The following is a 115,343-nucleotide window of genomic DNA, read 5'->3' as shown; positions in this document are numbered from 1 at the left end:
CGGCCCACTCCCCACCGACGACACCCAGCTGGCGCAGTTCACCTCCGACCTGACCGACCTCGAGAAGGAAGTTCGACGCACACCATGACCTCTGAACCCGCGACCCCTCACCCCACTGCGCCCTCCGAGCCCGCCGTCTCCGTCGCCAAGGACACCGCCGGAGCCACGGACACTGCCGGAGCCGCAGCCCGCGATCCACGTCAGACCCTGGGTGCGGTCCGCGCCGAGGTCGCCAAAGCGGTTGTCGGACAAGACCCGGCCGTCGCCGGTATCCTCATCGCGCTGCTGTGCCGTGGTCACATCCTGCTCGAAGGTGTTCCGGGAGTGGCGAAAACCCTGCTGGTGCGATCGGTGGCGCAGGCGTTGGCGGTGGACACCAAACGGGTGCAGTTCACCCCGGATCTGATGCCCGGTGACGTCACCGGCTCGCTGATCTTCGACAACGCCACCTCCGAGTTCACCTTCCGGCCCGGCCCCGTCTTCACCAATCTGCTTCTCGCCGACGAGATCAACCGCACCCCACCCAAGACCCAGGCCTCCCTGCTGGAGGCGATGGAGGAACGTCAGGTCTCCGTCGACGGTGTGCCGCGGCCGCTGCCCGACCCGTTCCTGGTGGCGGCCACCCAGAATCCCGTCGAATACGAGGGCACCTATCCGCTGCCCGAAGCCCAGTTGGACCGGTTCCTCCTGAAGGTCACGTTGCCGATCCCGCCGCGCGACGACGAGATCACCGTATTGAGCAGGCACGCAGCCGGATTCAACCCGCGCGACCTGACCGCCGCGGGCCTGCGACCGGTGGCCTCGGCGGCCGACATCGTGGCCGGCGCCGACGCGATCCGGCATGTGGCGGTGGCGCCGGCGATCGCCGCGTACATCGTCGACATCGCGCGCGCCACCCGCAGTTCGCCGTCGCTGGCATTGGGGGTCAGTCCGCGCGGTGCCACCGCATTGTTGTCCACGAGCCGTGCCTGGGCGTGGCTGTCCGGCCGTGACTTCGTCACCCCGGACGACGTCAAGGCACTCGCGCAATCGACTCTGGCCCATCGGCTCTCGTTGCGTCCGGAGGCGGAGTTGGAGGGCGTCTCGGTGGCCGCGGTGCTCGACGCCGCGATCAACTCGGTGCCGGTCCCGCGCTGATGGTGCTGACCGGCCGCTTCGTCGCCCTCCTCGCGCTGGGCATCATTCCCGCGGTGGTGTTCCCCCACGTGTGGGTGGTGTTGCTGTGGGTGTTCGCCTGCGCGGTGGTGATGGCGGTCGATCTGCTCGCGGCCGGTTCGACGGCACTGCGACTGTATCGCCTTCCGTCGGCACCAATCCGTCTCGGCGGTGCCGGTTCGTCGGTGATCGTCGCCGAGAATGTCGGGACCCGGAGATTCAGAGGGCGGCTGCGTGATTCGTGGCAGCCCTCGGCCGGGGTGCGGTCCGGTGAGCACGACCTCGACATCCCGCCGGGGGAACGCCGGGAACTGACCACGGTTCTGGTGCCGGTGCGTCGCGGTGATCGGCTCGCGGTACGCGCGACCATCCGACGCCCCGGTCCGCTCGGCCTGGCCGCACGACAGCACAGCTATCCCCTGCCCGGGGTGATTCGTGCTCTGCCACCGTTCAATTCACGCAAGCATCTCCCGTCACGCCTGGCCCGACTACGCCAGCTCGACGGTCGGTCGGCCGTGCGTATCCGCGGTCAGGGCACCGAATTCGATTCGCTGCGTGACTATGTCGAGGGCGATGACGTCCGCAGCATCGACTGGCGCGCGACGGCACGCCGACGCTCGGTGGTGGTGCGCACCTGGCAACCGGAGAAGGACCGCCACATCATCATCGTGCTGGACACCTCACGGACCTCCGCCGCACGCGTCGGTGACGCGCCCCGCCTCGACGCGGCGATGGATGCGGCACTGCTGTTGTCGGCGTTGGCCGCCCACGCCGGTGATCGGGTCGACCTGATCGCCGGTGACCGGGTGATCCACCGACGTGTCGTCGGATCGCCGCGCACCACCCTCCTCGGCGACCTGGTCAACGCGATGACCGAGCTGCAACCGGCTCTGCTGGAGGCGGATTGGCCGTTGCTCGCCGCCGAGGTCACCACGCTTACGCGCCAACGGGCGCTGGTCGTGCTGCTCACGCCGCTCGAACCGGCCGCGGTGGAGGAATCGCTGCTGGCTCCACTGTCGGTGCTCGCGTTGCGGCACAAGGTGATCATCGGCTCGGTCCGCGACCCGGCGGTGGAGGAGATGAGTGCGCGACGCGACGACGCCGCCGAGATCTACGAGGCAGCCGCGGCGGCGCGCACCCTGATGGTGCGTGAACGGACCGAATCGGCGCTGGGACGCATCGGGGTCGACGTGGTCGATGCCGATCCCGAACACCTCCCGGCCGCTCTGGCCGATCACTACCTGGTGCTCAAGTCACGCGGGCTGTTGTAGCAGTTTCGGTGGGGCCCTTCGTGATTCGATGCGCGGCCGAGTGCCGACGATCCTGCGAGTAGGAGTATTCGCCGGACCGAGCGGGTCGCGGTCGGGGCCACCGTCCGTCACCCGACGTCGGGCGCGGAGCTGAGTTGTCCCCAGAAGTCGATTGGTCCACAGATGGGGTGGCCGATCGTCGGCGTGAACGGTTTTGTCGGTGGCCGTCTTTACAATGATGGTCAGATCGAAGAGAGCTTCGACGGTCATCTTGTTCGAGGGGGCGAGGGTGAGCAGCATTCCATGGAGCGCGCGGATTCGTGGGGATGTGCGCGACGCGTTGTTGAAGCAGGGGCCGTCGCCGTGGCCGGGGTTGCCGCCGGAGTTTCTGTTCGGGGTGGATCCGGATCGGCTGGATCAGCATTCGATCAACGAGGTGCTGGTCGCGATGACCGAACTGGACCGGTGCCGCTCCTATATGGCGTGGCTGGACTCGTACTTCACCGCCTATGTGGTGAGGTGTCTGACCGACCGGCCGTTGGACGAGTCGGCGGAGTACGCGCAGATCGCGGCCGAACACATCTCCCGCACCCGCAACCTGGCGATGGTGACCACCCGGCGGATGCTGGATGAGGCGATCGTGATGGCCACCCGCCTGCCGAAGACGGGGCGGGCACTACGCGAGGGGCGGATCAGCCACAGCCAGTTCCGGACCCTGATCGACCGCATCAACCTGCTCGATCCGGGACCGGCCTTGCATCCGAACACCGCGCTGGTCGACGCAGCGATCGCCGAGCGGTTGTTCAGCAGGCAGGGGCAGTGGCCGGCGACGAGTTTGCGGGACATGGTCGACAAGATCGTCTTCCAGCACGCACCGGACGCCGTGCGGGAACCGCGGAAACGGAACCTGGACAAGCGGGGTGTGTTCACTCATTTCGAGGGGGATGGGACCGGGGAGATCACCGGCACCATGTCCGCGGAGAACATCACGATCGCGGAGAAGACGATCGCCGCCCTGGCCGACTGCGCCTGCCGGAAAGACCCGCGGACGCGGCGGCAACGCCAGGCCGATGCCATGTACTCGTTGTTGTCGGGGACGCAGTTCGCGTGTGAATGCGGCAAAGAGGACTGCCCCGCCGACATTCCGGAGCCGGGCTGTATTCCGGATGTGCAGATCGTGCTGCACGTCATCGCCGATGAGACCACCGCCGCGGCGATCGAGGAACGCCAACGACAACAGGAACAGGAGCGCCAGGAACAGGAGCGCCAGGAACAGGAGCGGCAGGCGCAAGGACGGGGACGGTCCGATGCCGGCGACGAATCCGGTGGAGGTGCACGCCAATCGGTAGTTCAGTCGCGCCGTACGGAACCGAAGCCCGCATCCGAGCCGGATCTCGAGCCTGAGCTCGAGAAGGAACCCGAGCCCGAGCCGGCCACGCATACCGACACGCGTGCGGTGCAGATGACTCTGCCCGACGAATGCGGCTCGGACGCCGAGAGCGCAAGCGCAGAAACGGATGTCGCTGCGGAACCGCCACCCGAACCCGCCGACGATGGACCTCCCGATGCGGCGCCCGACGATGACACGGACGCCGCGCCCGCCGACGCCGAATCCCGCTCGGGCAGCACCGTTTCGGCCGCCGAGATGCCGATCGACGGGAACCTCGGCTACCTCGTCGGGCAGGGTGCGGTCATCCCCGAGCAGATCCTCGATCTGATCAGCCGATACCCGACCACGATCCGACGGATGGTGCCCAAGGGCGTGAATCCCGAGGACGTCGAACTCCCGTCGGCGTTGCCGTCGGATCCATACCGACTGTCGACGGCGTTGGACACATTCATCCGGATGCGTCACGGTGAGTGCGTCATCCCCGCCTGCCGGGGTAGTGCCTTCGACGGCGATTGTGATCACGTGCACGAATACGACCACGAGCACCCCGAACTCGGTGGACAGACCACCCCCGACGGGCTGAACGCCAAGTGCCGTGGACATCACCTGCAGAAAACGCACTCCCGCTGGCTCGATGACCAGTACCGCGACGAGAACGGACGGCTGGTCACCGTCTTCACCACGCCGGAAGGGCTGAACATTCCGGGGCCGGCGGAAACCCTCGAAGACTTCTTCGGCGGGTTGCGTCGCTACCGGTTCGCCGACCCACCAGCCGCACCACCGGCACCACGGGAACCCGGGGTCATCCCCACCAGCAAGCGGGATCGGCTCGCCGCCAAGTACGAACGGCGACGCCGCGAACGCGAACGCAACCGGACCCGCATCGCTGATGGCGTCGACCCTTTGAACCCGCCACGCCCGAGACGACGCAAGAAGCGATACCCCGTCGTGCCTGATGACGGCGCACCACCACCCTTCTGAGGTGACTCCGATCAGCTACTGAATGTCACAGCTCATCGAAGGGTGCGGCGTACCGAAACGTGCCGCGGATCGGCGATTCCGATTGCCCCTCCGGGATTCGCAGTGCCTGAAAGTGCCTACCCCACTCGGGGTCCGGTGCTTCGATCCCCAGGTCGGCGGCCGTCCGGAAGCCGAACCGGGCGTAGTACTCGGGATCGCCGAGCAACGCGAGGACGTGCTCGCCGGCGGCCGCCGCGTCGTCGATCAGCCGCGTCATGAGGGCCGAACCGATGCCACCGCCCTGGGCGTGTGGGATGACCGCGAGGGGCCCGATGCCGATCGCGGGATCGTCGCCGACCCAGCCGCGGGTGCCGATCACGAAGCCGACGATCTCACCGTCGTCGACGGCGACGAGCGACAGAGCGAGCAGATAGCCGTCGTCGGCGAACAACGCGTCGGTCAACGCGGCCTCGACCGCGTCCTCCCCATCGGTGCCGTCGTCGAAGGCCGCCAAAATGATGTCCCGGATACGGGGTCGATCCTGCGTCGTCTCCTGGCGGATGTCGATCGTCATCCGACTCACGCTACCGGTGCCATGAAATCACGGTCGGCGGCGTCGATGTCGCCGCGCTCGCCGTCGTTGTACGCCCACCGTCCGAGCGTGAAGACGTAGACGAAGAAGCCGACCCACACGGTGACACCGATCCCGATGCGCGCCCAGGTGGGCAGCGGCGACGGCGTGACGAAGGCCTCGATGATGCCGGTGATCAGCAGCAGCCCCACCAGCCCGAGGGCGATGCCGATGGCGGCGCGACCCTGCGCGGCCAGCGACTGCAGCCTCGGCGTGTCGCCGGGCGCCACCCACGCCCAGAAGACGCGGAGTCCGACGCCGGCGGCCACGAACAGGCAGGTCATCTCCAGCAGCCCATGGGGGGTGATGAGGCCGAAGAACACGTCGGCGCGGCCGTGCCGGATCATGATCGACGCGGTGACGGCGAGGTTGAGCACGTTGCTCCACAGCACCATGATCACCGGTAACCCGAACACCCCGAAGGCGATACAGGTGGCCGCGAGCCAGAAGTTGTTGGACCACACGCGAAATGCGAACGAGGTTGCCGCGTGCTCGGAGTAGTAGTTCGCGAAGTCGTTGTTGACGAGTTCCTCGATCTCCTGTGGTGAGCCGAAACTGGTCTCCACCCGCGGATGATCGAGGAACCACCACGTCAACGCCACCATGGCGAGCACCGAGGCGATCATCGTCGTCAGCCACCACCAGCGGGTCGCATACAGCGCGGCCGGGAAGGTGCGTCCGAGGTAACGCCCGAGGGTCGCCCAGGCGCCGAGTTTGACCCCGGCCGCCCGCGACCGCGCCCGGGCCAGCAGCGACGACAGGTATCCGACGAGCGCGGGGTCGGGGGCGCTGGATCGGATCACCGACAGGTGCGTCGCCACCTTCTGATACTCGTCGATCATCTCGTCGGCCTCCGAGCCGGTGAGCCGACGCCGACGCGACAATTCGTCGAGTCGGTCCCAGGTCGGCTTCTTGGCCGCCACGTAGGCATCGAGATCCACGCCGACATGGTAGTGGCTGCGATGTTCACCGGGGCCGATCCGGTCACGGCACCGTCATTCGGTCGGCTGTCCGCCGAAGCCGCGGCCGACGTGCTGGTTAGAGTGTCGCGTATGTATCCGATGGCTCCCCCGTCGCCGCGCGGACCGTACCCGGCCGCGCCGGCGGGCACCGCGGCCTGGGGTCGGGGCGTACCCGCGACGGTGGGCGTCGGCCGCGACGATCTGGTGTCCGGGGAGGCGGTCGCCCTCGATCTGCCCGCCGCATCGCTGGGACTGCGCATCGCGTCCGGCCTCATCGACTTCGTCGTGGGGATGGCCGTCCTGATCTTCCTGCTGTGGCTGTCGTTCAAATTGGCCACCGACGAGGCCCTGTTCGGCGCCTGCGCCACGATGTCGGTGATGCTGGCGTGGGCGGCGCTGCCGACGATCGTGGAGACCACCACCCGGGGCAAGACCCTGGGGCATCTGGCGCTCGGCCTGCGTACCGTCCGCGACGACGCCGGGCCGATCCAGTTCCGGCATGCGTTGACACGCGCCATGCTCGGCGTCGTCGAGATCTACACCTTCTTCGGCGTCCCGGCGCTCATCGCGTCGGCCATCAGCCGGAAGAACAAACGCCTCGGCGACATGGTCGCCGGGACGTACGTGATCCGCGACCGCTTCCGCTTCCAGATGCCCGACCCCGTCGGCATGCCGCCGATGCTCGAACCCTGGGCGCGGACCGCCGACCTCTCGTCGATACCGGACTCGACCGCCATCTCACTGCGCCTGTTCCTCACGCGCGCCGAGCAGTACACCCCGGCCGCGCGTCGCGCGCTGTCGGATCGGCTGATCATCGCGGTCGCGCCGTACGTGGCACCCGCCCCGCCGTCGGGCGCACCGTATGAACTCGTGCTCGCGGCGATCCTCGCCGAACGACGCCGACGCGACGCCGAGCGCCTGGCCCGCGAAGAGCGGCTGCGACGTAACCTGTTGCGCTGAAACCTACTTCAGGTCGGCGCTGGACTTCCCGAGGATCCGGCGGGCGATGATCAGTTGCTGGATCTGCTGGGTGCCCTCGAAGATGTCGAGGATCTTGGCGTCGCGCGCCCACTTCTCCAGCAGCATCGTCTCCGAATATGCCGCCGTCGCACCGAGTTCCACCGCCTTGTTGGTGACGTCGGTGACCATCCGTCCGGCCTTGGCCTTCGACATCGACGCCTCGAGGGAGTTCGGCTGCTTGTTGTCGGCCATCCAGGCGGCCCGCAGCGCGAGCAACCACGATGCCTCCCAATCGGATTCGAGGCGGATGAACTCCGCGACCGCGGCATGCATCGTGGTCGTGGACGCGTCGTAGTCGATCGTGTGGCCGGCACCCTCGAGCAGGGCCCGCAGTTCTTCGAGGGCGGCGCGGCCCACGCCGACCGCCATCGCCGCCACCACCGGACGGGTGTTGTCGAAGGTCTGCATGACCCCGGCGAACGCCTTCTTGGTCTCGACCTCCGGGGAACCGAGCAGGTGATCGGCGGGTACGCGGGCGTTCTCGAACCGCAGCACGGCGGTGTCGGAGGCACGGATGCCCAGCTTGTGCTCGAGCCGCACCACGCTGACACCGTCGGCATCGAGCGGGACGACGAAACTCTTGATGGCCGCGCGGCCGGCACTCTTGTCCACGGTGGCCCACACGACGACGTGATCGGCGCGCGAACCCGCGGTCACGAAGATCTTCTCCCCGTTGATGACGTAGTCGTCGCCGTCGCGGGTGGCGGTCGTGGAGACGGCGGCCGAGTCGGAACCGAAGCTCGGCTCGGTGATCGCCATGGCCGCCCACACCCCGGCGAACTTCTCGAGCTGTTCGGGGTTGGCCACCGCCGAGATCGCGGCGTTACCGAGTCCCTGATACGGAATCGAGAGCATCAGGGCGACGTCGCCCCAGCCCATCTCCACGCCGTGCAGCACGCCGCGGATGTTGGCGCCGTTGACGGTGTCGGCCGTCGACGACGGCTCCGCCTTCTCGGCCTCCCTGGTCTTGGCCCGCGACTCCTTGACCAGTTTGCCCAGTTCATCGAGCACTTTGGGGTACTCATGCTCGGCCGCATCATAGGTGCGGGAGATCGGCCGGAAGATGTGCTCGGCCGCCAGGTGTGCCTGTTCGACCGCGGAGTCGAACTTCTTCGGGAGTTCGAGGTTGATCGCCATGGGCCTATCTTACTCATCGGTAAGATAGACGCAAGTGTGGTGCACGATATAGCCACGAACTCTCACCGAGACGATCACGGTCGCCGACGCCGCTGGCCGCACACACCGATGCGTCCTACCCTCGTGGGGTGGCCTACGACGAGGATCTCGCCCTCCGCATCCGCGCGATGCTGGCTGCCGAATCCAACGTCGACGAGAAGCCGATGTTCGGCGGCCTGGCATTCCTCATCAACGGCAACATGGTGCTCGCGGCGAGCTCACGCGGCGGCCTGATGGTCCGGGTACCGCCCGAGGAAACCGAGACCCTGCTCGAGTACCCGCACACCGATCCGATGATCATGTCCGGCCGGCAGACGCGCGGATGGATCCGCGTCACCGACGAGGGTGTGCGCACCGAACGCCAGCTCACCCGCTGGGTGACCCTCGGCTCCGACTACGCCCGGAAACTGCTGGGGAAGTAGGTCACTTCCCCGGCCCACGCGTCATCGAGTGCTCACGGCACGATGTTGACGAGCCGTCCGGGCACCACGATCACCTTGCGCGGCTCACCGTCGAGCAGGCCGACGATCTTCTCGTCGGCGAGTGCGGCGGTCCGCAACGTGGCCTCGTCGGCGTCGGCGGCGACCTGAATGACGCTGCGCTTCTTGCCTTTCACCTGCACCACGATCTCGACGGTGTCCTCCACCAGCAGGGCGTCGTCGGCGATCGGGAACGGTCCGCGCACCAGCAGATCCTCGTGACCGAGACGGTGCCACAGTTCCTCGGCGATGTGCGGGGCCAGCGGCGCCAGCATCAGCACCAGCGGCTCGACGATCGCGCGGGGCGCGCCGGTGGCCTCGAAATTCTTCGTCAGGTGATTGGTCAGCACGGTCAGCTTGGCGACCGCGGTGTTGTTGCGCAGCGCCTCGTAATCCTCCCGCACACCGGCAATCGTCTTGTGCAGCAGGCGAAGTGTGTCCTCATCGGCGTCGGCGTCGCTGACCCGGCCGGCGCCGGTCTCCTCGTCGACGACGAGCCGCCAGATGCGCTGCAGGAAGCGCTGCGACCCGACGACGTCCTTGGTGGCCCACGGCCGCGACTGATCCAGCGGTCCCATGAACATCTCGTAGACGCGCAGGGTGTCGGCGCCGTAGTCGGTGGCGATGTCGTCGGGGGTCACCGAGTTCTTCAGCGACTTGCCCATCTTGCCGTACTCCTGGGTGACCGGCTCACCGTTGTAGAAGAAGCCGCCGTCGCGTTCGGTCACCTCCTCGGCCGGCACGTAGATGCCGCGGGCGTCCTTGTAGGCATACGCCTGGATCATGCCCTGGTTGAACAGCTTTCGGTACGGTTCCCGGCTCGTCACGTAGCCGAGGTCGAAGAGCACCTTGTGCCAGAAGCGTGAATACAGCAGGTGCAGCACCGCATGCTCGACACCACCGATGTAGAGGTCGAGCCCACCGGGATCGTTCGGACCGTGCAGCGCCGGTCGCGGACCCATCCAGTACGCCTCGTTCTCCTTGGCGCACAACGTGTCCTCGTTGGTGGGATCGATGTAGCGCAGTTGGTACCAGGAGCTGCCCGCCCACTGCGGCATCACGTTGGCGTCGCGGGTGTAGGTCTTGAGCCCGTCACCCAGGTCGAGTTCCACGGTCATCCAGTCGGTGGCCTTGGCCAGCGGCGGCGACGGTTCGGAATCGGCGTCCTCCGGATCGAAGGAGACCGGTGCGTAGTCGTCGACCTCCGGGAGTTCCACCGGCAGCATCGATTCCGGCAACACGTGCGCCTGTCCGGCGTCGTCGTAGACGATCGGGAACGGCTCACCCCAGTAGCGCTGCCGCGCGAACAGCCAGTCCCGCAACTTGTACTGGATGGTGCCGGTACCGGCGCCACGCTCCTCGAGCCAGGCGATGATCGCGGCCTTCGCCTCCTCGACGCGCATGCCGTCGAGGAAGTCGGAGTTCACCAGCGGGCCGTCGCCGACGAAGGCCTCGGCGTCCACACCCTGCTCGGAGCCGATGACCTCACGGATCGGCAACCCGAAGACGGTCGCGAACTCGTGGTCACGGGTGTCGTGGGCGGGCACCGCCATGATGGCGCCGGTGCCGTATCCCATCAGCACGTAGTCGGCGATGAACACCGGAACATCGCGCCCGTCAACGGGATTGGTGGCGAAGGTGCCGGTGAAGACACCGGTCTTCTCCTTGTTCTCCTGCCGTTCCAGATCCGACTTCGCGGCGATCGAGCTGCGGTAGGCGGCGATCGCGTCGGCCGGGGTGGCGGCCTGCGCCGTCCAGCGCTCATCGGTGCCGTCGGGCCAGGCGCCCGCGGTCAGCGTGTCCACCAGCGGATGCTCGGGACTGAGCACCATATAGGTGGCGCCGAACAGCGTGTCCGGCCGGGTGGTGAACACCTCGATCGCGGCGTCGGCGGACGGGACCGCGAAACGCACCTGCGCACCACGCGAGCGCCCGATCCAGTTGCGCTGCATGGTCTGGACCTTCTCCGGCCAGTCCAGGTCGTCGAGATCGTCGAGCAGCCGGTCGGAGTACGCGGTGATCCGCATCATCCACTGCCGCAGGTGCTTGCGGAACACCGGGAAGTTGCCGCGGTCGCTGCGGCCGTCGGCGGTGACCTCCTCGTTGGCCAGCACGGTGCCCAGACCCGGGCACCAGTTGACCAGCGAATCACTCTGGTACACAAGACGATAGGAGTCGATGACCTCGTTGCGCCCGGCACCGCTCAGCTCCGCCCAGGTTTGGCCCGCATACGCGGTGCCGTCGAGAGTGCGTGCGCCGGAGTCGAATTCGTCGATCAGCTCCGAGATGGGGCGGGCCTTACCCTGCTCGGCATCGTAGAAGGCGTTGTAGATCTGGGCGAAGATCCACTGCGTCCACCGGTAGAAGTCGACATCGGTGGTGGCCACCCGCCGACGCTCGTCATGGCCGAGACCCAGACGGCGGATCTGTCCGAGGTAGCGCTCGATGTTGGCCTCGGTGGTCGTGCGCGGATGGGTTCCGGTCTGCACCGCATACTGCTCGGCGGGCAGCCCGAAGGAGTCGAAGCCCATCGTGTGCAGCACGTTCTTGCCGATCATCCGCTGATAGCGGGCGTAGACGTCGCTGGCGATGAAGCCGAGCGGATGCCCGACGTGCAGGCCCGCCCCCGACGGATACGGGAACATGTCCTGCACGAACACCTTGTCCGGGGCGTCGGCCGACGCGCCGCCGTAGGGGGTCAGGTCACCGGCGAGCGGGCCCACCGGGTTGGGCGCCTCGTAGGCGTGCCGATCGGCCCAGTTCCGCTGCCAGCGCCGCTCGATCTGACCGGCGAGCTCGGCGGTGTAACGGTGGGTGCCGGGGGCACCGTCGGCCACCGATGAGGCGCCTGCCGAGGAGCCGTTGCTGCGCGAAGTATCCGCTGAAGTCACTCCACCAGCGTAAATGGTCGCCTCTGCGCGTCTGCACCGGCGGCCCGGCCGCGCAGGCGCCGGTTTCGCCCCGACGGCGCCGGGCTCGTATGGTGGTCGGGTGAGTGTCGTGTCCATCATCGTCGCCGTCGTCGTCTTCGTGCCGGCCCTGGTGTGGCTTGCCGTCGGCGTCGCGGGTCTGCGCGGAACGCTGCGCCGCAACCGGTGGGTGGGCGTGCGCTCGCCCGAGACGCTGAGCTCCGACGACGCCTTCGCCGTGGCCAACCGGGTCGCCGCGCCGGGCACGATCGGCGCCGCCGTGATCCTTCTCGCCGGCGGCCTGCTCACCCTCGGTGTCGATTCCGCATGGTCATTCCTCTTCGGCGTGGGTGCCGCGGTGGGCGCGCTGATCATCGTCGGCGCGGTCAGCGGCTACGCGGTGCGCGCGGCCCGGTGGGCGTCGTCCGAGGACTCCGATGCGGGCTGCTCCTGCTGTTCGGGCGCGGACGCCCATGATCACGATGAGGCACCCGCCACAACGAAATCCGCGACTGCCGGTTCCGATGCCGCAGGCTCCGTGACCGCCGGCTCCGAGGCCGCCGACTGCGGCGAGTCGAGCTGCGCGTCGTGCACCCTGCGCGGGGCCTGCCTCGGCGACGACGACACCGCCACCAGCCGGGTCTGAGCGTCGGTGCGTTCTCTGCTGAGCCGTTTCCCCATCGACGGCTTCATCCTCGCAATCCTCGCCGCAGTGGGTATCGCCGCGATCTTCCCGGCCCGCGGCACCTTCGCCGACGTCCTCGACTGGGTGGTCGTCGTCGCGATCGCTCTGCTGTTCTTCCTCTACGGTGCGCGGCTGCATCCGCGTCAGGCCCTCGAGGGGCTGGCGCACTGGCGACTGCACCTGATCATCCTGTCGTTCACCTTCGTCGCCTTCCCGCTGATCGGGCTCGCACTGCAACCGGTGCTGCGTCCCCTGCTCGGCCACGACCTCGCCGCCGGCATGCTCTACCTGTGCCTGGTCCCCTCGACGGTGCAGTCCTCCATCGCGTTCACCTCGATCGCGCGGGGCAATGTGGCCGGCGCGATCGTCAGTGCGTCGGCGTCGAATCTGATCGGGGTGGTGCTCACCCCGCTGCTGGTGGTGGCGTTGATGTCGGGGACCAACGGCGTGCACATCACCGGCTCGTCGATCGGGAAGATCGTCGCCGAGATCCTCGTCCCGTTCGTCCTCGGACAACTGTGCCGGCCCTGGGTGAGCCCCTTCCTGAAGCGGTTCGCCGAACCCACCAAGCTCGTCGACCGCGGCTCCATCGTGCTGGTGGTCTACGCGGCGTTCAGTGAGGGCGTGCGCAACGGCATCTGGTCGATCGTCGACGCGTGGCAGGTGGTGGCGATGGCGGCGATCGCGACCGCGTTGGTGGTGGCGATGCTGTGGTTCACCGGCTGGCTGCCGCGTCGGCTGCACTTCAGCCGCGAGGACGTCATCGCGATCCAGTTCTGCGGAACGAAGAAGAGCCTGGCCACCGGGCTACCGATGGCGACGGTCCTGTTCAGCGGCTCGGTGGTCGGTCTGATCGTGCTGCCGCTGATGATCTTCCACCAGATCCAGCTCATCATCTGCTCCTGGATGGCCACCCGCTACGCCCGGGAAGCCGCCGCCGACACCTCCGACGAGGCCGCCCGCTGAGCCGAGAGGCTCCTCGATCACCGGGCCGAGCGGCTCCTCGATCACCGGGCCGGCGCGGTGATGCCAGCGGGCCATCGCCCACTTCCCGGCCAGCAGCACCGCCACCAGCGACACCACCACGAGAACCGCGTACACCAGGATCGTCGCACCCAGCACGGCGCCGGCGAAGAAGCCGACCAGCAGCACCGTCGTCACCCAGCTGACGGCGCCGACCACGTCGGCCGCACCGAATCGGGCGAACCGCATCTGCGTCATCCCCGCCACCCGCGGCACGATCGACCGGACGTAACCGATCCACCGGCCCGTCGTCACGACGACGATCCCGGAGGTGTCGATCCGTTGCTGCGCGCGGTCCCAGCGCTGCTCCCCGAACCGGCGGCCCAACGCCGAACCACGCAACCGCGGTCCGCCGAGACGACCCAGCCAGTAGCCGGTGACATCACCGGCGATCGCACAGATGCACGCGATCACGATCAACGCGACGATGTTGGTCTGGCCGACCGCGGCGGCCACTCCCGCCGCCAGCAGCAATGCCTCGCTGGGCATGATCAGCCCCGCCAACAGCAACGCCGTCTCGGCATACACCGCCCCGCCGGCGATCAGATACACCGCCCACGCAGGCACCGACTCGATCACGTGGATCAACCAATCGGCGAAAGCGTTCACCCTCGCGACGATAACCGCAGAACGGTCACATCACTCAATTCATGGATACGTCGACCGGGTGGGTGGCCAGCAGCGGCATCGGCCAGGGCTGTCGGCGCAGGACGTCGGCCCAGATGTCGACCGAGGGCGGGGCCAGCACATCCCGAGGCAGCGCCGACGCCAGCATCCAGCTGTCGGTCTCCATCTCCGAGTCGAGTTGCCCGATTCCCCAGCCGGCGTAACCGGCGAAGATCCGCACCCCCTCGACGACGGTCGCGATGAGTTCCGGGTCGGCGTCGAGGTCGATGAGCGCGACCCGGCCGCTGACCGGGCGGATCGCCTCGACATCGCCGACATCCACGCCGCGTCGGATCACGCCGAGGCACAGGGCCGAATCCTGCTTCACCGGACCGCCGATGAACAGGGCCCGCGGCGCCGCGGTGACGTCGGTCCACGACGGCATCACATTGTGCACCGCGGTCTGGCTGAGCCGATTGATCACGACGCCGAGACTGCCGGCGTCGTTGTGTTCGATGACGTAGATGACCGTGCGGGCGAAGGTCGGTTCGATCAGATCCGTCGACGCCAACAGCAGTGTGCCGGGCCGGATGGAGTTCGCCGATTCGATGTCGCGGGCCGCATCCGCGCTCGACCCACCACCCCCGATGCCGTCGGGCAGATCCGGGGTGGGATCGTCTGCGCTGTCACCGCCGTCCACGAGAACCATCATCGCATGGCTGCCCGGCCCAGTCGGTACTGTAGGCCCGTGAACCCCACGGCGACTCATGGCGCGTCCTCGTGGAAGACCTTTACCCATTCCCTGCATCATTCGCCGGGGTTGTCCCGGCTCCTCGCCGTACGCCTGACCAGCCAACTGACCGACGGCGTCTTCCAGGCCGCCCTCATCGGCGGGGTGCTGTTCAATCCGGAACGGCACGCCGACCCGTTGGCGGCCGCGCTCGGATTCGCCGTGCTGCTGCTTCCCTATTCGGTGCTCGGTCCGTTCGCCGGCGCATTGCTCGACCGCTGGGACCGACGCAGTGTCCTGTTGTGGGCGAACGTCATCCGCGCGGTCCTGATCGGGCTCGTCGCCATCGCGATCGCCACCGGCAGTCCCGACACGCTCGTGCTCATCAGTGCGCTGGCCGTCACCGGCGCCAGCCGATTCGTCGCGTCCGGGTTGTCGGCGTCGTTGCCGCATGTCGCGCACCGCGAGGTGATCGTCGCGGTCAACGCCCTGTTCACGACGCTGGGCGGGGCGATGCTGTCGGTGGGTGCGGGAATCGCCTTCGGCGTCCGCTATCTCGTCGGCACCGGCAACGTGGGTAGCGCCGAGACCACCCTCGCCGGTGTGCTCATCGCACTCATCGCGGCGATCATCGCGCGCGGTTTCCCGCCGCGGCTGCTCGGACCCGACCAGCCCGACGACATCGGGCATTCGGCGCTGCACGCGGTCGCCGTGGGTTTCGGGCACGGCACCCGGGCGATCGTTCACTGCAAACCGGCCGCCGCCGCGCTCTCGGCCATCGGGGTGCATCGTCTCGTGTTCGGTCTGAACACCCTGATGCTGTTCGTCTTCGCCCGGCACACCGGCCAGGGCGACGGCCTGGCGACCATCAGCCTGGTGCTCGGTCTCGTCGCCGCGGGTGCGTTCGTGGCGGCCTTCACCACGCCGCTGTCGGTGGCCCGATTCGGCCGACGTACCACCCTGATCGCGACGCTGGCACTCGGCGCGGCCGCCGAACTGATCCTGCTCACCTTCACCGTGCCCGGCTTCTGCGTCGCCGCCCTACTGCTCGGCCTCGTCGGCCAGACCACCAAACTGTGCGGTGACGTCGCCATGCAGGTCGACATCGGTGACAGCGTGCGCGGCCAGGTGTTCTCCGCCCAGGATGCGCTGTTCAACATCGCCTACGTGATCGCCATGGTGATCACCGCGCTGGTCATCGGGCCGACCGGGCGGTCGGTGGCGTTGGTGATCATCGGGTCGTTGGTCTATGTGTGCGGTGTGTTCGCGGTGCGCGCCATCCAGCCGGCGGTGTCTCACCGCGACCCGGTGGCACCCTCCTCGTAATCATCGACGACCCCGTCGCCGTCGGTGTCGATGAGGATCTGATCGATGGTGCCGTCGTGGTCGTCGTCGATGGACAGTCGCCGGACGGCTCCGCCCTCGACGATCACCTCCACGTCGGGGACGCCGTCGCCGTCGAGGTCATGTGACTCCACGCGGGTCGGCGGTGGGGTCGACGGTGGGGTCGACGGGGTGGTGGGTGCCGCATCCCCGCCGCCGGCCCCGGGCCGGGCCGTCGGGATCGCCCACACCCCGTTGCCGCTGTCGCGGAAACACGCCTCCGCGGTGCCGTCGTCGTCGAGGTCGAGGGCCGCCACATCGACCACCCCGTCCGCGTCGACATCCCACATCAGGTCGTCTGCACGGCCATCGCCGTCGAAGTCCAGCCACAGCGCGTTGCGCACGCCGTCGCCGTCGGGATCGGCGTCGGCGGCGGTGTGCCAGTGGGTGGGATCACCGTCGCCGGTGCCGAAGAGATACTCGAGGACCGGTTCCATGTCGAGTTGGACGCAGCGCGACGCCGGTCGGTTCCATCCGATTTCGGGCACACGGTAGGTTCTTGGGCTATGTATGTCAGCGTTCTCGGTGAACCGTTCCACCGGGCACGTCTGACCCCGGCACTCACCCACCTGGATTCGGCCTCGGCGGGGCGCTCGTCCAACGCCGTCGTCGGGACCATCTCGGCGCATCTGTGGCGCGAGGCCGAACGCGGCTCCTACGTGGCCGCCGACGACCGTGCCGACGAATTCGCCCGTGACACAAGGGATCTCGCCGCGCTTATCGGTCACACCGCCGACGAGATCATCTTCCGGGAGAGCGCTCGGGCGGCGCTGCGGGCGATGCTCAACGGCTGGAGCCTGCCCGTCTCGTCGACGGTGTGGGTCACCAAGAACGAATTCGGGCCGAACCTGGTGGAGTTCGAACGACGCGGATATGCGGTGCGGCCGCTGCCCGACGGCGACGTCTACGGCCACGTCGACCTCGACGCCCTGGAGAACATGCTGCAGTTCGAGCAGCCCGACTTCATCCACGTCTGTCACATCGGGTCGATGTCGGGGGTGGTGCAGCCGGTGGCCCGCATCGTCGAGATCGCCCACGCCGCACACGTTCCCGTCGTCGTCGACATGGCCCAGTCGGTCGGGCACGTCCCGACGGTCACCGGCGCCGACATCGTCTACGGCACCAGCCGCAAATGGCTCACCGGACCACGCGGCGTCGGATTCCTGGCCGTGCGCCGCGACTCGCTGCGCACCGTCGACATCGAGAGCTCCGAGGCATTCCTGGCGGGCCGGCTCGGGCTCGGCGTCGCCGTCGCCGAACTCGCCCAGGTCGGTCAGCAACGCGTCTACCGGGAACTCGCCGCGATCGGCCGCGCCACCCGGGAGCGACTCGACGGCATCGGCAGCTGGGAGATCCTCGAACCCGTCGACGAACCGTCGGCGCTGGTCACGCTCGCGCCGCCGCCGGGCTGGCAGCCCGCGGACCTGCGCGCGGCACGCGACCGCTTGTTCGACGACCTCGGAATTCTGGTGACCGCCGCCGACTCGTGGCGTGCGCCGCTCGCCGGTGATCAGTCGGTGCTGCGGATCAGCCCGCACCTCGACCTGCGTCGCGAGGACCTCGACCGCCTCGCCGACGCGCTGCGCACGATGGGGTACTGACAGACAGCCATCGGAGGCCGGGCGCCACTCAGGACTGCCCGTTCTCCGCCCACCACGCCCGCAGCGCCTCCTCCGCCTCCTCGTGGGTGAGCGGACCCCGATCCAGACGCAGTTCCTTGAGATACCGCCACGCCTTGCCGACCAGCGGTCCCGGCGGCACGTCGAGGATCTCCATGATCGCGTTGCCGTCGAGGTCCGGGCGCACCCGGGCGAGATCCTCGGCCGCACGCAGCTGCTCGATCCGCGCCTCGAGGTCGTCGTAGTTGGACTGCAGCCGCCTGGCCCGGCGCTTGTTGCGCGTCGTGCAGTCGGCCCGGACCAGCTTGTGCAACCGTTCCAGCAGCGGCCCGGCGTCGGTGACGTAGCGGCGCACCGCCGAATCCGTCCAGGTGCCGTCGCCATAGCCGTGGAACCGCAGGTGCAGGAACACCAGATTCGCGACGTCCTCCACCACGGCCTTCGGATACTTCAGCGCGCGCATCCGCTTGCGGACCATCTTGGCGCCGACCACCTCGTGGTGATGGAAGCTGACGCCGCCGTTCGGTTCGTGACGACGCGTCGCCGGCTTGCCGATGTCGTGCAGCAGTGCCGCCCACCGCAGGACCAGATCGGGATCGCCGTCCTCGAGATCGATGGCCTGCCGCAACACCGTCAACGAGTGCTGATAGACGTCCTTGTGCTGGTGGTGTTCGTCGATCGTCAACTGCATCCCGGGTACCTCCGGCAGGATGCGTTGCGCCAGACCGGTCGACACCATCAGCTCGATCGCCTCGATCGGATGCTCCCCGGTGATCATCTTGTCCAGCTCGGCACGGACGCGTTCGGCGGTGATCCGCTCGATCTGCCCGGACATCTCGGTGATCGCGTCGGCGACCCGCGGCGCCACCCGGAATCCGAGCTGCGAGACGAACCGCACCGCGCGCAGCATCCGCAGCGGATCGTCGTCGAAGGACTCCTGCGGGGTCGCGGGGGTGTCGATCACCCCGGCCAGCGCCGCCGACAACCCGTCCAGCGGATCGTGGAACTCCTCGGCGCCGCCACGCCCGATCCGCACCGCCATCGCGTTGATCGTGAAGTCGCGCCGCACCAGGTCGTCGTCGATCGACGATCCGAAGGTCACCACCGGGTTGCGTCCGACGCGGTCGTACTTGTCCGCGCGGTACGTGGTGATCTCGAGGATCAGGTCGTTGCGCCGTGCGCTGACGGTGCCGAATTCGATCCCGGCGTCCCACAACGCGTCGGCCCAGCCGCGAAGCAGCTCCTGGACCTGCTCGGGGCGGGCATCGGTGGTGAAATCCAGGTCGGTGCCGAGCCTGCCGAGCACCGCATCCCGGACGGATCCGCCGACGAGATACAGCTCGTGGCCGGCGTCGGCGAACAAGGTGCCCAGTGGCTCGGTGATGTCCGACAGACCGCGCAAGGAGACCGCCGCCGCCGCCAGGAGCCGGGTCCGGCGCTCGGCGGTGTCCGGGTCATCACTGCGCTGCGTCACGGCACGCCAGCCTACCGGCCACCGTCGACACCCGATCGGTACCGGCACCATGTGGGCAAACAGCAGGTGACCAGCCGCTAGCATCGAAGGCGTGTCCCCCGATCCGCCCACCGACCCCCGAGACGCCTCCGGCGACGTCGGCGCTGGTCGTGGACCCCACATCGACGGTGGACACCATCGCACCGGAGCAACCACCCCGGAAACCTCGATGGATCCGCACCCGGCCCGTGGCACCCCCGGACAGGGTCGGCGCCGCCCACGGCGCGGCCGGCGGCGTCGCCGCTCCCCCGAACCCCGCGCCACCGCCGACACGCACGCCCCGGCCGACACGACCGACACCGACGCCGAGGTCCGGCGGCCATCACCGGCCGATCTGGCCGGTCGGACCCGCCGCCCACACGGTGGCGCGGCGAGTGACACCCCGACCGACACCCCGGTGAACGGATCGCCGACCGCCACGAACCCGACCGTCAACGGTCACCCCGGCCCCCACCCCACCCGCCCGCACCCCGCCGAGCCGCCCACCGAGCGGGCCGTGGCCCACAAGTCACCGAAACCCGGCGACCGGCGGGTGACACCCGGTGACATGCGGACAAAGCCCGGCGACATGCGGACAAAGCCCGGCGACATGCGGACAAAGCCCGGCGACAATCGGACAAAGCCCGGCGACAATCGGAACCCGGCCCCCGGGGACGCCGCCGCGATGAGCGCTGCCCGGGTATCCGGGCCGAAGCCGTCGGACATGGCGGCGGTGATGACGGCCAAGATCACCAAGACCGGCCTGAGTCAGGACACCTCGGCACCGACCGCGGTCACCCCGACCACCCGCAATCGTCGACGCGGCAGCAAACGACCCGAAAAGGGCGAGCGCCTGCGCACGGTCCGCGAGACCTCCGCCGGCGGCCTGGTGCTCTCCGACCTCGACCTTCCCGTCGAGGAGTTGGCGGCCGCACTGATCGGCCGCGTCGACCGTCGTGGCCGGATGATGTGGTCACTGCCCAAGGGCCACATCGAAACCGGTGAGACCGCCGAACAGACAGCCGTTCGCGAGGTCGCCGAGGAGACCGGTATCCAGGGCACCGTGGTCGCCCCGCTGGGCAAGATCGACTACTGGTTCGTCAGCGAGGGCCGACGCATCCACAAGACGGTGCATCACTATCTGCTGCGCAGCGTCGGCGGGGAGTTGTCCGACGAGGATTACGAGGTCAGCGAGGTCGCGTGGGTGCCATTGCACGAGCTTCCGCGCCGCCTGACGTACTCTGACGAGCGTCGACTGGCCCGGATGGCCCGCGGTGTCATCGCCGACCTGACTGGGGATCCCGACCGGTTGGCCGAGTCCGAGGCGCAGAGCAGTCGGACAGAACCCAACGCATATGAGAGAGCCGCAGCCGCCCGCAATCAGCGCCGAAATGAGCCGCCACCCCCGGCCCGCTCGCGTCGGCGTCGCAGGCGTCCCCGCCGCCCGGCCGCCGGTGATGGCTGACCCACGACCACCCCTTCGTCGCCGTCGGAACGTCATTGCCATCCCTGCGTGGGTGCGGCTCTTCGTGGTCGCCGCCGTCGCCCTGCTGATGATGGTGTGTGCCGCGCCGGCCGCTGCCGCACCGCAGACATCGGCCACCCCCACCGACTCCACATCCACAAACACCACGTCCCCAAACACCACGTCGGCCGACACCGACGGCGACGCCGGTCCGACCCGCTTCGCGCGCATCACCATCGATTCGCTGACGCCGTCGATGGTGACCAGCGGCTCGGGATCCACGGTGAGCATCACCGGTCAGGTCACCAACACCAGCAGCAGGACCCTGCGTGACCTGGGTATTCGCCTTGAGCGCGGGGATCCGGTGACCACGGCCGATGAGCTCCGAACCTCGCTGGCCGTCGAGCACCCGCCGGTGTCGGCGGCCACCGCGTTCGCACCGCTGGGCTCCGGTGAACTCGACCCGGGACAGAAGGCGTCGTTCTCGATGTCGGTTCCGCTGTCCGGTGACAACGGCCTGGACATCTCCGAACGGGGCGTCTATCCCCTGCAACTCAACGTCAACGGGATGCCCGACTACGGCGGGGTGGCGCAGGTCGCCGGATCGCGGACCCTGCTGCCGGTGTTGTCCCTGCCCCCCGACGCCGACCGTGCGTCGTCCTACCTCGACCCCATCGCCAGCGGCGGTGCAACGACCGTCCCGGGCCTCGGTTCGGACGGCTCGATCTCGGCGAACACGTCCGCACCGTCCCGGTTCACCATGCTGTGGCCACTCGCCGCGCCCCCACAACTCGCACCCGGTGTGCTCGGCGGCGACACCGAGCCGGTCCGCCTGATCAGCGAGGACCTCGCCCACTCCCTCGGTGACGGCGGTCGGCTCCACTCCCTGCTCGAACCACTGCAACAGCTGGTCGCCGACGCCGCGCCGAGCGCCGACGACGGTTCGGGGGGTGCCGGTTCCGGGGCTTCGGACACGAGTGCGGACACACCGGCACCGACGGCGGCGTCGCCCACAAGTCCCGCCCCGGTGCCGGCGGGCTCTGATCTGACCCGCGCCATGTGTCTGGGAATCGACCCGGATCTGCTGGTCACCGTGCGTTCGATGTCCCTGGGCTACGTCGTGTCGACCAATCCGTCGGACCCCATGTCGACGACCGTCCCGGGAACCGGGCAGGCCGCCGCGGCCGACTGGCTCGAGGAGCTGCGCGGCATCGCCCAACGGATGTGTGTGGTGGCACTGCCCTTCGCGGGCGTCGATCTGAGAGCACTCGCGACGGTCAAGAACACCGGTCTCACCGCCGCGGCACTCGACTCCCCCGCCGACATCGTCGACGCCATCCTCGATGTCACCAGCGTGCGCGGGTTGACCATCCCGGCTCTCGGCGCGATCGATACCACCGGCGCAGGTGTGCTCACGTCGACCGACCACACCGCCGCACTCACCTCGGCGGCCAACGTGGCCCCGCAACGGGCCGCCGACACCGGCGCCTACCGCATCGGTGATCTGTCGGCGCAGACCTACGACGAGCCGGTGACCGCGGCGCTGGCCGGCCTGGGCAGCCGACCACGCACACCTGCCATCACACCGGCCGATCAGGTCGTCGACCTCGCCGACGAATCCCCGCTGAGTCGGCGTCAGGCCGGAGTCGGAGCCCTCGCATTCGCCGCGATCACCGCACCCGACGACGACGCCGAGGACGCCCTCCCGTCCCGGACCGCGGAGTCCGACCTGCCCACCACCGGCCGATCCCAGCTCATCGTCCCGTCCCTGTACTGGTCGCCGACCAGCGAGGACGCCGACGCGCTGCTGTCGACCGCGACCGTCCTGCTCGGGGCCAGGACCGCCACGGCCACACCGCTGACCGACGTCGTGGCCACGATCAACGCGGCGGCCACGTCGGCGCGACTGACCCCGCCCAACGGCGTCACGGTGGCCTCGGTGTCGGTGCCGGTACCGGCGGCGACGGCCACCGCGATCGGCGATCAGGCCGACCTGACGTGGCGATTGCAGGGTTCCCTGCTCAACTCCGCCGACGTCCAGACCAGCCCGGAAACCTACCTGGCACCGCTGCGCGAGGATCAGTTGCGCGCGATGACCACTCCCGGCGAGCGGGGTTCGACCACCCGTGATCGGCTCGTACAGACCCGATCGGAGTCGGTCGCCGCCGTCGACGAGACATTGGGGCGGATGCAGTCGGCCGTGGCGATCCTCGATCCCGGCGGCCGCTACACCCTGGCCTCCGAACGCAGCCCCCTGCTGCTGGTGGTCCGCAACGACCTCGCGCTGCCGATCCGGGTGAACATCACCACCACGGCCCCCTCCGACCTCGACATCGGCGACCTCGGCACCATCGAGATCCCCGCCCGGGGTACCCGGCAGATCCAGCTGCCCACCCGGGCCAACTCGTCGGAGGCGGTCACCGTGACCATCGCCCTGTCGACGGTCACCGGCGTCTCCCTGGGATCTCCGATCACGCTGTCGGTGCACGCCAATGCCTACGGCAAGGCGTTGTTCATCATCACGATCATCGCCGGCGCGGCACTGATCCTGCTGACCGCTCGGCGTCTCTGGCATCGGTTCCGGGGCAAGCCCGACCCCGCCGACGCCGACCGCCCCGAGCCCGACGAGATCGAGCGACTGCTGGCGGCGACGACCTACCAGCAACGACGACGTACCCTGCAGAGCGAGGACGACCACCGCGAGGCCGAGCCGGCGCAGCACCCGCCGGCCGATGATCAGCAGGACAGCACCACGCACCAGTGACCAGCACAAGCACGACCGGCACTCAGATGACGAAGGCAGGGGTATGAGCGATCGAGGACCGGACGACGTTCCGCGTCGCGCCGCACCCCGTCGCATCCCGCCGAACCCCTCCGGTCGCGTTCCGCCGGGGCGTGTTCCCCCCTCACGTGTCCCACCCGGCCGTGTCCCGCCCGATCGGGTCCCGCCCGATCGTTCAGCGGCCGGTCCCACTCCCCTGGCCGGACCACTCGCCGACGCCCCGCCGATCTCCGGGCACCGGGGTACCACGGTGGGCGCCGCGGCATCGTCGACGCCACCGGAGCCCACCCACGGCCGACACGAACGCGCCGCCCGGCCGGCTCCTGCCCGTGCCACGGTGACCGCCGACGCCCCGGCCACCGACGACGACGGCGACAACGGCAACGGCAACGAGTCGCATCAGTTGGCGCGCGATTCCGATTCGAGCATCATGCGGACCAGCGGCTCCATCGCGCTGGCCACCCTGACCAGCCGTATCACCGGTTTCGTCCGTACCGTGCTGGTGCTGGCGATGCTGGGCCCGGCGATCGCGTCGGCGTTCCAGGCCGCCTACGTGCTGCCCAACATGATCGCCGAGGTCGTGCTCGGTGCCGTGCTCACCGCGATTGTCATCCCGGTGCTGGTGCGCGCGGAGGCCGAGGACGACGACGGCGGACGCGGCTTCATCAACCGCATCTTCACCCTGACCGTCGTCACGCTCGGTGTCGCGACCGTCATCGCGCTGATCGCCGCGCCGCTGCTGACCCTGCTCAACGTCGGCGACGGCGACGTCAATCGGCCGCTGACCACCGCGTTGGCGTATCTGCTGCTCCCGGAGATCCTGTTCTACGGGCTGTCCGCGCTGTTCATCGCGATCCTGAACATGAAGGGCTTCTTCAAGCCCGGCGCGTGGGCACCGGTGCTCAACAACATCGTGCAGATCACCACCCTGGTGATCTACGCGCTGATGCCGGGCGAGATCTCGCTGAACCCGGTGCGGATGACCGATCCGCAGCTGCTGGTCCTCGGCATCGGCACAACGCTGGGCGTCGTCATGCAGGTGGCGATCCTGGTGCCGTGGCTGCGTCGCGCGGGTGTGCGCCTGGCCTGGAAGTGGGGCCTGGACGCCCGCCTGCGCCGGTTCGGCAACATGGCCGTCGCGATCGTCGGGTACGTGGCGGTGCTGCAGGTCGGTCTCGTCGTCACCTACCGGATCGCCGCACACGCCGACGCGTCCGGCATCTCGGTGTACGCCACGCACTGGCAGTTGCTGCAGCTGCCCTACGGGGTGCTGGGTGTGACGATCCTGACGGCGATCATGCCGCGACTGTCGCGCAACGCCGCCGCCGAGGACACCCAGTCCGTCGTCGACGATCTCTCGCTGGCCACCCGTCTGACGATGGTGGCGTTGGTGCCGGTGGTCGCCTACATGACATTCTTCGGGCCGGCGATCGGCATCGCCGTCTTCAACTTCGGGAAGTTCGACGCCGCGGTCGCCTCCCAGCTGGGCTCGACCCTGGCGTGGGGTGCCTTCACCCTCATCCCGTATGCGATGACGCTGGTGCAACTGCGCGTGTTCTACGCCCGCGAGGACGCCTGGACCCCGACGGTGATGGTGCTGGGTATCACAGCGGTGAAGGTCGCCTCGTCGTATCTGGGTCCGGTGCTGTTCAGCGACCCCGACCTGGTGGTGCGCTGGCTGGCGCTGTCCAACGGACTCGGCTACCTCGTCGGCGCGATCGTCGGGCACTACCTGCTGCAGAATCGTCTCGCCGCCGACCAGCGCGCGATCGGCAAGGAGCCGTTGCGGCCCACCCTCGGCTCCGCCTGGACGACGACGGTGACGCTGATCATCTCGATCGCCATGGCATTCGTCATCTGGCTGATCTCCGAGCTGTCCGGACTCCACCTGGCCACCCAGCACGGCAAGATCGGCTCGATTGCCTACCTGTTCTTCACCGCGGTGATCGTGCTCGGTGTGATCTACGCCGGGCTGGCGGCGGCCGGGGTGCCCGACGTCGTCGCCATTCTGACGGCGGTGCAACGGATGGCCGGCCGCTTCGTCCCGGCGCTGGCCCCGAAGGGCGCGCCCGAACCCGAATCCGCGGCAACCATCACGGTTCAGTTTCCGCGGATCACCGGTGACGAACCCCTCCCGTACTCTGGTCAGGTACAGGTCGTGAGGCGTTTCGACCGCGGATCCGCCACGTGGCAGTCGTATTCGGTGCACACCGGTGGCGCTGCCGGCAACACCGGCGTCACCCCGTGGTCACCACCGCAACGACCACCGGACATGCGCTATCGGAGAAGAGGAGTCCGCCGCGTGAACGAGAGCGGAGTCGATACCGGCCCTGAGCATCCGACCCCCCAGCGCCCGACCACCCAGCGCCCGAGCACCGACGGTGATACTCCGGCTCCGGCTGCGCCGCATTCCGCGGCGGCCACGCCGAAGGCAGCGCCGACGCCGAACGCCGTGCCCACCCCGAATCCGGATCAGGCCGACCCGATCCGTGCGCCGCGTCGCCGGGGACCTCGTCTCGTGCCGGGTGCCGCGGTCGCCGGCGGACGCTACCGTCTGCTCGAATCCCACGGTGGCACGCGTGGTCTGCAGTTCTGGAAGGCGCAGGACATCAACCTCGACCGCGAGGTCGGTCTCACCTTCGTCGACGCCGAGCAACTCGCACCCCCTCCCGAGAAGGGGTCGCCGACGAAGGCCGCCGACACCGGACCGCAGGCGGTGCTGACGCGCACGCTACGCCTGGGGCAGATCTCGTCGGCGGGTGTGGCGCGGGTACTCGACGTGGTCCGCGGGTCGTCGGGCGGCATCGTCGTCGCCGAATGGGTGCAGGGTTCCTCCCTCGCCGAGGTCGCCGGTACCCATCCGTCGCCGATCGGCGCGGCCCGCGCGGTCCGTGCCCTCGCGGCGGCCGCCGAGGCCGCTCACCGCTCCGGTGGGGCGTTGTCGATCGATCATCCCGATCGCATCCGCATCAGTGCCGACGGCAACGCCGTGCTGGCCTTCCCGGGCACCCTCGCCGGCGACGATCAGGCCTCCGACGTGCGCGGACTCGGTGCCGTCCTCTACGCCCTGCTGCTGGCGCGCTGGCCGTTGGACGCCGAGACCGGTTCCCGGCCGATCACCACCAAGGATTCGACGGCACCGGTCGCCGGTCTGGCCGTCGCCTCCCCGTCGGCGGACGGCAGTGGTCCCATCGAACCGCGTGAGGTCGATCCGGACATCCCGTTCGAGATCTCGGCGGTGGCCGCGCGGGCGCTGTCGGGTACCCGCGGTATCCGCACCGCGGCCACGGTGCAGCATGTGCTCGATCAGGCGACCGTCGTCGATCTGAAGACCGACATGTTGCCCGCGGTCACCGACTCCGACGATCCGCCCGTCACCATGGCACCGCCCGGACGTATCGGGTCCGATCAACCCGACCGGCGCAGCCGCAACCTGCCCCTCCTCGTCGGCGCGGCGCTGCTGGTCGTCTTCGTGATCGTCGCCCTGGTCGTGTGGATCACCGGCGTCTTCGGATCCGATGACTCGCAGACCGACATCAACGAGTTCCTGTCCACCACGCCGTCGCAATCTGCGCCCGCGGCACCGGGAGCGGCTCCGGCCACCGGTGCCATCACGCCGAGGTCGGCCACGCTCGTCGACTTCTCCTCGCAGTCCGGTGACAATCCGGGACAGGCACCGAACGTCATCACCGGGGCATCCGGTGGGTGGCGTTCGGATGCCAATTACGCCACCGCCGACTTCGGCAGTCTCAAGGACGGTCTCGGGCTGATGCTCGATCTCGGCTCCCCGCAGGCGGTCAAGACGGTCACCATCGCCACCACGACGCCGGGCTTCGACGTGGAGTTGCGCACCGCCACCAGCGCCGACGCCACGCTCGCCGAGACGACCCGCGTCGGTCAGGGCACCGTCGACCAATCGAGCACCACCCTGACGATCACCAATCCGCAGCAGGCCCGCTACCTGCTGGTGTGGATCACGTCGCTGCCGTCGAGCGGCTCCAACGGCTATCAGGTGCAGGTCTCCAAGATCACGATGACGAGCTGAGGCGAGTCGCCGACGTGACACGGTTGTCGCGTGCCACCGTGGCACGGTACGGCGTCGGGTCGCTCGGTGCCGGTGGCTTCGCCACGCTGCCCGGCCTCGTCCTGATCTACTACCTCACCGACACCCTCGGCGTCGGTGCCGCGGTCGCCGGGATCATCGTGGCGGTGGCCAAGATCTGGGATGTCGCCATCGATCCGGGGATCGGCGCGTTCGCCGATCATCGCGTCGCGCGCAGTGGTTCGCGTCGGGGCGTGATGACAATCGGCGCGCTGCTGTTACCGGTCTTCTTCACCCTGACATTCGCCGCTCCCGCCGGCCTGCCGACCGGCGTCGACGCGCTCTGGGTTGCACTCGCCTTCCTCTTGGCCGCAACGAGTTTCAGCCTCTTCCAGGTTCCCTACATCGCGCTGCCGGCCGAACTGACCGACCGCTACGACGAGCGAACCCGACTGCTCACGGTGCGGGTGGTGGTGCTGTCGGTGGCGATCCTCGCGTTCGGTGCGGGTGGGCCCGCGCTGCGCGAGGTCGGTGGCTCCCCCACCGTCGGCTACCTGCTGATGGCCGTCGTCGCCGGAGTGCTCATCGGCGTCGCGATGTTGATCGCGGCGCGTGCCGCCGACGCGGCGCGGCCTCCGGCGTCACCGGACGACGGCTTCTCCCTCAGCGAGGGATACCGAACCGGCTGGGCGGTGCTACGTCGCAGTGAGCCACTTCGAACCCTGTTGGCCGCGTTCATGCTTCAAGGTCTGGCCACCGGTCTGATGCTCGCCGGGGCGCAGTACATCGCGACCTGGGTACTCGACTCCGAGGCCGCCATCTCCGGACTGTTCGCGGCTCTGATCGCCCCGGCAGTGGTGTTCGCACCGCTCTGGGGCGGATTCGCGCGCCACGTCGGCAAGGAGGTCGGATTCGCCTCGGCCACGGTCGTTTTCGCGTTGGCCGCGCTCGCGTTGGCCGGCCTGTGGATCGCGCCGGGCTGGTGGGTGTATCCGGTGATCGGGGTCGCCGGGGCGGCGTATGCGGGGATGCAGGCGCTGCCGATGGCGATGTTGCCGGATGTGATCAGCCATGACGAGAGCTCGTCGGGGCGTTCGAGTGCCGGTGTCGTCGGCGGGGTGTGGACGGCGGGGGAGACCACCGGGATGGCGTTGGGTGCGGTGCTCTTCACCGTCATCCTGACGGTGGGCGGGTACATCTCCTCGGATGCGGATTCGTCGGTCACCCAACCCGGGTCGGCGGTGTCGGCCATGGTGGCGGGTTTCAGTGTGGTGCCGGCCGTGCTCGCCCTGATCAGCCTGTGGTTCGTCATCCGTTACCCGTTGCGGCGCAGCGATATCGACGGTACGTTGCCGCCATCGAGCACCGAGGGGGCTCCATGACCTCACCGGGTACCGGAGGTCGGATCGACGACATTCTGCGCCGACTCGATTCGCTGCGCGCCGACGACGCGCCCACACACGGCGGCCACGTCCTGTCCTATGTGTACGACTCCGGTGTGGCCGAACTCGACGACCTCGCCCGGCGGGCCGCCGCCGCGGTGTCGGGCGTCAACGGTCTCGATCCGACGACCTTCCCGTCGGTCGCCCGGATGGAACACGACGTCATCGGGTTCGCGGCGTCGCTGATGCACGGGGATCAGGCGGTGGGCCTGGTGACCAGCGGTGGTACCGAAAGCTGTGTGCTGGCAGTCAAATCGGCCCGCGATCGGTGGCGGTCGGTCCACCCCGCGGCCGACGAACGTCCGGTCCTGCTGGCGCCGGTCTCGGTGCACGCCGCCTTCCACAAGGCGGCACACTACTTCGATCTCGACCTCGATCTGGTCCCCGTCGACGCGCAGGGAGCGGTCCGCGCCGCCGATCTCGTCGGGCGGTTCTCCTCGCGCACCGCGATCGTCGTGGTGTCGGCGCCCAATTACCCGTACGGCACCCTCGACCCGGTAGCCGAGGTCGCTCCCGCGGCGGCCGCGGCCGGGATCGTCTGCCACGTCGACTCCTGCATCGGCGGCTGGGTGCTGCCGTTCTGGGAGACGTCGGCGGATTCCTCGGAGATGCTTCCGCCCTGGGACTTTCGGGTGCCCGGCGTCACCAGCATCTCGATGGACGCCCACAAGTACGGGTTCGCCCCGAAGGGCGCCTCGGTGCTGCTGTTCGCCGACCGGGACGCCAAACGCGCCGCGGGTTTCGCCACCGTACGGTGGCCCGGCTATCCGGTGGTGAATCCGACGATGCTCGGCAGCCGGTCGGTGACCTCGCTGGCCGCGGCGTGGGCCATCATCGCCTACCTACGTCCGGAATCGGGCACGGGCGTGGGTTTTTCCGGGCTCACCGCTCGTACGCGCCGCGCCACGGAGACCGTACGAGCCTGCATCGCGGGGATCCGGGGCCTGTCCGTCGTCGGTGACCCGGTCGGTCCGCTCTTGGCGGTTCGGTCGGATACCGCGGTGCCGCAAGCTGATCGGGTGGATCCGCATCTGTGGGCCGATCAGGTCCGTGGCCTGGGGTGGGTGCTGCAGCCGCAACCCGGTCTCGGCTCCGACCATCCGCACACCACTCATCTCACCATCACCCCCGTCACGGCCGATGTGGTCGACGAACTGTGTGCCGCCTTGGTCACCGGCGCCGACGCCGTGCGGGGTGCGCCACCCGTGGACCTGTCGGAGATCGTGACGGCGATACCGCAACTGGGGCGCAGTGGTGCACTCGATTCGGTTGCGGCCCAGGATGTTCTGGCGGCGCTCGGCCTGGGCGGTGGGGGAGCAGGGTCGGCGGCACTGCCCGATCAGCTCGCGCCGGTGATGGCGTTGCTGGAGGTCATCGAGCCGGAGCGCGCCGAATCCCTTCTCGCCGAGCTGATCGCGCGGCTCAACGAGGACTGACCACTGTGGCGTGCCCGTCGATCCGGCGGGATCAGCTCGGAGTCACCGTCACGCGTCCGTTGATGAAGGTGATGGTGCCGTGATCGTAGGTCTGACGCAGACCCCCGTCGGTACGGGTCTCGTCACTGGTCGGATACCCGAGTTCACCGTTCTCGTGGTTGCGCTCACCCCAGGCGTCACCGATCATTCCGTGCACCGCGAAGACCTTGCCGCTCTGCGGGTTCTGGTACAACGACCCGTTCTGCAGAGTGATGAACGAACCGCCGGTCGGCAGCGTCACCACCGGTCCGAGGGGCTTGCCGAGGTAGCCCTGCGGTCCACCGCGCTCGCCGTAGGACGCGGCGATGGCCTCGTTGTCGATGGTGATGTTCGCACCGGCGGCCGTGGTCAACGGAGTGGAGGTGGTGATGTTGGTGGGTGTCGCCATTGCGGTCGTCGATTCGCCGGACATGCCCGTCATCCCCGCCATGTCTTCTGAGGCCATCGTGCTCATCGTTTCCGACGACGCGGCGGTGGAATCGTCGTCGGACGAGCAGGCGGTGCCGACCAGCCCGAGGGCCGCCACCGCGGCGATCGTGCACAGCGTGCGCTTGGCGATTGCTCCGTCAATCATCATGCAGGACCCCTCTTTTCAGATGTGGACGTGGATCGGTCCACGCCGACGGCATCCACCGGAATCGGTGGTGCGAGTTCGAGGGGCGAGACATCGGTGGTGGACACACCGACCGTGGCGCCGCTCGTTCGCCGGGACGTGACGAACGGTCGGCCTCCCCCCACAAGCTCAGGCTGACTTTAGCATGGCGAACTATATCGTGTGTGGTTCCACTGAGAGTTCGGAATCCGTTGTCCCCACCGACACCTGCCCGCTGGGACGGCCAACGTCACGTGACACCGCCGGAGCCCAGCCGGGCGGACCGAAGACGTACCCCAGTCGGGCCCGCCAGTGGTCCGCGCGGCGCACGTCGCGGGCGATGGCGGCGTACTCGTGGGTCTGCAGCGTCCAGATGTTGTACGTGCCCACCGGTGTGGTGAGACCGTAGTGCGGCCGGTGGGTTTCGGCGGCGAAGGAACGGAACATCCGGTCCCACAGGATGAAAACGCCGGCGTAGTTCTTGTCGAGGTACTCCGGATCGCTGCCGTGATGGACTCGATGATGCGACGGCGTGTTGAGGACGAACTCGATCGGTCGCCACATCCGATCGATGTGCTCGGTGTGAATCCAGAACTGGTAGACGAGGTTGATTCCGTAGCACGCGAAGACGACGGCCGGCGGAATCCCGAGGAAGGGGAGTGGCAGCCACATCACCAGTGCCGCACTGATATTCCACTTCTGACGAAGAGCCGTCGCGAAGTTGAAGTACTCGCTGGAGTGATGCGCCTGGTGGGTCGCCCACACCAGACGTACCCGGTGGGAGATCCGGTGGTTCCAGTAGTAGAGGACATCGACGCCGATGAACCCCATGACCCAGGTGTACCAGGCGGTCATCGGCAACTGCCACGGCGCGAGGTAGGCGAAGATGGCCGTGTACACCAGCAGACCGGCCAGTTTCCAGGCGGCGCTGGTGGCGATGGACACCAATCCCATCGTGATGCTGGCGGTGGCGTCCCGGCGTTCGTACGCGCCGGACGGCTTGCGGCCGTCGTCGTCGTGGTCCTCGAGTTTCCACGCGGCGATCCACTCGAGGATCAACAATGCGAGGAAGAAGGGCACCGCGAGCAGCGTGGGCTCCTGCATGGGGTCCGGCAGCAGATCCATCGGCATTCCATCCTTCCGCGATCTGACACAGCCTCGTGTCAGATAAGTATGTGACATGGTAGCGTGTCACATGCTCGCCTGTCCACGGTTCGTCGACGGCTGCTTTCGTGAGGAGACGACATGCCCGGTGCACGAACAACCACCGAGGGACGGCGATACGGCGGTGCCGACGCCGACGAGCGGCGGGAACGTCGGCGCGCCACTCTCATCGAGGCCGGGCTCGATCTGTTCGGGGAGGTCGGGTATCCGCATGTGTCGGTGAAACGTCTCTGCGAGCGGGCCGGCCTCACCCAGCGGTACTTCTACGAGTCCTTCGCCGACCGCTCCGCGTTACTCATCGCGGTGTACGACCACTGCGTCGAGATCGCGCGGTCGGCGACCGTTGCGGCCGCCGATGTCTACCTCACCGGGCCCGATGGCGTTGCGCCTGCCGAGGTTCCGGCCGCCGCGAGAGCGGCACTCGGGGCCTTCATGGACGCGATCGCCGGCGACCCGCGACGGGCTCGCGTCATGCTGGTGGAGGTGGTCGGCGTCGACCCGGAGGTCGAATCCACTCGTCTGCGCGCGATTCACGAGTGGGCGAATCTCGTTCTCGCGCTGGCGATGGGGGAGAGGGCGGTGAGCGTTCCGCAGCGTCTGGCCGCGATCGGCCTCGTCGGTGCCGTCACCCAACTCCTGGTCGACTGGTACTTCACCTCCATCGCCGCCGATCCCGTCGATATCGGCACGACCACCGATGTCGGTCTCGATACCGTCCTCGACGTCAGCGTCGAAATGTTCATCGCGACCCACGACCGGTTGCTACGGCAGGCATGATGGTTGCCATGTCGAATTCTGAATTGACCGATGACGTGATCGACTTTCTCACCGCCGGTACGCGGACAGGCAAGGTGGGTTTTGTGGCGCGCGACGGACGCGCACTTGTCGCACCGATCTGGTTTATCGTCGACGACGGTCAACTCGTTTTCAACACCGGTTCGGCGACCGCGAAAGGTCGTGCACTGCAACGTGATCCGCGGATAACGCTGCTCGTCGACGATGAGCGGCCGCCCTTTTCGTTTGTTCAGGTGCAGGGCGTGGCGACCGTGGGTGACGATCCCGACGAGTTACTGGATACCGCAACGCGTATCGCCGAACGATACATGGGTGCCGAGTTGGCCGGACAATACGGACGTCGCAACGCGGTTCCGGGGGAGTTGGTGGTGCGCTTGACGCCCACCAAGGTTATTGCGCATTTTGCCGTTGCGGACTGAATCGGGGGCGCGGCGTCCCCGGCATGGGGGACTCGTAGGTTATCCTCTGCTCGTGGCAAAGAAACAGATTGTGTCGATCATCGACGACATCGACGGCCGTGAACTCGATATCGACGAGGCACACACCATTTCCTGGTCGTGGTCGGGCGTCGACTATCAACTCGACGTATCTGAGGTCAATCTCGATAAAATCGAGAACGGTCGCGTCCCGGTGTCGAAGCTGCTCGAGGTGTCCACCCGGACCGGCGGTCGGCGACAGTCCACCGCACCACGCGTCACCGCTCCCGCCGCCAGTCCGTCCACCAACGGCAAGGGCGGCGCGGATACCAAGACCATTCGGGAATGGGCTCGCGAGGCGGGATACGAAGTGCCACTTCGTGGTCGGCTCCCCAAGGAGATCGTCGACGCGTACGACGAGGCGCACTAGAGAGCGCACCCGCCTTTCTGTTCGCGGCGTTCATCGCCCGCGTTCGTACTCCCGGCGTCCGGACCCTCTCACCGATGGCTTCGGAAACCACCTATGGCTGCAGTGTATTTGGTGATGCACCAAACTCGTTCGGTATCGCTGTGCGGCCACCTTCCGCTGCCACGCGTTGGTGACTCGGGTTCTCGACCTCACCTACTCCGGCGGTAGGCCCGCACGCCGACATAGCCGAACATGGCGGTCAGCCCCGTCGACCACACCAGCGTGATGCCTGCATCGGCGCCGAGCACCGACGCGCCCGAGGTGGTGGCATCGCGCATCGCGCCGATCGCGTGCGAGACCGGGTTGGCAGAGGCGATCGGCTGCGCCCAGCCGGGCAGATCCTCCAGGGGCACCATGCCGACCGACAGGAACGACAGCACCAGCATCACTGCGTTGAGCATCGACGCCGCGCTCTCCGCTGATTCGGCGATCATCGCCACCGCCACCATGAACCACGCAAGGCCGAACCCGAAGATCAGGGGCGTCACCACGTAGACAACTGCACCGAGCACACCGTTGTGGAAGCGGAAACCGAGGGCGACTGCATCGGCGGTCACGAGGATCAACGTCACCAGGTTGCGTCCCACGTCGGCGATGATGCGTCCGGCCAGCGGCGCGACCGGCGAGATCGGCAGTGTGCGCAGTCGGTCGTCGAAACCCGAGGTGCGGTCTTGCTGTGCGGAGATCGCGGTTGAGATGGCACCGAAGGCGACGCCCATCGTCACGAACAGCGGTGTCGCGAACTGGACGTAGTCGGCCACTCCGGCACCCGGCATCACCACCGACCCGAACGACACGGACAGCAGCAACAGCAGGATGATCGGCATGAAAGCCGCGGTGGACATCGTCATCGGCGAGCGCACCATCAAGGTGACGCCGCGGCGCGTCATCACCGCGATGTCGGTGGTCATGACACTCTCCCGAACACGCGCGGCGCCAGCAGTCCGAACACCACCAGCGACCCGACCATCCACAGCATGGCGATCCCGACGGTTGAGGCCACGTTGCTGTAACCGTCGGTCGAGACCGCACGCAGGGCCTCGGTGACACATGAGAGCGGTTGGTACTCCACGATCGGTTGCAACCAGCCCGGATAGGCGTCCTTGGGTACGAACAGTGTCGACTCCAGTAGCAGTGGGAAGTAGATGACGCCACCAAGCGCCTGCGCGGGTTCGGGGGCGGCGAGTCGGTACCCGAGCACCAGATACGGCAAGCAGATCGACGCGGTCGCCACGATGACGATACCCAGAAATGCCGGCACGCCCAGCACACCGGTCGAGAAACGGAAGCCGAAAGCGTAACCGAGAGCGATCAATACGACGCACCCGACCACCGACCGGACCGTTTCGCCGATCAGCAGCGAAAGGATCGGCGCCGGTCGTGCGATCGGCATGGCACGCAACCGTTCCACCATGCCCGACGATGCGTCCTCGGCCGCCCATACGGATCCGGACATGGCGGCGAAGAATGCGGCCTGCACCACGATCGCGGGCATCATGTATTGCGGGTAGTCGAGTCCGGCGCGGTCCATCACTCGCCCGAAGACGGTCAGGAACAGGATGGCGAAGATGATCGGCAGGACGATGCCGCCCATGATCGATGGGGGCCGTCTGACCATCAGGCGGAGGTGCCGGGCGGTCAGTGCGAGGGTGTCGGTGAGCAGCGCCGGTGACATGCCCGCTGTCGCCGGCGCGACGGTGGTCATGAGGCGTCCACGGAATCGGTCGGGGGTGCCTGCTCCGTTGTCGCCGATCCGGTCAATACCAGGAACACATCGTCGAGGGTGGGGTGGCGCAGGCTGATGTCGTCCGGAACGAGTTGCTCGGCGTCGAGCACGCGGACGATGTCGAACAGAGTGGACGGCCCGTCGGCGGGCACCACGATCTGTGTTTCGGTGCGCGAGACCTCCCACCGCGACCCCAACACCGCGCCTTTCCGATCCCGAATACGTTGGTCCACAACCACTTCGCACACGGCGCCGCCGACGAGTTCCTTCAGTCGCGCCGGGGTGCCCTCGGCGATCACCGCGCCCTTGTCGATGACGACGATGCGGTCGGCGAGTTCGTCGGCTTCGGCGAGGTACTGGGTGGTGAGGAACACCGTGACACCTTCGGACCGGAGCTGACTTACCACCTCCCACAACATGTTCCGACTGCGCGGGTCGAGTCCGGTGGTGGGTTCGTCCAGGAACAGCACGCGGGGTCGGCCGATCATGGAGGCGGCGAGGTCCAGTCGTCGCCGCATACCGCCGGAGTAGGTGACAGTACGTCGGTCGGCGGCGTCCGCCAGCGCGAACTCGTCGAGAAGTTCGTCGGCCCTTCGGGTCGCCTCACGGGCACCGAGTTTGAAAAGCCTGCCGAACAAGACCAGATTCTCACGCGCCGTGAGGTTTCCGTCGAGGGCGGCGAACTGTCCGGTCAACCCGATCAGTGGTCGCACCTTCGCCGGTTCCTGCACGACGTCGATACCCGCGACCCGCACCTCGCCGGCATCGGGACGCATGAGAGTGGTGAGAATGTTGATGGTGGTGGTCTTGCCGGCGCCGTTGGGACCGAGGACACCGAGGATCTCGCCCTCGGCGACCTCCAGGTCGAGCCCACACAGGGCTTCGACGTCCTTGAACGACTTGCGCTCTCCTCGTGCTTCGACGATCACGATGACTCACTAACTTAGGTGCCCCTTACTTGGCCCGACCGTAGCACCGGCGTGCGGTTGGGTTCAAGGGTCAGAACTGCCGCTCACCGCTCGACGATCACCGTCATTCCGAGCATCTCGATGGCCGTCGGCGCGTTGCCGAGGCCACGCACCACGATGCCGTGCAGGCCGGGTTCGGCGCCGCGCTCGAACCTGACCTCGGCGCCGGGAAGCGCCACCGTGGTACCGCGGACCGGGCATCCCACCAGTTCGGCCAAATGCTGCGCCTCGGTGTACGGATCGACACTGCGGATCAGCAGCGCAACCAGGTCGGGCGCACCGTCCAGGCTGATGCCCTGTGTCTGGCGGTATTCGGCTCGCATGCGGCCTATCTCGGCCCGGGGCGGCGAGTAGGTGATGAAGAACGGGAAGTAGGTGGGCGCGTCACGAACAAACACCTCGACGAACCCCGCGCCCCTGTCCTCGAGGTAGACCTCGATCTCATCCACGTCCCGCCCGGCCTCGAGCAGTTGTCTCGCGATGACCCTTGCGTCCGGCACGTCCACCGCGAAGGTGACCAGGCCCGAGGCATCGACCGCGTCGACGACGGGTTTCAGGATCTCCAAACTGCCCGCATACTTCGAGGTTCGCACCGCGTTCCAGTCATCGACAGTCGCCAACTCGACGTAGCGTTCATCATCGACACCCCATGCCGCGTTCCGGAAGCCGGGCATGGTCAGTGCCGGGCGCGTGGTCAGTCCGACGGCGCCGTATTTCGCCATCGCGTCATCGAGGTCGGGCACCCAGTGGATGAGATGGTCGAATGCAGCACCGTGATCTGGCATGAATCCCTCCGATGTGATGTCCGAATTAGGTCACCCTAACAACATCAGCTCGGTGGGAGAACCCCCCGTGGCAACATCACGTCAGCCGCCGGGGCACCTGCTTGCCTGCCTACCCACGGGTCTCCATGGCGGCTTGGTTCCTCCGCGGACCCGCCTATGAGATCTCGGGCCACCGCAATCCGAGCGCTGATGGCCACGGTTCGAACTGGCTACCGACGATTCCCGAGAGGCCGGCCACCGAGGACGGATCCTGCTCCGGCGCAAGGAGAACAGACGGGTCCGCGTCATAGAGGTCGGCGACTCCAGCCGCCGCCTCCGGCCCTGTCACCATCATCGCGACCGCCTACTCGTCCGGATCGGAGTCCGGATCGTGCACATGGGCGCGGTACACGCACTGCGCGCCGTCGGCGTCCAGGCGCCACACCGAGAACATCACCCCGTACTCGTCGAGGTCCTCACACAGCGCCGCGCGTCGCCGATGCCGGCGAAGAACTCGCCTCGCGGCTATTGGGCAGCATCCGCTCCGTCACCACCGACACCCGAGCGCCACCGTCGCCCGGGGTGGTGAACAATCCCGCAAAGCCGCAGACACATTGCGCAACAGCACTTCCCACACCACTACCTCGGTAGACACCGACACGTCGGTGATTGATCTGGCTGTCTACGAGACCGCCGCACAGAACTCCGAACACACTCTCATGACCACCCACACGACCTCGTCAACATCGAATGATGGTGCACCGCAGTCACAGTCAGCGATATCGGTGTATCAACAATTGGGGGGTCATCTGGCCACGTCGAAGCTCGACGTCGCTGCCGAAGCGTTGCCGAGCGTGCTGAAGAGCGCCGGCAAACAGGAATGGACGATGACCCAGACGCTCGAGCACCTACTATCGTGCGGGCGGGCAGGATTTGACTGTGCCGGCCGTCCGGCACATGGAGTTGTGATGCTCACTCAGCTGCAGTGATTACTACCGTGACGTAGGTGTCGTCGTGGCGCAGGACCCGCGCGTTGTAGTGGATGCCGCGATCAGTTGATAGTGCAATCGTGTCCCCCGGCTGCGCATGCGGCAACGCGTTCAGGTCCGAGTGCTGATCGTCGATATCGGCACCGATCGCGCTGCTCAGCGCCGTGTGCGCGGCTTCCTTCCAGGACGTGTCACTGCCGTGGCCCAACTGGTGGACGGCGAGGGCAAGTCCAGCCGCCAGAAGCGAAATCAGCACAGCTGCAAGTACTCCGAGCCGTCGGCGGGCTGCTGAGATGCGACGCAGTCCGAATACGCCGGCAGCGGCAACGCAGAGCAACGCTATCCATGGAGCAAGAGTGTCGAGTATCGGTGGGCTTTTGTCCCACAGCAGGCCGTGATGTTCCGGCACGGTAACTCTGACGATCCCAACTGCTTTCATCAGATGCTCGGTCAGTACAGAGAGTTGGGGCCTGCGCAGTTGGCGGGGAACACGAACGCGCTTGAGTGGGGAAGGACAACCGCGAACGACGGGTACACCACGCCGTTGGGGCAGCGGTAGTTGCCAAATCCCACTCCCGGCTGGTCTCCATGGTTGGTGCAGATCGATCCCGCGCAGCTGACCTGTGGGGCCGCGTCGGCTGAGCCTGATCCGCCACCCATGATGACGGCGGTTGTTGCTGTTGCCATGCCGACGAGTAGGCCAATCCTTTTCTGGCGTCTCACCTTTGCTCCTTTGATCTGCTGTGCGAACGGGCTTCCAGACATGTGAGGTTACTGAGGTTAGAGCAGTGAATTGCCGACGATCGTGCCTGCGAGGAAGGCAATGGCGGTTGGGATCGCGTAGATGTTGATCATCCAACCGTCTGTGATGCTGCGGCCGAGTCGTCTACGAGATCTGTCGTCGTCAGAACCATAGGTATCGCGTGAGGCATGGCATGACGCGTCATGTGTTCTCCGAGAGCGACAGTCGAACGGTGCCTTGATCCACCGAGCATTATCCGCGCCAGCCCGACACCCGCCACGATCACACCCTCCTCAACCATTCAATGTTCAGTAACAACAATCGAGAATGAAGAGTGGCACACTGGCGTGCTGGGTGCAACTCCCCGCTTCTCCACAACCACCCCCAACACCACCCCCACCCACCCGACACCCCACTACCCTGACCACCATGCCCGGGGGAGCCAGACAACACAGCGACACACGCACCGACGAACAACTCCTCACCGCCCACACCCACGGCGACCCAACAGCATTCACCACCCTCATCACCCGCCACCAGAACTACCTCTGGCGCATCGCCCTACGCACCACCGGCAACCCCCACGACGCCGCCGACGCACTCCAAGAAGCACTCATCGCCGCACACCGGACAGCGGCAGCATTCCGCGGCGAGGCACGCGTGACGTCCTGGCTGCACCGCATCGTCGTGAATGCCTCGCTGGATCGCATGCGCCGCAACGCAAGTCAGCGAACCATTTCTCTCTCCGAGCCCGACAACTATGCCCTGGCCGGCAGCGCCGACGAGTACGGTCGTGTCGAACTGACTCTCGCCATCGAGGACGCGCTCGACCAGCTGCCCGCGAATCAACGGGCCGCGATCATCGCCATCGACGTCGAGGGGTACACGATGGACGAAGCGTCACAGCTCCTCGGTGTACCGGTCGGCACTCTCAAGAGCCGAAGTGCTCGAGGGCGGTATCGCCTGGCCGACCTCCTCGGCTACCTCAGGGGCGCCGACAGTTGATCTCAGAAATCCGGACACGGAGGGAACCGCGAGGCCCCCGCGTGCGTCCAATCAGCAATATGGACTACACCGGGGAGACAGCCATGCCGACCGCGTCGACCGACGCGAACCATCCGAGGAGGCGACGATGACCGAGGATTCATCACGCTTCCCCTCACCGCCCTATGACCCGGAGCTCCTCGCCGAGTTCCAGGCCGGGAACCTCGACGCCGCCACGGCGGCGCATGTTCGCGCGCACATCGCCGAGGACGCGGATGCCCAGGCCACACTTGTGGCCCTGGCACGGGTCCGTGACGAACTGCACGCCCTGGGCGACACCGAAGACGTTGCGGACCACAACACCGACGTCGACGACGCCCCGCCACCGGATTGGGTCCTCGCACGCACTCAAGAGACTCTGGCTGCAATCGCCGCGGAGACCACCCCACACCCGGCCATGAGACGCCCGAACAAGAGGAACGAGAGAAAGTGGCGAGGCGCCGGGCCGCGCACCTACGCCGTCCTCTCTGCGGCCGCGATCCTCATCGTCGTCGTCGTGACCGCGGTGATCGCGCTTCGACCCTCGCAGCCCACCGATTCCGTCGAGGCGCGGCCAAGCGCGCCGTCGTCGAACCTCTCCGTTCCCGCACCGTCCTCCACCCTGGACCGCGCGGCGGCACTGTCGGTCCTGGGCCGCACCGACGGTTCGCCGTTCCCCTCAACCGACGCACTTCGACGATGCACCGCTGCCAACGGCATCCCGGCGACGACCCCGGTCCTGGGCTCCGGCCCGGTGACCGTCGACGGCACACAACAGGTGGTGATCCTGCTCGGCACCGGTGTCGCCGGGCGTTTCCTCGCGCTGGTGGTCGGCCCCGATTGCGACACCGGCAATCCGGCAACCGTCTCGCGTACCACGATCGGAGGATGACCCGGGCCACGTCGTCCGCCGAATGGGGGAGCCGCGACACCGGCACCCCGGTGCCCGCGCTGAGGAGGGAACACTTCCGCATACCCTTGTGTTGAAAGCCGGTACACGCACCCCTGCGACCAGGGAAGTTTTTGGCTGCAGGTGATGTGAAACGAGCACGGAGGACGAAGTGACCCAGTCAGACACCCAGCAGATCCACGAACTGATCATCATCGGATCAGGTCCTGCGGGATACACCGCGGCGGTATACGCAGCACGTGCGGAACTCGCCCCGATCGTCTTCGAGGGAACCCAGTTCGGCGGTGCCCTGATGACCACCACCGAGGTGGAGAACTTCCCCGGCTTCCAGAACGGAATCCAGGGCCCGGCCCTGATGGACGAGATGCGCGAGCAGGCCATCCGGTTCGGCGCCGACCTGCGGATGGAGGACGTCGAGGAGGTCCGCCTGCAGGGGACGGTCAAGGAGGTCGTGGCCTCCGGCGAAACCTACCGGGCGCACGCGGTGATCTTGGCGATGGGTGCCGCGGCCCGCTACCTGGGGATCGCCGGTGAGCAGGAGCTGCTCGGCCGAGGAGTCTCGGCGTGCGCGACCTGCGACGGCTTCTTCTTCAAGGATCAGGACATCGCCGTCATCGGCGGCGGCGACTCCGCGATGGAGGAGGCGACCTTCCTCACCAAGTTCGCGCGCAGCGTCACCCTGATCCACCGACGCGAGGAGTTCCGGGCGTCCAAGATCATGCTCGAGCGGGCCCGCGCCAACGACAAGATCCGCTTCGTCACCAACTCCGCGGTCAAGTCGGTGATCGGCGACGGCTCGGTGACCGGCCTCGAACTGATCGACACCCGCTCCGGCGACACCGAGACCGTCGACGTGACCGGCATGTTCGTCGCCATCGGCCACGACCCGCGCAGTGAACTCGTGCGCGGTCAGATCGACCTCGACTCCGACGGATACGTGCAGGTCCAGGGCCGGACCACCTACACCTCGCTGCCCGGCGTCTTCGCCGCCGGCGACCTCGTCGACCACACTTACCGCCAGGCGATCACCGCCGCCGGCAGTGGCTGCGCCGCGGCCATCGACGCCGAACGGTGGCTCGCCGAGCAGGGTGACATCGAACCCACGCCGATCGAAGGCGACGTGGTCGTCGTCGACGCACACAGCTGACACTGCAGACCTCAATAGATACCGACCATCACGACAACAACAGGAGGAACACTCATGGGAGCCAACACCGTGGCCGTCACCGACGCCACCTTCAAGGACGACGTCCTCGGATCCGACAAGCCGGTACTCGTCGACTTCTGGGCAACCTGGTGCGGTCCGTGCCGCATGGTGGCACCGGTCCTGGAGGAGATCGCCGGCGCGCACGCCGACAAGTTGACCGTCGCCAAACTCGACGTCGACGCCAATCCGGCCACGGCCCGTGACTTCCAGATCATGTCGATCCCGACCATGATCCTGTTCGAGAACGGCAAGCCCACCAAGACCATCGTCGGCGCGAAGGGCAAGGCCGCCCTGCTGCGCGAACTCGATTCGGTGGTCGGCTCCAACGCCTGACATGCGGGGGTGACAACCTCCACACGGGCGTCGTCGTCGGTGTTTTCGCTGGTGACGGCGTCCGTGATGTTTCTGTGCCCGTGTTCGGTTTGGTCCGCGTACTACGGAACTGACAGAATGCACCTGGTCCGCCTGGTGCGCGCTCGCCTCTACCGAGAGCCTCACAGCGCGATCGGCGTGACCATGCAGCGCAAGGACAACGACGCGTCCCGCGCCAACAAGGAGTTGAGATGCCAACATTCCGACTGGGTGATCAGGGTTCGGCCGTCGCCGAGATCCGATCCATCCTCGCCGGACAAGGCCTCATGCCCGTCACGCGCGGACGTCACGCCGCCGACGGCGACGGTTCGCCGGACGAGATCCGCGGACACACCTTCGACGAGGACACCGACCACGCCGTCCGCGCGTTCCAGCAGCAGCGCGGACTGATCGTCGACGGCATCGTCGGCCCCGCCACCTACCGCGCCCTGCGCGAGGCGTCCTACCAGCTCGGAGCGCGAGTACTGCTCTACCGTCTGTCGTCCCCGATGGTGGGCGACGACGTGGCCACCCTGCAGGGCCGCCTCCAGAATCTCGGCTACTACACGGCCCTGGTCGACGGCGTCTTCGGCGAGACCACCCACAACGCGGTGTGCCTGTATCAGAGTGAGTACGGTCTGTCCGCCGACGGCATCTGCGGCCCGTCCACTCTGCGGTCGCTGGAACGTCTGGGCACCCGCGTCACCGGCGGTTCCCCGTACGCGATCCGCGAGGAAGAGCACGTCCGTCGCTCCGGCCCCCGGCTCTCCGGCAAACGTATCGTCATCGACCCCGGTACCGGCGGCATGCACGACCTGTCCACCGGCGCGCTCGCCGACCAGGAAAGCCGACTGCTCTGGGATCTCGCCGCACGACTCGAAGGCCGGATGGCCGCCGCCGGCATGGAAACGTTCCTGTCCCACGACGGTCGGGGAGCACCCACCGACGAGGATCGCGCCCGCGTCGCCAACATGATCGATGCCGACCTGATGATCTCGCTGCGCTTCGGCCACTACCCGAACGCGACCGCCAGCGGCGTGGCCTCCTTCTACTTCGGCAACAGCCACGGTTCGTACTCCACGATCGGCCGCAACCTCGCCGGCTTCATCCAACGTGAGGTCGCCGCGCGCACCCCGCTGATCGACTGCCGCACGCACGAACGTACGTGGGAACTGTTGCGGCTCACCAGGATGCCGGTCGCCATGATCGACGTCGGGTACATCACCAATCCCGACGACGCCGAGACGCTCGAGGATCCCAACTACCGCAACGTGATTGCCGAGGCCGTCCTCGTCGCGGTCAAGCGACTGTATCTGCTCGGCAACGACGACCGGCCCACCGGGACGTACACCTTCGCCGATCTTCTTGCCGCCGAAGAGATTTCCTGAGTCGAGATCCCAATTCGACGTGCTCCGAATCTTTTTCGGAGCACGTCCACCTCGTCACGACGCGTCACCCATAACGCGTCGACTACGTAGCGCGCCTGCCGATCGGTGCGAACGTCCGGGTCTTTCCGGCCAGATCGATCGCCGCCATCACCACCAGTTTCTCCAGGGCGCCCTCGACCTCCGACTTCCATCCCAGGCCTTCGTCCAGTTCGAGACGAAACCGGGGGAAACGCGCGTGTGAGGCGACCACATCGAAGCCGGATGCCTTCAGGAACGCGGCATCGATCAGACACCGCGTACACAGATCCGGTTGCGGGTTGTCGAGGATCTCTCGTGCCACGTTCACGATCTCCTCATCCGACCACTCGCTGATATCGCGCACACCGGACGGGTCCGAACCACGATCATCGGCAGAACCGCCGGCGCGCACCAACCCGAACGCCTCGACGGCGCGTACGCCACGTCGAATGAGATCGGTGACGACGGCGTCAAGAAGGGGACTGGCGACCTCCTCGTACCCCGGTTCCACGTGAATCGATGACAGCAGCACCGCGTCAGCACTGACGGGCGACGTCGGAAACAGCCGGGACCGCGGAATGCGTCCGGGCGGTGCATAGAACGCGGTACCCACGACAACGCCGGTCGACGGATCGGTGGCGAACTGTCCGCACGCACCCCATTCGAGGAGCACCGAGGAGATCCACGCTTCCTTGTCGAACTCGCTCTCGAACGTTGAGGTGTCGGCAACGCAGACGGTGTCGAGATCGTCGCCGCCCACCGTTCCTGGATCGACCTCCCAGAAGACACATCGTCGCGCGTGCGGTGGTAGCGACTCGAAGGATTCGAGACTCAGACGCGAGATCACCGGTTCCATGTCAGATCGTCCGTCCTGTCACCGCGCTGGTCCCGAAAAACGTTGAGCTGCAAAGGCTGCCGTCGATCCGCAGGATTCGCGCAACTAGATGCGTCACTGTGACGTTACTCCCGAGGGTGGTTGGTCGTGGAAAATCGTCGGTGATATCACTTCCCCGGGTCGACCAGACCGACAATCCGCTGGAGATCGTCGACGGATCCGAACTCGACGACAATCTTGCCCTTGCGCTTGCCGAGGCTGACCGTCACCCGGGTATCGAGACGATCGGACAGCCGCTCGGCGAGGTCCTGGAGCCCGGGCATCTGCATCGGCTTGCGTTTGGCTGCCGGGGACGGGGTGGTTGCGGAGCCGTCATCGCGGTTCGCAAGTGTCACCGCCTCCTCCGTCGCGCGCACCGACAAACCCTCGGCGACGATGCGCGCCGCCAGAGCCTCCTGCGCGTCGCTGCCGACCTCCAACGACAACAATGCACGAGCGTGCCCGGCCGACAACACACCGGCGGCCACGCGACGCTGCACCGGGATCGGCAGCTTCAGCAGGCGGATCATGTTCGTGATCACCGGCCGCGAGCGCCCCAACCGGTTCGCCAGCTCCTCATGTGTCACGTCGAACTCATCGAGCAATTGCTGATACGCCGCCGCCTCTTCCAAGGGATTCAGCTGTGCGCGGTGGATGTTCTCGAGCAGCGCATCGCGAAGCATGTCACCGTCAGGGGTCTCCCGCACGATCGCCGGAATGGCGTCGAGGCCGGCTTCCTGGCTGGCGCGCCACCGACGCTCGCCCATGACGAGCTGGAACTCGACGCCGTCGGCGGTGGGCTTCGGCAGCCGCCGCACGACGATCGGCTGCATGAGACCGAACTCCCTGATCGAGTGGATCAGTTCGTTGAGAGCGTCCTCGTCGAACACACTTCGGGGCTGCTGCGGATTGGGCTGGATGAGATTGGGAGGAATCTCGCGGTAGACCGCGCCGACCTCATCGACGGTTCCGGCGGGGGAGACGGCATCGGTGGTGTCCGTACGCGCGGTCGACATACGACTCTTCGTGCCCGCGCCGGCCGCCCCGCCGTTACCGGTACCGATCACCACATCGGCAGCCGCCGCACCCAACTTCGGCGCGGTCGGATCACCCTCGGTGGGACCCGTCGGGATCAGCGCCGCCAACCCGCGTCCGAGCCCTCCTCGTCGCGCAGTGTCCTTCTGACTCACGGAAATCCTCTCGACCCGACGGTGTTCATGAACTGATGCTTCTCGACTGCTGGATGGGTGACGGCCTGAGGCGCGCAGGCCGGGCGGCGTCAGGGACTGACACCGGATTCGGTCGTCTGGCTCTTCATCGCGAGTTCTCGGGCGGCGTCGAGGTAGCTCATTGATCCACGTGAACCCGGGTCGTATTCGATGATGGTCATCCCGTAGCCCGGAGCCTCGGACACCTTGACGCTGCGCGGAATGATGGTCGATAGGACTTTGCTGCCGAAGTGTCGGCGCACCTCCTCGGCAACCTGATCGGCGAGCTTCGTGCGTCCGTCGTACATCGTCAGCAGGATCGTCGAGACGTGCAGATCTTTGTTCAGGTGCGCCTGCACGAGTTCGATGTTGCGGAGTAGCTGACCGACACCCTCGAGGGCGTAGTACTCGCATTGGATCGGGATGAGCACTTCGCGCGCCGCGACCATCGCGTTCACCGTCAGCAGTCCCAGCGATGGGGGGCAGTCGATGAAGATGTAGTCGAATCCGAACTCCGCGATGGAGTCGTCGCTCAGTGCGTTGCGCAGCCGATTCTCGCGGGCGACGAGCGACACCAACTCAATCTCAGCGCCGGCGAGATCGAGAGTCGCGGGCACACAGAAGAGGTTCTCGTTGGCGGGACTCTGTTGGACCGCATCGCGGATCGTCACCTCGTCGATCAGCAACTCGTACACCGACGCGATGTCCGGTGCCCGGTGATCGATACCCAGTGCCGTGCTCGCATTGCCCTGCGGATCGAGATCGACGACGAGCACCCGCAGTCCATGCACCGCCAGCCCGGCCGCCAGGTTCACCGCGGTGGTGGTCTTCCCGACCCCACCCTTCTGATTGGCGACGGTGAGGATCCGGGTGGCGGCGGGGTGGGGGAGTTGACCGGACGCACCAGGCGTCAGGACCTGACTGGCTCGTGCCGCCGCGGCTGCGATCGGTGTGTCGTCGAGAGAATCCTGTGTGGCGCCACCCGCGCCATTGTGTGACGTTTCACGTGAAACCTTCGGGTCTTTCTCGACCACGCTGGGACTCCTTTGCCCGACAGATTGGGTGTCCTCAGAGGTATCGGAGGCACTCGATGACGCCCTCCTATTTTGCGCTCTCCGACCGATCCGCACCAATTACCTCCCTGACTTCCGGACCGACGAGTTCGGTCCCGCACTCCGACGAGACGGATTCCCGACGCCCCCGGCGTCCTTCTCGCGTGATCGCCCCGAGCCACCGCGCTTGAATCCCACGATCACCGTCGTCGCCTGCTCCAACACATCGGCGCCGCACGTCTGTGCTTTCAGATCGACGATCCCGAGCTTCGCAGCACGCTGCCAGTCACGAGCGATCTCATCTTCGGCCGACGACCCTTTGATGGCCACCAAGCGGCCCGCCGGAGAGATCAGTGGAGCCGACCATCGGACCAGCCGTTCGAGCGGTGCGACGGCCCGCGACGTGACAACATCGGCCGGCTCTACTTCGGCGAGCACAGTCTTCTCCTCGGCACGACCCCGTATCACGCGAACATTCAGATCGAGTCTCTCGACAACCTCCTCCAGAAAGGTCGTCCGCCGGAGGAGCGGTTCGATCAGGGTGATGTTGAGATCCGGACGCGCGATGGCCAACGGGATCCCCGGCAGGCCTGCTCCGCTTCCGATGTCGATCACCGACTGGCCCTCGTCGATCAACTCACCGATCACCGCACAGTTGACGAGATGACGGTCCCACAGACGCAGCACCTCGCGGGGGCCGATCAGCCCGCGGACGGTACCGTCCGTCGCAAGCATCGATCGATACCGCTCCGCGGCGTCCAAGCGATCACCGAACACCTTCGCGGCCGATGGGGGAGGGGAGTCACCCGTGGCCGAGGGCTCGTGCGGGCTCTGATCCTCCGAAGGCTCAGGTTTCACGTGAAACAGACCATCCTTGTCGCTGATCGCTCACCGCCGTTTCACGTGAAACAGCGGAATCACATCAATGTAGTTTCCACCCCGGGAACAACGAAGTCCCGGCCAAACGACCGGGACTCCCTTGCTCGCTACCATCCGCATCAGCGGATCGTCGGTCAATCGACCTTGATCACCACGACCCTACGCTTGGGCTCCACGCCCTCGCTCTCGCTGATCACGCCATCCACAGCGGCCACCGCGTCATGCACAATCTTGCGCTCGAACGGCGTCATCGGATCCAGCGCCTCGCGATCGCCTTCCGCACGGACACGCTCGGCAACCTCGGTACCCAAACGCGCCAGCCGGTCGCGACGATCGGCACGCCAGCGAGCGATGTCCAGCATCAGTCGACTCCGATCTCCGGTCACCTGCTGAACGGCAAGGCGAGTGAGTTCCTGCAGGGCGTCGAGAACCTCGCCCTTGCGTCCGACGAGCTTCGCCAGATCATCGCCGCCATCGATACTGACGATCGCGCGGTCACCGTCGACATCGAGATCAATGTCGCCATCGAAGTCCAGGACGTCCAGCAACTGCTCGAGGTAGTCACCGGCGATCTCGCCCTCCTCGAACAGCCCGTCGCCGTCCTCCTCCGACTCGTCGTCCTCGGCATCCTCGGCATCCTCAGCGTCGGCGTCGGCGTCGGCGTCAGCCTCACCGGCGTCAGCACCCTGCACCGCACCGTCCGAATCCGCACCGTCCGAATCCGCGCCCGCCGCTTCCTCGGCCACGGTCTCGTCGGCCACGGTCTCCTGGGACACGGTCTCCTGGGACACCGCCTCAGCGTTCACGTCGTGCTCTCCCTGAGTCGCAGTCTCTGCTGTCATCTGGGTTCCACCTTCTTGCTCGTACCTGTCAGGTCTGTGTCGGGCCGGTCGATCCGCCAGCCGGGAATGCGGCGCGCGACCTCGCGGTCAGCGTCTACCGCCCTTGCGGTTCCCGCGTTTACCGCCGCCGCGTTTGGCAGCGGATTGGTTCTTGTTCCCGGGACCGGGACCACCGGACGCTCGCGCCGGTTTCTGGCCGGGGCGTGGCTTGGTGTCGGGCGTCGCGGCCGCCTCGTTCTCGGCCACCGACTCCGCCGTCCCCGAGTCGCTTGCCGAGTCGCTCGTCGAGCCTCCGCCCGACGACTTCTTCGGCGCGGCATCTGTCGCGTCGTCACCCTTCGTCAGCGACAGCCCCGTCGACTCATCGTCGTCGGAGTTCGACGTGGAACCCTGCTTCTTGGAACGGTCCGGCTTCACACCCGGCTTGGGAGCGTTGGCCTTGAGCTTCTCCTGCTTGGCGAGCCGCGCCTCTTCCTCTTCCTTCTCGATCCGACCGAACACGAGGTGCTGCTGGCCGTAGGTCCAGATGTTGTTGCTCATCCAGTACAGGAGGATGGCGACGGGGAAGAACGGTCCGGTCACCAGGATGCCCAGCGGGAAGATGTAGAGCGCCAGCATGTTCATCATGCGGGTCTGCGGGTTCTCCAGGGCGGCCGCCGGCTGACGTGCCACCGAGGCGCGGGAGTTCATGTGGGTCGCGATCGAGGCCACGATCATCATCGGGATGACGACGATGGCGATGTCCCAGCGGTCGAAGTCGATCGGCTGGCCGGGCTGAACGAACGCCGCCCACTCGGTCTTGGGCTCGGTGATGTACGACGACAGCGGCACCCCGAAGAGGCGGGCGTCGAGGAAGTTCTGCACCTGGTCGACGCTGAAGATGTAGTTGCCGACCGACCGGGTCTCCTCCGGAGACATCCCCAGCTGACCCATTCCGGTCGCGGTCCGGTTGAACGATCGCAGCACGTGGAACAGACCGATGAACACCGGGATCTGCAGCAGCATCGGCAGACATCCGAGCAGGGGATTGAAGCCGTGCTCCTTCTGCAGCTTCTGCATCTCCTCGGTCATCTTGACCCGATCCTTGGCGTACTTCTTGCGGATCGCCTGCAGCTGCGGATTGATCTCCTGCATCTTCTTCGTGGTGCGAATCTGCTTCACGAAGGGCTTGTAGAGGATCGCACGCAGGGTGAAGACCAGGAACACCACCGACAACGCCCACGCGATGCCATCGCCACCAGGACTATCCGGCGTGACAAAGTCGAACAGCCAGTGCCAGAACCACATGATCGCGGATACCGGCCAATAGATGAAGTTCAGCACGGGTCAGCTATCCCTCACTTCTCGTAGATGCGCCTACGCCGTCGTCGGCGGTGCGGTTGGACGTCTGTCCCTCGTCGTCGGGAGGATCGCCGCCGGGCTGACCGGCCTCCGATGTCTCCTCTGGTGATGGCGGACGATGCCGGAACCCGCGCTCGGGTACCGGGTCATAACCAGGTTTGTGCCACGGGCCGCACTTGCACAGCCGGATGACCGCGAGTGCTCCGCCGTGGAAGAAGCCGTGCATCGAGAGTGCTTCCACCGCATACCCGGAACAGGTCGGTTCGAACCGACAGGTCGGCAATCGCAGCGGAGAGACCCAGGTGCGGTAGAGCTCGATCAGGAAGATGACCGTGCGGCGGGGGAGGAGATGAAGAGCTCGCAGACACCGAGCCGACAGACCGACCTCGGCAGCGTCATCAACCACGTCATCGGCGGCGGGGGAGTCGGTGGTCACGGGGCGAGTCATTCCCGAACTCCCGACACTTTGTTGGTTGACGGCCCGCCGGTTGACAGCCTGCCGGTCGACGGCGCTGCGTTGGGAGCCAACTGGCGGACACGGCGACGCCCGAACACCTCGCGCAACTGTTCGGCGAGTTGGTCGCTGCCAACAGATGCGGCGCCGGGGAGGGCGCGAACCACGACGAATGTCTCGTCGGCGGGCGCTGAATCCATCACGGATCGGAAAGCCGCCCGGATCCGACGTGCAACCCGGTGTCGCACGACCGCCGAGCCGACGGACTTGCTGACGATCAGTCCCAACCAGGGACCACCGGTCATGTCGACGGTGCGCCGACGACCCGACGGATCGGGCCACATGGTCGGCACCACCGCGACACTGACGACGAGATCACGAGTGGTCGACCGCACACCGCGTTTGAGTGTGCGGGAGAAGTCGGATCCACGAGAGATCCGATGATCGGCCGACATCATCGAACACTACGAACCGACCGGGAGACGCAGCTCCACGATCGGCAGACGCAGATCGAGATCAGGCCGTGAGCTTCGAGCGGCCCTTGCTGCGACGGGAATTGACGATCGCGCGGCCGGCGCGGGTGCGCATACGCAGACGGAACCCGTGCACGCGCGCACGACGACGATTGTTGGGCTGGAAAGTCCGCTTGCCCTTGGCCACGGTGACTCCTTGTGCTCTGGGATGTGGCACGCCGACTTGCACGGCGTTCCCACATCGTGTGGTGGTCTCTGCTTATCCGACGCGGTGCCGGACTCGTGCCGGTTGGTGGCGCCACCCCCACCGGCCGCGACTCGAGTGATGCACACTCTCGTGACGACCGGCACAGACGACGTGATCCACCGCAAATCCGCAACCTGGATGACCAGTCGAGAGTACGGGAGCGGGCCGGGCCAAATCAAACGAGCGCCAATCGGCCAGGCCAGGGGCGTAACCGTGCCGTCGGTCGGGGGATTCTGCTGGAGGGTGCCGGGCGGAGTCTGTTACGGTTCTCCCACGTTGTCGCGCCGCTGCCGCGCAGCGCGTCCCCGACCATCCCGGGTCGTGGCTCCCCCCTTTTATTCACAGATGTGGATAACCGTGTGGACAAGTCTCCCCAGCGTCGCCAAGGGAACGTCGACCTCATCCGATCCTGGTACTTTCGTCGTGGCGACGGACCAGCGGGGTCGGCCGTTTCAGGCATTCGAGCGCAGTGACACCCACCCGTTCGTGGCGCCGGGCAGGAGGATCAGCTGTGACTACCGATCGCGCTTCGTTCGGCGAGGTGTGGCAGCAGGTCGTCGCCGAACTCAACGACGATTCCGCCGACCACGAACCCCTGTCGAGGCAACAGAAGGCATGGCTGTCGTTGGTGCAGCCGCTCACCCTCGCCGAGGGTTTCGCGCTGCTGGCGGTACCCACCCCGCTGGTGCAGGAACAGATCGAACGCAATCTTCGGGACACGATCCGCACGACGTTGAGTCGGATGCTCGGCCAACCCGTCGACCTGGGCGTGCGTACCACCACTCCGCAGCCCGTCGAGGACGACACACCTTCGGATCCGATGGCCGCCACGCCACCGCCGACGCGTCCTGTCGGGGGACCGGCATTCGGTTCCGAAACCACCGGCGAGACCTTCGCGGGCCAGCCGGTGTCCACCAACTTCGACACCCCACCCCCGCCGGCGCCGGGCACCGCCACACCCGTGACGCACAGCCCGGCCGCCACCAACGGATCCGCGACCACGGACTGGTCGTCGTATTTCGCGGAACGGCCGACGAGCACGTCGGCGGCAACCTCCCCGGTGAGCCTCAACCCGAAGTACACCTTCGACACCTTCGTCATCGGCGCGTCCAATCGTTTCGCCCACGCCTCGGCGGTCGCCGTCGCCGAGGCCCCCGCGCGCGCCTACAACCCGTTGTTCATCTGGGGAGAATCCGGGCTCGGCAAGACCCATCTGCTGCACGCCGCCGGCCACTACGCCCAGCGCCTGTTCCCCGGGATGCGCGTGAAGTACGTCTCGACCGAAGAGTTCACCAACGACTTCATCAACTCCCTGCGTGACGATCGTCGGGTGGCGTTCAAACGCCGCTACCGCGACGTCGACGTGCTGCTCGTCGACGACATCCAGTTCCTGATCGGCAAGGAAGGTATCCAGGAAGAGTTCTTCCACACCTTCAACACGCTGCACAACACCAGCAAGCAGATCGTCATCTCCTCCGATCGGCCGCCGAAACAGCTTGCGACACTGGAGGATCGGCTCCGCACCCGATTCGAGTGGGGACTGATCACCGACGTGCAGCCGCCGGATCTGGAGACCCGGATCGCGATCCTGCGCAAGAAGGCGCAGATGGACAACATCGCCGTGCCCGACGACGTCCTCGAGCTGATCGCCTCCAAGATCGAACGCAATATCCGCGAACTCGAGGGTGCGCTGATCCGCGTCACCGCGTTCGCCTCACTCAACAACGCCGCGCTCGACAAGTCGCTGGCCGACGTGGTGCTGCAGGCGCTGCTGCCGAACTCCGATTCGCTGGAGATCAGCGCCGCCAGCATCCTGGCCATCACCGCCGAATACTTCGACATCTCCGTCGAGGAGCTCCGTGGACCCGGCAAGACGCGGTCGCTCGCCCAGGCCCGCCAGATCTCGATGTACCTGTGCCGCGAGCTCACCGACCTGTCGCTGCCGAAGATCGGTGAGACCTTCGACCGCGATCACACGACCGTCATGTACGCCGAACGCAAGATCCGCAAGGAGATGGCCGAGCGTCGCAAGGTCTACGACTACGTCCAGGAACTCACCGCCCGGATCAAGCAGCGCGCCGAGCGCTGACACCGCTCCGCACACCCTCCTCACCGAGACCGCTCCACGTGGTCTCGCGTCGTGCTCGGTGGTCTTTCGTCTCGTCGTGCCCCGTGGTCTTTCGTTGTGCCGCGTGGCTCTCGCCGCGCTGCGGCCGCCCGTATGGGCCGTGCTCCCACGCGAGGACGTCGTCCCACGACACCAACTCTCAACCCGTGCCCGAGGTGTGCGACGTGTGATCCACGCCGGATCCCGGCTCGGCACGTGCCTCGTCGGGTCGCAAATCCCCAGGTCGCCGCATGTGGATGAATCGTGGGATTTCTGGCCCCGGGCTGTGCACAGAGGGTGGACAGAAAACGAACAACATCGGTCATCCACATCGACGGGGTCAGACGTCCAGCATTCCTCCACCGGCCATCCACAGCACCGCATGCCTGCTGTCCTCGGACGATGGCATGAACTCCACAGGATCCACAGTGCCTACAACTATTGTTGATCTCTTCTTCAAGAGATCTTCTTTCAAGAAGCATGTGTGTACACACGTGCCGGCCGGGCCGGTCGAGATCGCCCATCTCCCGGCGTGGCGACTTGACCCCAATCACCCACCGGGTCGTATCGGCGTTCTAGAGTGGGAACTCCCGATCCTCGATCGTGGCCGCCTGCCCGCGCGCTGCCCGGCACCGACCACGCATCGACGACGACGATTTCCGAACCCGGCAGACGCAACCGAGAGAAGGGCGCATCCCCCGTTATGAAGTTCCGTGTCGCGCGCGACGAGTTCTCCGAATCCGTTGCCTGGGTTGCCCGTAGCCTGCCGTCCCGTCCCCCCGTTCCGGTGCTCGGATGTGTGGTTCTCGATGCCTCCGACGAGACGACCGGCGGTGGCCTGACGATCTCCGGGTTCGATTACGAGGTGTCGGCCCAGGAGTCGATCTCCGCGGAGATCGCCGAACCCGGCAAGGTGCTGGTGTCGGGCCGCTTGCTGGCCGACATCACCCGAGCACTCCCGTCGAAACCGGTCGATGTGAGTCTGGACGGATCCCGGGTCGCGATCGCCTGCGGTAGCGCCAAGTTCTCGTTGCCGACGATGCCGGTCGAGGACTACCCGCAGCTTCCCGAGGTACCCGCGGTCACCGGATCCATCCCCGCGGATGTGTTCGCCGAGGCGGTCTCACAGGTTGCGGTGGCCGCCGGTCGCGACGACACCCTGCCGATGCTCACCGGTGTGCGCGTCGAGATCGAGGGCAATTCGGTGGTTCTGGCCGCAACGGACCGCTTCCGGCTCGCGGTGCGTGAACTGGAATGGGAACCGGTGCAACCGGACGTGAGTGGTGCGGTGCTGGTGCCGGCCAAGACCCTGTCGGAGAGCGCGAAGACCGCGGGCGCCGAGGGGACCGGTTCGGTCCGGTTGGCCTTCGGAGCGGGCGACGCCATCGGTGCCGAAGGGATCCTGGGGATTCTGGGCGCGACCAAGCAGAACACCACCCGGTTGCTCGACGCGGAGTTCCCGAAGTTCCGGCAGTTGCTGCCGGCGTCGCACACCGCGGTCGCCACCATCGAGAGTGCCCCACTGATCGAGGCGATCAAACGTGTTGCCCTGGTGGCCGAGCGCGGTGCGCAGGTCCGGATGGAGTTCACCGAGGGTTCGGTGCTGCTGACGGCCGGCGGCGACGAGGCGGGCAAGGCCGAGGAGGAACTCGAGGTCGTCTTCCAGGGCGAACCGCTGACGATCGCCTTCAACCCCGGGTACCTGCAGGACGGGTTGTCGGCGATCAACGCGAAGTCGGTGGATTTCGGTTTCACCACCCCGAGTCGTCCCGCGGTGCTGCGGATCTCGAACGGTGAGGCCCCCGTCGCCGACGAATCCGGTGCGTTCGTGGCTCCCGACAGCGCGTTCAGCTACCTGCTGATGCCGGTCCGGTTGCCCGGCTGATCCGTCCCGCGGACGTCGCCGGACGACCACCGTCCGCAACGAGCGATCGTCTGCGAAAATCGTTGTCGCTCAACCACATCTTGGCACTCGGATCGGAAGGACTGCGATGCAACTGGGCCTCGTCGGACTGGGAAAGATGGGTGCCAACATGCGCACCCGGATCGCCGACGCCGGGCACCAGGTGATCGGCTACGACCCGCGTCCGGACGTCACCGACGTCGGATCCCTCACCGATCTCGTCGCCGCCCTCGATGCGCCACGGGTGATCTGGGTGATGGTTCCCTCCGGCGACCCGACCCGATCCACCATCGCCTCCCTCGCCGACGCGTTGGACCCCGGTGACATCGTCATCGATGGAGGCAACTCCCGCTACACCGACGATCAGCAACACTCGGAACTGTTGGGGGACAAGGGAATCGGCTACATCGACTGCGGTGTGTCCGGCGGTGTCTGGGGGTTGGAGAACGGCTACGGGCTGATGGCGGGCGGAACCGAGTCCGACATCGAGCGGGCCATGCCGATCTTCGACGCGTTGCGACCGGAGGGGGACCGTGCCGACGGATTCGTGCATGCCGGTCCGGTCGGGGCGGGTCACTACGCCAAGATGGTGCACAACGGCATCGAGTACGGACTGATGCACGCCTACGGCGAGGGATACGAACTGCTGTCAGCCGAGCCGCTGATCACCGACGTCGAGGGCACGCTGCGGGCGTGGACTCACGGCACTGTCATCCGGTCGTGGCTGCTGGATCTGCTGGTCCGGGCGTTGCAGGAGGATCCGGGGCTTGCCGGTATCTCCGACTACACCACCGACTCCGGTGAGGGTCGCTGGACCGTCGAGGAGGCCATCCGGCACTCGGTTCCGGCCAATGTCATCTCCGCCGCGCTGTTCGCCCGCTTCGCCTCCCGCCAGGACGGATCGCCGGCTCTGAAAGCGGTGTCCGCGTTACGAAATCAATTCGGCGGCCACGCCGTTCGGGATACCACGGGTCGTTCGGTCGGGGCCAGTGGTGCACCGCCGAGTTCGCCGACCGCCTGAGCCGTGTTCGTCCGCGAACTGCACCTGCGCGACTTCCGGTCGTGGCGCAGTGTCGATCTCGAACTGCGGCCCGGGCCGACGATCATCACCGGCCGCAACGGCTTCGGCAAGACCAACCTCATCGAGGCCCTGTTCTACCTCGCCACCATGCGGTCTCATCGGGTGAGTTCCGATGCGCCACTGGTTCGTTCGTCGATGTCGTCGGCGACCGTCACCGCCACCGTGGAGAACGCGGGCCGCGAACTGACGGCGTCGCTGCAGATCAACGCCGAGGGCGCCAACAAGGCGTGGCTCAACACGTCCCCGCAACGCCGGCCCCGAGATCTGTTGGGCGTCTTGCGAACTGTGCTGTTCGCGCCCGAGGATCTGCTGCTGGTGCGCGGCGATCCGGCCGATCGCCGGCGTTTCGTCGACGAACTCGTGGCCCAGCGTGGACCGCGATGGGCGGCGGCCCGTGCCGACTACGACAGGGTGCTCCGACAGCGGTCGGCATTGCTCAAGACCGCCGGCGCCGCCCTGCGTCGCGGTGGATCCGAGGCCGACTCGGTGATCAGCACCCTCGACGTCTGGGATGGCGCGTTGGCCGACCACGGCAGCCAGGTCACCGCCGCACGCATCGACCTGCTCACCGAACTGGCACCACACTTCTCCGGCTCCTATGCCGCCATCGCGCCGCATTCCCGACCGGCGGATCTGCGGTACCGGGCCTCCGCGGGAGACGACGTCCTGCCGGCGGCCGGGCTCGCCGCCGACCCCGAGCACATCCGTGAGGTGCTGCTCACCCGCCTCGGGGAAATGCGTGACAAGGAGATCGACCGCGGCATGTCACTGGTCGGGCCGCACCGCGACGACGTCGACCTGATCCTCGGCGACGACATCGCGAAGGGCTTCGCGAGTCATGGCGAGTCGTGGTCGCTGGCGTTGGCGCTGCGGCTGGGATCGGTGGAATTGACCCGTGCGGAGGGCGTCGAACCGGTGATCATGCTCGACGACGTGTTCGCCGAACTCGATGCCGCGCGACGACGCAAACTAGCCGAATTCACCAGCGGCGCAGAGCAGATCCTCATCACCGCCGCCGTCGCCGACGACATCCCCGAGGGCCTCGGGGGCCGACGCATCAGCGTCGACCTGGTCAAGGTCGACGGCACTCGCCAATCCACGGTGGTGGCCGTCACCGACGACGCCGGGACGGCGGAGCCGGCTCCCGAGCCCCCGGACACCGCTGTTTCGGAATCCCTCGAGCCGACAGTGTCCGAGCCGTCAGTGTCCGAGTCGATGCTGTCGGAGGTCGAGGGGAGACTGTCGGAATGACCGAGTCAGAGTCCGCCGATCCGCGGCCGGTGGGTCCCGACGGCATGAGCGGATACGAGCGTGCCCGCCGGGCACTGGAAGAGGCCCGTGCCTCGGCCCGCGCCGCCGGAAAGTCCGTCGGTCAGGGACGGGCATCACCGTCGCGCCGCTCGTCCGGGGTGCGGCGGGGTGGGCGCCGCAGCTGGTCCGGCGCGGGCCCCGACTCCCGGGATCCGCAACCATTCGGACGCCTCGTCGGCGGCATCGCGCGTGAGCGCGGCTGGCAGCCGCAGATCGCCGAGGGCACCCTGTTCGGCATGTGGGAACAGATCGTCGGAGCCGACATCGCCGCCCACGCGCAGCCAACGTCGTTGTGCGAGAAGGTCTTACATGTGCAGGCCGAGTCGACGGCGTGGGCGACGCAGCTACGGTACGTCCAGGCCCAGATCCTGGCGAAGATCGCCGCGGCCATCGGCGACGGGGTGGTGACGTCCCTGCGGATCACCGGCCCCAAGGGGCCGTCGTGGCGCAAGGGTGAGCGACATGTGCGGGGTGGTCGCGGACCGCGGGACACCTACGGCTGAGATGGCCGCGCCCGCGCCGGGTGATTTCTCGCCAGGAAAGAATCTGAGGCAGATTTTCTCCACGGACCACGACCGGACCGGCAGATGTCGAAAAAAATCGGTCTGCGCGCGATTCAGCGGCCCCTGATGCGGGTTTCTACTCGTTTGAGGCAGTACACTGGACCGTGTTGTCCCGACTGGGGGATCAGCAGCCCGTGACAGGGCGCCGGTGCACGCGCAGCAGAGGTTGTACGCCGCCGGTGACCGCGCGGGCGATTTTGTGCTGATCACCCCCGATGGCGTCGGGCCCATCGAGAGCAGAACAGGAGCGCTAGCACCTCGTGGCCGAAAGCAGCGACAAGACCGGTGGCTCGGGATCGAAGAAGCCCCGAAAGAAGCCGTCCGAATATGGTGCCGAGTCGATCAGCATCCTCGAAGGTCTCGAGGCGGTGCGTAAGCGACCCGGCATGTACATCGGCTCGACCGGTGAGCGGGGTCTGCACCATCTGATCTGGGAGGTCGTCGACAACTCGGTCGACGAGGCGATGGCCGGCTTCGCGACCAAGGTCGACGTGACGCTGCTCGCCGACGGCGGTGTCCAGGTCGTCGACGACGGCCGCGGTATCCCGGTCGCGATGCATGCCACCGGTGTGCCCACCGTCGAGGTCGTGCTCACCCAGCTGCACGCCGGCGGCAAGTTCGACTCTGATGCCTACGCGGTGTCCGGTGGTCTGCACGGCGTGGGTATCTCCGTGGTCAACGCGCTGTCCACCAAGGTCGAGGTGGAGGTGGATGTCGACGGCTACCACTGGAACGAGACGTTCACCGCGTCCAAGCCGGACGGGCTGATCAAGGGTGAGCCCACCCGCAAGACCGGCACCACGGTTCGGTTCTGGCCGGATGCGGGGATCTTTACCGAGACCACCGAGTTCAACGCCGAGACGGTGTCGCGTCGCCTCCAGGAGATGGCCTTCCTCAACAAGGGTCTGACCATCACCCTCACCGACGAGCGACCCAAGGCAATCGAACCGCCCGGCGATCCCAACGGCGACGCCGACAGCGGTGACCCGGAGGCCGCCGAAGCCGTCAAGAGTGAAGCCGAAAAGGCCGCTGCCGCAGCGAAACCCAAGACCCGGACGTACCACTACCCGGACGGCCTGGTCGACTACATCAAGCACATCAACCGCACCAAGCACCCGATCCACAAGTCGGTCATCGGCTTCACCGGCAAGGGCACCGGCCACGAGGTCGAGATCGCGATGCAGTGGAACGACGGGTACTCCGAGTCGGTGCACACCTTCGCCAACACCATCAACACCCACGAGGGCGGCACGCATGAGGAGGGTTTCCGTGCGGCACTGACCCGCGTGGTGAATTCCTATGCACGCGACAAGAAGTTGCTCAAGGAGAAGGACTCCAACCTCACCGGCGACGACATCCGCGAAGGACTTGCCGCGGTCATCTCGGTCAAGGTCGCCGAACCGCAGTTCGAGGGCCAGACCAAGACCAAGCTCGGGAATACCGAGGTGAAGAGCTTCGTGCAGAAGGCCTCCGGCGAGCACCTCGAGCACTGGTTCGAGGCCAACCCGGCCGAGGCGAAGGTGATCGTCAACAAGGCCGTCGACTCCGCGCACGCCCGGCTCGCGGCCCGCAAGGCGCGAGATCTGGTGCGCCGCAAGAGCGCCACCGACATCGGTGGCCTGCCCGGCAAGCTGGCCGACTGCCGCAGCAACGATCCCAGCAAGTGTGAGATCTACCTGGTGGAGGGCGACTCCGCCGGCGGTTCGGCCAAGACCGGCCGCGACTCGATGTACCAGGCGATCCTTCCGTTGCGCGGCAAGATCATCAACGTCGAGAAGGCTCGGATCGACCGCGTGCTGAAGAACGCCGAGGTCCAGTCGATCATCACCGCGTTCGGCACCGGCATCCACGACGAGTTCGATCTGGGCAAGCTGCGGTACTACAAGATCGTGCTGATGGCCGACGCCGACGTCGACGGCCAGCACATCTCGACGCTGCTGTTGACCCTGCTGTTCCGGTTCATGCGTCCGCTGATCGAGCACGGCCACGTCTATCTGGCACAGCCGCCGCTCTACAAACTCAAGTGGCAGAAGGGCGCCGAGGCCGAGTACGCCTACTCCGACCGGGAACGCGACGCCATGGTGGCCGCCGGACTCGAGAGTGGCAAGAAGATCAACACCGACGACGGCATCCAGCGCTACAAGGGTCTCGGCGAGATGAACCCGAGCGAGCTGTGGGAGACCACCATGGACCCGGTCACCCGCACGCTGCGTCAGGTGACCCTCGACGACGCCGCCGCGGCCGACGAACTCTTCTCGGTGCTGATGGGTGAGGACGTCGTCGCACGTCGCAGCTTCATCGCCCGCAACGCGAAAGACGTTCGCTTCCTTGATGTCTGATTCCACGTCCCGGCGTGAGAAGACATCGACACCTTGACAAGGACACTTCATGACTGACACCACACTGCCGCCCGCCGGCGGCGAAGGCGACCGCGTCGAACCGGTCGATCTCGGCCAGGAGATGCAGAACAGCTACATCGATTACGCGATGAGCGTGATCGTCGGCCGTGCACTCCCTGAGGTCCGCGACGGCCTCAAGCCGGTGCACCGCCGTCTGCTCTACGCATCCTTCGACGCCGGTTTCCGCCCCGACCGCAGCTACGTCAAATCGGCGAAACCCGTTGCGGAGACGATGGGTAACTACCATCCGCACGGCGACTCCGCGATCTACGACGCGCTGGTGCGTCTGGCCCAGCCGTGGTCGATGCGCTATCCGCTGATCGACGGTCAGGGCAATTTCGGCTCCCGCGGCAACGACGGCCCCGCCGCCATGCGTTACACCGAGGCCCGGCTGACCCCCCTCGCCATGGAGATGTTGCGTGACATCGACGAGGACACAGTCGATTTCACACCCAACTACGACGGCAAGACCAACGAGCCGACGGTGTTGCCGGCCCGTATCCCGAACCTGTTGATGAACGGGTCCGGCGGTATCGCCGTCGGTATGGCCACCAACATCCCGCCGCACAACCTCAACGAGGTCGCCGAGGCCATCTTCTGGGCGCTGGAGAACTTCGAGGCCGACGACGAAACCACCCTCGCCGCGTGCATGGAGCGCATCAAGGGACCGGACTTCCCCACGGCCGGTTTGATTGTCGGCAGTCAGGGGATCAAGGACGCCTACACCACCGGCCGCGGCTCGATCCGCATGCGTGGTGTCACCTCCATCGAGGAGGCCAAGGGTGGCGCCACCCAGATCGTCATCACCGAGCTGCCGTATCAGGTCAACCCGGACAACATGATCGCCTCCATCGCCGAGCAGGTGAACGAGGGAAAGCTCAAGGGCATCAGCAAGATCGAGGATCACTCCTCAGATCGTGTGGGTCTGCGCGTCGTCGTCACCCTGCGCCGCGACGCGGTCGCCAAGGTGGTGCTGAACAACCTCTACAAGCACAGCCAGCTGCAGACCAGCTTCGGCGCCAACATGCTGTCCATCGTCGACGGTGTGCCCCGCACCCTGCGCCTGGACCAGATGATCCGCTACTACGTGGCCCATCAGATCGACGTCATCGTGCGGCGCACCCGTTACCGGTTGCGCAAGGCCGAGGAGCGCGCCCACATCCTGCGCGGTCTGGTGAAAGCCCTTGACGCCCTTGACGAAGTGATCGCGTTGATCCGGGCGTCGGCCAACACCGAGGCCGCCCGCACCGGGTTGATGGATCTGCTGGAGATCGACGAGATCCAGGCCGATGCGATCCTCGCCATGCAGCTGCGCCGGTTGTCGGCGTTGGAGCGGCAGAAGATCATCGACGACCTCGCCGAGATCGAGCGCGAGATCGAGGATTACAAGGACATCCTCGCCCGGCCCGAACGCCAACGGTCGATCGTCCGTGACGAGCTCACCGTCGTCGTGGAGAAGTACGGCGACGAACGTCGTACGAAGATCATCGCCGCCGACGGCGACGTCACCGACGAGGATCTCATCGCCCGCGAGGACGTCGTCGTCACCATCACCGAAACCGGCTATGCCAAGCGCACCAAGACCGATCTGTATCGCAGTCAGCGACGCGGCGGCAAGGGTGTGCAGGGCGCCGGCCTCAAGCAGGACGACATCGTGGCGCACTTCTTCGTGTGCTCCACCCACGACTGGATTCTGTTCTTCACCACCAAGGGCCGGGTCTATCGCGCCAAGGCGTACGAACTGCCGGAGGCCAACCGCACCGCCCGCGGTCAGCACGTGGCCAACCTGCTGGCCTTCCAGCCGGAGGAGCGCATCGCGCAGGTCATCCAGATCAAGGCCTACACCGACGCCCCGTACCTGGTGCTCGCCACCCGCAACGGCCTCGTCAAGAAGTCCAAGCTCGAGGACTTCGACTCGAACCGTTCCGGCGGGATCACCGCGATCAACCTGCGCGGTGAGGACGAGTTGGTGGGCGCGCAGCTGTGCAGCGCCGACGACGACCTGCTGCTGGTCAGCGACAAGGGGCAGTCGATCCGCTTCCACGCCGACGACGAGGCACTGCGTCCGATGGGCCGGGCCACCTCGGGTGTCCAGGGCATGCGGTTCAACGACGACGATCAGCTGTTGTCGCTCAACGTCGTTCGCGAGGGCACGTATCTGCTGGTCGCGACGTCGGGCGGCTACGCCAAGCGCACCGGCATGGACGACTACCCGGTGCAGGGACGTGGCGGCAAGGGCGTCCTGACGATCCAGCACGATCGTCGACGCGGCACCCTGATCGGCGCCCTCATCGTCGATGACGACACCGAGCTGTACGCCATCACCTCCGGTGGCGGCGTCATCCGCACCGCGGCCAAGCAGGTCCGCAAGGCCGGTCGTCAGACCAAGGGTGTGCGCCTAATGAACCTCGACGAGGGGACCACGCTGCTGGCGATTGCCCGCAACGCCGACGAACCCGACCCCGACGCCGAGTAGAGGTCCCTCGGGTAGGCGAGGGCCACTTCGCCAACAAAACAATTCGGACACAAGACGGGCCACGACGCCGGAACAGCGTCGTGGCTCGTCTTGTGTGACGGCCACAACGGTTAGGGTGGAGCCATTGCGGCCAGAGCAGTAGGAAGCCACCGCGGACGTGCCGAGTGAGGATAAGACGCCAGTGAGCCAACCGAACGACCCGGACAAGAAGACATCGCCGTCCCTGGCGAAGGGACCCACGGCGTCGGGTGCCTCCGATGACGCGGCCACGACGACGAGCATTCCCACTGCCGGATCGCCGTCCGGTGCTTCCGGTGCGTCCCCGTCGGGCCCGTCGACGTCCGGTCCCCAGCCGGGGCCGCAGCGCGGTGGTCTGGTGCCGCCGTGGCAGCGCGGTCCGGGTGGCCCAGACGGCACGAATCCGGTCGGTTCGGCGCAGGCCCCGATGCCGTCGGGCAGCGCCCCGACCGAACAGATCGTCAACGGCCGCGGCGGCACCCCGCGCGGCGTGGTCACCGGCAGTGGCACCGCCGCCGCGAGCATGAGCGGTCAGCAGGCACCGGTGAAGAAGCTCGACGCGCCGCCGGTGGGTCCGGCCGCACCGACGACCGAGGCACCCCGCGGCCGGTTTGTGGAGACACCGACGCGGACGATCGCACGCGAACCGTCGGCGGGGGAGAAGCTGCCCGACCTCGACGAGATCCACCACACCTCCGGTGAGGCGACACGAGCAGGTGCCGCGGCGGCTGCGGCCGGCGTGGCGACCCGCTCCGCACCGACGCAGGTCGGCTCCGGACGAGCCCTGCGCGCCGCCGTTCAGGTCCGGCGTCTCGACCCGTGGGCAACCTTCAAGGTGGTCGGCGTGCTCGCCATCGTCGGCTTTGTGATCTGGATGATCGCCGTGGCCGTGCTCTACCTGGTCCTCGACGGCATGGGTGTGTGGGAACAGGTCAACAGTTCCTTCGGGACCCTGGTCACCGCAGACGGCGCCACCAGTGGCGACATCATCGGCGCCGGCAGCGTGTTCCTGTACGCCGGCATCCTCGGCGTCGTGAACGGGATCCTGATCACCGCGCTGGCAACCATCGGTGCCTACATCTACAACCTGGTGGCCGATATGGTCGGCGGACTCGAGGTCACACTCGCCGACCTCGACTAGAGGATCATCCCAGGTCAGAGCCGGTGTTCCGGAGGCGTTTTGGTGTCCGGGCACTACGTCGGGTAATCTCTGTCCTCGGTTCAAGGGCCTATAGCTCAGGCGGTTAGAGCGCTTCGCTGATAACGAAGAGGTCGGAGGTTCAAGTCCTCCTAGGCCCACTGGGATCACTCGCAGCAGCGGTTTCGCAGCGCGAGATCCCGACCCGAAAACGTCGATCACACGGTCGGCGAGGGGCCTTAGCTCAGTTGGTAGAGCGCTGCCTTTGCAAGGCAGATGTCAGGAGTTCGTTCCTTATCTCCAGCTGACAGGTTCGGTAAGGGGTTGACCAGCAGGGATGCTGTGGTGGACATGTCCGCCACGAGGTCGTAGTTTGGCGGTGGGACGGTGCCCAGCAGTGGGTGCACAACCACACAAGGGGGCTTAGCTCAGTTGGTAGAGCATCGCCTTTGCAAGGCGAGGGTCAGGGGTTCGAATCCCCTAGCCTCCACAGATGTGATTAGTTGCTGACAATGTCGTCGGCGAGGAGCCCCCAAGGCCATCGGCCTGGGGGCTCCTCGCGTCGGTAGGGCCATCGGTGACGTAAAGGTGACGACGTCCGGGACCTGTCATGTGCAGGCTCTAGAATAGAGACAGCTGAAGCCCGGCTCGTTTGCAGACGAACCGGGCTCCGCTGAACAACTGAATCACCGCTCCGAGGGCTCAGGCCCTCGATACTGTGACCGTTGCGAATGTCTTTGGATGACGTCTCCGATGGTAGACGGTGTGCGCGGGTTCGCCAAACACCGCAATGGTTGGTGTGGGCGAGCGACGTGGACCTCGGCGTGGTGGCTCATCCACAACGCCTTGAGGAGGCACCGTTGACCAACGACAGTCGCGACTCTGATCGCACTACCGATTCCACCAGCACTGATCGGGCTGGAGGGGCCCGGCCCGTCCAGGTCGGGCAGAACCGGCTCGAGGGTATGTCGACGGACCTGTTCGTTCAGGTCCCGACTACCTTGATCGACCCGACCCGCGCTCTGATCGCGGCGGAAGGTGTCGGCGCGGTCTACACCGTGCCGTGGCAGTCCCGCACGTCGAGGGTGGCGGTCGCTACTACGGCGGCGGACCAGACCCTCAAGAGGTGCCCGGAAGCGTCGCTGCTGCTCGATGCCAACCTCTACAGCGGGAAGAAGCATCGCAAGACCGCGGACGCGGCACCGACGCAGGACTGGATCACCGTGCAGCGCCGGGCCGGTCTGGGCTGGGCCCTGACCGACTCAGGGTATGTGGCCGAGGGTGATACCGCGGGACTGGTGGGCACGCTCGAGGCTGCCGCGCGGTTCGGGGAGAAGGTGATCGCGGCGTTGCCGATCGCGGGCCGGTGGTTGACGCATGACGCTGACGTCTTGCGCGGCGCGATCGACGTGCACGGGCTGCCGGTGGCGTTGATGGTCGAGGACACCGACGACCCGTTCGACCGGCGCAACGCCGTCGCGGGACTGGTGAACGTCCTGGGCGCCGAGACACCGGTGATGCTGCTACGCAGCGACACCGCGGGTTTGGGTGCACTGGCGTACGGCGCCGCCGGCGCCGCGTTGGGATCGTCATCGAGGTACCGGCACATCTACCCCATCCGCGAGGGCGGTGGTGGGGGCGCGTCGGTCTCGTTCATCGTTCCCGAGCTGCTTGCGTACACGTCGCTGACGGCGTTCGAGCGGCACTTCATCAAGGACGAGACACACGCGGCGTGGTACTGCGACTGCTCGTTCTGCGGCGGCCGGACATTGACGTGGATCCGCACCGCGGACAAGCCCGAGTCGGCAGCGTTCTCCCACTCGGTGGCCGCAGTCGCGTCGCTCGGGCGAGGGATGGCGACGGCGATCGCCACGCACAGCGGTCCGCAGACGTGGACCGCGATGTGCGAGTCCGCGCGCGAATACAACATTGAGATCGAGAAGATCACCAATGGCGACTGGGGGCGCAAGCGTGCCCTGTCCGAGTGGATCGACCTCAAGCCGGAGCCGGCTGCGGCGTAATCGGCACTCCGGTCGCGAGGGCGTGAGCGAATAGCCGCTCCTCCCAGTACCGCACCGCGACGATCCGCGGCGGATCGGCAACCTTCGACCCCCGCACCAACAGTTCCTCGCCGGCGTGAGAAGTGTGCACCACGCTCACGCCGGCGAGGTCCGCCGCCGTCAAGCTCAACGCCGTGGGCCGCCGCTCGGTCAGCACCACGGTTTCCCCGAACCCGCGAAGCTCGCTGGCGACATACAGGGCCCTCTTCCACTGCCCGGTCGCGACGAACCCGACGATGCTCAACGGTGCCGCCGGCGGCGCTCCAGCGCCCTCCGCCGGACACATCTCCCACAGCTCGAGGACCTGCGCGTCGAGCATCGGTCCCGCCCCGGTCGACATCCGTTCGACGACGGTCGATGACCATCGGACCACCGGATACCCGCGAAGCCCCGACAGTTCGGTCCGTGGCAACACTGACACCGAGCTATCGAGGACCAGCTCCGCAGCCGTGACCACTGCCGCGTCGACGAGACCCGCCGGCGGGACGACAGGGACCTCGAACAGCGGGATCTGACTCGCCTCCGCGGGGACCGTCCGGGTATGCCGCCGCGCCGTCACCTGTCGTTCTTCCTCACGGTTACCACGGGCGTCGGTTCCGGCGCGATGACCCGCGACGCGGCGAACAGATGAATGCGGTCCTCCAGGGCCAGGAACGCCACTACGCTCCCGATATCCAGACCGGCCGACTCCAGGACCGCCGCCGGCAGCGCGATCTGTCGTGACGTCCGCAGCCTGCGCGGGCGATCCGGATTGCCTCGTACGGAGGGCTTCGTCCCGCGCGGGCCGCGAGTGGGAACGATCTCGACGATCCTCTGGTCAGCGACAACTCCGATTCGGACCCACGAGGGCTGCCGCACCCCGGACGCCTTCGCGACCTTCGCTGGGATGGTGATCCGGCGGAAGCTATCGATCGTCCGGGGACCCGTAGGAAGCATACTGCTGATTTTAGCAGTCAATGTCCTAATAGTCACTGGTACTAGGGATTACAGAGCAGCATCATCGTGCCGGCCACTGCCCTGTCAGGCCAGATTGGCGGCGCTGGTCACCGAAGAGGACACCGACATCACGGAGCATCGGGATTGGCTTACCTACACGGCGCGTCGAGACGAATCGGCACACCGTGCGAACAGTTCTAGTTGAGCGCATCACAGCGAATGACGCATGTCTCTTGACGTGGGAGTGAGAGGAGCTGCGCTCAAGCACGATTCAGGCGGCCACTTCGTCAGACGTGCCTTGCGGTCACACGCCTCTTAGCCGTTCAACCCGGCACAGGCCGGAACCTACTACGTCGCCTCATGCCGCCGTGACGAGCCGATCTCCGCGGTGGCCGCGAGTAGACCTGCGGCGAACTCCTGTCTGGCTCGGGCCGGCCGGCACGCCGCTGTCCACGCAGCCTCGCACCCAGCGATGATCGCGATAACGAACGCCGCGACTGCCGTTAGTGCGGCAATGATAGGAACCACGGTAGCTAGGGCGACTGACGAGAGGCCGAGAAAGCCAGCGGCGGAAAACACTCCGCTGGCTCGGAGCAGCGCTTCACGTCGGTCATGGCTCACTGACATCGGGTCCACAGGGGGCCAACACGCCTGCAGTCGGGGATCGGATGCCAATGTCCTCAAGGCGTCCTCGGCCGAGCGTTCGAGTTGCTCGGCATCTACCGGGAGAGGGATGTGCCGGAGCAACTCACCTGCGGTCCTGATAGTGCGAGCCTGTGCTGCCAGGTCGTGGTGAAAGTCGATGACACGTCTGAGCAAGACGGGATCCGGTCCGGCTATCGCTGTCCGCATTCCAATCCCCTTAGCCTCGATCCACCGATGGGGAGGCTTGCTGAGTTGGCGTCGTAACGCAGAAATGCCCCTCTGACCAGGAAGAATAGAGCTTGTCTAAGGTCCTATTTCCCGAGTCTGAGAGGCATCTCGTAGGTGCAATTCAAGCATGCTCCCGTTGCCGTGTCGGCTGTGTTCGATGATCCGAATCTCGTGTCGGTCGCGGGGCTGGTCCCGATGCTCCGTCTTGCCCGTTCTGCGGGGCTTGATGAGCTCGCGCAGTCGCGATTGAGCGTCCCGACGGACAAGGGTGCGAACGCCGGCGGCAAGGTGATGGCGCTGGTCGCGGGGATGCTCGCTGGCGCGGACTCGATCGACGACATGAATCTGCTGCGTCATGGCGGGATGGGCCGGTTGTTCGATCGGACGTATGCACCGTCGACGCTGGGCTCGTTCCTGCGGGAGTTCCGGTTCGGGCACGTCCGCCAGCTCGATGCCGTCGCCTCACGGACGCTGGTGAACCTCGCATCGGCCGCGCCGCTGCTGCAGATCCGGGACGGTGAGCGGGTGATGGTCGACGTGGACGACACGATCATCGAGGTCCACGGGTACCAGAAGCAGGGAGCGTCGTTCGGGTACTCCGGCGTCCGCGGCCTCAACGCCCTCGTCGCGACAGCGTCGACGACGACCTCAGCGCCGGTGATCCTCGCCCAGCGGTTGCGGCAGGGGAAGACCGGTTCCCCGAAAGGCGCGGCCAGGATCGTCGCCGACACCCTCGCCACGCTTCGCCGCATGGACCTGGGCAGCAGTGTTCGGCCGTTGCTGCGGGCGGACTCCGCGTTCTACGGCCACGCCACCATCGGCACCGCGATCAAGGCCGGCGCGGACGTGTCCATCACCGTTCGGATGGACCCCGCGGTGAAGACGGCGATCGCGACGATCCCCGAGGACGGGTGGGAGACGATCGAGTACCCGAACGCGATCCGTGACGAGGTCACGGGCCGGTGGATCTCGAAGGCCGAGGTCGCCGAGGTGCCCTTCGTCGCGTTCCGTTCCCGGAAGATCGCCGAACGGGTTGAAGGACGACTGGTGGTCCGACGGATCCCAGACCTGAACCCCAAGCAGGTCGAGCAGCCGACCTTGTTCGACAGCTACCGACACCACGCGTTCTTCACCACCACCGACAAGCAGACAATGGGAACCGTCGCGGCGGACAAGACCCACCGCGGGCACGCGATCATCGAGCAAGTTCACGCCGACCTGAAGGCAGGCCCGCTCGCTCACCTGCCCTCGGGAGTGTTCACCGCGAACAGCGCATGGCTCGTCCTCGCCGTGATCGCATTCAACCTCACTCGCGCCGCTGGACTCACCGCCGACCGAGGCGGGCGGCTCGCCCGGGCAACGACCGCGACGATTCGCCGCACCCTCATCTCAGTGCCGGCACGACTGGCACGGACGGCGCGCCGCATCATCCTGCACCTGCCGGACGCCTGGCCCTGGCAGACCGCGTTCGACCGACTCTTCACCGCGACGCACGCACCACCACCACCGGCCGCGGCCAGCTGACCACCGCCGCCACCAGCGGCACGACCGAGAACGAAGTGGACAACCGGGATGAGACGCCCGGAACTCACCCCTGCCCGCAGCCGATCACGCCGCGCCCCTCACGCCGACGCCACCCGCCGAAGGCTCATCGGTGGATCGAGGCTTAGCCGCGCGAGCGCGCGACACTGCTTGCTGCAGCGCCGACTTCGGCGGTTGCTGGAGCAGAGGTACTAGATCCGATCACGACCGACAGGACCATCATCGCGATTGCTAGGCGTGAGACGAGCGCATGAGCCACCGGGTTTCCCTTCGACATGCTGACGACCGCGGCACAGGGGCCGCTTCATACAGTTAGTCGCACGGCGGGGCCTCGAGGTTCCCAGTTTCACGCGCCTTGTCGGCACACGCAGAGGTCACCGCAGCCGCACGGCTCGGAGCAACCGCACCGGTCGCCGCAGCCGCACACCGTCTTGAGGTCGATCAGGCTGAGCACGCGGTCGGTGAAACCTTGTGTCGGCGCGGAGTCAGGGACCGCCGTGAGCCGCAAACGACGGTTGATCCTCGTCATCTCCGTGTACCAGTTGCGGCATGCCGGACAATTGCTGAGATGGTCCTGTGCGTTCACCGCATCCGCGGCGCCCTGCTCTCCGTCGAGATCCGCGGAGAGCGCCTCACGAGCGTGATCACAGTCGATGCTCACGTGCCCCTCCTACCTGTCGAAGTGCTACTCAATTGATCAGATTAGTCGTGGCCACCGCTATCCGTCGAGGACGATCGGCAGCTACGGAATCCCGCGAAGCCGTGAGCGCCAACTACGCAGAGTAGTAGTTTGTTACCCCCTGGAGGTACCCGTGTGCCTCCTGGCCTGGTTTCATATGGGCTATGTCGCATAGATCCGGCGCGGACGCGAAGCTCACCGAGCTGGCGCTCGCTGCTGGGCGCGGTGAGAGCGCAGCGCTGGAGGAGTTCATCCGCACGACCCAACGCGACGTGATCCGCGTGATCTGTCATTTGAGCGGTCCGCAGGACGCCGAGGACCTGGCGCAAGAAACCTTCTTGCGCGCCATCGGAGCTTTGCATCGTTTCGAAGGTCGGTCCTCGGCGCGCACCTGGCTCATTAGCATCGCGCGTCGGGTTGTTGTCGATGCTCGCAGGCATGCGCGGGCGCGGCCTCGGCTCGCGAGCCAGGATGTCCAGGCTGTGTTCGAGGCCACGTGCGTTGCGCCGGGGATGGGGTTGGAGACCCGCGCGAGCGTTCTTGACTTGTTATCGGGCCTGTCTCCTGAGCGGCGGGAGGCGTTGGTGCTGACCCAAGTGCTTGGGTTCAGTTACGCCGAAGCTGCTGACGTCACGGGAGTGCCGATCGGGACTGTCCGCTCCAGGGTGTCGCGGGCCCGCGCTGATCTTGAGGCAGCGACTCCCTCTAATCACGTAGCAACCGGGTAGGGCTCCCCGCTTCCTGCCCTACAGTGAAGATCATCAGATTCGGCGAGGGATCACACCTGCTGGTACCGGTGATAGCGCCGGGCGCCGGACCTGAAGGAAGAGCGCGTCGAGTGAGGTGGCTAGCTGCCCATCTGTGATGTCTGCGTCGCCGATCACGGTGATCCTGTGTCGTGAAGGGTCGATGCCGAGATCCGAGGCACCGTACGTGCTGGGCTTGCCGATGTGCGGCAGAGCGCCCGGGTCGAGTCCGGCGCCAATAACCGCGTGCCCGAGTCCGGGAATGTAGCGCCCTTCGCGGGAAAGGACGGTGTCGATGTGTGTGAGCGCTAGCCCTGGCGGAACCGGGTCCGGATACCCGAGCCGGTAGGACGCAGCGATGCTTCCGGCAGTGCCGGTCATGGAGCTCAGGACGCAAATCCCGTCTGATACCGGCCATCGGTGATTCGATTGTGCCGTCACCTCGAATCCGGCGGCATCGAGGTGCTCAGCCAGTTGTTCGTTGCCGGGGGCGTAGATCTTGCGCTGGCGGCCGTACTGTGCCGCAATCCATGCTGGGGCGAGGTCGAGCGCTGTCCGGATGTTCGCGACGGCAACGTCGCGTACCCCCATGGATTCAAGTTTGGCAGCGATCGTCCTCTGGTCTGCGACATCGCTGTTCGACAAGTAGTAGGTGTCGCTCGCCGGTAGGCGATTGACGATGCCTATTACCTCGAAGATGGGGACTTCACTGCTGTAGATCGTCCCGTCGAGGTCGATGATGTAGACGGATCGCTCGAACCCGGTCACGTCTGAGGGGAGACGATCGCGAACGGATCATCGTGCGGGTCGGTCCGCACCTCGAGCTCGATCATCTCCGTCGCGTACTGCGCCGTCTCGTCACCATGCAAGTGCCTGATCAGCGCTGCAGTCATGTCCATACCTGCGGCGACACCGGATGCTGTCCAGAACTTCGCGTCGGTCACCCACCGTGCCCGAGGCTTCCAGTCCACGTTCGGACCGAACGATCTGACCCAGTCGAAGGCCTTCTTGTTGCTGGTAGCTGCGCGACCGTCCAAGATTCCCGCTATTGCCAGTGCTGCTGTGCCCGTGCACACGGAGGCCACGATCTCCGCGGTTTCCGCCAGCGCGCGAAGGGCTCCTAGTGCCCTCTGGTCGGCGACGAGTCGCTCGATTCCGATCCCCCCGGGCACGATCAGTATGTCGACCGGCTCAGCGTCGGCAATGGTCGTGTCCGCGATGACGCAGACGCCCTGAGAGCTCTGGACGGTGCGCGCGTTGGTGCTGATGAAGCTCAGCCGGAAGTGTTTGGGCAGCACACTGAGGATTTCGACGGGGCCGAAGGCATCGAGGAGCTCGAAGCCATCGAAGAGGACGATTCCGACGGTTCTGGAGGGCTGTGCGCTAATGACGTCGGTCATGGGAGCTCCTGTGCGTTGGCGCATCCGGTGAGGGGCTGCTCGATGAAGTGGCTGAGGCTGCCGTCCTGATGGACGGGAACGTATTTGGCGCGGGCTTCGGCGTGACTGGTCAGTCGCGGCCGGCCGGAGGTGTCGTAGACCAGTACCGAGTGCCAGGGGGTAGTCCAGATGTCGTCGTCCGGTGCGATCAGTTTGATGCCGAGTTTCGGTGAGAGCCGGGGCTGGGGGTGGATGGAGAGCCTGACCGCTTCGGGGAAGTGGATATCGAGGATGTTTCCCCATGCGGTGCTGAAGCGGATCAGCTGGTAAGCGCGCTGTTTCGCGTTCTTCTGGAGCTGTGATTTTGTTCCGGCCCAGTCGACGGTGTCGGCGATCATGAACCTGGTCATGCCGCGCAGGAGCCGGGCGGAGTTGCCACCGGCCTTGACGTCGGCGCGGATGTCGTCGAGCGCGGGTGCCCACTGGGTGTCGAGCTGGTGGCGTTTGGCGGCGAAGTCTCCGTCGCCCCAGATCTCGCGGAGGTCGAAGGTGCTGAGGTGGGATAGGCCTTCGTCGGCGATCATCTTCACGAGGGCGTCGTTGTACTCGACGATCGTTTCGTCGTCGACACCGATGATGTCGGTGAAGACGTGACCGTCGGAGCAGATGGTCACCCGTGCTCCTGGCGGATGAACGTGAGATATCTGGCTGCAGATCTCGTTGAGAACGTGCAGTGCGACCCGCTCGGCTTCATCGGGCAGCGTGCCGGCCACTTTGGCCGGGTTGGGGGACTTGCACGGGAAGCCCGGGATGATGAAGTCAATCGGGATTCGCCGCTCGACTGCGGTGCGGATCTTCGCCAACTGCACGGGCCAGTCATCAGGCGTTGGCCCGTCGTCATCGGTGGTACGCCTGCGTGGCAGAAGCACCGCAAGGATCTCGCGTGCGACTTGGTCCGCCTGCTTGTCTTCGGAGTCGTTTCTCGAGATTGATGTGCTCACGCGGGTTTCACCGCGCTGTACCGGATGGGCAGTTTCGTCACACCGCGAGCGAGTGGGGCGTGGAGGAACTCGAGGTCGGTCTCCTCGCAGTCGAGGCGCAGGTCTGTGATGCGCGCGGTGATCGCGGTGAGGGTCTCCTGGATCTGGATGCGCGCGAGATGGGCACCGGGGCAAAAGTGCACGCCGTGGCCGAACGCCAGGTGCGGATTCGGTGTTCTCTGCAGGTTGAGCTCGGCCGGGCAGCGGAACTTCGCCGGGTCACGATTGGCGGCCATCAGGGAGATGATCACCGAGTCGCCGGCGGGTACCGTGTGATCTCCGAATTCGGTGTCCTCGGTGAAGAATCGCCAGGTGGTCTGTCCGAAGGCGCTCTCGTACCGCAGGAGCTCTTCGGTGGCGCGATCGATGCCATCGGGATGAGCGACGAGCCACGCGTGAGCGTCGGGATGGCGCAGCAGCGTCAGGATCGCCATCCCCAGTTGGTTGGTCACGGGGTCCTGGCCCGCGGCGAGCAGCTGGAAGATGATCGAAGACAGCTCATTCGAAGTGAGATCGCCGTGCTCGTGTTCGCGGACCAGGCGTGCGAGCAGGACACTCTGATCGCCGGAGCCGCCGGTGAAGTGGGCGACGACGTCGGCAATGTAGCCTTCCAGCCCGCGTAGCAGCCCTTCGTAGTGGGGCCGTCGGGGATCGTCCGGCCCTACTGGCGCTACGACGCCACCCCATGCCGGGTCAAACTGTTGCGCAAGGTTGTCCGGTAGGCCGATCGCATCACGCAAGGCCAAGAACGGTAGCCGGCCCGCGAAGCCCTCGATGAAGTCCACGGATCCGACAGGGAGGTCATCGATCAGAGCGTGCACATGTGCGCGGATGCCGGCGCGGTGCGCTTCGGAACGCCGGGCCGTGAAGTGGTCGGCGATCATCGCGCGCATAGCGGTGTGCCGAGGCGGATCCTGGTGTAGCAGGTGGACTTGCAGCCGCGAGTGCTGTGGTTCGGGCATGATCGATGCCTTCGCATGCCACCGCGCGTTGGCGCGGGCGTGGTTCTTCCCGAGCCGGTCGTCGCCCAGAGCCGCGTGCGCGGCGTCGTAGCCCGTCACGAGCCAGGCGTCGATCGCGGGGAATGCGACCGGGTGAACCGTCCCCTGCTCGCGCAGTGACGAGAACAGGGGGTAGGGGTCGCGGTAGTAGTCCTCACCGTACAACGGTGCAGGCTGTTCGCTGGTGCTCATGGAATCGGCTTCCGTCCGGCTATCGAGATGTGCTGACGGAGTCAACGATGGCCGCGACCTGTTCCGCGTTTGCGGGGCCGGCGAGCGTCATGTCTTCGGACGTGGTCCGGATGTAGCGTTTCTCGCGTACCGCCTTGAGTCCGCGGGTTCGGGGGTCGGCCTCGAGCGAGGTGATCGCGGCATCCTGGGCGGCACGTACCGAGGTGTCATCGCCGGTACGTCGAACGGCGATCGTGATCCAGTCCGGGTCGGCGGCTACGAGGTCTTCGTAGGTGAACTTGCCGAACGCGCCGTCGATGCGGCCGCCCAGCGGGGTGGTTCCGGCGAGGGTGTAGATCGCGTTGGCGATCTGCCGGTTTCCCGGTGTGGTCAGCGTGTCCTTGCTCGCTGCGACATCGAAATGGAAGACAGTCGGCGTCCTTGAGCCGGATCGGATCTTGCCGCGAGCTGACTCGATTGTTTTCTTCATGGATGTGACCATCTCGTCGCCTGTCTGGCGGTGACCGGTCAGCGCGGCCAGGTCGCTGATGTCGGAGTAGACCTGGTCGAGATCGGTGCGGGGACCGGAGAGGTACTTCGCGCACGCAGATGACTTGATGAACACCTTCGTCAGGTTCGCGGCCTGGAACTCCGCGGCCGTGGGCTCGGGTGTGCCCATCATGTCCATGCTCGCGAACGTTGCCAGGAACACCTGCGCGCCGGAGGATAGGAGCTTCTCTTTGTCGATGTTGCCGTCCGAGAGTCGTTGGGCGGAGGTGAGCTTGTCGCGGACGTCAGGCGCGAGCGCGTCGAGACCGCGAGCCCAGCCCACCCCTGACACTTGTTGGCCGGCTCCGAGGCGCGCAAGTAGATCCGCGCCGGCGTTGTTGGAACTGATGATCTTCGTCGGTGCGGTGTCGAACCGGTGAGGGTTGCGCCCCTCGCAGTCGGTCGTCGTCACCGGCTCGAATGGCGTGCCGGACGTTGTCGAGGAATCTGCTGTCGTTCCGGAGCACGAGCAGAGAACTCCACCTACGGTGACGAGGACCGCCGCGATCGTTGCCCGCCTCGAGATTGTTGTACCCATCATTGTTTTTTCACCCTTCACCATCGGCGATCGGCTCAGTGATGACCGCCGCCTCACAGGATTAGTCGGATGCCGTGTCGATCGAGTTCCCGCGCCCTGCGCTCGCGAGGATCACGGCGGTGTCGACAGTGGTGGGACCTGCGAGTGCTGCATCTCGTCGAGCTAGCTCAGCTTCGGTCGCTTGCTGGCTTGGATCGCCGCGTCGATGGCAATGAACAGGGCCAACGAGAAGGCCCAGTACGGTAGCAACCAGCCGATGGGTAGAGCGATCACGAGCGCCCCGATGCGGACGGGCCAGCCGACCGCTTTCCAAGTGCCCAAGGCGGTCCCCATGCCACCCCGTGTTGGCCGCCGTTTCCACCACATGCGGTAGCCCATGACGACGATTGCGACTATCGCCATCGCAACGGCGAGCAGCGTGATCTGGAGAGGTAGACCGAACATCGTGCCCATGTGTAGGTAGATGCCCCAGGACGAGAGTTTGCTGAATGTAGGCAGGTCAGCGAAGTCCTGACGAGCGATTGTTCGCCCGGTAGCTCCTGCGACGGAGATTTGATCGGAGGCAACTCGACCGGACACCCACAGCTCGGATGCCTTCCAACCGCCGTCCATCGCGGTCGGTGGATACAGCCGCAGTGGCCCGGTCAGGCCCTCGGCGCGAGCGGTTTGCAGTACCCGTGTAGCTTGCCCAGCCGTGTCCAGAGGCACGGTTTCGGCGGCGGAGACCTTTGTCGCGATCGGAGTTGCCTTCCAGTTCATCTCTGCCACGATCGTGTTGACGCTCTTGCCCGCAGTGTTGGACCAGGTGATCCCCGTGAGCGAGAGTCCTATCAGGACGACCGCCACGACGGAGCCGGTGATGGCATGGAGATTCATTGCGCGCACGCGGGAGCCCTTCTTCGACGGCAGCCCTCGGAGCATGCGGGGGATCGGGCCGCGCAGCTTGCGCTTGCGGCGCCTCACCGAGCGCCACCACAGGAACGTACCGCCGAGCACGAGGAACCAGAGCCAGGAGGCGGCAAGTTCCGAGTACACGAATCCGGGTTCACCGAGATGCAGGTTCTCGTGAAGCCCTGACACCCACCGCCGCAATGGAAGCTCCCCCAGTCCGGAGTAACTGGGTAGATCACCGATCACCCGACCGGTTCCGGGATCGACGAACACGGCGCGCTGTTCGTCAGCCTCGATATTGGGGTCGTTGAACAAGATCCGAGTCGGATCGCCAGCCTTATCCGAGGGCCAGATCTGCGCAACAGTTAGGTCGGGGTGAGTCTGTTGTGCTGCGAGAATCTGATCCTGCAGCGGAACCTGCTCGGCGGACGCCGGGACCTCCAGGACAGATCGGTACACGAACGATTCAATGGTGGGGGACATCGCATACAAGCCACCAGTGAGGGCCGCGAGCAAGATGAACGGAGCAACAAGCAGCCCGCCGTAGAAGTGCAACCGCGCCAGTAGCGCCTGAATCTGAGCCGCCACGGGAGGCCGCCGAGGCCGACTCACATCCGGCTACTCGAGTTGCCGGATGACCAGAACGTGAGCGGAGCGACCTATGACAGCAGTAGTGAGTCGAGCGACGTGCTCGCCTTTTCCAGCGACCTGTGCCAGGTGTTCATGGCGGCTGGAATGGGAATCATGTTCTTGGCAATGGTCTAATTTCATGGCTATGCGCGCGTGACCCGTCGTATGGGCGAGCGGCGGGAGACTCCCTGGAGGGGTCATCGCGTAGACCGGCTTGATGCCCCTCTCCTCATGATTGCACTGACGTGCTCATCGGCACCTCAGTGCGGTCCGCTGACCAGGCAGGCCCGTATACTGGCCTTCGACGCCGAACCCCGGCGGGCTAGGAGCAAGTGACTAAGTGAAGACCGTCGTCACCGACGAGCCGAGGACGGTTCGCCTGCACAAGCGCCTGGTCAGCGCGATACTCGCGGGAGTCGCGCTCTTCGGGTTCCTTTCACTCGCTCTGTACGCTGCGACCGTCGGCGACAGCCGGTTCGCTGAACGAGGCGACCCGAATCCGGGCCGCCTCGTCAGTGTGCTCGACGTCGTCGGCTACTTCGCGGGAGTTGGGCTCGTAGGGCTCAGCCTTGGTGCACTCGTCTATGTGATCACGTGCGCACGTTTCGATGACACTGGATTCATTGACGCGACTGTCTATCCGGCCCAGCGCACCTTCGCCCGCGCAACCTGCTTACTCGCGTTCCTCGCCTGGGGCATGGTGATCATTGCGGCCGCAGACGGTGCTGGATCGTCGCTGGGCAAATTGATGTCGACCGACTATGTGTTCGACGCAATTGCCATAAGCGAGAAGTCAATCGCCTGGCTGACCCTCGCCGTCTGCGCGACCGTGGTCACAGTGCTCGGGTGGGTTTCACTGTCGTGGATGGTCCACGTCGTCGCCCTGGTGCCGACCGGAATCGCGGCAACCGCACTGTTCGTGGCGGGCAATGCGGGTCAGGGCCCGAACCACGACTACAGCACTGGGCTCGGGATCTTCTTCGCGCTGGCGCTCACCGTCTCGTTCGGTATCCGGGTCGCCGCCGCGCGAGCACCGGTTCTTGACAGCCGCGCCGATCGGCAGATTGTCGATCGGCGGCGCGCCTGGATCACCTTGGTCTCCGATGCGGTCGGCCTACTGTCGGCGCTTGCCTTGCTTGGCCTCCTGCTGCCTGCTGAGTCTCTTTTCTCCACGCCGTTCGGGGAGGCGTCCTGGGTGATGGTCGTGGCAATGATCGTCGCCCTCCTGACGTCCGTGCGGGCGCTCCGCGCGACAGGGAAAGGCCGGGACACAAGCCGCATCGACCTTGCAGGCTCAGTTGCTATGCTCACCGCGATCGCCTGCTGGGCTGTCCTGGATACTCGGGTCGCGCCCGGGCTCCTGACCCATCCATTCACCGCATGGGATGTGTTCCTAGGCTACGAACTGCCCGGCCCCCCGACCGCCTGGACTCTCGCTACGTTCTGGCGTTTTGACCTTTTCATTGGTCTTCTCACCATCGTCGGGACCCTCGCCTACTTGATCGGGGTGCGAAGGCTGAAGGCTCGCGGTGACACGTGGCCGGCCGGTCGCACCCTCGCCTGGGCGACCGGTTGCGTCCTGTTGGTGCTCGTTGTGTGCTCCGGCGTCCGTTCGTACGGATCGGCGATGTTCAGCGTCCACATGGCCGAGCACATGGCGCTCAATATGTTTGTTCCCGTCCTATTGGTGCTGGGCGCACCGGCCACCCTGGCCCTGCGCACCCTGCCCGCCGCGCGGGCAGGAGGGCCTCCCGGACCACGGGAATGGGTATTGAAAGTGCTGCACTCCAAGGTGACGGCATTACTGTCGAATCCGGTCATCGCGCTGGTGATCTTTGTACTGTCGCTCTACATTGTGTACTTCTCGCCGATCTTCGGCACGTTCGCTCGCTACCATTGGGGGCATGTACTGCTGACGCTGCACTTCCTGATCGTCGGCTATCTGTTCTTCTGGGTAATCATCGGCATCGACCCCGGACCGCGCCGCATCCCGTATCTAGCACGCATCGGACTTCTGTTCGCGGTCATGCCGTTCCACGCGTTCTTCGGTATCGCCCTGATGACGATGTCGACCGTCATTGGCGACAAGTTCTACGGCCAGCTCGACCTACCTTGGATCAGCGATAGGCTCGACGACCAGTGGCTTGGCGGAGCCATAGCCTGGGGCATCAGCGAAATCCCGGTGTTGATCGTCGTTGTCGCAATCGTGGCGCAGTGGGCCAAATCAGATAGCCGAGCAGGCCGCCGTGCCGACCGGCACGCGGCAACCTATGAGGACGCCGAACTCGACGACTACAACGCCATGCTCGAGGAACTCGCCAGGTCGCGCCGTTGAATGACGCCCGTTCGAGTGCCTGCCGACCTAACGAGGAGCCGCCGGACGGACCTGAGGCATACTGACAGCATGCGGTGCGAGGTCGCGCGCGAGGCCATGTCGGCTCGTCTTGACGGAGAACGGGAGAATGTCCCTTCCGCACGCGTAGACGAGCATCTTGCGGGCTGCGCTGCCTGCACCGCGTACGCGGCGGCTGTTAGCGCGCTCGACGCAGTCGGCCCAGATCCGGCACCCGACCTCGCAGACAGGATCCTCGGCGCTGTCCGCGAGCAGCCGCAACCGGTGTCTGTTCCAGGGCGGGCTCGGTGGTCGCGCAGTCGCATCCTGTGGACCAGTGCTGCCGCCGCGGCCGCACTCACAGGCGGATTAGTGGTCGCCTCGGTACTTCGCCCCGCCAGTTGGGTAATCCTGCTCCTGCTCGCGGCCGCATTCTGCCTCACCTGCGCGCTGACGCTGGCCGCTGGCCGTGATCCGAGGGCACTGCGGCGATCGGCAACTGAACGCGCACCGATCGACACTGAAAGCCAAGGTGGCGAGGCACTTTCCGAGGTCGGGGACCGGGATGCAGTGATAGTCTCGATACGGAGAATCGAACCCAATCAGGAACTGGTGGAATCCATGGCAACGATCACTGTGCCCGTCGACGGACTGCACTGCAACGGCTGCGTCGAGACGGTAACCAAGGATGTCTCGGCTATCCCCGGCGTCCAGTCCGTCCAGATCGACCTCAACACCCGTGGTGTCTCGCAGGTGAGGATTGATGCTGACGAGGATATCGCGGACGAGGTTATTGATCAGGCCATCCGCGCGCACGGCAATTTTATCGTCACGCGCTGACGTAGCCTATTTCGTCCGGCCGAAGCGCTGGAGGCGGAGGCTGTTGGTGACGACGAACAGCGATGACATCGCCATCGCACCGCCCGCGATGAGTGGATTGAGCAGACCTAACGCCGCGATCGGGATCGCGGCGACGTTGTACCCAAACGCCCAGATCAGGTTTGTCCGGATGGTTCTCTGGGTGGCGGTCGCCAAACTGAGGGCCGCGGGTACGGACCGCAGGTCGTCGCGCACCAGGATGATGTCGGCGGCGCTGATCGCCACGTCCGTGCCGCGGCCGATCGCTAGGCCCAGGTCCGCCGTCGCGAGCGCAGGCCCATCGTTGATGCCGTCGCCGACCATGGCGACCGACCGACCATCGGCCTGCAGGCGCCGCAACCGCTCCACTTTTTGGTCGGGGAGCATTTCGAAATGAACCTCGTCGATTCCGACCTCTGCGGCCACCGTGCGCGCCGCCCCTTCGTTGTCGCCGGTAAGCAGCACCGTGCGTAGACCCGCGGCCTGAAGCGCGGCGATCGAAGGAGCGGCGGACTGCTTGACGAGGTCTGCGACCGCGATCAGCCCGGCAATGGCGTCGTCGACTATTACGAAGACGACCGTCTTGCCCTCGGCTTCGAGTTCCTTGCATCGGCGCGCCACGGTTGCTGGCACCACCGCAGCCCGGCTCGTCCAGCGCGGTGAACCGACGCTCACTGTGCGGCCGTCCACGACGCCGGAGACGCCACGACCCGGCTCCACCCGGAAGTCATCGACCGGTTCGAGGTCGCGGCCGTCGGTAGCCGCGACGATCGCCGCGCCTACTGAGTGCTCCGAGGCGTTCTCCACAGCGGCCGCAAGACAGAGCACCTCGTCGTCGGCGAACCCTTCAACGGTGTGCACCTCGCCAACTCGGAGGACGCCTTGGGTAACGGTGCCTGTCTTGTCGAACACGACAGTGTCAACAAGTCGGGAACTGTCGAGCGTCTGGTACCCCTTCAGGAAGATTCCAAGCTGTGCGCCCCTACCGGTAGCCACCATCACGGCGATGGGGGTCGCCAGCCCCAACGCGCATGGGCAGGCGATTATCAGGACTGCCAGTGCGGCGGACACGCTCGCGGTGGCCGGTTCTCCGAGCGCTAGCCATACTCCGAGCGTGATCAGCGACAGAACGACAACTACTGGTACAAACACGCTTGCGATGCGGTCTGCGAGACGCTGTGCGTTCGCTTTCCCCGACTGCGCCTCCTCAACGAGCCGCATCATGCCTGCGAACTGAGTATCAGGGCCGACAGCGGCCGCCTCGACGATAAGTCGCCCGTCCAGCACCGTAGTGCCACCGATGACAGCGTCGCCCGGCTCGACCTCCACCGGAAGCGACTCGCCGGTCATCGCGCTAATGTCGACGCCAGCGCTGCCTTCAATGACGAGGCCGTCGGTACCGATCGTCTCGCCGGGATGGACGACGAACCGCTGCTCTTCTTTCAGTTCGCCGGCCGGGATCCGCATTTCCGCGCCGTCTGTCAACAGAATCGACACGTCTTTTGCGCCGATTGCCGCGAGCGCCCGCAGTGCGCCGCCAGCCCGTGAACGGGATCTAGCCTCGAAGTAGCGTCCGGCCAGCACCAGAACGGTCACCCCTGTCGCGACCTCCAGGTAGATGGAATCGCTGTGCCAGATTGCGTCCCACACGCCAGGCGAAGAGTCGGGGTTGCCTGACTCGGTTATTAGTGTGTAGAGAGACCATCCGGTCGCCGCGAGGATGCCGATGGTGACGAGAGTCTCCATGCTTGCGTTGCCGGTCTGCAGGTTCTTCGCCGCGACTCTGTAGAAGGGGGAGGCGCACCACGTGACGATCGGCGCTGCGAGTGCAAGCAGCAGCCACTGCCAGCCGGGGAATCGGGTGCTGGGCACCACGGCGAAGACGATGGAAAGGTCGGCGAGCGGAACGAACAGAACGACAGCGAGCGCCAGCCTGCGGAATAGGTTCTTTGCTGTCTCCGCATCAGCGTCTGGGATCGGCTGCGGCGTGTCCGATCGCGCCGTAGCCCCGTAGCCGGCTTTTTCGACGACAGCGCATAGTTCGGTGGTGGATAGGTTTTTGCCCGCGTCGACTGTCGCAATGCGTGTCGCGTAGTTCACGGAGGCACGAACACCGTCAACCTTGTTGAGTTTGCGCTCCACTCGGGCCGCGCACGCACCGCATGTCATCCCGGTCACATCCAGCTGGATCCGGCGCACGCCATCGCTGTCGTCGTGGATCTCCTTGACCGCATCCTGCGGATGGCCGTCGACGGTGGTCACAATCTGCCTCGATCTCCCCGGTCGCTGAATCGCATGATCTCCGGATACGTAAGTGAACTGCTACATGAGCAGTCGTCCGCGCGTTGACAATAGTTCCCTCGAGAGCCTATGTTGTGGCGGACGTCACGGGCGGCCGATTCTGTCGCTGCCAACCGGTGCTAGACGCTGCGGCTGTGTTCGTCGCTAGCGGAAGCTGCCTCGACGAGAGCCTCGCGTGCCCGGGCCACGCGGGACCGGACGGTGCCGATCGGGCATCCGAGCACATCGGCCGCTTCCTGGTATGACAGTCCGAGGATCTGAGTGAGCACCAGTGCCTCACGCCGATCCTCCGGTAGCAGATCGATCATTACCTTGGTCTCTACGATTTCCTGCCAGCGGATAGGTGTTACTTGAGCGCGCCGGGTTTCAGCTGCCGCTACCCAGTCGGCGGTACCGGCGATACGGGGCCGCGACATGGCGCGACGCACCTCGTCGGCGCATACCCGTCTGGCGATTGACAGCAGCCAGGTGCGGGCCGTCGACTGGGCAGTGAAGCGGGGAAGGCTCTTGATGGCTCGCAGGAAGGTCTCTTGGGTGAGATCGTCCGCGGTGCTCCGGTGCCCGAGGTGGGCGATGAATCGCCAGACGTCGGCTTGTGTCGACCGAACGAAGAAGTCGAGGGCAGCGTTGTCGCCTGTGGCGGCTTGCAGGGCTGAGTGGGTTACCTCCGCCTCATGCTCACCCTGGTGGTGGCGACGGGGGTGTCGGACACCGGCACCCGCGAGGTGCTCGGCACCGCGGTCGGTGAGAGTGAATCGTATGAGTTCTGGAAGGACTTCCTCACCAGCTTGAAAGCACGCGGTCTGCACGGAGTGCACTTGGTGATCTCTGACGCTCACTCGGGTCTGAAAGCTGCTGTGGCGCAGCAGTTCACGGGCGCGGCGTGGCAGCGGTGCCGGGTGCATTTCATGCGGAATCTGCATGGGGTGGTGCCGGCGAAGCAGCAGCCGGTCGTCACCGCCGGGGTGCGGACGATCTTCGCGCACACTGACCGCGAAGACGTTGCGGCACAATGGGATCAGGTCGCTGACAGTTTCGATACGCCGATGCCGAAGGTGGCGGCGATGATGCGGGAGGCCAAAACCGATGTGCTCGCGTTCTTGCCGTTCCCGAAATCCCATTGGCAGAAGATCTGGTCGAACAATCCGATCGAGCGGCTGAACAAGGAGATCAAGCGCCGCGCCGATGTCGTGGAGATCTTTCCGAACTCGGAGGCGTTCCTCCGGCTGGCGACAGCGGTGGTGATCGACGCTCACGACGAGTGGCAAGTCACCCGCCGCTACATGTCCGAGGTGTCGATGGACGAGCTCCGCGCGGTCCTCGCCGAGAAGGCGAAAGCCGCCGCACTACTGGACGAGCAAGCCCAACTCGCCTAGCGTTCACAACGACTCGTTGATCAGAACGCGTGACGCCCACGCCCGATCCGAAGTCCACCACCCCACGGGGCTCTATCGCGGTAGATGTAGCGCGCGGACTGCTCATGAGGGGGCGGCCGATCTAGCTTACTGCTACGGCACGGTGCCGCGCGGAGTCATATGGATCGCGCTGGCACCGAGCGACTCTGACTCACCAATTCGGGGACGGAGACCCCGTGCGGATACGCCACCGTTGAACTACCCGGCTGTTGCACCCTGAAGTCGGTTGGAAGACTCGACCGCCGTCAATCGCGGCGCGGCGCCAATCAGGCTAAGCGTTACGGGCCTCGCGCTGCTTCCGGTTCGTCACGGTAAAGCACGCGCTGGCGAGGATCGCGCCCGCGGTTGCTCCGATCAGGGCGAGGGTGCCGTGAGGGGAGGTGGTGAGCGCGAGACTGGCGACGAGGGGGCCTATCGCGAAGCCGGCGGTTCGCGCCAACTGCATGGTGCCGGCGACGGTCGCAGTAGCGCCGGCGGGGGCGCTTTTCATCACCCACGCCTGGGTGGGGCCTCCGTAGAGGCCCATGCCGACTCCAACCACGATCAGGGCGAGCAGCACGACAAGGACGTCTGTGCGGCCCAGCATCGCGGTCAGGGCCGTCAGCCCTACTACGACGGTCGTTGCGCCGGTGATCGCTACCCTCGCGGGGCCTTTCGCCTCGGCCAGCCGCCCGGCGAGCATCGATGTCGCCGCCATCACGAGAGCGAAGGTGGTCAGCACCGCGGCGGTTCGCGCCGCCTGCCAACCCTGGGTCTGGAAGACGTAGGACACGGTGAACTGCATGGCCTGCATCGCTGCGGCGAGGCCGAGCGTGCCCAGGAGAAGTCCGTGCAGAGCTCTGGTTGCGGTGATCGACCGTAGCCTCCGCGCCGACCGGAGCAAGACGCCGCCGGAGCCGTCGCTCGTGTCGGCGCCCGGAGGTGGCGCCGGTGCTCGGGCGGCGGAGGGCAGTGCCCGCAGGATCAGCAGTGCCGCGGCAATCGCGAATGGGATCTTGACCAGGAAGGCGGCCCGCCAACCGGCCGCATCGACGGCGAGACCGCCCAGGACCGGTCCGAGAACCGCCCCGACAGGGCCGAGGGTGGCGGTCACAGACAGCGCCGTCGGAGCGCGTCCGGCAGGAGCGGACCGGATCGCGAGCATCGGCATCATCACGAACAAGATGGCACCGGCAGCGCCCTGTAGACCACGGACTGCGATGAGCCACCACAGGCCGTGCGCGGTGGGCGCCGCCCATGCAGCAATCCCGCTGAGCCCGAAGACGCCCAGCGCGATAAGCACAACCAGGCGCATCGGACGACGGTCGAGGAGGAAACCGACCGGGATCAAGAGCACCGTCAGCGGCAGTTGGTAGGCGAGAACCACCCACTGCGCAGCCGCGATGGACACGCCGAGATCGGCTGCAAGAGACGGGAGCGCGATGTTGACCACGCCCATCTCCGCCATCGCGGTCAAAGACAGCAATCCGGCAGCGGCCAGAAGTGGCCGGTTGAAACCGGTATCCGTGTCAGTCATGCGGTCCTCCCAGGTAGTCGACGGCGATGATCGGACGCCCGGAGCGGGTATCGGTGGAAACCGTTGCCGTGACCCCGAAGACGGCGTCGAGCAGGTCGACAGTGAGCACGTCGCCGGGGGCGCCGTGCGCGACGATCCGGCCGTGGTGCACGACGAACAGGGTGTCGCACGCCGCCGCCGCGGTGTTGAGATCGTGCAGGGTGATCACCGTGGTCGCGGCTCGGCTGCGCAGGATCCGTAGTAGCTGGACCTGATGGTTGATGTCGAGGTGATTGGTAGGTTCGTCCAGAACCAGGACCTCGCCGCCCTGCGCGAAGCATCGGGCGAGCAGGGCGCGTTGCTTCTCGCCACCGGACAGGTGCGCGAACGTGCGGTTCTCGAATCCCTCCAGTCCGACATCGGCGATCGCTCGGCGTACCGCGTCGGCATCAGTTGTGGTCGCGCCGCCGAACCGGCCCTGGTGTGGGATTCGCCCTAGCGCGACGACATCGCCGGTGGTGAAGTCGAACTCGGTTCCGCGCTCCTGCGGTACCGCGGCCACGAGGCGGGCTGCCTCTGCTGCGCCTAAGGAACGGATGTCGCGGTCGCCCACCAGAACTTTGCCGGCGTGCGGTCGTAGATCTCGGTAGATGGTGCGGAGGAGCGTCGATTTGCCGCCGCCGTTCGGGCCGACGATCCCGGTGATCCGGCCGGGCTCGGCGACGACTGTCGCACCGTTGACGATGGTGGTGCCCGACAGGACTACGTCGACGTGGTCGAGGTGGACGCCGGTGAGTGTGGGCCCGGTCGTGGACGGTGTCACGCAGTCCTCCTCTGATGGCGGCTGACGAGGTAGAGCAGGGTGGGGGCACCTATTACCGCGGCGACGACGTTGATCGGCAGTTCCTGGTTGATGACCCTGGTGGCCAGCCGGCACAGGAGATCGACTCCCGAGAGCAGCAGAGCCCCGCACAGTGCGGAAGCGGGAAGGAGCTTGCGATGGTCGGTACCCACGAGGAAGCGGGCGATGTGGGGGATGACGAGCCCGATGAACCCGATCGCACCCGAGAACGCCACCATCACCCCGGTCATCAGGCTGGTGATCACGAACACCTCCGTGCGCACTCGCTTGGGCGAGATCCCGAGCGAATTCGCGGTCTCGTCACCGACGATGAGCGCGTTGAGCGGCCGCGCGAGCGCGAACAGTCCGATCGCCCCTGAGACGACGACCGCTGCGACAATCGGGATCGCGGGCCCGATGGCACCCGAAAGACTGCCCATGAGCCAGTGGAGGATCCCCTGGGTGAGATTGATGTCGTCCGCCTGCAAGACCAGGAAGCTGGTGAACGAGGCGAAGATCTGACCGATGGCCACGCCCGCGAGGATCAACCGCAATGGTGCGACGGCGGCTCCCCGCGCCCCGATGAGCCACACCACCAGGAACGCCGCCATCGCGCCGAGGAACGCGGTGACCGGTAACGCGAAAGTCGTCGACACGAGGGCCGCGGCGGTACTGCCTCCGAGAACCAAAGTGGCGACCGCCCCGAAGGAAGCACCGGACGAGACCCCCAGCAAGTAGGGGTCGGCCAGCGGGTTACGAACGATCGCCTGCACCGCGACGCCCACCACACCGAGCCCCGCCCCGATCAGCGCCGCGAGAACCGGCCGGGGGAACCGGACACGCCAGATGATGATCTCGTGGCTTCCCTCGACCAAAGGGCGTCCGAGCAACTGATCGGTCAGTATTCGCCAAACATCCGACACGGCGATGTCGGTCGACCCGAACGTCACCCCGAGCACCAATAGGGCGATCAGCGCCGGAACGCCCAGACCCCACAGCAGCAGGCGTCGGGACCCTCCCGGTGCCGCGACGGCCATCATCGAAGCTTGGAAAGCTCTTGTGAGAGAGAACGGATGACTGTCGCGTTCTCCACACCCGGGAGTGTGAAGTCCTCGGCGTAGGCGCGCACGAACCTACCCTCTCGGACCGCGCGTAGGCCTGCGATCCGCGGATCACTCTTCAGCTGGTCGAGCAACGCCTGGTAGCTGCGGTCGACGGCGTCCCGAGACGACTGCCGTGTGACGGCGACGACGATCACGTCCGGATCGCCCGCAACCACGTCCTCCCACGAGCTCGCGAACTGCGCCTTATCGACTGCGCGGAAGATGTTCGTTCCACCGGCGAGCTCGATGATCGCGTTTCCGATCTGGCGGTTGCCGATGGTGCTCGCCTGATCGTTGTTGCGGGCCGACGTCAGGTACAGCACCTTAGGGCGAATCGCGTCAGCGGCTACGGGTTCGGTTCGCATCGACTCGACCAGCTTCTCACCCTCCTGCTGCCGCCCGACCAAGGCTGCCAGCGACCGGATATCGGCCATCACACCGTCGAGAGTGGTGACCGGTGCGGTGAGGGACGCTGTGCAGGCGGACGAGCGGAGTACGACCCGCTTCATCCCCGCTGCCTGGAAATCCGCCGCCGTGGGGCCGGTGATACCCATCATGGTCATGCCCTCATAGGGATCGATGTAGACCTGCGCGCCGGACTGCAGGAGCTTCTCCTTATCGGCTGCGCGGGCCCCCAGTGAGGGCACCTTCTCCGCCTGTGCTCGGACGTCGGCGGACAGCGCACCGGCCCCGTCGGACCACGCAGTACCCACAACCTTGTCGGCAGCCCCCAGACGAATGAGCAGTTCCAGTGCTGCGGTGTTGCCGGTAGCGATCTTCTCGACGGGACGATCGAACGAGACTTCCGTACCGTCGCACAACTCCATCACCGCCGGGGGTGCCGCGCTCGACGACTGCGGCCCCGACTCCACTGAGGAACAACCCGCGAGCGCAACTGTCAGTGCGAGTCCGATGGCCGCAGCGCCGACGCCCGTCCTGAAGAAGGTCCGTGTGCTTTGCATAGGTGCATTGAACACCAGCGCGCGCGACGTGTATACCGCGGTGGGGTAGCTGGCACAGAGGCGAAACAATTGGAGCGCCTTGAGGATAGGGCTGAAACTCGTGGGAACTTTTCGGCGCATTCGGACGACGCGGTAAGTTCCCGCGGCAAGTGATCGACGCGGAAATATCTATACCGGTTATGGAAGTGCTTGGTGTGGCCGTTGAGTAGTCATCGATGGCGGCGAGTCGTAAGAGATCCTGCCGGGGAGTTGCTGGACTGAGATTCCGGCGATCGACGCCTGTGATGATTGACTGGACAAACCGGACGCGGCTCGAGCTCGACGACGTCGCCCCCTTGAGGGGCCAAACGTGGTCGCGGCTCGCTCAGCGATTCCGACGATGGCCCCGCGTTGGGTCCGTCTCTGTCAAGGCACGGGTGATCGAAACGATGACCGACGAACGCCTGAACTGCTCGGTGTCGAAGGGGCTGGCAGGGTCGTCGAACCAGACCAGCGACTGGTCTCCAACGCGGGGCCACCGGCTCACTCTCGTGATCCGGTGAGTAATGCCGTCGTAGTCGAATGCCCCCGTCGGGCTGGCAGGGCCAGGGCGACGCGTATACGTCAAGGCGTCCAGATCCCACAGATGCGTCGATCCCTGCGATTCCACCACCCACCTGCCGCGCATACCCGCGGTGAGTTCCCCCACCGTCTCGGAGCTGGGTTCGCTCGGGTTGGATGACCGCGGAAGATTCGCACTGTCTGGCATGGGGCTCCCTTGGATCTCTTTCGTGCTCGTTGTCTCTCCACGGTAAACGGCATGCGAGGAGGATTTATGGCGAGGCAGCCACCGTCGGGGCGACGACATCATGTGGGTGGAGGCGTAGATCTAGTCGACGGGCTCGAGGACGCGAGGATGGATCAATTCGATCCGCGGGACGTGGATATCGACGCCACCGAGGACCCGCACCCGCGGCCACTCGCCGTCGACCATCGTCAGGCCGGCCTGCGTGGGCGTCAGGCCGTCCTCTGTCGGGATCAGGCACGCCTCACCGGGGCCGGCCTTGCACCCGGGGCAACCGGTCTTGACCTCAATGGAGATTCGCGACTTTTCGAGCTCGAGCTTCTCCTCATCGGTGGCGTGGCGCCAGCAGCCGAAACCTTCTTGGTGGCCGACTCCGGCCTGGTACAGCGGCCGCATCTGGCAAGGTTTCCCGTTCGTCTTCGGCCGGAGGCACTTCTGCTTGAGGCTGCGGTCGAGGTCGTCCTTCTTGGCCTTGATCTGCTCGGCGTTGAGAGTCATCTGCGTCAGGTAGTCGGCGGTGTTGTCGCCGGCTGCCTCGTACAGGGCGAACACCTGTCGCGGGGACTGGGGGCCTGTCCAGCGCCGGCTGTCTGACCCGTACACGGCGACCGGCAGCTTGCGTGCGACGATGCCGATCGCGACCTCGATGTACCGCGCCAGATCGGTGTGCATATTGCCCACCCGCTCTGGATAGATCGCGATGCCGTACTCGGTCTCGATCCGTGCGGCCTCGCGGTTGAAGCCGTTGACGGCGATCTCCACCTGCCGCAATGCCGTCATCAGCGGTGTGTGATCCAGCGGTGCGGGTTCGGGCTTGTGGCGCGGGGTGCGGTTGCGATCTGATCTTCGTGACATTGGTACGAGCGTGCCAGTAACCAATTCGGAGGTTGCTCGACGGTGGCGCACTGCTTGGTAGGAGCGGTGTGCGAAATGCGCGCGCGAAATACCAGGGGCATACCCTCGAACCCAAACGAACAGACCATGCCGGGCCGCTTATACCGTGGTGTAGGCGTCCTGGCAGGCTGGTCTGCATGGCCGACGAGGTGAGTGAGGATGACCTGGCGGGGATCCGCGCACGGTTCCTTCCCGGGTGGTACGGGTCCCTGGATGTCGGGCCGGGCTGGTACCGGCTGATCGTCGATCTCGACCAGGAGCTGGGCGCGATCGATCCCGACTACCAGCTAGTGCAGGTCAAGGAGAAGTTCGGTGGGCTGCGGTATTACGTCGAGATCGAACCGGACCGGCCCCGGCCGGGCTTCGATGAACTGATCCGGGCAGCGGAACGACGGTCGGAGCGGACCTGCGAGCAGTGCGGCCGCGGTGGCGGCCTCACGCGCCGCGGAAGCTGGGTCCGGACCCTGTGTGCCGCGGACGCCGCGGCGAGCGGATTCGTCCCCGACGAGGCCGCACCCAAGTAGAAGATCGGTGCGGGTCCGGTGCGCGGCGTTCAGTCGCGAGTGTCACGTAGCGGATGGTCGGCGAACCGGGTCCACGGCACCGTCGCGTCGTGATCATCGAATGTGAGCGTGATGCCTAGCTCGCGCACGCCAGCGGCGGTGAGATGACGCTGGAGTGCGGTGAGCACCTCGGCGGGCGTGCCGGCACCGACTTCTGCGGCCGTCGTGGCCACCGCTTCGTCGAGTTGGAGTGCGGCCGTGCGATACCGCTGATCGATCAGGTCCATCTCGGCGGTGATGGCGTCCACCCGGGCCCGCCGGTCCGGGTCGGCGAGAATCCGCGCCAGCCGCTCATTGCCGGACACGAACCGCACCTCGTCGCCGCTTTCCGTCATGGTCGTCAGTATCCACGCTGGGCGCGACGTTATCCGGGTGGACAAGTGCACCGGGCCGCGCGGATCATCGCCTCCGTGGACGAGACGACAACCGGCGGCGATGCGGGAGCGATACTCGACGAGATCGTCGGGCCCTTCTACGACGCCGACGGTGTCACCGGATACCTCGGTCTGGACGCCGATGACCTGGCGCAGATGGTCGCCGCGGAGCAGGTGATCTGGGTGCCACTGGCCAGTGGCACGCCGGTGTTCCCCGCGTGGCAGTTCCCCGACGGCCGCCGGGTGGACGAGCGACTGCTGACCATCTGGCAAACACTGCGGCGCGCCGCCGAGCCGTGGACGGCGGCCTGCTGGATGTGCGCGCCGTCAGCGGACCTCGACGACCAGACGGCGATCACCTACCTCACCAGCGGCCCGCATGACACCCGCCACCTGGACACCGTCCTGGCACGGGCATCCGAAGACTGCGCCCGCTGGATGCAGTAGCGCGCGGCATCAGAGCGGTTAGCTGCTACCGGTTTCGGCGGACCCTTCCTCGGGGACCTTGGCCGTGAGACCGCGGGCGTGTGCTAGGCGCCAGGCGGCGGCGAGGTTGTCGGCGCGGCTATGCCAGGTCATCTCGCCGAGGTACTCGGAGTACTTCTTCGTCGCATCAGTCCACCGCAGCTCCGCGTACAGGCGCCGGTACTGGCACCGCAGCACCACCCGCCCGAGAGCGTCGGGCGCGGTGCGAATGGCACGGTTGTGGCGGCCACCTGCGGCGTCGTCCTGCTCTTTGGCCTGCACCGCCTTGTTCGAACCGCGCGGGACTCGCCAGTGGTGGTCTTTGACCGCGTCCTTGCGGTTCCAGCCCCACCGTGACATCCCAGGCGGCCCACGGTGTTAAACGACGGTCAGGTGCCGGCTGCCGGCGGTAGCACCGTCAGGTGCACCGAACAGGCAGGTGCGCTTGTCGGGGCTCAGCAGTGTCAGGGCGTCGAGCTCGGTGCTGCTGTAGCCGTCGGTGGCGAGCTGCGCGAGGATATCCCGCGCGAGCTCGGGGGTCTCGGCCGGGATACCGGGCCGGGCGCCGTACATCCGGCCGGTTTCGTTGAGTAGTCGGAACATCGCCCGGTACTGCCGGTCGGAGAGCACGCCGCGCTCGCGTGCTCGGACGACGAGCGAGGACTCGCTCACTCCCCAGTCCAGGCGCAGCTCGTCGAGCTCGTGCACCGTCCGGGTCGAGACACGGTCCAGCGCCGGGCCGATGTCGTCGACCGGGGCGAGGAACTCGGCGGCGAAGACATTTGCCCGTCGCTCGGTTTCGGCGGGGCTGACCAGTGTCATCGCATCCATCACCAGGTGCCCGAGTTCGTGCGCGAGGGTCATGCGCATCCGGTCCGGCGGTAGTGCCGCGTTGACGTACACCAGGTGCGGGTGATGCGCGGTGGCGCGCAGGGTGACCGCGTCGATCTCGCGGTCGTGGAAGTCCTCGACGACGACGAAGACCCCGGCCGCCTCCAGCAGTTCGGTCATCGACCGGATGGGCCCGGCGATGCGCCAGAGCCGGCGTAGGACCTGCGCGACGGTGATCTCACCGAGCTCGGCGGCGTAGTCCCCGGGGTCGAGATCGGGCAGCGCCAGCTCCGGATCGAGGTCGGTGTGGGCCGCGACCCGGCCGAGCCGCATAGCGACCAGGTTGGCGCGCGCCCAGACGCGGTCGCGCTTCCACTCCGCAGTGGTGGCGTTGGCGCGGAAGTGTGTGCCCTGCGCAGGGGAGCGCTCGAACGCAACGCACAGAGCATCCACTGGGCACTGCAACGCCCGCGCGTAGTCGTCGAGCGCCTTACCCGCCAGGGGCAGGGCACCGGCCTCGACTCGGGTGACGTGCGATCCGGAGACCCCGGCCTCCTCAGCGAGCCGCTTCTTCGACCAGCCGTGCGCCAGTCGCGTCAGCGCAACCATCACCGGATTCGCCTCGGCCTGCGAGATGAGTGCCGTCACCCAGATCGCCTCCATATCCTCGATCGATCCTTGTGCTTCACGCTATCGCGCCGCTACCGCATATCCGTGCAGAAACACCGTGTGAACTGCGACTTTCCTACCGGCCCGGTTATCTCCACCTGAAACGCAAGTGGCTGATGTGACGCACGTCTCGGTCGCGAGATCGAGGCGAACCGGTGTGGCTAATTCTGCAGGTCACGGCGTGTTGTCTACCTGAGAACTATACCACGTTAGGCAAAATTCCACGCAAGTAATTACATCGAGAGGAGACAGATCGTGACGACACTCATGGACGACCTCAACCCGCTGCAGGGAACGGTGTCCCGAAAGGAGGCGCAGCGGATCCTGCGTCCGGTGACGATCGGTATCGGCGCGCTGCTGCTGGCCGCAGTCGATCACTGGAACACACTCATGGCGGAGCAACCCGCGCATCTGCAGACGATGCTGCAGCCGCTACTGCGGGGCAGCCATGTCGCGGCGTTCGTCTCCGCCGGCACCAACGTGTGGCTGAGCACCCAGGGGATGCACCCGCCTGGACACCTGGTCAAACGGCCCTACCAGTGGTCGGAAGTCAGCAGCCACGGCCGCACCTACCTGGCGATCCATCACAAGGAGATGGACGGCACCAACTCCCGGCGCAAGGCGTTCATCAAGCAGGACTCCCAGACCCTGCAGCTGGTGGGCGATCCTACGCACTGCGAGCTGACCTGGGACTACGACGCGGCCACCGATTCGCACGTGCGACGGATCTGGGTCAGCGCCCCAGGGGTGCAGTGGGAACGGTTCGAGGTGCCGATGGATCGGGTGCAGGAGAGGTACGCCTCCTGGCGCAAGCGGGACGTACGGTGGCTGCCCGGGCGGCTAACCGCCGACGACCTCGTCGGCACTGAGGATCTCGTACGCGATGAGCAGCATCGGCGGCGTACCGACATCAAGACCCGCCGGCCGCGCCGCGACGACGGCCTCGAGGACCAGCGATGAGGGCCGCCCCGGTCACGGTTCACGGGGTCCGGTCGTGGACGGTCGTCGACGAGAACGGGCTGCCGGTGCCTGAGATCGAGCAGTTCCTGCACTGGCAGCGGGCGATCGGACGTTCCCAGAACACCGTCCGCTCGTACGCGCGGCACCTGAGCCAGTTCTACCGCTGGCTGGCCGCCCGGGGAATCTCCTGGGATGAGCTGGATTTCCAGCAGCTGTGCGACTTCGTCGCTGTCCTCACCGCAGGACTGCCGCCGCTGCCGTCACGGTGCGGGGGCCGCGCACCCGGCACCGTGAAAGCGGTCAGTGCCGCGGTCCGTGAGTTCTACGAGTTCCACCGCGTCGAGGGCCGCGGGCCGCAGGACCTGGTACTGACCCGTAACCCGTCGAAGCTGCCGCGGCGCGCGCACAGCTTCCTCGCCCACCTCGATAAGCGCCGTCCCCGAGAGGTCTCCCGACTGGCCCGGCCCGACCGGCAGCCGGCCGAGACCGTGCAGGTGATCGACTTCGAGACCGACTTCGCCAAGCTGCTCGCCGCGGCGTCGACCGCCCGTGACCGGCTGCTGCTGTCGGCGCAGTACGACCTGGGCCTGCGGGTCGGCCAAGCGCTCGGCCTGCGCCACGGCGACCTGAACCCGATGCGCAGGCAGGTGATGATCTGCCGGCGCGACGACAACGTCAACGGCGCCCTGTCGAAGCAGAAGGCCCAGTTCATCGTCGAGGCTCCGCGGCGGTTCTTCGACCTGTACGCGGCGTACCTGCTTGGTGAGATCGCCTACGTCGACAGTGATTACGTGTTCGTCAACCTCTCCCGCCCACCCGTCGGTGGTCCGATGACCTACTCCAACGCCTACCAGCTCATCGAACGGATCGGCGCCGCCGCCGGGATCGACGACCTCAACCCGCACATGCTCCGCCACACCCACGCCACCGCCCTGGCCAAGGCCGGATGGACCGCGGCCGAAATCGCCGCCCGCCTCGGCCAATCCCACTCGGCCAGCGCCGACGTCTACATCCACCTCGCCAGCGACGACCTCGCCGAAAAGCTCCGCCACACCGAGCATCTGGTCTGGCGAGAACCGCAGCAGCACCGAGTGAAGGGAGACGGCGATGGCGCACGGTAACGGTGAACGCGCCCGGTCCGGGCGCACCGATGTCTCCGCTTTGCAGGTGCCGGACGGGCCCTGGTGCGCAATGACCTGGCCGGTCGTCGATGTCGCCGGCGACCGCCGCCGCGCCGCCACCGACCCCTGCGCCGTCACCGACTGCGACGGCGAACGGTACTGGCTCGGCGGCCCCAGTGGACGCACAGGCGCCACGTCGGGCCTGTGCTACGCCCACTACTTCCAGTGGTTCCGCGCCGGACAGCCCGCCGACTTCGACGCCTGGGCCACCATCAGCGCCCTGCCCGTCGGCGTGCCACGCGGCCGGCCTGCCACCACCCAGGCGGTCGACTTCCGCCCGCTCCCGCAGACCGCCGCCGACGAAATCCGGTTCGTCGCCGCAACCAAGATCGGCCGCGGCGACTGGACCCCCAACGCCGGACTGCGCCGCGTCCTGATCGTCCTCATCGACGTCGCGCACGGGCGCATCACCAGCTCCCTGACCGAACGCCCCGTCGACGACTGGCTGCTGCTGTGCCGGCAATACTGGCCCTACACCAACTTCGACTCCCTCTGCGCCCCCTACATCCGCAGGTTCTTCCGGCTCCTGCACGGGGCCACCGACCCCGACCCATGGGCGGCGGATCACTGGCACTGGCGCGACGGATTCGAGTTCGTCCTCGACACCACCCAAGCCGGGGCGACACGAACTGCCGTCGACTGGGCCACCGTCCCGGTGCCCTGGCTCAAGGACGCCGTCAAACGCCTCGCCCGCCAACAGCTCTCCACCTCCAGCATGTCCTGGGGAACACTCACCCAGTGGCTGCGTGCCACCCGCCAATTCGCCCAGTTCCTCACCCTCGACGGCACCGTCCCCAAACCTCCCGCGGTCACCCGGACGGTGTTCCTGGACTACCTCGAATGGACCCGCCGCCCCGACACCAAGGCGAACCCCCAGCTCGCGAACACCGCCGCCTACCTGCTGGAAACACTCCGCGACTGCGGACTCGTCGACGACCTGGGATCAGCGGTCTTCCTGCGCCGCGGCGAGAACGTCCACCGCAAGACCCGCCGGCCCAGGCCCTTCCCACCCGACGTCATCGAACGCATCGACACCCTGATCGTCGACAACCCGGACACCGATCCCACCCTCCGAGCGATGATCGCCACCACACGGTGGGCAGGGTGCCGCATCTCCGAACTCGTCAGCCTCCCGATCGACTGCCTCCAACACAGCGACCAGGGGTACTGGATCGAATACTGGATGACCAAAACCAGTGCCTGGCGCCGGTTTCCCGTCCCCGACAGTCTCGCCACGATCGTCCGCGACCAGCAGACCCGCGTCCGCGACACCTACGGGCCCGACGCCGAACACCTCTTCCCCGGCGCCCGATCCAGCGCCGTCGCTGGCCGAACCCAGCCCTGGTCCACCAGCGGCCTGCGGCACCGCCTCGCCGCACTGTTCCGCGAGCACGAGATCACCGCCTCCATCACCACCGGCGAGAAGATCTCCGGCGGCGACGTCCACCGCTTCCGCCACACCATCGGGATGAGCCTGCTCAACAACGGATGGACCCAACCGGAAGTCCGCGACTTCCTCGGCCACCACAGCGACACCATGACCGCGACCTACGCCCGCATCACCGACGACACCCTCGCGCGCAAGGCCCGAGAGTTCTGGGATACCAACCCCGACAAAGGCGCTGACGCCACCGTCGAGCGACTGCGAGCCCGCTTCACCACCGCACTGCCCAACGGGTTCTGCACGCTCCCTGCGACGCAACGCTGCGAGTTCCGCCCCAACCCGTGCATCGACTGTTCCTTCCACGACCCCGGCGGTCGCACTTTCCTCGGCGCGCACATCACCCTCCGCGACCAGCTCCACCAGCTCGCCACGCAGGCGCACGAGAATGGTGATAGCCAGGCTGCGGAACTGAACAAGACCATGCTCGACAAGGTCACCAAGCTCATCGACGAAATCGGCTCTGACGCGCAGGAACCCAGGTGAGCGAAGGCGACCGCGATCACCGCACCGCACGCCTCACCGCGGCCGCCGCAGCCCGCACAACGAGCGCGACCGCCCGCGCACGCCGAGCCATCACCCGGCTGCACAACACCGGACAACCCGTCACCTTCGTCGCCGTCGCCCGCGCCGCCGACGTCTCAACCAGCTTCCTCTACAAGCACCACCAGCTCCGACAGGAAATCGACGCGAAACGCGGCACCGCCCCCGCCGGAACCGAACGCTCGACCGCGGCAACCGCAGAATCCCTCCGCACCAAGCTCGCAACCGCAATCGACCGCAACCGCGAACTGACCGAACAGCTCGCGCAACTACGCACCGAGAACGAGGCGCTCCGCAGCCGACTCCTCGACCTGGGAACCCGGCCACGCAAGAAACCCGTCAAGGAGAACCTGCAGATAAACCGACCACCACAGGGCCACAACAGCCACGATGACCCCCGTCAGCCACGTCGTGGACAGTCAGGAGGCTCCTAGAGATATCGAATCTCCTAGGCTCCACCACCACCCTCCATCTCCATTCGCCAAGCACGCGACTGCCTTGGTGAGGTCCTTGTCGTTGATGTCGGAGCGTTTGAATTCGGTCGTGAAGGTCTCTCCACCTGCGATCAGTACGCGTGACTCCATGGACTAATTATGCGTAAGTATGGATCAGACTGGCCCGAGTGATCCTGGAGTCATAACTTTTGAGAAGTATGACGCGCCCCCGCCTGCCCGTGGGTGCCAAAGAGCGGGCAAGGCGGTGCGGGACAGCGCCAGGAGACCTGTGCCCGCGCTGGTCCAGGACCAATTCCAAACATGCCTCACCCACCTCGTCCACCCCAACCTCAATCTGGGTCGTGCGCGACAACGCTGCTGCTGTACCACCCACATTTACCAACACCACCCACATTCAGCGCGTGGCGCAGGGAAGACACGTCCACCCCCCGCCGACGGCGAGGGGTGGACTGGTTTGGTCAGGGGAGGTCTAGCGGCGCGCGGTGACGTACTGCGCGGCGTCGACGGTCATGCCGTTGACGGCGTACAGCACGTGCAGCCCGTTGGGTTGCCCCACGGGTGCACCGTCACAGACGACGTCACCGGCGATGCAGTAACTCTTCGTCTTGCGCGCGTAGAGCGGACCGACATTCATCGGTGGGGCACCGACCTGCCGAATCCATTGCTCCGACGGCGGAGCGAACAGTACGACGGCCTTGACGTGCGACGCGACGTCGGGACTCAACGCCGGCGGCACCCGGTCCTCGTACTGCTGATACTGGGGTTCGAGTTGGATCTTGTTCCCCAGGGCGTAGGTCGCGACGACCCCGCCCTGTGAGTACCCGCCGACGACGATGTCCGTGGACGGACAGGCCGAAGCCAGGTAGTTGACGCGCCGCTGGGTGTCGTTGACACCCTTCACCACACCTTCGACGAAGGCGACGCGATTGTTGAAGTTACTGCCTGCCGGATAGTTCACGCCGTAGACAGCCACCGATTGACCGGGAAGCTGATTACGTAGCGCTGCGACGAACGATTCGCCGGTGACGCCGACAGGAGGTGCGGTTTCAACGGTGCCGCGGGCGAATACGACCTCGACATCGGGACAGTTGGGAGCCGCCGCAGCCTGAGGTGCGGGACCGAGAAGCGCGCCGGCCACCACCATGGCCAGGCCGGACAAAATCAGAAGTGGACGTCTGATCATGAAGCCGATGCTACGGGACAGGTCACTGGTGTGGAGGCCATGAGCCAGATCCGCCGTCGCCGATACGGTCAGGGCCCGGCCAGCAGCGACAGCGGGAACACCCGCGTTCCGGCAAGAACCGCACTGATCGTGGTCACGACCCCGAGGCCATGCGTCGCGAGATGCGACGCCTGTTCCAGGGTGAACCATTCGGCACCGAGAGAGTGACCATTCGGCGCCTTCCGGGGATGGACGCGGTGGTCCAGAGCGCGGGCGGCAAACACCGTGACGAAGTGCGGTTCACCCCTGTCGTCGATCGAATGGTCAAGGCGCAGAACGCCTTCGAGACCAACGCGCAGGCCGGACTCCTCCCAGCAATGTCGCACGGCCGCGTCGGGAACCGATTCACCGGGTGCCACACACCCCGACGGGAATCCCCAGCTGTGTGCCCCGTGCCGGGAGCGAACGAGCAGGACGTGTTCACCGAAGCGGACGACGACGCAGACGGTGGTCCAGGTTCTGAGGGCTTGTCGTGCCGGTGCCGGGAAGTCGGCCGAGGGCTCGGTGGTCCGCGTGCTCGGCCTCTGGTGTGCCGCCGGGCCCCGTAGCGCGTCGGACAGCGCGGTTGCGAAGGTGCCGCAGTCGGTGAACCGCGATGCGGGGTCGACCGCCATCGCCCTCGCCAGGACGGGATCGGCGTGGGCCAGATCGGGTCGGCGCGAGCTGATCAGGGGCGGGAGTTCACCGGACCGGGCCGCGAGGGCGAGTGGCGATCGCCCCGGAAACGGCAGTTCGCCGGTCAGCAGTTCGAACGCGGTAACCGCAAGGGAGTACTGATCCGACAGTCCGGTCGCCGGGTCTCCCTCGATGACCTCCGGTGATACGTAGGCGCGCGTCCCGACGACGATGCCGGCCGCGGTCAGCCGTGTGGACTCCAGCCGCGCGATTCCGAAGTCGAGGATCGTGACGTCGGCGATCTGACCATCGGTGCCGCGGGTGACCATGATGTTGCCGGGTTTGATGTCGCGGTGGACGACACCGTGGCGGTGGGCATAATCGAGGCCGGCGGCCACCGACGACACCACCGTCGCGACATCGGCCGGGGTGAGGTGTTCCTGCTCGAGATCGTCTCCCTCGATCAGTGGCATGGTGAACCACGGGGTGCCGTCGGTGATGCCGAAGTCGTAGATGGCGATGATCGATCGATGGGACAGGCCCGCCGCCGCACGCGCTTCGTTGACGAAGCGTCGTTCCATGGTCGGATCCGCGACCACGAGGTCGGCGATGGTCTTGAGGGCCTGGCGTCGCCCGAGATACATGTGTTCGACCTGATAGACCTTGCCCATCCCGCCGGCACCTATCTGGGACAAGACCCGGTAGGTGGCGAACTCGTCTCCGGGCTTCAGGGACATGATCCGAGAGTGGCTCGGGGAGTCAACCGACGAGCGACAGCGGGTAGACACCGCCACCGTCGAGCAGGTGCCGGGCCAGGTCACCGACGTCGGGACTGCGCAGTGGGAGTTCGCTGAGCTCGTCGAAGGTGAACCACCCAGCGCCCAGGGACTCTTCGTTCGGATAGGTGCGCGGCTGCGCATTACCTACTGGCCGAGCGGTGTAAATGACCCGCAGACGCGCATCACCGTTGGGTGTGGGAGTGTGGACCGCTCCGACCACGCCTTCCAGGACGACGTCGACGCCGGATTCCTCCCGCGTCTCCCGCAGGGCGGCGTCGGTGAGGGCTTCCCCGGCCTCGACTCGGCCCGCAGGAAAGTACCAGGTCTGCCCATGTTGCGTTCGTGGATGAGCAGAAACCTGTCACCGAGACGCGCGATCACGACCACAAAGGTCCACGTCGGAATCGGTGCCCTGACCATGTGAGATTTTTATCATCCAGAACGACATTTACGAATACGAACAGCCGGAATTGACGGGTATTGCCTCAGCGCCGTTATCGCGCGAGAAGTCCTTGGTCCACAATCGGTAATGTCGCATCACAAACAAATTCGCGATAGACCGATCCGAAGTTCACGCAGCCTGTCGTCGGGTCGGATGACACGATCGTCGAACCATCAACCGCAGCTTGCTCAACGAAGGACGAGCAACAAGACATACGCGATGATGGCGACGACCGCTGCGACGATGTACGCCCAACCGACGACGATCGCGACCTGAGCGAAGGCCTCGCCGTACTGGCGAGTCCGACGGATCTGGCCGCGTGCACGGTATCCGAGGTACAGCCCGACCGGCGACACACATCCCAGCACCGACAGCACCATCGCCCAGATGGCCAGGGTGTTGGTCCCCGGAGTGGGACCGGACCTCGGTGCCGCCCCCGACTTAGCGGGTCGTGCGGGCGCGCCGGGACGGCGCGTGCTGGTTCCCTGCCCGGACACGGGCGACTCCTTGGACAGTGACGGCGCCGCGGTGGTCTCCGCGGCCGGCCGCGGTTCGGGCGCCCCCGCGATCGGATCGGCGGGGGTCTTCTCGGTGACAGCCGAGTACGCCAGCGCCGGATTCCCGGGATTGCTCGGTGCGGGATTGTTCTGTGCGGGGTTGTTCGCGTCGGTCGCCTTCTGGGTTTCCGACGGCTCGCCGACGGGGACACCCGGTGGGCGCTGCGGGCCGGCAACACCGGGCGGCGGGCCGGGTCGACGTGCACCGGGCGGGATCGGTGCGCCGGGCGGTGGTCGCCGTCCGGGTGGCGGCGGCATCCGTGTGCCCGCACCGGGGCGTGCGCCGGGTGGCGGGCCACCACGCCACCCCGGACGCGGGCCCTGGCCGGTGGTCGACGGCACCCCGGGGCCCGGTCGTGGGCCCTGCCCCGTCGTCGACGGCACGCCCGGACGCGGGCCCTGACCGGTGGTGGACATCGGCGCCGGACGAGGTCCGGAACCGGTGCCGCCCAACGCTTGTGGGGGTCGCGGTCCCTGGCCCGTCGACGACATCCGATCCGGGCGGGGCGGGACATCGGCATCGGCCACCGGCAACCGTGGGTTCGACGACCCGGGCGCCGTCGACGGCGGAGGAGTACCGGGCGCAGAAGGACCCGGCGCAGAAGTACCCGGCGCCGGCCGACCACGCGGAGAGGACACGTTTCCCGCAGCACCCGGCGGCACCGGACCGGACGGGGCTGAACCGGACGGGGCGGGCGGCGCACTCGGCCGCGGAACCCGCAGCGAGGGATTGGAGCCGCTCAGCGGCGCGGTGGGCGGGCGTTCCCATGGTGCGGACGCCGCGCCGGTGCCCTCGTCTCCGGTGGTCGCGCCACCAGTACTCGGCCGGGGGATCGATGGTGACGATTCGCTCGACGTCGGGCCGGCACTCGGCGTCCGCGTCGGGGAGTCACCGGATCCGGGCACCGACCAGCCGCCGGTGGATCCACTGGACCCGGACGCCGACGATCCGCCGCGCGCATCGTCGCTCGAGGCGCCATCGGGGCGAGGCTCGCCCGGGGGGCGGCTGTCGTCGGAACTCACCGGTCCAAATTACCCTCAGGACGCCTCGGCCGAACCGTTGGCCGAACCGTCGGTCGAGATATCGGGCGTCTGGGCGCCGGCGTCGGGCGCCACGGAGTCCACGGCGTCGTCGCGGGCGAAGTCCTCCACCCGCGGCACGGTTGCCGACACCGGCGGGATCTCGGTGCGACTGCGTCGGAGGAGGATGACAGCCCCGACGGTGGTGGACACCGCGGCCACCGCCGCCCCGACGAGCAACAACACGTACTTCTTCGACATGCCCCACAGGGTGCCAGGTGGAAACGTCCGGTGCTAGTCGCCCACCACGTCGTCACGATTTGGTTGGATGGGTGTGTGAGCACATCAACACAGACCGCAATCATTCACACCAATCGCGGCGACATCAAGGTCGACCTGTTCGGCAATCACGCACCCGAGACCGTGGCCAACTTCGTCGGTCTCGCCGAGGGCACCAAGGAGTACAGCGAACCCAACGCCTCGGGCGGAAACTCCGGTCCGTTCTTCGACGGTTCGGTCTTCCACCGGGTCATCGAGGGCTTCATGATCCAGGGCGGCGATCCCACCGGCACCGGTCGCGGTGGACCGGGGTACCGCTTCAAGGACGAATTCCACCCGGAACTGCAGTTCGACCGCCCCTACCTGCTGGCGATGGCCAACGCCGGACCGGGCACCAACGGATCGCAGTTCTTCATCACCGTCGGCCCCACCCCGCACCTGAACCGCCGGCACACCATCTTCGGTGAGATCACCGATCCCGCGTCGCAGCAGGTGGTCGACGCTATCGCCACCACCTCCACCGACCGCTCCGATCGTCCGCTCGACGCCGTGGTCATCGAGAAGATCGAGGTCGCCTGACCATCCCCACCGCCGGTCCGACGGCGGTCTGCTACCGACATCCAGACCGCCCCACCGCGTTGTCCTGCACGCGGTGCGGGCGGCCGGCCTGTCCGGAGTGCCTGCGACCGGCCGCGGTCGGTGCGCATTGCGTCGACTGCGTCCGCGATCAGGGAACGCAGCAGGTGACGCGGCCCGGCTTCGGCGACCGCGGGGTGCGGCCCGTCGTCGCCCGCGTCCGCACGGCACGGCGCCCCATCGCCACCTACACCCTGATCGCGATCAACGTCGCGGTGTTCGCCTACACCGTGTACGCGGCGGGTTCCTTCGACGTGCAGATCTCCGCCCCGCTGCTGCACGGCGAACTCGTCCGCGGCAACGTCATCCTCGGCGAGTACTGGAGACTGCTCACCGCCGGTTTCCTGCACTACAGCCTGATCCACCTCGCGGTGAACATGGTGTCCCTGTACATCCTGGGTCGTGACCTCGAAATCGCTTTGGGCATAGGGCGTTTCGTCATGGTGTACATGATTGCTCTGTTCGGCGGCAGCGCTGCGGTGATGCTGCTGCAGGGCAACGAGACCCGATCGGCGGGCGCCTCCGGCGCGATCTACGGCCTGATGGGCGCGATGCTCGTGGTGGTCCTGCGCCTGCGGATATCGCCCGCGCCGGTGCTGACGATCATCGCGATCAACCTCGTCATGTCGTTCACCATCCCCGGCATCTCGATGGCCGCCCACGTCGGCGGCCTGATCTTCGGCGCCGCGGCGACGGCCGCCTTCATCTTCGCCCCCCGGCTGCTGCCGGCGTCGGGTCGATCCGAGTCGGCTGCGAACATCGTCGGCTGGTCGGGCGCCGCCCTGTTGTTGGTCACGGCGATCGCCATCAGCGTGATCGTCGCCGTCACCTACAGCGGCCCGATCATGGTCTACATCCGCTGAGACGGCCGCTCATACGGCATCAGCGTGGAGAATCCTCCACCGGATAGCCCGCGTCGGCCAGGGCGTCGACGACGTCGAGTAGGTCGGCGCCCAGATCCCAGCGGCTGAACACGATCAGCTTGGGTTCGGAGTCCGCCGGGCCGTAATCGATCTCCAGCTGGCCCGAGCGCCGACCGATCCGCCGCATCGAGAGAATCCGGATGCGTTCCACCTCGGCGGGAGTCAGGGTGATCTCCCCACCGATCCGCCGGATCGTCAGCGTCGGCGACGGACCGGACGTCACCGACAGGCGCGGCCGGATCAGGGCCGCGTAGGCCCCGAATCCGAGGAGCATCGCCCCGGCGATCGCCATGATCGTGCGACCCGCCGCATCGGTGGAGACGAGGATCGCACACAGCAGCAGCGCGGCGCCGCCGACCAGCAGCGCGGCGACCGCGGGCATGGGCGTCGCCCACGCACGTGTGGAGGAATCGGCAGAGTTATCCACAGGACTTACTCACAGTGGGGATGACTTACACACATGTAATTTACACAGTGTGGATAACCTGAAAACCGCTGTGACCAGCACAGATGCGGTTTCTCGGTGGTCCGTGTCAGCGCCACCGCATGGTCATCAACAGGCCGGCGACCATCAGCGCGAAGCCGATCAGGAAGTTCCACGCACCGAGGTTGGCCATCCAGTGCAGGGCCTGGCCCTCGCCGCCGTAGGTGGTGGCGCTCGCCGCGAGGTAGTACACGATCAGCCAGGCCAGCCCGAGCAGCATGAGACCGAGCATGACGCCGACGTAGATGCTGCTGGAGGGACCGACCTTCACCTTGACCGGCGTGCGGCTGGCCGGGTTGATGGTGTAATCGGTCTTCTTCCGGACTTTTGACTTCGGCATGACTTCCTCGCGTTGTACTGGCGACGTGTACGTCAAGAGGACGTACACGTTTGCCCTCTACGGTATCGCACCAGGTCGGTGCCACGAGACGGGTGAAGGAGGGCGGGTAATCTCACACAGATGACCAGCCCAACACCTGTGTCGTCGTCGACCGGCCGCATACTCGTCATCGACAACTACGACAGCTTCGTCTACAACCTGGTGCAGTACCTCGGCCAGCTCGGCGTCGAGGCGACGGTGTGGCGCAACGACGACCCTCGTCTCACCGACGACGAGGGCGCGTTCACCGACGAGTCACTGCGGGCCGCGGTCGCCGGCTTCGACGGTGTGCTGTTGAGCCCGGGCCCGGGAACCCCGCAGCGTGCCGGTGCGACGATGCCGCTGGTCGGGGTGGCCGCCGACGGCGGGATCCCGCTGCTCGGGGTGTGTCTGGGCCACCAGGCCATCGGGGCGGCGTTCGGCGGGACCGTCGACCGCGCACCGGAACTGCTGCACGGGAAGACATCGAAGGTGTTCCACGATCAGGTCGGCGTACTGCGGGGACTGCCGGATCCGTTCACCGCGACCCGGTATCACTCGCTGACCGTGCTGCCCGAGACCATCCCCGACGACCTCGTCGTCACCGGTCGCACCGAGTCGGGCATCGTGATGGGTCTGCAGCATCGCGAGCTGCCGATCCATGGCGTGCAGTTCCATCCCGAGAGCGTGCTCACCCAGGGCGGTCATCGCATGCTGGCCAACTGGCTGACGATCTGCGGCATCACGATCGACGAGTCCGCGGTGCGGGCGCTGGAGGCGGAGATGGCCGAGGCGATCGGGCCCACGCTCAGCGCGCACTTCGGCTGACGAACGCCGGGATCACCGGATCAGCCGGGCAGCAGACTCGCGCGTCCCACCACGACGGAAACCGAACCGTTCTTGAGGAGCTTGGCCCCGTTCCCCGGACTCTGGGAGAGCACCTTGCCGTCGTCGGGGCTGCCCAGCGCCACATTGCGCGTCGTCTGCGTCAGGGTCCCGTTCCAGCCGGCCCGCTGCAGCGTGGATCGGGCCTGATCGACGGTCTGTCCGGACAGGTTGGGTACGACGATCATGTTGCCGCGGGAGATCGTCAGCTGCACCGTCGATCCCTGCTCGACGGTCGTCCCGCTGGTGGGTGAGGCGTTGACCACCTGGCCCTGCGGCAGATCCGAGTCACCCTCCACGACGGCGACCTCGAGACCGAGCTGCTCCAGTTCGGAGCGGGCGGCCGACTCGAATTGGCCGACCAGGCTGGGAACGGTCACCTCCTTCGGGCCGGTACTGACGCGCACGACCAGCGGATCCCGGATCGGCGCGTCGGTGCCGATCGCCGGATTGGTGTCGACGACCCGCCCCTCGGCGATGTTCCGCGAATCCACCTTGTCCACCCGGACGTTGGTGAAACCGTCGTCCTTGAGCATCGCGACGGCCTCGGCCTCGGTCTTGTTGCGCACGTCGGGAACCCGCTGGCGTTGCCGTCCGCTGGAGATGAACAGCTGAACCGTCGACCCTTCCGCGGTCGGCACGTTCGCGCCGGGCACCGAGCGGGTGGCACTGCCCGCGTCGACGGTCTCACTCGATTCGTCGACCTGGTTCACCGTGAACCCGGCCCGCTCCAGGGCGGTGCGCGCATCGGCCGCAGACAGTCCCGACACCGCGGGCACGGCCACCTTCTGCGCGGCGCTGTCCGACGCCCACGGCGCCCACCACAGCAGCAACCCGAGCAGCAGGACCGCGACCGCCGCCACCGAACCCCCGATGAGCCACGGGGAGCGACGCCGCGACGGCGGGTCGTCGGCGCTGTGCTTGCCGGTGACCGGGACGCGGCCCGAGTCGGCGCGCAGGGCCCGCCGCGGACCCGAGTCGAGCAGGGAGTTGCGGTCGTCCTCGCTCATCAGCAGCGGCGCCGACGGCTTCCCACCGGCGAGCACCTTGATCAGGTCCGAACGCAGTTCCGCCGCCGACTGGTAGCGGTTGTCCTTGTTCTTGCTCATCGCCTTCATGACGATGGAGTCGAGTTCCGGGGGGATCTCCGGGCGCACCTCCGACGGCCACCGCGGGTCCTCGTGGACATGCTGGTGGGCGACGGCGACGGGGGAGTCACCGGTGAACGGCGGCTCGCCGGTGAGCAGCTCGAACAGCACGCAGCCCATCGAGTAGATGTCGCTGCGCGGATCCACCTTGATGCCGCGGGCCTGCTCGGGGGAGAGGTACTGGGCGGTGCCCATCACCGCACTGGTCTGCGTCATCGTCGACGTGGAGTCGTTGATGGCGCGGGCGATGCCGAAGTCCATCACCTTGACCGCCCCGGACGAGTCGATCATCACGTTGGCGGGCTTCATGTCCCGGTGCACGATGCCGTTGCGATGTGAGAAGTCCATCGCCGCGGCCACGTCGGCCATCCACGTCATCGCCTGCCGCGGGGCCACCGGCCCGTTGCGGCGCAACACATCCCGCAGGGTCTCACCGTCGACGTACTCCATCACGATGAACGGCAGCGGACCGTCCTCGGTCTCGGCCTCACCGGTGTCGAAGACCTGCACGATGGTCGGGTGATTGAGCTTGGCGGCGTTCTGCGCCTCCCGGCGGAACCGCAGATAGAACGACGGGTCGCGGGCCAGGTCGGCGCGCAGCACCTTGATCGCGACGTCCCGGTTGAGCAGCAGGTCGCGGGCGTAATGCACCTCGGACATGCCACCGAAACCGAGCGTCTCGCCCAGTTCGTAGCGGTCGGAGAGGTGATGTGGGGTGCTCATCATGCGCTCAGAAGCAGATCGGCGGACAGAACGGGCCGGTTCCGGTCGCCGCCCCGGGGTCGGTCGTCGTCGGCGTCTCGGTCGTCTGGGTGGGCGGGGTCGTGGTCTCCTCGGTGGTGGTCTCTTCGGTGGTGGTGGTCCGCGTGGGACGACGGGTGGTGGTCTCCTCCGTCGTCTCATCGGTGGTCTGCGTGGTCCGCTCGGTGGTGGTCTCGGTGACCGTCGTCGACGACGGCAGCGGCGTGCTCGGTGTGTCGTCGTTGGCGCTGGCGAAGTAGTAGCCGATCAGCGCGATCGCACCGACCAGCAACGCTGCGGCCACCCCGGCGAGCACCTTCTGCCCGGTGGTCCATCCGCTGTCGGAGGTCGCCGCCGCCGCGGTCCGAGGGGGCTGGGTGGGTGTGGCCGCAGCCGTGGTGCCGCCGCTCATCGCGCGGGTGGACGGACGCGCCGCGGCCGCTGCCCCGGCACCGAGTGCGGCCCCCGCCGCTGCCGCGCCGGCGGCACCCGCGGCACCGGGCCGCGGCGGACGATGACCGGCCCGCACCGCGGCCACCGCGTCGGCGAAGGCGCCGCCGTTGGGATAGCGCTGCTTCGGATCCTTCGACATGGTGATGTCGATGAGTTCACGGACGTTGGCCGGAATCGCCTCCGGCAGCGGCGGCGGGGTTTCCCGGATGTGCTTCATCGCCACCGTGATGGCGCCGTCACCGAGGAACGGTCGACGACCCACCAGGGCCTCGTAGCCGACGACGCCCAGCGAGTACACATCCGACGCCGCGGTCGCGTCGTCGCCGGTGGCCTGTTCCGGGGAGATGTACTGGGCGGTGCCCATCACCATGCCGGTCTGCGTCACCGGTGCGGCGTCGACGGCCTTGGCGATGCCGAAGTCGGTGATCTTCACCTGGCCGGTGGGTGTGATGAGGATGTTGCCGGGCTTGACGTCGCGGTGCACCAGGCCCTGACTGTGCGCGGCCTGCAGCGCGCGGCCGGTCTGCTCGAGCATGTCGAGGGTGTTGGTCACCGACAGCCGGCCCATCCGCGAGATCACGGCGTTGAGCGGTTCACCGTCGACGAGTTCCATCACCAGATACGCCAGGGTGCCGCCACCACGATCGGCGGTCTCGCCGTAGTCGAAGACGTTCGCGATGCCCGGATTGTTCAGCTTGGCGGTGGTCTGCGCCTCGGTGCGGAACCGTGCGGCGAACTCGGGGTCGTCGGAGTACTCCGCCTTGAGCACCTTGACCGCGACCCGGCGATTGAGCCGCGTGTCGAGCGCTTCCCAGACCTGTCCCATACCGCCGGTGGCGATGAGACGCATCAGCCGATAGCGGTCGGCGATGATGGAGCCGTTCTGCAACGTCATCGTCCACCTCCTACATACGCATTGATCACCGCTCGGCCGATGGGTCCGGCGACAGTATTACCGACCGAACCCACACCGAACTTCCCATTCTCCACCACGACGGCCACCGCGATCTTCGCGTCATTGGACGGCCCGAAGGCGATGTACCACGTGTAGGGCGTGCTGGTCTCCCGATCACCGTGCTCGGCGGTACCCGTCTTCGACGCGATCTGCACTGAACCACTCGAGGAATTCGAGTTGTTCTCCGAGGCGACCATCATCGTCGTCAGGTCGGCTGCCTGTTGCGCGGTGACCGGCGAGTTGATGCTCGTCGGTGGGGTCGTATAGAGGGTACGCAGGTCCGCCGACTGCAGTTTGTCGACGAGGTAGGGCTGCATGCGCACACCCGCATTCGCGACGGTCGAGGCGACCATCGCGTTCTGCAGGGCGGTCATCGCGACATCCTTCTGGCCGATCGCCGACAGCGCCAGCGACGCCCTGTCGGAAATCGGCCCGACCGTCGAGCGCACCACCGGCATCGGGATGTTCGGCGCCGGCTGATCCAGGCCGAACAGGCTCGCGGTCTCCTTGAGCTTGGCGGTCCCGTCGTCGACCTTGTTGAGCATCAGATCGGCGAAGGCGGTGTTGCACGAGTAGCGGATCGCGTCGGTCAGCGTCACGGTGCCGCCGCCCGGACACGTCTCCCCGCCGTAGTTCGGCAGCGTGGCGTTGCTGTCGGGCAGGCGGAAACCGGGCGCACCGCTCAGTTGCACATTCGGCGACAGGCCGTCACGCAACGCGGTCGCCGCCGTCACGATCTTGAAGGTCGAACCGGGGGCGTAGATCTCCTCGGTCGCCCGGTTCTGCAGTCGCTTGTCCGGTCCGGTGTCGACCGCCCACGCAGCCTCCCGGGTGGTCTGGTCGTGGCTGGACAGCAGATTCGGGTCGTAGCTGGGGGTGGAGACCATCGCCAGGATCTTGCCGGTGCTCGGTTCCAGCGCGACGACCGCGCCGCGGCACGGGCCGTCGCAGGTGGCGCCGCTGTTCATCTGGTCGTAGGCGACCTGCTGCAGTCGCGGGTCGACGGTCGTGAGCACGTTGCCGCCCCGCGGGTCACGCCCGGAGAACATGTCGGTGAACCGCTGACCGAAGAGGCGGTCGTCGTTGCCGGTCAGGATCGAGTTCTCGTACTGCTCGAGTCCCGCCGAGCCGTACTGGATCGAGTAGTAGCCGGTGATCGGCGCGAAGGCCCGCGGGTTCAGCGGATACCGCCGCAGGTACTTGTAGCGGCTGTCGGTGGCCTCCGACATGGCGATGACCTGCCCGCCGGCGATGATCGCACCGCGCTGCCGGGAATACTCGTCGAGCAGCACACGGTCGTTGCGGGTGTCGTTGCGCAGCGAGTCGGCCTTGATGACCTGCACGTAGGTGGCGTTGGCCAGCAGGATGACGATGAGCACGACGACGGCCATCGACACCCGGCGGATCGGTGTGTTCACGCCTTCTTCACCGCCCGCGTCGGCAGCGACTCCACCGACTTCGGTGACGGCCGCCGTTTGGTGGGATCGGGTTCGCGGGCCGCGTTGGAGACGCGGATGAGCAGGGCGACGAGCACGTAGTTGGCCAGCAGCGACGAACCGCCGTAGGAGAGGAACGGTGTGGTCAGACCGGTCAGCGGGATCAGTTTGGTGACGCCGCCGACCACCACGAAGATCTGCACGGCGATGGTGAACGCCAGGCCGGTGGCCAGCAGTTTGCCGAAGCTGTCCCGCACGGCGACGCCGGTGCGCAGACCGCGCATGACGAAGATCAGGTACAGCATCAGGATCGCGGCCAGACCGAACAGGCCGAGTTCTTCACCGATGGTCGAGATGATGAAGTCGGTGTTGGCGAACGGCACCGCGTTGGGCCGCCCCGATCCGAGTCCGGTGCCGAACAGTCCGCCGGTGGCCAGCCCGAACAGGCTCTGGCCGATCTGGTAGCCGGTGTCGTAGAAGTCGGCGAACGGATCGCGCCAGACCGCGACGCGTATCTGCAGGTGACTGAAAAGGTTGTAGGCGACGATCGCCCCGACGGCGAACAGGCTCAGGCCCAGCACCAGCCAGCTGACCCGTTCGGTGGCGACGTACACCATGGTCAGGACCGTGGTGAAGATCAGCAGTGAGGTACCCAGATCCGACTCGAACGCCAGGACCGCGATCGCCAGTGCCCACGCCACCAGCAGGGGCCCGAGGTCGCGGGCCCGGGGGAAGTCGGTGCCGAGGAAGTGTTTGCCCGCGGTGGTGAACAGGTCTCGTTTGGACACCAGGAACGCCGCGGCGAAGATGATGATCAGAATCTTGGAGAACTCGCCGGGCTGAATGTTGAAGAACGGGGTGCGAATCCAGATCTTGGAGCCGTTGATCTCCGACAGCGACGACGGCAGGATCGCCGGGATCGCGAGGAAGATCAGGCCACCGAGGCCGAGGGTGTAGGCGTACCGGGAGAGCGTCCGGTGATCGCGGATGAGGATCAGGATGGCGGCGAACGCGATCATCCCCAGGAACGCCCACAGCAACTGCTGGTCGGCGTTGTTGGTGCGGGTGGTCGGATTGATCGACTCACCGGTGTTGCCGGAGCCGAGGTCGAGCCGGTGAATCAGCACCAGACCGAGCCCGTTGAGCACCGCGACGATCGGCAGGAACACCGGATCGGCGTAAGGCGCATAGCGGCGGATCACGAAGTGCCCCGCACCGAACAGTGCCACGTACGCGGCGACGTACTTGGCGATATCCCAGGTCAGCGACTCGCCCTGGGCGCTCTGGACGATGAGCAGCGCAATCGTCACCAACCCGATGGCACACAGGAGCAGCACCAGTTCGGCGGTGCGTCCGGACTGCTCGGGCTGGCTGGCAGGCGCATGCGTCGAGGCGGCGGTCTGGGTCATCCGCCAACCTGGCGGCAGTTCGGTGGCTCGTTCGGCGTCGTGCTCGGCGGGGCGGGGGTCGCCGGTGACGATTCGCTCGGTGACGACGCGTTCGGTGGGGACGCATCGGGTGTGGTCGTCGCGGGTGCGGGTGCCGGAACCGCCGTCGCCGGCGAGAACGTCGCCTGCTGCGGGGTGGTGGCCGTCGGCGCACTGGTCTCCGGAGCACCCGGCGTGGCGGGTTCCGGTGTCGACTTGTCCTCGACCGGTGGGGCCGGCGGGCACGGATCCTTGAGTTCCAGTTCGGACGTCCTGGTCGGGATGTCGTCGAGCGAGATGCCGGAGATCCCGTGATCACGCACCGCGTTCTGCGACGCCATCTGCAGGTCGACGAGCTTCAGTTCGGTGCACGCATCGGTGCTGTCGGCGGGGATGAACGTGATCTCCGCGTCCTTCGACGCCGGATCGACGATGCAGCCCTTCTGCGACAGATTTTGGACTGTGTAGAACAGCACCGAATCCGGCGAGCCCTGGAACACCACGACGTTGCCGTCCTGTTCGCCGACGTAGTACGTGCGATGCAGGTACGAGCGGATGAAGAAGAAACCGGCGAGCAGGGCGGCCACGACGAGCAGTGCGACGGCACCGGCGATCCAGCGTCCCTTGTGGCCGCGACGAGCGACCGGTTCCTCATCGGGCAGGATCGTCGGTTGCTGTGGTGCCGCGAGGGGCGGGCGCAGGGCCGCGGCCCGGCCGGCCGCGGTCTTGGGATCGGGGGTGTAGGCGTCCGCGCCGTGCCCGGCGGCGCCGCCGACGATGGGCCGGGAGTCGCCGTAGTCGGTGTCGACGATGTCGGCGAGGACGACGGTGACGTTGTCGGGTCCGCCGCCGCGCAACGCCAGCTCGATGAGGCGGTCGGCACATTCGCGGTAGTCGGTGATCGAACCGAGGGTTTCGGCGAGGGTCTCCTCGCTGACCACATCGGACAAGCCGTCGCTGCACAGCAGGTAGCGGTCACCGGCGCGGGCCTCCCGCACGGTCAGGGTCGGTTCGACCTCGGCGCCGGTCAATGCCCGCATGATCAGCGAGCGCTGCGGATGGGTGTGTGCCTGCTCCGGTGTGATGCGCCCCTCGTCGACGAGGGTCTGAACGAACGTGTCGTCGCGGGTGATCTGCGTCAGTTCCCCGTCGCGGTAGAGGTAACCGCGCGAGTCGCCGATGTGGCAGAGGCCAATTCGATTGCCCGCGAACAGGATTGCGGTGAGCGTGGTGCCCATGCCGTCGAGTTCGGGTTTCTCCTCGACCTGCGCGGCGATGGCGTGGTTACCGACCTGGGTGGCGTGATTGAGCGCGCCGAGCAGGTCGCTGCTCGCGTCGTCGTCGTCGAGGGAGCGCAGCGCCTCGATGACGAGTCGGCTCGCCACCTCACCCGCGGCGTGGCCACCCATACCGTCGGCGAGGGCGAGCAGGCGCGGACCCGCGTACGCGGAGTCCTCGTTGTTGGCTCGGACCAGACCTTGGTCGCTGCGCGCGATATAGCGCAATACGAGTGTCACGGGCGGAGCTCGATCACGGTCTTGCCGATGCGGATCGGCGTGGACAACGGCACCTTCACCGCCGTGGTCACCTTGGACCGGTCCAGGTAGGTGCCGTTGGTGGAGCCCAGGTCTTCGACATACCAGTCATCCCCCCGACGGGACAGGCGTGCGTGGCGTTCTGAGGCGTAATCGTCGGTGAGGACGAGGGTGGAGTCGTCGGCGCGACCCAGCAGCACCGGTTGGGTGCCCAGCGTGATGCGGGTGTTGGCGAGGTTGCCCTGCGTCACCACCAGATACTTCGCCGCCCCGCGGGTCGTCGGCTTGCCCCTGTTCTTGTCACCACTCGAACGGAACCGGGGCATCCGCGAACCGGATGCGGTCGCGATGTCGGCACGCACGGTACGGATCACGGCGTAGACGAACAGCCAGAGCAGAATCAAGAACCCCAGCCGGGTCAGTTGCAGCACCAACCCCTGCATGTCGTCATCCACCTCCGTGCGTTCGTCGTCACTTGTGCGTTGTCGTCACCGATCGGCAATCGGCCCCCCAGGATACGAGGGCAGGCCGACAGGGGACCGCACAACGGACCCGAGTGCATCTTATGGGCTGGATCCCGGTCTTCGGCCATTCGGATGTGTCAGTTACATATCAACGATCGACGGCAACGCGGGTTGCCGTGATCGTTCTCCGACGTCGACCGGGGTATTGCCGCTACTGGAAACGGACGGTGATGTCGGAGTGTCCGACGCGGATGCGATCGCCGTCGGCGAGCTCCCAGCTGTTGACCTGAACGTCGTTGACGGTGGTGCCGTTGGTGGAGTTGAGGTCGGTCAGCATCGCGGTGCTGCCGTCCCAGCGGATCTCCAGGTGACGACGCGACACGCCGGTGTCGGGGAGACGGAACTGGGCGTCCTGGCCGCGGCCGACGACGTTGGAGCCCTCCCGCAGCTGGAAAGTCCGGTTGCTGCCGTCCTCGAGCAGAAGGGTGATCGCGGTCGGCGCGTAGCCGGCGGCCGGGCGTCCGTAGCCCTGGTCGTATCCGTAGCCACCTTGCTGGCCGTAGCCGCCCTGCTCGTACCCCTGCTGGGCGTAACCCTGGTCGTAGCCACCCTGCTGGCCGTAGCCCTGCTGGTCGTATCCGTAGCCGCCCTGCTGGCCGTAGCCGCCCTGGTCGTAGCCCTGCTGGCCGTAACCCGGCTGAGGCTGCGCGTAACCCTGGTCGTAACCGCCCTGCTGGCCGTAGCCGCCCTGGTCGTACCCCTGCTGCTCATAGCCCTGCTGGCCGTAACCCGGCTGCGAGCCGTATCCGGGCTGCGACGCGTGGCCCGGCTGCTGGCCGTAGCCGGCCTGGTCGTAGCCCTGCTGACCGTAGGCCTGCGGGTCGTAGCCGCCCTGCTGGCCGTACCCCTGCTGGTCGT

Annotated in this window: 102 protein-coding genes, 3 tRNA genes and 4 pseudogenes (2 of these 109 cut by a window edge); 52 read left to right on the top strand and 57 right to left on the bottom strand. The window is 66.7% G+C overall.

Annotated elements, in window-relative coordinates:
• The 4 genes from ABLE94_RS13665 to ABLE94_RS13650 all read left to right on the top strand — a co-directional run.
• Window positions 1-88 carry the 3' end of a DUF4350 domain-containing protein gene (locus ABLE94_RS13665; RefSeq protein ID WP_348809010.1) on the top strand. It extends 1,220 nt beyond the left edge of the window, so only the last 88 of its 1,308 coding nucleotides appear in the window; its start codon lies off the left edge, out of view; it ends in the stop codon at window positions 86-88.
• Window positions 85-1,137, top strand: a complete 1,053-nt coding sequence (locus ABLE94_RS13660) for an AAA family ATPase (protein WP_348809009.1) — start codon at window positions 85-87, stop codon at window positions 1,135-1,137. Before ABLE94_RS13665 ends, ABLE94_RS13660 begins: the two co-directional genes overlap by 4 nt.
• Window positions 1,137-2,426 (top strand): DUF58 domain-containing protein, encoded by a 1,290-nt coding sequence (locus tag ABLE94_RS13655; RefSeq protein ID WP_348805467.1) that lies wholly within the window; start codon window positions 1,137-1,139, stop codon window positions 2,424-2,426. The genes ABLE94_RS13660 and ABLE94_RS13655 overlap by 1 nt, the downstream gene beginning before the upstream one ends.
• Before the next feature lie 268 nt (window positions 2,427-2,694).
• Window positions 2,695-4,776: a DUF222 domain-containing protein gene (locus ABLE94_RS13650; RefSeq protein WP_348809008.1), complete on the top strand. Its 2,082-nt coding sequence runs from the start codon at window positions 2,695-2,697 to the stop codon at window positions 4,774-4,776.
• Window positions 4,777-4,801: 25 nt separating this feature from the next.
• On the opposite strand, the gene ABLE94_RS13645 is transcribed toward ABLE94_RS13650, so the two are convergent.
• Together ABLE94_RS13645 and ABLE94_RS13640 are read right to left on the bottom strand one after the other, a co-directional pair.
• Window positions 4,802-5,329 carry a GNAT family N-acetyltransferase gene (locus tag ABLE94_RS13645; protein WP_348805465.1) on the bottom strand — a complete coding sequence of 176 codons (528 nt, stop codon included), beginning with the start codon at window positions 5,327-5,329 and terminating at the stop codon, window positions 4,802-4,804.
• 5 nt (window positions 5,330-5,334) lie between these two features.
• Window positions 5,335-6,327: a stage II sporulation protein M gene (locus ABLE94_RS13640; RefSeq protein WP_348805464.1), complete on the bottom strand. Its 993-nt coding sequence runs from the start codon at window positions 6,325-6,327 to the stop codon at window positions 5,335-5,337.
• 111 nt (window positions 6,328-6,438) lie between these two features.
• Between ABLE94_RS13640 and ABLE94_RS13635 the strand changes: the two genes are divergently transcribed.
• Entirely contained in the window at window positions 6,439-7,308 is an 870-nt protein-coding gene (locus tag ABLE94_RS13635; RefSeq protein WP_425476203.1) for an RDD family protein, read from the top strand.
• A gap of 3 nt (window positions 7,309-7,311) precedes the next feature.
• On the opposite strand, the gene ABLE94_RS13630 is transcribed toward ABLE94_RS13635, so the two are convergent.
• On the bottom strand, window positions 7,312-8,505 hold the full coding sequence (locus ABLE94_RS13630; protein WP_348809007.1) for an acyl-CoA dehydrogenase family protein: 1,194 nt from the start codon (window positions 8,503-8,505) through the stop codon (window positions 7,312-7,314).
• A gap of 128 nt (window positions 8,506-8,633) precedes the next feature.
• Between ABLE94_RS13630 and ABLE94_RS13625 the strand changes: the two genes are divergently transcribed.
• Complete coding sequence (locus ABLE94_RS13625; protein ID WP_348809006.1) at window positions 8,634-8,966, top strand: TfoX/Sxy family protein; 333 nt, start codon at window positions 8,634-8,636, stop codon at window positions 8,964-8,966.
• Window positions 8,967-8,998: 32 nt separating this feature from the next.
• On the opposite strand, the gene leuS is transcribed toward ABLE94_RS13625, so the two are convergent.
• A complete protein-coding gene (gene leuS, locus ABLE94_RS13620) occupies window positions 8,999-11,914 on the bottom strand; it encodes a leucine--tRNA ligase (RefSeq protein ID WP_348809005.1) in 2,916 nt (971 codons plus the stop codon).
• Between the two features lie 100 nt (window positions 11,915-12,014).
• On the opposite strand from leuS, the gene ABLE94_RS13615 reads away from it, so the two are divergent.
• Together ABLE94_RS13615 and ABLE94_RS13610 are read left to right on the top strand one after the other, a co-directional pair.
• Window positions 12,015-12,578 carry an SdpI family protein gene (locus tag ABLE94_RS13615; protein ID WP_348809004.1) on the top strand — a complete coding sequence of 188 codons (564 nt, stop codon included), beginning with the start codon at window positions 12,015-12,017 and terminating at the stop codon, window positions 12,576-12,578.
• A 6-nt stretch (window positions 12,579-12,584) separates the two neighbouring features.
• Entirely contained in the window at window positions 12,585-13,583 is a 999-nt protein-coding gene (locus ABLE94_RS13610; RefSeq protein ID WP_348809003.1) for a bile acid:sodium symporter family protein, read from the top strand.
• 231 nt (window positions 13,584-13,814) lie between these two features.
• Here the strand turns inward: ABLE94_RS13610 and ABLE94_RS13605 are convergent.
• Together ABLE94_RS13605 and ABLE94_RS13600 are read right to left on the bottom strand one after the other, a co-directional pair.
• Window positions 13,815-14,129: pseudogene (locus tag ABLE94_RS13605) on the bottom strand (DedA family protein); the annotation flags it as partial.
• A gap of 154 nt (window positions 14,130-14,283) precedes the next feature.
• Window positions 14,284-14,958 carry a YqgE/AlgH family protein gene (locus ABLE94_RS13600; RefSeq protein WP_348805458.1) on the bottom strand — a complete coding sequence of 225 codons (675 nt, stop codon included), beginning with the start codon at window positions 14,956-14,958 and terminating at the stop codon, window positions 14,284-14,286.
• A 36-nt stretch (window positions 14,959-14,994) separates the two neighbouring features.
• Here ABLE94_RS13600 and ABLE94_RS13595 point away from each other — a divergent pair, with 36 nt between their 5' ends.
• Window positions 14,995-16,302: an MFS transporter gene (locus ABLE94_RS13595; protein ID WP_348809002.1), complete on the top strand. Its 1,308-nt coding sequence runs from the start codon at window positions 14,995-14,997 to the stop codon at window positions 16,300-16,302.
• Here the strand turns inward: ABLE94_RS13595 and ABLE94_RS13590 are convergent.
• On the bottom strand, window positions 16,272-16,847 hold the full coding sequence (locus tag ABLE94_RS13590; protein ID WP_348809001.1) for a hypothetical protein: 576 nt from the start codon (window positions 16,845-16,847) through the stop codon (window positions 16,272-16,274). The two genes, ABLE94_RS13595 and ABLE94_RS13590, sit on opposite strands and share 31 nt — an antisense overlap.
• An 18-nt stretch (window positions 16,848-16,865) precedes the next feature.
• On the opposite strand from ABLE94_RS13590, the gene ABLE94_RS13585 reads away from it, so the two are divergent.
• Window positions 16,866-17,960 carry an aminotransferase class V-fold PLP-dependent enzyme gene (locus tag ABLE94_RS13585; RefSeq protein ID WP_348809000.1) on the top strand — a complete coding sequence of 365 codons (1,095 nt, stop codon included), beginning with the start codon at window positions 16,866-16,868 and terminating at the stop codon, window positions 17,958-17,960.
• A gap of 28 nt (window positions 17,961-17,988) precedes the next feature.
• Here the strand turns inward: ABLE94_RS13585 and ABLE94_RS13580 are convergent, their stop codons facing one another.
• Window positions 17,989-19,452, bottom strand: coding sequence for a CCA tRNA nucleotidyltransferase (locus ABLE94_RS13580; protein WP_348805454.1), 1,464 nt, complete (start codon window positions 19,450-19,452; stop codon window positions 17,989-17,991).
• A 91-nt stretch (window positions 19,453-19,543) separates the two neighbouring features.
• On the opposite strand from ABLE94_RS13580, the gene ABLE94_RS13575 reads away from it, so the two are divergent.
• The 5 genes from ABLE94_RS13575 to ABLE94_RS13555 all read left to right on the top strand — a co-directional run bounded on the left by ABLE94_RS13575 (window position 19,544) and on the right by ABLE94_RS13555 (window position 30,637).
• Window positions 19,544-20,935 carry an NUDIX hydrolase gene (locus tag ABLE94_RS13575; RefSeq protein WP_348808999.1) on the top strand — a complete coding sequence of 464 codons (1,392 nt, stop codon included), beginning with the start codon at window positions 19,544-19,546 and terminating at the stop codon, window positions 20,933-20,935.
• A gap of 88 nt (window positions 20,936-21,023) precedes the next feature.
• Window positions 21,024-23,699, top strand: a complete 2,676-nt coding sequence (locus ABLE94_RS13570; protein WP_425476202.1) for a DUF6049 family protein — start codon at window positions 21,024-21,026, stop codon at window positions 23,697-23,699.
• Window positions 23,700-23,742: 43 nt separating this feature from the next.
• Complete coding sequence (locus ABLE94_RS13565) at window positions 23,743-27,762, top strand: murein biosynthesis integral membrane protein MurJ (protein ID WP_348808997.1); 4,020 nt, start codon at window positions 23,743-23,745, stop codon at window positions 27,760-27,762.
• Between the two features lie 14 nt (window positions 27,763-27,776).
• Window positions 27,777-29,141 (top strand): MFS transporter, encoded by a 1,365-nt coding sequence (locus ABLE94_RS13560; RefSeq protein WP_348808996.1) that lies wholly within the window; start codon window positions 27,777-27,779, stop codon window positions 29,139-29,141.
• Window positions 29,138-30,637, top strand: coding sequence for a pyridoxal phosphate-dependent decarboxylase family protein (locus tag ABLE94_RS13555; RefSeq protein WP_348808995.1), 1,500 nt, complete (start codon window positions 29,138-29,140; stop codon window positions 30,635-30,637). Before ABLE94_RS13560 ends, ABLE94_RS13555 begins: the two co-directional genes overlap by 4 nt.
• Window positions 30,638-30,668: 31 nt before the next feature.
• Here the strand turns inward: ABLE94_RS13555 and ABLE94_RS13550 are convergent, their stop codons facing one another.
• Both ABLE94_RS13550 and ABLE94_RS13545 read right to left on the bottom strand, forming a co-directional pair.
• The gene (locus ABLE94_RS13550) at window positions 30,669-31,253 is read right to left on the bottom strand and encodes an LGFP repeat-containing protein (protein WP_348805448.1); all 585 of its coding nucleotides are present in this window, start codon (window positions 31,251-31,253) and stop codon (window positions 30,669-30,671) included.
• 189 nt (window positions 31,254-31,442) lie between these two features.
• Window positions 31,443-32,393, bottom strand: a complete 951-nt coding sequence (locus ABLE94_RS13545) for a sterol desaturase family protein (protein ID WP_348805447.1) — start codon at window positions 32,391-32,393, stop codon at window positions 31,443-31,445.
• A 120-nt stretch (window positions 32,394-32,513) separates the two neighbouring features.
• Between ABLE94_RS13545 and ABLE94_RS13540 the strand changes: the two genes are divergently transcribed.
• The 3 genes from ABLE94_RS13540 to ABLE94_RS13530 are packed head-to-tail and all read left to right on the top strand — an operon-like array spanning window position 32,514 to window position 34,073.
• Complete coding sequence (locus ABLE94_RS13540; RefSeq protein WP_348805446.1) at window positions 32,514-33,209, top strand: TetR/AcrR family transcriptional regulator; 696 nt, start codon at window positions 32,514-32,516, stop codon at window positions 33,207-33,209.
• 8 nt (window positions 33,210-33,217) lie between these two features.
• Window positions 33,218-33,646, top strand: a complete 429-nt coding sequence (locus ABLE94_RS13535) for a PPOX class F420-dependent oxidoreductase (RefSeq protein WP_348805514.1) — start codon at window positions 33,218-33,220, stop codon at window positions 33,644-33,646.
• A 52-nt stretch (window positions 33,647-33,698) separates the two neighbouring features.
• Window positions 33,699-34,073 carry a histone-like nucleoid-structuring protein Lsr2 gene (locus ABLE94_RS13530; protein WP_348805445.1) on the top strand — a complete coding sequence of 125 codons (375 nt, stop codon included), beginning with the start codon at window positions 33,699-33,701 and terminating at the stop codon, window positions 34,071-34,073.
• A gap of 188 nt (window positions 34,074-34,261) precedes the next feature.
• Here the strand turns inward: ABLE94_RS13530 and ABLE94_RS13525 are convergent, their stop codons facing one another.
• The 4 genes from ABLE94_RS13525 to ABLE94_RS13510 form a co-directional block, all read right to left on the bottom strand.
• Window positions 34,262-35,023: an ABC transporter permease gene (locus ABLE94_RS13525; protein WP_348805444.1), complete on the bottom strand. Its 762-nt coding sequence runs from the start codon at window positions 35,021-35,023 to the stop codon at window positions 34,262-34,264.
• Window positions 35,020-35,817: an ABC transporter permease gene (locus ABLE94_RS13520; RefSeq protein ID WP_348808994.1), complete on the bottom strand. Its 798-nt coding sequence runs from the start codon at window positions 35,815-35,817 to the stop codon at window positions 35,020-35,022. The genes ABLE94_RS13525 and ABLE94_RS13520 overlap by 4 nt, the downstream gene beginning before the upstream one ends.
• Window positions 35,814-36,767, bottom strand: a complete 954-nt coding sequence (locus ABLE94_RS13515) for an ATP-binding cassette domain-containing protein (RefSeq protein ID WP_348808993.1) — start codon at window positions 36,765-36,767, stop codon at window positions 35,814-35,816. Before ABLE94_RS13515 ends, ABLE94_RS13520 begins: the two co-directional genes overlap by 4 nt.
• An 83-nt stretch (window positions 36,768-36,850) precedes the next feature.
• On the bottom strand, window positions 36,851-37,591 hold the full coding sequence (locus ABLE94_RS13510; RefSeq protein ID WP_348805441.1) for a VOC family protein: 741 nt from the start codon (window positions 37,589-37,591) through the stop codon (window positions 36,851-36,853).
• A 698-nt stretch (window positions 37,592-38,289) separates the two neighbouring features.
• Between ABLE94_RS13510 and ABLE94_RS13505 the strand changes: the two genes are divergently transcribed.
• Window positions 38,290-38,559 (top strand): hypothetical protein, encoded by a 270-nt coding sequence (locus tag ABLE94_RS13505; RefSeq protein ID WP_348805440.1) that lies wholly within the window; start codon window positions 38,290-38,292, stop codon window positions 38,557-38,559.
• Here the strand turns inward: ABLE94_RS13505 and ABLE94_RS13500 are convergent.
• Window positions 38,543-38,998, bottom strand: a complete 456-nt coding sequence (locus ABLE94_RS13500; RefSeq protein ID WP_348805439.1) for a hypothetical protein — start codon at window positions 38,996-38,998, stop codon at window positions 38,543-38,545. The genes ABLE94_RS13505 and ABLE94_RS13500 overlap by 17 nt on opposite strands.
• 732 nt (window positions 38,999-39,730) lie before the next feature.
• Here ABLE94_RS13500 and sigM point away from each other — a divergent pair.
• The 5 genes from sigM (at window position 39,731) to ABLE94_RS13475 (ending at window position 44,180) form a co-directional block, all read left to right on the top strand.
• Window positions 39,731-40,306, top strand: coding sequence for an RNA polymerase sigma factor SigM (sigM, locus tag ABLE94_RS13495; RefSeq protein WP_348805438.1), 576 nt, complete (start codon window positions 39,731-39,733; stop codon window positions 40,304-40,306).
• Window positions 40,307-40,433: 127 nt separating this feature from the next.
• Entirely contained in the window at window positions 40,434-41,216 is a 783-nt protein-coding gene (locus tag ABLE94_RS13490) for an RsmA family anti-sigma factor (RefSeq protein WP_348808992.1), read from the top strand.
• A 169-nt stretch (window positions 41,217-41,385) separates the two neighbouring features.
• Window positions 41,386-42,381 carry a thioredoxin-disulfide reductase gene (gene trxB, locus ABLE94_RS13485; RefSeq protein WP_348805436.1) on the top strand — a complete coding sequence of 332 codons (996 nt, stop codon included), beginning with the start codon at window positions 41,386-41,388 and terminating at the stop codon, window positions 42,379-42,381.
• A 54-nt stretch (window positions 42,382-42,435) separates the two neighbouring features.
• Complete coding sequence (gene trxA, locus ABLE94_RS13480) at window positions 42,436-42,774, top strand: thioredoxin (RefSeq protein WP_348805435.1); 339 nt, start codon at window positions 42,436-42,438, stop codon at window positions 42,772-42,774.
• 230 nt (window positions 42,775-43,004) lie between these two features.
• Window positions 43,005-44,180: an N-acetylmuramoyl-L-alanine amidase gene (locus ABLE94_RS13475; protein WP_348805434.1), complete on the top strand. Its 1,176-nt coding sequence runs from the start codon at window positions 43,005-43,007 to the stop codon at window positions 44,178-44,180.
• 82 nt (window positions 44,181-44,262) lie between these two features.
• On the opposite strand, the gene ABLE94_RS13470 is transcribed toward ABLE94_RS13475, so the two are convergent.
• From ABLE94_RS13470 to rpmH, 9 genes are all read right to left on the bottom strand, one after another.
• Entirely contained in the window at window positions 44,263-45,054 is a 792-nt protein-coding gene (locus tag ABLE94_RS13470; protein ID WP_348805433.1) for a hypothetical protein, read from the bottom strand.
• A 146-nt stretch (window positions 45,055-45,200) separates the two neighbouring features.
• Window positions 45,201-46,262 (bottom strand): ParB/RepB/Spo0J family partition protein, encoded by a 1,062-nt coding sequence (locus ABLE94_RS13465; protein WP_348805432.1) that lies wholly within the window; start codon window positions 46,260-46,262, stop codon window positions 45,201-45,203.
• 89 nt (window positions 46,263-46,351) lie between these two features.
• The gene (locus ABLE94_RS13460) at window positions 46,352-47,314 is read right to left on the bottom strand and encodes a ParA family protein (protein ID WP_348808991.1); all 963 of its coding nucleotides are present in this window, start codon (window positions 47,312-47,314) and stop codon (window positions 46,352-46,354) included.
• Between the two features lie 99 nt (window positions 47,315-47,413).
• On the bottom strand, window positions 47,414-48,067 hold the full coding sequence (gene rsmG, locus ABLE94_RS13455; protein ID WP_425476198.1) for a 16S rRNA (guanine(527)-N(7))-methyltransferase RsmG: 654 nt from the start codon (window positions 48,065-48,067) through the stop codon (window positions 47,414-47,416).
• 278 nt (window positions 48,068-48,345) lie between these two features.
• Window positions 48,346-49,053 (bottom strand): Jag family protein, encoded by a 708-nt coding sequence (locus ABLE94_RS13450; RefSeq protein WP_348808990.1) that lies wholly within the window; start codon window positions 49,051-49,053, stop codon window positions 48,346-48,348.
• 87 nt (window positions 49,054-49,140) lie between these two features.
• Window positions 49,141-50,376 carry a membrane protein insertase YidC gene (gene yidC / locus ABLE94_RS13445; protein WP_348805429.1) on the bottom strand — a complete coding sequence of 412 codons (1,236 nt, stop codon included), beginning with the start codon at window positions 50,374-50,376 and terminating at the stop codon, window positions 49,141-49,143.
• Window positions 50,377-50,383: 7 nt separating this feature from the next.
• Window positions 50,384-50,842: a membrane protein insertion efficiency factor YidD gene (gene yidD, locus ABLE94_RS13440; RefSeq protein WP_348805428.1), complete on the bottom strand. Its 459-nt coding sequence runs from the start codon at window positions 50,840-50,842 to the stop codon at window positions 50,384-50,386.
• Entirely contained in the window at window positions 50,839-51,306 is a 468-nt protein-coding gene (rnpA, locus tag ABLE94_RS13435) for a ribonuclease P protein component (RefSeq protein WP_348808989.1), read from the bottom strand. The genes yidD and rnpA overlap by 4 nt, the downstream gene beginning before the upstream one ends.
• A gap of 58 nt (window positions 51,307-51,364) precedes the next feature.
• Window positions 51,365-51,508: a 50S ribosomal protein L34 gene (rpmH, locus tag ABLE94_RS13430; RefSeq protein ID WP_348805425.1), complete on the bottom strand. Its 144-nt coding sequence runs from the start codon at window positions 51,506-51,508 to the stop codon at window positions 51,365-51,367.
• A 571-nt stretch (window positions 51,509-52,079) separates the two neighbouring features.
• Between rpmH and dnaA the strand changes: the two genes are divergently transcribed.
• From dnaA to ABLE94_RS13370, 12 genes are all read left to right on the top strand, one after another.
• Window positions 52,080-53,657 carry a chromosomal replication initiator protein DnaA gene (gene dnaA / locus ABLE94_RS13425; RefSeq protein WP_348805424.1) on the top strand — a complete coding sequence of 526 codons (1,578 nt, stop codon included), beginning with the start codon at window positions 52,080-52,082 and terminating at the stop codon, window positions 53,655-53,657.
• A gap of 721 nt (window positions 53,658-54,378) precedes the next feature.
• Window positions 54,379-55,560 carry a DNA polymerase III subunit beta gene (dnaN, locus tag ABLE94_RS13420; protein WP_348808988.1) on the top strand — a complete coding sequence of 394 codons (1,182 nt, stop codon included), beginning with the start codon at window positions 54,379-54,381 and terminating at the stop codon, window positions 55,558-55,560.
• Window positions 55,561-55,666: 106 nt separating this feature from the next.
• Window positions 55,667-56,599 carry a phosphogluconate dehydrogenase (NAD(+)-dependent, decarboxylating) gene (gene gnd / locus ABLE94_RS13415; protein WP_348805422.1) on the top strand — a complete coding sequence of 311 codons (933 nt, stop codon included), beginning with the start codon at window positions 55,667-55,669 and terminating at the stop codon, window positions 56,597-56,599.
• A gap of 3 nt (window positions 56,600-56,602) precedes the next feature.
• Window positions 56,603-57,910 (top strand): DNA replication/repair protein RecF, encoded by a 1,308-nt coding sequence (gene recF / locus ABLE94_RS13410; protein ID WP_348808987.1) that lies wholly within the window; start codon window positions 56,603-56,605, stop codon window positions 57,908-57,910.
• Window positions 57,907-58,473, top strand: a complete 567-nt coding sequence (locus tag ABLE94_RS13405; RefSeq protein ID WP_348808986.1) for a DUF721 family protein — start codon at window positions 57,907-57,909, stop codon at window positions 58,471-58,473. Before recF ends, ABLE94_RS13405 begins: the two co-directional genes overlap by 4 nt.
• A gap of 320 nt (window positions 58,474-58,793) precedes the next feature.
• Window positions 58,794-60,872, top strand: coding sequence for a DNA topoisomerase (ATP-hydrolyzing) subunit B (gyrB, locus tag ABLE94_RS13400; RefSeq protein ID WP_348808985.1), 2,079 nt, complete (start codon window positions 58,794-58,796; stop codon window positions 60,870-60,872).
• A 49-nt stretch (window positions 60,873-60,921) separates the two neighbouring features.
• The gene (gene gyrA / locus ABLE94_RS13395) at window positions 60,922-63,408 is read left to right on the top strand and encodes a DNA gyrase subunit A (RefSeq protein WP_348808984.1); all 2,487 of its coding nucleotides are present in this window, start codon (window positions 60,922-60,924) and stop codon (window positions 63,406-63,408) included.
• A 280-nt stretch (window positions 63,409-63,688) separates the two neighbouring features.
• Window positions 63,689-64,567 (top strand): DUF3566 domain-containing protein, encoded by an 879-nt coding sequence (locus ABLE94_RS13390; RefSeq protein WP_348809039.1) that lies wholly within the window; start codon window positions 63,689-63,691, stop codon window positions 64,565-64,567.
• A gap of 84 nt (window positions 64,568-64,651) precedes the next feature.
• A tRNA-Ile gene (locus ABLE94_RS13385) sits at window positions 64,652-64,725 on the top strand.
• Window positions 64,726-64,805: 80 nt separating this feature from the next.
• A tRNA-Ala gene (locus ABLE94_RS13380) sits at window positions 64,806-64,867 on the top strand.
• Window positions 64,868-64,981: 114 nt separating this feature from the next.
• Window positions 64,982-65,054, top strand: a tRNA-Ala gene (locus ABLE94_RS13375).
• A gap of 511 nt (window positions 65,055-65,565) precedes the next feature.
• The gene (locus ABLE94_RS13370) at window positions 65,566-66,585 is read left to right on the top strand and encodes a hypothetical protein (protein WP_348808983.1); all 1,020 of its coding nucleotides are present in this window, start codon (window positions 65,566-65,568) and stop codon (window positions 66,583-66,585) included.
• On the opposite strand, the gene ABLE94_RS13365 is transcribed toward ABLE94_RS13370, so the two are convergent.
• Both ABLE94_RS13365 and ABLE94_RS13360 read right to left on the bottom strand, forming a co-directional pair.
• A complete protein-coding gene (locus ABLE94_RS13365) occupies window positions 66,560-67,183 on the bottom strand; it encodes a hypothetical protein (RefSeq protein ID WP_348808982.1) in 624 nt (207 codons plus the stop codon). The genes ABLE94_RS13370 and ABLE94_RS13365 overlap by 26 nt on opposite strands.
• Complete coding sequence (locus ABLE94_RS13360; protein WP_348808981.1) at window positions 67,180-67,560, bottom strand: hypothetical protein; 381 nt, start codon at window positions 67,558-67,560, stop codon at window positions 67,180-67,182. The genes ABLE94_RS13365 and ABLE94_RS13360 overlap by 4 nt, the downstream gene beginning before the upstream one ends.
• Window positions 67,561-68,547: 987 nt before the next feature.
• Between ABLE94_RS13360 and ABLE94_RS13355 the strand changes: the two genes are divergently transcribed.
• Window positions 68,548-69,957 (top strand): IS1380 family transposase, encoded by a 1,410-nt coding sequence (locus ABLE94_RS13355; RefSeq protein ID WP_075863208.1) that lies wholly within the window; start codon window positions 68,548-68,550, stop codon window positions 69,955-69,957.
• Window positions 69,958-70,321: 364 nt separating this feature from the next.
• On the opposite strand, the gene ABLE94_RS26445 is transcribed toward ABLE94_RS13355, so the two are convergent.
• Complete coding sequence (locus tag ABLE94_RS26445) at window positions 70,322-70,636, bottom strand: zf-HC2 domain-containing protein (RefSeq protein WP_068746380.1); 315 nt, start codon at window positions 70,634-70,636, stop codon at window positions 70,322-70,324.
• A gap of 182 nt (window positions 70,637-70,818) precedes the next feature.
• On the opposite strand from ABLE94_RS26445, the gene ABLE94_RS13350 reads away from it, so the two are divergent.
• Window positions 70,819-71,382, top strand: a complete 564-nt coding sequence (locus ABLE94_RS13350; RefSeq protein ID WP_348808980.1) for a sigma-70 family RNA polymerase sigma factor — start codon at window positions 70,819-70,821, stop codon at window positions 71,380-71,382.
• 33 nt (window positions 71,383-71,415) lie between these two features.
• Here ABLE94_RS13350 and ABLE94_RS13345 read toward each other — a convergent pair whose 3' ends face one another.
• The 6 genes from ABLE94_RS13345 to ABLE94_RS13320 all read right to left on the bottom strand — a co-directional run bounded on the left by ABLE94_RS13345 (window position 71,416) and on the right by ABLE94_RS13320 (window position 77,557).
• Complete coding sequence (locus tag ABLE94_RS13345; protein WP_348808979.1) at window positions 71,416-72,168, bottom strand: hypothetical protein; 753 nt, start codon at window positions 72,166-72,168, stop codon at window positions 71,416-71,418.
• Window positions 72,165-72,800 carry a DJ-1/PfpI family protein gene (locus ABLE94_RS13340; protein WP_348808978.1) on the bottom strand — a complete coding sequence of 212 codons (636 nt, stop codon included), beginning with the start codon at window positions 72,798-72,800 and terminating at the stop codon, window positions 72,165-72,167. The genes ABLE94_RS13345 and ABLE94_RS13340 overlap by 4 nt, the downstream gene beginning before the upstream one ends.
• Window positions 72,797-73,780 (bottom strand): L-tyrosine/L-tryptophan isonitrile synthase family protein, encoded by a 984-nt coding sequence (locus tag ABLE94_RS13335; RefSeq protein WP_348808977.1) that lies wholly within the window; start codon window positions 73,778-73,780, stop codon window positions 72,797-72,799. Before ABLE94_RS13335 ends, ABLE94_RS13340 begins: the two co-directional genes overlap by 4 nt.
• Window positions 73,777-75,012, bottom strand: a complete 1,236-nt coding sequence (locus ABLE94_RS13330; protein WP_348808976.1) for a cytochrome P450 — start codon at window positions 75,010-75,012, stop codon at window positions 73,777-73,779. Before ABLE94_RS13330 ends, ABLE94_RS13335 begins: the two co-directional genes overlap by 4 nt.
• A 19-nt stretch (window positions 75,013-75,031) precedes the next feature.
• Window positions 75,032-75,952, bottom strand: coding sequence for an ABC transporter substrate-binding protein (locus tag ABLE94_RS13325; RefSeq protein ID WP_348808975.1), 921 nt, complete (start codon window positions 75,950-75,952; stop codon window positions 75,032-75,034).
• A 288-nt stretch (window positions 75,953-76,240) separates the two neighbouring features.
• Window positions 76,241-77,557 carry a PepSY-associated TM helix domain-containing protein gene (locus ABLE94_RS13320; protein ID WP_348808974.1) on the bottom strand — a complete coding sequence of 439 codons (1,317 nt, stop codon included), beginning with the start codon at window positions 77,555-77,557 and terminating at the stop codon, window positions 76,241-76,243.
• Window positions 77,558-77,939: 382 nt separating this feature from the next.
• Here ABLE94_RS13320 and ABLE94_RS13315 point away from each other — a divergent pair, with 382 nt between their 5' ends.
• The 3 genes and pseudogenes from ABLE94_RS13315 to ABLE94_RS13305 all read left to right on the top strand — a co-directional run bounded on the left by ABLE94_RS13315 (window position 77,940) and on the right by ABLE94_RS13305 (window position 80,771).
• Window positions 77,940-79,934, top strand: a complete 1,995-nt coding sequence (locus tag ABLE94_RS13315; protein ID WP_348808973.1) for a cytochrome c oxidase assembly protein — start codon at window positions 77,940-77,942, stop codon at window positions 79,932-79,934.
• Window positions 79,935-80,063 (top strand): annotated as a pseudogene (locus ABLE94_RS26440) (hypothetical protein); the annotation flags it as partial.
• A gap of 240 nt (window positions 80,064-80,303) precedes the next feature.
• Entirely contained in the window at window positions 80,304-80,771 is a 468-nt protein-coding gene (locus tag ABLE94_RS13305; RefSeq protein WP_348809038.1) for a heavy-metal-associated domain-containing protein, read from the top strand.
• A gap of 6 nt (window positions 80,772-80,777) precedes the next feature.
• Here the strand turns inward: ABLE94_RS13305 and ABLE94_RS13300 are convergent, their stop codons facing one another.
• Together ABLE94_RS13300 and ABLE94_RS13295 are read right to left on the bottom strand one after the other, a co-directional pair.
• Window positions 80,778-83,009, bottom strand: a complete 2,232-nt coding sequence (locus tag ABLE94_RS13300) for a heavy metal translocating P-type ATPase (RefSeq protein WP_348809037.1) — start codon at window positions 83,007-83,009, stop codon at window positions 80,778-80,780.
• Between the two features lie 200 nt (window positions 83,010-83,209).
• Window positions 83,210-83,740: a sigma-70 family RNA polymerase sigma factor gene (locus ABLE94_RS13295; protein WP_348809036.1), complete on the bottom strand. Its 531-nt coding sequence runs from the start codon at window positions 83,738-83,740 to the stop codon at window positions 83,210-83,212.
• A 33-nt stretch (window positions 83,741-83,773) separates the two neighbouring features.
• Here ABLE94_RS13295 and ABLE94_RS13290 point away from each other — a divergent pair.
• A pseudogene (locus ABLE94_RS13290) lies at window positions 83,774-84,466 on the top strand (IS256 family transposase); the annotation flags it as partial.
• Between the two features lie 310 nt (window positions 84,467-84,776).
• Here the strand turns inward: ABLE94_RS13290 and ABLE94_RS13285 are convergent.
• From ABLE94_RS13285 to ABLE94_RS13265, 5 genes are all read right to left on the bottom strand, one after another.
• Window positions 84,777-86,021 carry an MFS transporter gene (locus ABLE94_RS13285; protein WP_348808972.1) on the bottom strand — a complete coding sequence of 415 codons (1,245 nt, stop codon included), beginning with the start codon at window positions 86,019-86,021 and terminating at the stop codon, window positions 84,777-84,779.
• Window positions 86,014-86,823 carry an ABC transporter ATP-binding protein gene (locus tag ABLE94_RS13280; RefSeq protein WP_348808971.1) on the bottom strand — a complete coding sequence of 270 codons (810 nt, stop codon included), beginning with the start codon at window positions 86,821-86,823 and terminating at the stop codon, window positions 86,014-86,016. Before ABLE94_RS13280 ends, ABLE94_RS13285 begins: the two co-directional genes overlap by 8 nt.
• A complete protein-coding gene (locus tag ABLE94_RS13275; RefSeq protein WP_348808970.1) occupies window positions 86,820-87,881 on the bottom strand; it encodes a FecCD family ABC transporter permease in 1,062 nt (353 codons plus the stop codon). Before ABLE94_RS13275 ends, ABLE94_RS13280 begins: the two co-directional genes overlap by 4 nt.
• Window positions 87,878-89,026: an ABC transporter substrate-binding protein gene (locus ABLE94_RS13270; RefSeq protein ID WP_348808969.1), complete on the bottom strand. Its 1,149-nt coding sequence runs from the start codon at window positions 89,024-89,026 to the stop codon at window positions 87,878-87,880. The genes ABLE94_RS13275 and ABLE94_RS13270 overlap by 4 nt, the downstream gene beginning before the upstream one ends.
• Before the next feature lie 748 nt (window positions 89,027-89,774).
• Window positions 89,775-90,545 carry a hypothetical protein gene (locus ABLE94_RS13265; protein ID WP_348808968.1) on the bottom strand — a complete coding sequence of 257 codons (771 nt, stop codon included), beginning with the start codon at window positions 90,543-90,545 and terminating at the stop codon, window positions 89,775-89,777.
• Between the two features lie 176 nt (window positions 90,546-90,721).
• Here ABLE94_RS13265 and ABLE94_RS13260 point away from each other — a divergent pair, with 176 nt between their 5' ends.
• The gene (locus tag ABLE94_RS13260; protein ID WP_348808967.1) at window positions 90,722-91,108 is read left to right on the top strand and encodes a hypothetical protein; all 387 of its coding nucleotides are present in this window, start codon (window positions 90,722-90,724) and stop codon (window positions 91,106-91,108) included.
• Between the two features lie 29 nt (window positions 91,109-91,137).
• Here ABLE94_RS13260 and ABLE94_RS13255 read toward each other — a convergent pair whose 3' ends face one another.
• Window positions 91,138-91,482 carry a hypothetical protein gene (locus ABLE94_RS13255; protein WP_348808966.1) on the bottom strand — a complete coding sequence of 115 codons (345 nt, stop codon included), beginning with the start codon at window positions 91,480-91,482 and terminating at the stop codon, window positions 91,138-91,140.
• Window positions 91,483-91,557: 75 nt separating this feature from the next.
• Here ABLE94_RS13255 and ABLE94_RS13250 point away from each other — a divergent pair, with 75 nt between their 5' ends.
• The gene (locus ABLE94_RS13250; protein WP_348808965.1) at window positions 91,558-91,968 is read left to right on the top strand and encodes a hypothetical protein; all 411 of its coding nucleotides are present in this window, start codon (window positions 91,558-91,560) and stop codon (window positions 91,966-91,968) included.
• Window positions 91,969-91,986: 18 nt separating this feature from the next.
• Here ABLE94_RS13250 and ABLE94_RS13245 read toward each other — a convergent pair whose 3' ends face one another.
• Together ABLE94_RS13245 and ABLE94_RS13240 are read right to left on the bottom strand one after the other, a co-directional pair.
• On the bottom strand, window positions 91,987-92,346 hold the full coding sequence (locus ABLE94_RS13245; RefSeq protein ID WP_348808964.1) for a hypothetical protein: 360 nt from the start codon (window positions 92,344-92,346) through the stop codon (window positions 91,987-91,989).
• 18 nt (window positions 92,347-92,364) lie between these two features.
• A complete protein-coding gene (locus ABLE94_RS13240) occupies window positions 92,365-93,480 on the bottom strand; it encodes an ImmA/IrrE family metallo-endopeptidase (RefSeq protein WP_348808963.1) in 1,116 nt (371 codons plus the stop codon).
• Between the two features lie 261 nt (window positions 93,481-93,741).
• On the opposite strand from ABLE94_RS13240, the gene ABLE94_RS13235 reads away from it, so the two are divergent.
• Genes ABLE94_RS13235 through ABLE94_RS13220 form a run of 4 tightly spaced genes read left to right on the top strand, consistent with a single transcriptional unit; the run spans window position 93,742 to window position 98,045 of the window.
• Window positions 93,742-94,446, top strand: a complete 705-nt coding sequence (locus tag ABLE94_RS13235) for a hypothetical protein (protein WP_348808962.1) — start codon at window positions 93,742-93,744, stop codon at window positions 94,444-94,446.
• Window positions 94,443-95,567 carry a tyrosine-type recombinase/integrase gene (locus ABLE94_RS13230; protein ID WP_348808961.1) on the top strand — a complete coding sequence of 375 codons (1,125 nt, stop codon included), beginning with the start codon at window positions 94,443-94,445 and terminating at the stop codon, window positions 95,565-95,567. Before ABLE94_RS13235 ends, ABLE94_RS13230 begins: the two co-directional genes overlap by 4 nt.
• Window positions 95,554-97,554: a tyrosine-type recombinase/integrase gene (locus ABLE94_RS13225; protein ID WP_348808960.1), complete on the top strand. Its 2,001-nt coding sequence runs from the start codon at window positions 95,554-95,556 to the stop codon at window positions 97,552-97,554. Before ABLE94_RS13230 ends, ABLE94_RS13225 begins: the two co-directional genes overlap by 14 nt.
• Complete coding sequence (locus ABLE94_RS13220) at window positions 97,551-98,045, top strand: DUF6262 family protein (protein ID WP_348808959.1); 495 nt, start codon at window positions 97,551-97,553, stop codon at window positions 98,043-98,045. Before ABLE94_RS13225 ends, ABLE94_RS13220 begins: the two co-directional genes overlap by 4 nt.
• 490 nt (window positions 98,046-98,535) lie before the next feature.
• On the opposite strand, the gene ABLE94_RS13215 is transcribed toward ABLE94_RS13220, so the two are convergent.
• From ABLE94_RS13215 to ABLE94_RS13205, 3 genes and pseudogenes are all read right to left on the bottom strand, one after another.
• Entirely contained in the window at window positions 98,536-99,246 is a 711-nt protein-coding gene (locus ABLE94_RS13215; protein WP_348809035.1) for a cutinase family protein, read from the bottom strand.
• A gap of 71 nt (window positions 99,247-99,317) precedes the next feature.
• On the bottom strand, window positions 99,318-100,640 hold the full coding sequence (locus ABLE94_RS13210) for a protein kinase domain-containing protein (RefSeq protein WP_348805415.1): 1,323 nt from the start codon (window positions 100,638-100,640) through the stop codon (window positions 99,318-99,320).
• A 22-nt stretch (window positions 100,641-100,662) separates the two neighbouring features.
• A pseudogene (locus ABLE94_RS13205) lies at window positions 100,663-100,959 on the bottom strand (NUDIX domain-containing protein); the annotation flags it as partial.
• On the opposite strand from ABLE94_RS13205, the gene ABLE94_RS13200 reads away from it, so the two are divergent.
• The gene (locus ABLE94_RS13200) at window positions 100,885-101,106 is read left to right on the top strand and encodes a hypothetical protein (RefSeq protein WP_348805414.1); all 222 of its coding nucleotides are present in this window, start codon (window positions 100,885-100,887) and stop codon (window positions 101,104-101,106) included. The pseudogene ABLE94_RS13205 and the gene ABLE94_RS13200 sit on opposite strands and share 75 nt — an antisense overlap.
• Window positions 101,107-101,312: 206 nt before the next feature.
• Here ABLE94_RS13200 and ABLE94_RS13195 read toward each other — a convergent pair whose 3' ends face one another.
• On the bottom strand, window positions 101,313-102,098 hold the full coding sequence (locus ABLE94_RS13195; RefSeq protein WP_348808958.1) for a DUF4190 domain-containing protein: 786 nt from the start codon (window positions 102,096-102,098) through the stop codon (window positions 101,313-101,315).
• Window positions 102,099-102,719: 621 nt separating this feature from the next.
• Entirely contained in the window at window positions 102,720-102,962 is a 243-nt protein-coding gene (locus tag ABLE94_RS13190; RefSeq protein WP_348808957.1) for a hypothetical protein, read from the bottom strand.
• 75 nt (window positions 102,963-103,037) lie between these two features.
• Here ABLE94_RS13190 and ABLE94_RS13185 point away from each other — a divergent pair, with 75 nt between their 5' ends.
• Together ABLE94_RS13185 and ABLE94_RS13180 are read left to right on the top strand one after the other, a co-directional pair.
• A complete protein-coding gene (locus ABLE94_RS13185) occupies window positions 103,038-103,559 on the top strand; it encodes a peptidylprolyl isomerase (protein ID WP_348805410.1) in 522 nt (173 codons plus the stop codon).
• Window positions 103,556-104,479 (top strand): rhomboid family intramembrane serine protease, encoded by a 924-nt coding sequence (locus tag ABLE94_RS13180; RefSeq protein ID WP_425476201.1) that lies wholly within the window; start codon window positions 103,556-103,558, stop codon window positions 104,477-104,479. The genes ABLE94_RS13185 and ABLE94_RS13180 overlap by 4 nt, the downstream gene beginning before the upstream one ends.
• A 19-nt stretch (window positions 104,480-104,498) precedes the next feature.
• Here ABLE94_RS13180 and ABLE94_RS13175 read toward each other — a convergent pair whose 3' ends face one another.
• Both ABLE94_RS13175 and crgA read right to left on the bottom strand, forming a co-directional pair.
• Window positions 104,499-104,966: a PH domain-containing protein gene (locus ABLE94_RS13175; RefSeq protein WP_348805408.1), complete on the bottom strand. Its 468-nt coding sequence runs from the start codon at window positions 104,964-104,966 to the stop codon at window positions 104,499-104,501.
• Between the two features lie 106 nt (window positions 104,967-105,072).
• A complete protein-coding gene (gene crgA, locus ABLE94_RS13170; RefSeq protein ID WP_348805407.1) occupies window positions 105,073-105,363 on the bottom strand; it encodes a cell division protein CrgA in 291 nt (96 codons plus the stop codon).
• A gap of 120 nt (window positions 105,364-105,483) precedes the next feature.
• Here crgA and ABLE94_RS13165 point away from each other — a divergent pair, with 120 nt between their 5' ends.
• Window positions 105,484-106,209, top strand: coding sequence for an aminodeoxychorismate/anthranilate synthase component II (locus tag ABLE94_RS13165; RefSeq protein WP_348808956.1), 726 nt, complete (start codon window positions 105,484-105,486; stop codon window positions 106,207-106,209).
• A 20-nt stretch (window positions 106,210-106,229) separates the two neighbouring features.
• Here ABLE94_RS13165 and pknB read toward each other — a convergent pair whose 3' ends face one another.
• From pknB to ABLE94_RS13130, 7 genes are all read right to left on the bottom strand, one after another.
• Window positions 106,230-108,140, bottom strand: coding sequence for a Stk1 family PASTA domain-containing Ser/Thr kinase (gene pknB / locus ABLE94_RS13160; RefSeq protein ID WP_348808955.1), 1,911 nt, complete (start codon window positions 108,138-108,140; stop codon window positions 106,230-106,232).
• A 4-nt stretch (window positions 108,141-108,144) separates the two neighbouring features.
• Complete coding sequence (locus tag ABLE94_RS13155) at window positions 108,145-109,503, bottom strand: protein kinase domain-containing protein (protein WP_348808954.1); 1,359 nt, start codon at window positions 109,501-109,503, stop codon at window positions 108,145-108,147.
• Complete coding sequence (locus ABLE94_RS13150) at window positions 109,500-110,981, bottom strand: penicillin-binding transpeptidase domain-containing protein (RefSeq protein WP_348808953.1); 1,482 nt, start codon at window positions 110,979-110,981, stop codon at window positions 109,500-109,502. Before ABLE94_RS13150 ends, ABLE94_RS13155 begins: the two co-directional genes overlap by 4 nt.
• Window positions 110,978-112,408, bottom strand: coding sequence for an FtsW/RodA/SpoVE family cell cycle protein (locus ABLE94_RS13145; protein ID WP_348805402.1), 1,431 nt, complete (start codon window positions 112,406-112,408; stop codon window positions 110,978-110,980). The genes ABLE94_RS13150 and ABLE94_RS13145 overlap by 4 nt, the downstream gene beginning before the upstream one ends.
• Complete coding sequence (locus ABLE94_RS13140) at window positions 112,405-113,943, bottom strand: PP2C family protein-serine/threonine phosphatase (protein WP_348805401.1); 1,539 nt, start codon at window positions 113,941-113,943, stop codon at window positions 112,405-112,407. Before ABLE94_RS13140 ends, ABLE94_RS13145 begins: the two co-directional genes overlap by 4 nt.
• Window positions 113,940-114,404, bottom strand: coding sequence for an FHA domain-containing protein FhaB/FipA (locus ABLE94_RS13135; protein WP_348805400.1), 465 nt, complete (start codon window positions 114,402-114,404; stop codon window positions 113,940-113,942). The genes ABLE94_RS13140 and ABLE94_RS13135 overlap by 4 nt, the downstream gene beginning before the upstream one ends.
• Window positions 114,405-114,636: 232 nt before the next feature.
• Window positions 114,637-115,343, bottom strand: partial view of an FHA domain-containing protein gene (locus tag ABLE94_RS13130; RefSeq protein ID WP_348808952.1) — the 3' portion only. It continues 562 nt past the right edge of the window; only the last 707 of its 1,269 coding nucleotides appear in the window; its start codon lies off the right edge, out of view; its stop codon occupies window positions 114,637-114,639.

The sequence above is a fragment of the Gordonia sp. VNK1 genome, assembly GCF_040049135.1.
Classification (GTDB): Bacteria; Actinomycetota; Actinomycetes; order Mycobacteriales; family Mycobacteriaceae; genus Gordonia; species Gordonia oleivorans.
This window is presented reverse-complemented; position numbering and strand designations above follow the sequence as displayed.

What these genes read in the sequence shown, in the direction of transcription:
- ABLE94_RS13660 (WP_348809009.1), top strand. Translation starts at nt 85, where the DNA reads ATGACCTCTGAACCCGCGACCCCTCACCCCACTGCGCCCTCCGAGCCC.
- ABLE94_RS13655 (WP_348805467.1), top strand. Translation starts at nt 1,137, where the DNA reads ATGGTGCTGACCGGCCGCTTCGTCGCCCTCCTCGCGCTGGGCATCATT.
- ABLE94_RS13645 (WP_348805465.1), bottom strand. Translation starts at nt 5,329, where the DNA reads ATGACGATCGACATCCGCCAGGAGACGACGCAGGATCGACCCCGTATC.
- ABLE94_RS13635 (WP_425476203.1), top strand. Translation starts at nt 6,439, where the DNA reads ATGTATCCGATGGCTCCCCCGTCGCCGCGCGGACCGTACCCGGCCGCG.
- ABLE94_RS13630 (WP_348809007.1), bottom strand. Translation starts at nt 8,505, where the DNA reads ATGGCGATCAACCTCGAACTCCCGAAGAAGTTCGACTCCGCGGTCGAA.
- ABLE94_RS13600 (WP_348805458.1), bottom strand. Translation starts at nt 14,958, where the DNA reads ATGATGGTTCTCGTGGACGGCGGTGACAGCGCAGACGATCCCACCCCG.
- ABLE94_RS13585 (WP_348809000.1), top strand. Translation starts at nt 16,866, where the DNA reads ATGTATGTCAGCGTTCTCGGTGAACCGTTCCACCGGGCACGTCTGACC.
- ABLE94_RS13570 (WP_425476202.1), top strand. Translation starts at nt 21,024, where the DNA reads ATGATGGTGTGTGCCGCGCCGGCCGCTGCCGCACCGCAGACATCGGCC.
- ABLE94_RS13565 (WP_348808997.1), top strand. Translation starts at nt 23,743, where the DNA reads ATGAGCGATCGAGGACCGGACGACGTTCCGCGTCGCGCCGCACCCCGT.
- ABLE94_RS13555 (WP_348808995.1), top strand. Translation starts at nt 29,138, where the DNA reads ATGACCTCACCGGGTACCGGAGGTCGGATCGACGACATTCTGCGCCGA.
- ABLE94_RS13550 (WP_348805448.1), bottom strand. Translation starts at nt 31,253, where the DNA reads ATGATGATTGACGGAGCAATCGCCAAGCGCACGCTGTGCACGATCGCC.
- ABLE94_RS13545 (WP_348805447.1), bottom strand. Translation starts at nt 32,393, where the DNA reads ATGGATCTGCTGCCGGACCCCATGCAGGAGCCCACGCTGCTCGCGGTG.
- ABLE94_RS13540 (WP_348805446.1), top strand. Translation starts at nt 32,514, where the DNA reads ATGCCCGGTGCACGAACAACCACCGAGGGACGGCGATACGGCGGTGCC.
- ABLE94_RS13535 (WP_348805514.1), top strand. Translation starts at nt 33,218, where the DNA reads ATGTCGAATTCTGAATTGACCGATGACGTGATCGACTTTCTCACCGCC.
- ABLE94_RS13525 (WP_348805444.1), bottom strand. Translation starts at nt 35,023, where the DNA reads ATGACCACCGACATCGCGGTGATGACGCGCCGCGGCGTCACCTTGATG.
- ABLE94_RS13520 (WP_348808994.1), bottom strand. Translation starts at nt 35,817, where the DNA reads ATGACCACCGTCGCGCCGGCGACAGCGGGCATGTCACCGGCGCTGCTC.
- ABLE94_RS13510 (WP_348805441.1), bottom strand. Translation starts at nt 37,591, where the DNA reads ATGCCAGATCACGGTGCTGCATTCGACCATCTCATCCACTGGGTGCCC.
- ABLE94_RS13505 (WP_348805440.1), top strand. Translation starts at nt 38,290, where the DNA reads ATGACCACCCACACGACCTCGTCAACATCGAATGATGGTGCACCGCAG.
- ABLE94_RS13500 (WP_348805439.1), bottom strand. Translation starts at nt 38,998, where the DNA reads ATGAAAGCAGTTGGGATCGTCAGAGTTACCGTGCCGGAACATCACGGC.
- sigM (WP_348805438.1), top strand. Translation starts at nt 39,731, where the DNA reads ATGCCCGGGGGAGCCAGACAACACAGCGACACACGCACCGACGAACAA.
- ABLE94_RS13490 (WP_348808992.1), top strand. Translation starts at nt 40,434, where the DNA reads ATGACCGAGGATTCATCACGCTTCCCCTCACCGCCCTATGACCCGGAG.
- trxA (WP_348805435.1), top strand. Translation starts at nt 42,436, where the DNA reads ATGGGAGCCAACACCGTGGCCGTCACCGACGCCACCTTCAAGGACGAC.
- ABLE94_RS13475 (WP_348805434.1), top strand. Translation starts at nt 43,005, where the DNA reads ATGCCAACATTCCGACTGGGTGATCAGGGTTCGGCCGTCGCCGAGATC.
- ABLE94_RS13470 (WP_348805433.1), bottom strand. Translation starts at nt 45,054, where the DNA reads ATGGAACCGGTGATCTCGCGTCTGAGTCTCGAATCCTTCGAGTCGCTA.
- rsmG (WP_425476198.1), bottom strand. Translation starts at nt 48,067, where the DNA reads ATGCTTGCGACGGACGGTACCGTCCGCGGGCTGATCGGCCCCCGCGAG.
- ABLE94_RS13450 (WP_348808990.1), bottom strand. Translation starts at nt 49,053, where the DNA reads ATGACAGCAGAGACTGCGACTCAGGGAGAGCACGACGTGAACGCTGAG.
- yidD (WP_348805428.1), bottom strand. Translation starts at nt 50,842, where the DNA reads ATGACTCGCCCCGTGACCACCGACTCCCCCGCCGCCGATGACGTGGTT.
- rnpA (WP_348808989.1), bottom strand. Translation starts at nt 51,306, where the DNA reads ATGATGTCGGCCGATCATCGGATCTCTCGTGGATCCGACTTCTCCCGC.
- dnaN (WP_348808988.1), top strand. Translation starts at nt 54,379, where the DNA reads ATGAAGTTCCGTGTCGCGCGCGACGAGTTCTCCGAATCCGTTGCCTGG.
- gnd (WP_348805422.1), top strand. Translation starts at nt 55,667, where the DNA reads ATGCAACTGGGCCTCGTCGGACTGGGAAAGATGGGTGCCAACATGCGC.
- ABLE94_RS13405 (WP_348808986.1), top strand. Translation starts at nt 57,907, where the DNA reads ATGACCGAGTCAGAGTCCGCCGATCCGCGGCCGGTGGGTCCCGACGGC.
- gyrA (WP_348808984.1), top strand. Translation starts at nt 60,922, where the DNA reads ATGACTGACACCACACTGCCGCCCGCCGGCGGCGAAGGCGACCGCGTC.
- ABLE94_RS13360 (WP_348808981.1), bottom strand. Translation starts at nt 67,560, where the DNA reads ATGCTTCCTACGGGTCCCCGGACGATCGATAGCTTCCGCCGGATCACC.
- ABLE94_RS13350 (WP_348808980.1), top strand. Translation starts at nt 70,819, where the DNA reads ATGTCGCATAGATCCGGCGCGGACGCGAAGCTCACCGAGCTGGCGCTC.
- ABLE94_RS13340 (WP_348808978.1), bottom strand. Translation starts at nt 72,800, where the DNA reads ATGACCGACGTCATTAGCGCACAGCCCTCCAGAACCGTCGGAATCGTC.
- ABLE94_RS13330 (WP_348808976.1), bottom strand. Translation starts at nt 75,012, where the DNA reads ATGAGCACCAGCGAACAGCCTGCACCGTTGTACGGTGAGGACTACTAC.
- ABLE94_RS13285 (WP_348808972.1), bottom strand. Translation starts at nt 86,021, where the DNA reads ATGACTGACACGGATACCGGTTTCAACCGGCCACTTCTGGCCGCTGCC.
- ABLE94_RS13275 (WP_348808970.1), bottom strand. Translation starts at nt 87,881, where the DNA reads ATGATGGCCGTCGCGGCACCGGGAGGGTCCCGACGCCTGCTGCTGTGG.
- ABLE94_RS13270 (WP_348808969.1), bottom strand. Translation starts at nt 89,026, where the DNA reads ATGCGCCGAAAAGTTCCCACGAGTTTCAGCCCTATCCTCAAGGCGCTC.
- ABLE94_RS13265 (WP_348808968.1), bottom strand. Translation starts at nt 90,545, where the DNA reads ATGTCACGAAGATCAGATCGCAACCGCACCCCGCGCCACAAGCCCGAA.
- ABLE94_RS13260 (WP_348808967.1), top strand. Translation starts at nt 90,722, where the DNA reads ATGGCCGACGAGGTGAGTGAGGATGACCTGGCGGGGATCCGCGCACGG.
- ABLE94_RS13255 (WP_348808966.1), bottom strand. Translation starts at nt 91,482, where the DNA reads ATGACGGAAAGCGGCGACGAGGTGCGGTTCGTGTCCGGCAATGAGCGG.
- ABLE94_RS13245 (WP_348808964.1), bottom strand. Translation starts at nt 92,346, where the DNA reads ATGTCACGGTGGGGCTGGAACCGCAAGGACGCGGTCAAAGACCACCAC.
- ABLE94_RS13240 (WP_348808963.1), bottom strand. Translation starts at nt 93,480, where the DNA reads ATGGAGGCGATCTGGGTGACGGCACTCATCTCGCAGGCCGAGGCGAAT.
- ABLE94_RS13230 (WP_348808961.1), top strand. Translation starts at nt 94,443, where the DNA reads ATGAGGGCCGCCCCGGTCACGGTTCACGGGGTCCGGTCGTGGACGGTC.
- ABLE94_RS13225 (WP_348808960.1), top strand. Translation starts at nt 95,554, where the DNA reads ATGGCGCACGGTAACGGTGAACGCGCCCGGTCCGGGCGCACCGATGTC.
- ABLE94_RS13210 (WP_348805415.1), bottom strand. Translation starts at nt 100,640, where the DNA reads ATGTCCCTGAAGCCCGGAGACGAGTTCGCCACCTACCGGGTCTTGTCC.
- ABLE94_RS13195 (WP_348808958.1), bottom strand. Translation starts at nt 102,098, where the DNA reads ATGTCCACCACCGGTCAGGGCCCGCGTCCGGGCGTGCCGTCGACGACG.
- ABLE94_RS13190 (WP_348808957.1), bottom strand. Translation starts at nt 102,962, where the DNA reads ATGTCGAAGAAGTACGTGTTGTTGCTCGTCGGGGCGGCGGTGGCCGCG.
- crgA (WP_348805407.1), bottom strand. Translation starts at nt 105,363, where the DNA reads ATGCCGAAGTCAAAAGTCCGGAAGAAGACCGATTACACCATCAACCCG.
- ABLE94_RS13165 (WP_348808956.1), top strand. Translation starts at nt 105,484, where the DNA reads ATGACCAGCCCAACACCTGTGTCGTCGTCGACCGGCCGCATACTCGTC.
- pknB (WP_348808955.1), bottom strand. Translation starts at nt 108,140, where the DNA reads ATGATGAGCACCCCACATCACCTCTCCGACCGCTACGAACTGGGCGAG.
- ABLE94_RS13155 (WP_348808954.1), bottom strand. Translation starts at nt 109,503, where the DNA reads ATGACGTTGCAGAACGGCTCCATCATCGCCGACCGCTATCGGCTGATG.
- ABLE94_RS13145 (WP_348805402.1), bottom strand. Translation starts at nt 112,408, where the DNA reads ATGACCCAGACCGCCGCCTCGACGCATGCGCCTGCCAGCCAGCCCGAG.
- ABLE94_RS13135 (WP_348805400.1), bottom strand. Translation starts at nt 114,404, where the DNA reads ATGCAGGGGTTGGTGCTGCAACTGACCCGGCTGGGGTTCTTGATTCTG.